The 91,317-nt window shown below is 36.5% G+C and carries 81 protein-coding genes and 1 pseudogene; 56 read left to right on the top strand and 26 right to left on the bottom strand.

The features are described 5' to 3' along the window. Positions 1-275: 275 nt before the first annotated feature. The 4 genes from J3U71_RS10060 to J3U71_RS10045 all read left to right on the top strand — a co-directional run bounded on the left by J3U71_RS10060 (position 276) and on the right by J3U71_RS10045 (position 3,596). The gene (locus tag J3U71_RS10060; protein ID WP_267394083.1) at positions 276-635 is read left to right on the top strand and encodes a hypothetical protein; all 360 of its coding nucleotides are present in this window, start codon (positions 276-278) and stop codon (positions 633-635) included. Further along, the gene (locus J3U71_RS10055) at positions 632-826 is read left to right on the top strand and encodes a helix-turn-helix transcriptional regulator (protein WP_267394081.1); all 195 of its coding nucleotides are present in this window, start codon (positions 632-634) and stop codon (positions 824-826) included. Before J3U71_RS10060 ends, J3U71_RS10055 begins: the two co-directional genes overlap by 4 nt. A gap of 83 nt (positions 827-909) precedes the next feature. Beyond that, entirely contained in the window at positions 910-2,112 is a 1,203-nt protein-coding gene (locus tag J3U71_RS10050; protein WP_267394079.1) for a tyrosine-type recombinase/integrase, read from the top strand. Between the two features lie 887 nt (positions 2,113-2,999). Next, positions 3,000-3,596 (top strand): hypothetical protein, encoded by a 597-nt coding sequence (locus tag J3U71_RS10045; protein ID WP_127326214.1) that lies wholly within the window; start codon positions 3,000-3,002, stop codon positions 3,594-3,596. A 231-nt stretch (positions 3,597-3,827) separates the two neighbouring features. Here J3U71_RS10045 and J3U71_RS10040 read toward each other — a convergent pair whose 3' ends face one another. Continuing rightward, positions 3,828-4,682, bottom strand: coding sequence for a helix-turn-helix domain-containing protein (locus tag J3U71_RS10040; protein WP_267394075.1), 855 nt, complete (start codon positions 4,680-4,682; stop codon positions 3,828-3,830). A 126-nt stretch (positions 4,683-4,808) separates the two neighbouring features. Between J3U71_RS10040 and J3U71_RS10035 the strand changes: the two genes are divergently transcribed. After that, positions 4,809-6,074 (top strand): MFS transporter, encoded by a 1,266-nt coding sequence (locus J3U71_RS10035; RefSeq protein WP_267394072.1) that lies wholly within the window; start codon positions 4,809-4,811, stop codon positions 6,072-6,074. 473 nt (positions 6,075-6,547) lie between these two features. Here J3U71_RS10035 and J3U71_RS10030 read toward each other — a convergent pair whose 3' ends face one another. Continuing rightward, positions 6,548-7,372 carry an aminoglycoside N(3)-acetyltransferase gene (locus J3U71_RS10030; RefSeq protein ID WP_267394070.1) on the bottom strand — a complete coding sequence of 275 codons (825 nt, stop codon included), beginning with the start codon at positions 7,370-7,372 and terminating at the stop codon, positions 6,548-6,550. 584 nt (positions 7,373-7,956) lie between these two features. Between J3U71_RS10030 and J3U71_RS10025 the strand changes: the two genes are divergently transcribed. From J3U71_RS10025 to J3U71_RS10015, 3 genes are all read left to right on the top strand, one after another. Then, complete coding sequence (locus J3U71_RS10025; RefSeq protein ID WP_267394068.1) at positions 7,957-8,619, top strand: CPBP family intramembrane glutamic endopeptidase; 663 nt, start codon at positions 7,957-7,959, stop codon at positions 8,617-8,619. A 255-nt stretch (positions 8,620-8,874) separates the two neighbouring features. Further along, the gene (locus J3U71_RS10020; protein WP_220269651.1) at positions 8,875-9,081 is read left to right on the top strand and encodes a helix-turn-helix transcriptional regulator; all 207 of its coding nucleotides are present in this window, start codon (positions 8,875-8,877) and stop codon (positions 9,079-9,081) included. Between the two features lie 112 nt (positions 9,082-9,193). After that, positions 9,194-9,718, top strand: coding sequence for a DUF3278 domain-containing protein (locus tag J3U71_RS10015; RefSeq protein ID WP_220268818.1), 525 nt, complete (start codon positions 9,194-9,196; stop codon positions 9,716-9,718). A gap of 385 nt (positions 9,719-10,103) precedes the next feature. Here J3U71_RS10015 and J3U71_RS10010 read toward each other — a convergent pair whose 3' ends face one another. Then, entirely contained in the window at positions 10,104-10,946 is an 843-nt protein-coding gene (locus tag J3U71_RS10010) for an Rgg/GadR/MutR family transcriptional regulator (protein WP_267394065.1), read from the bottom strand. A gap of 113 nt (positions 10,947-11,059) precedes the next feature. Here J3U71_RS10010 and J3U71_RS10005 point away from each other — a divergent pair, with 113 nt between their 5' ends. Then, positions 11,060-12,640 (top strand): ATP-binding cassette domain-containing protein, encoded by a 1,581-nt coding sequence (locus tag J3U71_RS10005; RefSeq protein ID WP_267394063.1) that lies wholly within the window; start codon positions 11,060-11,062, stop codon positions 12,638-12,640. Between the two features lie 197 nt (positions 12,641-12,837). Here the strand turns inward: J3U71_RS10005 and J3U71_RS10000 are convergent, their stop codons facing one another. Beyond that, positions 12,838-13,842 (bottom strand): DUF3883 domain-containing protein, encoded by a 1,005-nt coding sequence (locus J3U71_RS10000; RefSeq protein WP_103752662.1) that lies wholly within the window; start codon positions 13,840-13,842, stop codon positions 12,838-12,840. Between the two features lie 314 nt (positions 13,843-14,156). Between J3U71_RS10000 and J3U71_RS09995 the strand changes: the two are divergent. Beyond that, positions 14,157-14,516: pseudogene (locus J3U71_RS09995) on the top strand (ATP-binding cassette domain-containing protein); the annotation flags it as partial. Positions 14,517-14,961: 445 nt separating this feature from the next. On the opposite strand, the gene J3U71_RS09990 reads toward J3U71_RS09995, so the two are convergent. Together J3U71_RS09990 and J3U71_RS09985 are read right to left on the bottom strand one after the other, a co-directional pair. Continuing rightward, entirely contained in the window at positions 14,962-15,495 is a 534-nt protein-coding gene (locus J3U71_RS09990; RefSeq protein ID WP_267394060.1) for a hypothetical protein, read from the bottom strand. 245 nt (positions 15,496-15,740) lie between these two features. After that, the gene (locus J3U71_RS09985) at positions 15,741-16,589 is read right to left on the bottom strand and encodes an Rgg/GadR/MutR family transcriptional regulator (RefSeq protein ID WP_267394058.1); all 849 of its coding nucleotides are present in this window, start codon (positions 16,587-16,589) and stop codon (positions 15,741-15,743) included. 702 nt (positions 16,590-17,291) lie between these two features. On the opposite strand from J3U71_RS09985, the gene J3U71_RS09980 reads away from it, so the two are divergent. From J3U71_RS09980 to J3U71_RS09950, 7 genes are all read left to right on the top strand, one after another. Next, positions 17,292-19,238, top strand: coding sequence for a M13-type metalloendopeptidase (locus J3U71_RS09980; RefSeq protein ID WP_267394056.1), 1,947 nt, complete (start codon positions 17,292-17,294; stop codon positions 19,236-19,238). Positions 19,239-19,401: 163 nt separating this feature from the next. Beyond that, positions 19,402-19,617, top strand: coding sequence for a hypothetical protein (locus J3U71_RS09975; protein WP_220220454.1), 216 nt, complete (start codon positions 19,402-19,404; stop codon positions 19,615-19,617). Positions 19,618-19,626: 9 nt separating this feature from the next. Further along, entirely contained in the window at positions 19,627-20,409 is a 783-nt protein-coding gene (locus J3U71_RS09970; protein ID WP_267394054.1) for an alpha/beta hydrolase, read from the top strand. Between the two features lie 304 nt (positions 20,410-20,713). Continuing rightward, positions 20,714-21,382 carry a flavodoxin gene (locus J3U71_RS09965; RefSeq protein WP_267394052.1) on the top strand — a complete coding sequence of 223 codons (669 nt, stop codon included), beginning with the start codon at positions 20,714-20,716 and terminating at the stop codon, positions 21,380-21,382. A gap of 14 nt (positions 21,383-21,396) precedes the next feature. Next, entirely contained in the window at positions 21,397-22,290 is an 894-nt protein-coding gene (locus J3U71_RS09960; RefSeq protein WP_267394050.1) for an FAD-binding oxidoreductase, read from the top strand. Further along, positions 22,265-22,651: a hypothetical protein gene (locus tag J3U71_RS09955; RefSeq protein ID WP_267394048.1), complete on the top strand. Its 387-nt coding sequence runs from the start codon at positions 22,265-22,267 to the stop codon at positions 22,649-22,651. Before J3U71_RS09960 ends, J3U71_RS09955 begins: the two co-directional genes overlap by 26 nt. 481 nt (positions 22,652-23,132) lie before the next feature. After that, positions 23,133-23,498, top strand: a complete 366-nt coding sequence (locus J3U71_RS09950) for a hypothetical protein (protein WP_267394046.1) — start codon at positions 23,133-23,135, stop codon at positions 23,496-23,498. A gap of 696 nt (positions 23,499-24,194) precedes the next feature. Here the strand turns inward: J3U71_RS09950 and J3U71_RS09945 are convergent. Continuing rightward, positions 24,195-25,199 (bottom strand): LacI family DNA-binding transcriptional regulator, encoded by a 1,005-nt coding sequence (locus tag J3U71_RS09945; RefSeq protein WP_220268841.1) that lies wholly within the window; start codon positions 25,197-25,199, stop codon positions 24,195-24,197. 233 nt (positions 25,200-25,432) lie between these two features. On the opposite strand from J3U71_RS09945, the gene J3U71_RS09940 reads away from it, so the two are divergent. The 15 genes from J3U71_RS09940 (at position 25,433) to J3U71_RS09870 (ending at position 40,579) form a co-directional block, all read left to right on the top strand. Beyond that, complete coding sequence (locus tag J3U71_RS09940; RefSeq protein WP_267394042.1) at positions 25,433-26,887, top strand: PTS galactitol transporter subunit IIC; 1,455 nt, start codon at positions 25,433-25,435, stop codon at positions 26,885-26,887. Between the two features lie 19 nt (positions 26,888-26,906). Then, on the top strand, positions 26,907-27,878 hold the full coding sequence (locus tag J3U71_RS09935) for an amidohydrolase family protein (protein ID WP_267394040.1): 972 nt from the start codon (positions 26,907-26,909) through the stop codon (positions 27,876-27,878). 12 nt (positions 27,879-27,890) lie between these two features. Beyond that, the gene (locus J3U71_RS09930; RefSeq protein ID WP_267394038.1) at positions 27,891-28,847 is read left to right on the top strand and encodes an NAD(P)-dependent oxidoreductase; all 957 of its coding nucleotides are present in this window, start codon (positions 27,891-27,893) and stop codon (positions 28,845-28,847) included. A gap of 111 nt (positions 28,848-28,958) precedes the next feature. Next, positions 28,959-29,963: a hypothetical protein gene (locus J3U71_RS09925; protein ID WP_267394036.1), complete on the top strand. Its 1,005-nt coding sequence runs from the start codon at positions 28,959-28,961 to the stop codon at positions 29,961-29,963. Positions 29,964-29,973: 10 nt separating this feature from the next. Beyond that, positions 29,974-31,494: an FGGY-family carbohydrate kinase gene (locus J3U71_RS09920; RefSeq protein ID WP_267394034.1), complete on the top strand. Its 1,521-nt coding sequence runs from the start codon at positions 29,974-29,976 to the stop codon at positions 31,492-31,494. Between the two features lie 9 nt (positions 31,495-31,503). After that, a complete protein-coding gene (locus J3U71_RS09915) occupies positions 31,504-32,385 on the top strand; it encodes an L-ribulose-5-phosphate 3-epimerase (protein ID WP_267394031.1) in 882 nt (293 codons plus the stop codon). Positions 32,386-32,399: 14 nt separating this feature from the next. Then, entirely contained in the window at positions 32,400-33,128 is a 729-nt protein-coding gene (locus tag J3U71_RS09910; protein ID WP_267394085.1) for an L-ribulose-5-phosphate 4-epimerase, read from the top strand. Between the two features lie 163 nt (positions 33,129-33,291). Then, positions 33,292-34,530: an SLAP domain-containing protein gene (locus J3U71_RS09905; protein WP_267394029.1), complete on the top strand. Its 1,239-nt coding sequence runs from the start codon at positions 33,292-33,294 to the stop codon at positions 34,528-34,530. A gap of 377 nt (positions 34,531-34,907) precedes the next feature. Continuing rightward, complete coding sequence (gene celB, locus J3U71_RS09900) at positions 34,908-36,203, top strand: PTS cellobiose transporter subunit IIC (RefSeq protein WP_267394027.1); 1,296 nt, start codon at positions 34,908-34,910, stop codon at positions 36,201-36,203. A gap of 25 nt (positions 36,204-36,228) precedes the next feature. Next, on the top strand, positions 36,229-36,939 hold the full coding sequence (locus J3U71_RS09895; RefSeq protein ID WP_267394025.1) for a MurR/RpiR family transcriptional regulator: 711 nt from the start codon (positions 36,229-36,231) through the stop codon (positions 36,937-36,939). A gap of 248 nt (positions 36,940-37,187) precedes the next feature. Next, positions 37,188-37,802 (top strand): Type 1 glutamine amidotransferase-like domain-containing protein, encoded by a 615-nt coding sequence (locus J3U71_RS09890; RefSeq protein ID WP_220268858.1) that lies wholly within the window; start codon positions 37,188-37,190, stop codon positions 37,800-37,802. 100 nt (positions 37,803-37,902) lie between these two features. After that, complete coding sequence (locus J3U71_RS09885) at positions 37,903-38,100, top strand: hypothetical protein (RefSeq protein ID WP_220220469.1); 198 nt, start codon at positions 37,903-37,905, stop codon at positions 38,098-38,100. 307 nt (positions 38,101-38,407) lie between these two features. Next, a complete protein-coding gene (locus J3U71_RS09880; RefSeq protein WP_267394023.1) occupies positions 38,408-39,997 on the top strand; it encodes an ATP-binding cassette domain-containing protein in 1,590 nt (529 codons plus the stop codon). Between the two features lie 5 nt (positions 39,998-40,002). Beyond that, on the top strand, positions 40,003-40,182 hold the full coding sequence (locus J3U71_RS09875) for a DUF2087 domain-containing protein (RefSeq protein ID WP_220268861.1): 180 nt from the start codon (positions 40,003-40,005) through the stop codon (positions 40,180-40,182). Positions 40,183-40,276: 94 nt separating this feature from the next. Next, positions 40,277-40,579, top strand: a complete 303-nt coding sequence (locus J3U71_RS09870; RefSeq protein ID WP_220268863.1) for a MazG-like family protein — start codon at positions 40,277-40,279, stop codon at positions 40,577-40,579. A gap of 60 nt (positions 40,580-40,639) precedes the next feature. Here J3U71_RS09870 and J3U71_RS09865 read toward each other — a convergent pair whose 3' ends face one another. From J3U71_RS09865 to J3U71_RS09855, 3 genes are all read right to left on the bottom strand, one after another. Next, a complete protein-coding gene (locus J3U71_RS09865; protein WP_267394021.1) occupies positions 40,640-42,451 on the bottom strand; it encodes an FAD-binding protein in 1,812 nt (603 codons plus the stop codon). Between the two features lie 65 nt (positions 42,452-42,516). Further along, the gene (locus tag J3U71_RS09860) at positions 42,517-44,328 is read right to left on the bottom strand and encodes an FAD-dependent oxidoreductase (protein ID WP_267394020.1); all 1,812 of its coding nucleotides are present in this window, start codon (positions 44,326-44,328) and stop codon (positions 42,517-42,519) included. A 33-nt stretch (positions 44,329-44,361) separates the two neighbouring features. Beyond that, a complete protein-coding gene (locus tag J3U71_RS09855) occupies positions 44,362-45,120 on the bottom strand; it encodes an SDR family oxidoreductase (protein WP_220268869.1) in 759 nt (252 codons plus the stop codon). 124 nt (positions 45,121-45,244) lie between these two features. Between J3U71_RS09855 and J3U71_RS09850 the strand changes: the two genes are divergently transcribed. Together J3U71_RS09850 and J3U71_RS09845 are read left to right on the top strand one after the other, a co-directional pair. Beyond that, positions 45,245-46,144 carry a LysR family transcriptional regulator gene (locus J3U71_RS09850; RefSeq protein WP_267394019.1) on the top strand — a complete coding sequence of 300 codons (900 nt, stop codon included), beginning with the start codon at positions 45,245-45,247 and terminating at the stop codon, positions 46,142-46,144. A 148-nt stretch (positions 46,145-46,292) separates the two neighbouring features. After that, the gene (locus tag J3U71_RS09845) at positions 46,293-47,201 is read left to right on the top strand and encodes a LysR family transcriptional regulator (RefSeq protein WP_267394017.1); all 909 of its coding nucleotides are present in this window, start codon (positions 46,293-46,295) and stop codon (positions 47,199-47,201) included. A gap of 140 nt (positions 47,202-47,341) precedes the next feature. Here the strand turns inward: J3U71_RS09845 and J3U71_RS09840 are convergent, their stop codons facing one another. The 3 genes from J3U71_RS09840 to J3U71_RS09830 form a co-directional block, all read right to left on the bottom strand. Next, entirely contained in the window at positions 47,342-49,174 is a 1,833-nt protein-coding gene (locus J3U71_RS09840; protein ID WP_267394014.1) for an FAD-dependent oxidoreductase, read from the bottom strand. Between the two features lie 48 nt (positions 49,175-49,222). Continuing rightward, positions 49,223-50,638, bottom strand: coding sequence for a DASS family sodium-coupled anion symporter (locus tag J3U71_RS09835; RefSeq protein WP_267394012.1), 1,416 nt, complete (start codon positions 50,636-50,638; stop codon positions 49,223-49,225). A gap of 552 nt (positions 50,639-51,190) precedes the next feature. Beyond that, positions 51,191-51,733, bottom strand: coding sequence for a PAS domain-containing protein (locus tag J3U71_RS09830; RefSeq protein ID WP_220268878.1), 543 nt, complete (start codon positions 51,731-51,733; stop codon positions 51,191-51,193). Positions 51,734-51,850: 117 nt separating this feature from the next. Between J3U71_RS09830 and J3U71_RS09825 the strand changes: the two genes are divergently transcribed. Continuing rightward, positions 51,851-52,759, top strand: a complete 909-nt coding sequence (locus tag J3U71_RS09825; RefSeq protein ID WP_220268879.1) for a LysR family transcriptional regulator — start codon at positions 51,851-51,853, stop codon at positions 52,757-52,759. A 277-nt stretch (positions 52,760-53,036) separates the two neighbouring features. Continuing rightward, complete coding sequence (locus J3U71_RS09820) at positions 53,037-55,013, top strand: glucose PTS transporter subunit IIA (RefSeq protein WP_267394009.1); 1,977 nt, start codon at positions 53,037-53,039, stop codon at positions 55,011-55,013. Between the two features lie 278 nt (positions 55,014-55,291). On the opposite strand, the gene J3U71_RS11655 is transcribed toward J3U71_RS09820, so the two are convergent. Together J3U71_RS11655 and J3U71_RS09815 are read right to left on the bottom strand one after the other, a co-directional pair. Further along, entirely contained in the window at positions 55,292-55,378 is an 87-nt protein-coding gene (locus J3U71_RS11655) for a putative holin-like toxin (protein WP_220269653.1), read from the bottom strand. Between the two features lie 286 nt (positions 55,379-55,664). Continuing rightward, entirely contained in the window at positions 55,665-57,560 is a 1,896-nt protein-coding gene (locus J3U71_RS09815) for a BglG family transcription antiterminator (RefSeq protein WP_267394007.1), read from the bottom strand. 198 nt (positions 57,561-57,758) lie between these two features. Here J3U71_RS09815 and J3U71_RS09810 point away from each other — a divergent pair, with 198 nt between their 5' ends. The 8 genes from J3U71_RS09810 (at position 57,759) to J3U71_RS09775 (ending at position 64,859) form a co-directional block, all read left to right on the top strand. Beyond that, positions 57,759-58,079 carry a PTS sugar transporter subunit IIB gene (locus J3U71_RS09810; RefSeq protein WP_267394005.1) on the top strand — a complete coding sequence of 107 codons (321 nt, stop codon included), beginning with the start codon at positions 57,759-57,761 and terminating at the stop codon, positions 58,077-58,079. Positions 58,080-58,090: 11 nt separating this feature from the next. Next, complete coding sequence (locus J3U71_RS09805; RefSeq protein ID WP_267394003.1) at positions 58,091-59,329, top strand: PTS sugar transporter subunit IIC; 1,239 nt, start codon at positions 58,091-58,093, stop codon at positions 59,327-59,329. Between the two features lie 8 nt (positions 59,330-59,337). Beyond that, positions 59,338-59,667 carry a PTS lactose/cellobiose transporter subunit IIA gene (locus J3U71_RS09800; RefSeq protein ID WP_220268891.1) on the top strand — a complete coding sequence of 110 codons (330 nt, stop codon included), beginning with the start codon at positions 59,338-59,340 and terminating at the stop codon, positions 59,665-59,667. A gap of 17 nt (positions 59,668-59,684) precedes the next feature. Beyond that, a complete protein-coding gene (locus J3U71_RS09795) occupies positions 59,685-61,136 on the top strand; it encodes a glycoside hydrolase family 1 protein (protein WP_267394001.1) in 1,452 nt (483 codons plus the stop codon). 346 nt (positions 61,137-61,482) lie between these two features. Next, positions 61,483-62,160, top strand: a complete 678-nt coding sequence (locus J3U71_RS09790) for an SDR family oxidoreductase (RefSeq protein ID WP_220268895.1) — start codon at positions 61,483-61,485, stop codon at positions 62,158-62,160. Between the two features lie 209 nt (positions 62,161-62,369). Then, complete coding sequence (locus tag J3U71_RS09785; protein ID WP_220268896.1) at positions 62,370-63,320, top strand: ABC transporter ATP-binding protein; 951 nt, start codon at positions 62,370-62,372, stop codon at positions 63,318-63,320. Next, positions 63,310-64,080, top strand: a complete 771-nt coding sequence (locus tag J3U71_RS09780; RefSeq protein WP_267393998.1) for an ABC transporter permease — start codon at positions 63,310-63,312, stop codon at positions 64,078-64,080. The genes J3U71_RS09785 and J3U71_RS09780 overlap by 11 nt, the downstream gene beginning before the upstream one ends. Before the next feature lie 2 nt (positions 64,081-64,082). Then, positions 64,083-64,859: an ABC transporter permease gene (locus J3U71_RS09775; protein ID WP_220235012.1), complete on the top strand. Its 777-nt coding sequence runs from the start codon at positions 64,083-64,085 to the stop codon at positions 64,857-64,859. A 50-nt stretch (positions 64,860-64,909) separates the two neighbouring features. Here J3U71_RS09775 and J3U71_RS09770 read toward each other — a convergent pair whose 3' ends face one another. From J3U71_RS09770 to J3U71_RS09760, 3 genes are all read right to left on the bottom strand, one after another. Next, complete coding sequence (locus J3U71_RS09770) at positions 64,910-65,917, bottom strand: aldo/keto reductase (RefSeq protein WP_267393995.1); 1,008 nt, start codon at positions 65,915-65,917, stop codon at positions 64,910-64,912. 16 nt (positions 65,918-65,933) lie between these two features. Then, positions 65,934-66,629, bottom strand: coding sequence for a carboxymuconolactone decarboxylase family protein (locus J3U71_RS09765; protein WP_267393993.1), 696 nt, complete (start codon positions 66,627-66,629; stop codon positions 65,934-65,936). Between the two features lie 99 nt (positions 66,630-66,728). Then, entirely contained in the window at positions 66,729-67,604 is an 876-nt protein-coding gene (locus J3U71_RS09760; RefSeq protein ID WP_267393991.1) for a LysR family transcriptional regulator, read from the bottom strand. Between the two features lie 169 nt (positions 67,605-67,773). Here J3U71_RS09760 and J3U71_RS09755 point away from each other — a divergent pair, with 169 nt between their 5' ends. From J3U71_RS09755 to J3U71_RS09745, 3 genes are all read left to right on the top strand, one after another. Continuing rightward, positions 67,774-68,157: a DUF2255 family protein gene (locus tag J3U71_RS09755; protein ID WP_220232569.1), complete on the top strand. Its 384-nt coding sequence runs from the start codon at positions 67,774-67,776 to the stop codon at positions 68,155-68,157. 683 nt (positions 68,158-68,840) lie between these two features. Further along, positions 68,841-69,215, top strand: a complete 375-nt coding sequence (locus tag J3U71_RS09750) for a hypothetical protein (RefSeq protein ID WP_220235016.1) — start codon at positions 68,841-68,843, stop codon at positions 69,213-69,215. Positions 69,216-69,395: 180 nt separating this feature from the next. Next, positions 69,396-69,749 carry a MerR family transcriptional regulator gene (locus tag J3U71_RS09745; protein ID WP_267385024.1) on the top strand — a complete coding sequence of 118 codons (354 nt, stop codon included), beginning with the start codon at positions 69,396-69,398 and terminating at the stop codon, positions 69,747-69,749. 11 nt (positions 69,750-69,760) lie between these two features. Here the strand turns inward: J3U71_RS09745 and J3U71_RS09740 are convergent, their stop codons facing one another. Together J3U71_RS09740 and J3U71_RS09735 are read right to left on the bottom strand one after the other, a co-directional pair. After that, positions 69,761-70,633 carry an alpha/beta hydrolase gene (locus J3U71_RS09740; RefSeq protein WP_267393987.1) on the bottom strand — a complete coding sequence of 291 codons (873 nt, stop codon included), beginning with the start codon at positions 70,631-70,633 and terminating at the stop codon, positions 69,761-69,763. A 27-nt stretch (positions 70,634-70,660) separates the two neighbouring features. Then, positions 70,661-72,406, bottom strand: a complete 1,746-nt coding sequence (locus J3U71_RS09735) for a 1-deoxy-D-xylulose-5-phosphate synthase (protein WP_267393985.1) — start codon at positions 72,404-72,406, stop codon at positions 70,661-70,663. Positions 72,407-72,659: 253 nt separating this feature from the next. Here J3U71_RS09735 and J3U71_RS09730 point away from each other — a divergent pair, with 253 nt between their 5' ends. Together J3U71_RS09730 and J3U71_RS09725 are read left to right on the top strand one after the other, a co-directional pair. Beyond that, positions 72,660-73,511, top strand: coding sequence for a helix-turn-helix domain-containing protein (locus J3U71_RS09730; RefSeq protein WP_267393983.1), 852 nt, complete (start codon positions 72,660-72,662; stop codon positions 73,509-73,511). 106 nt (positions 73,512-73,617) lie between these two features. Further along, positions 73,618-74,481, top strand: a complete 864-nt coding sequence (locus tag J3U71_RS09725) for an NAD(P)-dependent oxidoreductase (protein WP_267393981.1) — start codon at positions 73,618-73,620, stop codon at positions 74,479-74,481. 84 nt (positions 74,482-74,565) lie between these two features. Here the strand turns inward: J3U71_RS09725 and J3U71_RS09720 are convergent, their stop codons facing one another. From J3U71_RS09720 to nrdJ, 4 genes are read right to left on the bottom strand one after another with little or no spacing between them, the layout of a single operon-like run. Next, positions 74,566-75,105, bottom strand: a complete 540-nt coding sequence (locus J3U71_RS09720) for a cob(I)yrinic acid a,c-diamide adenosyltransferase (protein ID WP_267393979.1) — start codon at positions 75,103-75,105, stop codon at positions 74,566-74,568. Next, a complete protein-coding gene (locus J3U71_RS09715; protein ID WP_103752689.1) occupies positions 75,102-75,617 on the bottom strand; it encodes an ECF transporter S component in 516 nt (171 codons plus the stop codon). The genes J3U71_RS09720 and J3U71_RS09715 overlap by 4 nt, the downstream gene beginning before the upstream one ends. A gap of 6 nt (positions 75,618-75,623) precedes the next feature. Next, positions 75,624-76,013, bottom strand: coding sequence for a DUF4430 domain-containing protein (locus tag J3U71_RS09710; protein ID WP_220268919.1), 390 nt, complete (start codon positions 76,011-76,013; stop codon positions 75,624-75,626). Between the two features lie 53 nt (positions 76,014-76,066). After that, entirely contained in the window at positions 76,067-78,301 is a 2,235-nt protein-coding gene (gene nrdJ / locus J3U71_RS09705) for a ribonucleoside-triphosphate reductase, adenosylcobalamin-dependent (protein WP_267393977.1), read from the bottom strand. A gap of 630 nt (positions 78,302-78,931) precedes the next feature. Here nrdJ and J3U71_RS09700 point away from each other — a divergent pair. From J3U71_RS09700 to treC, 5 genes are all read left to right on the top strand, one after another. Continuing rightward, entirely contained in the window at positions 78,932-79,633 is a 702-nt protein-coding gene (locus tag J3U71_RS09700) for a YjjG family noncanonical pyrimidine nucleotidase (protein ID WP_267393975.1), read from the top strand. Between the two features lie 72 nt (positions 79,634-79,705). After that, positions 79,706-80,569, top strand: a complete 864-nt coding sequence (locus J3U71_RS09695) for an aldo/keto reductase (protein ID WP_416381435.1) — start codon at positions 79,706-79,708, stop codon at positions 80,567-80,569. A 26-nt stretch (positions 80,570-80,595) separates the two neighbouring features. Next, complete coding sequence (gene proC, locus J3U71_RS09690; RefSeq protein ID WP_267393973.1) at positions 80,596-81,360, top strand: pyrroline-5-carboxylate reductase; 765 nt, start codon at positions 80,596-80,598, stop codon at positions 81,358-81,360. A 515-nt stretch (positions 81,361-81,875) separates the two neighbouring features. Further along, the gene (treR, locus tag J3U71_RS09685; protein WP_267393971.1) at positions 81,876-82,604 is read left to right on the top strand and encodes a trehalose operon repressor; all 729 of its coding nucleotides are present in this window, start codon (positions 81,876-81,878) and stop codon (positions 82,602-82,604) included. 14 nt (positions 82,605-82,618) lie between these two features. Beyond that, the gene (treC, locus tag J3U71_RS09680) at positions 82,619-84,286 is read left to right on the top strand and encodes an alpha,alpha-phosphotrehalase (protein ID WP_267393969.1); all 1,668 of its coding nucleotides are present in this window, start codon (positions 82,619-82,621) and stop codon (positions 84,284-84,286) included. A gap of 145 nt (positions 84,287-84,431) precedes the next feature. On the opposite strand, the gene J3U71_RS09675 is transcribed toward treC, so the two are convergent. Then, entirely contained in the window at positions 84,432-85,442 is a 1,011-nt protein-coding gene (locus tag J3U71_RS09675) for a D-2-hydroxyacid dehydrogenase (protein ID WP_220268926.1), read from the bottom strand. Positions 85,443-85,817: 375 nt separating this feature from the next. Here J3U71_RS09675 and J3U71_RS09670 point away from each other — a divergent pair, with 375 nt between their 5' ends. Next, positions 85,818-86,645 carry an exodeoxyribonuclease III gene (locus tag J3U71_RS09670; protein WP_220268927.1) on the top strand — a complete coding sequence of 276 codons (828 nt, stop codon included), beginning with the start codon at positions 85,818-85,820 and terminating at the stop codon, positions 86,643-86,645. A gap of 88 nt (positions 86,646-86,733) precedes the next feature. Beyond that, positions 86,734-89,583, top strand: a complete 2,850-nt coding sequence (locus J3U71_RS09665; protein WP_267393963.1) for a DUF3427 domain-containing protein — start codon at positions 86,734-86,736, stop codon at positions 89,581-89,583. Between the two features lie 87 nt (positions 89,584-89,670). Here J3U71_RS09665 and J3U71_RS09660 read toward each other — a convergent pair whose 3' ends face one another. Next, positions 89,671-90,804, bottom strand: coding sequence for a serine hydrolase domain-containing protein (locus J3U71_RS09660; protein ID WP_267393961.1), 1,134 nt, complete (start codon positions 90,802-90,804; stop codon positions 89,671-89,673). Positions 90,805-91,317: the final 513 nt, after the last annotated feature.

The following is a 91,317-nucleotide window of genomic DNA, read 5'->3' as shown; positions in this document are numbered from 1 at the left end:
TAATCATCACGACGCCATATGATCCAATCAGTTTCTATCGCAATATAAATTCGATAAATGATATGGCGGTGGATTCGATTAATCAATTGTTAAGGCGAATTAAGCCAATAAAAGTGACGGATCAAATGGTCAAGACCATTAAGCGCAAGGTCGCTCGCCGCAAGAAAAAAAGCTAGCCACCAAAAACCAACTCGGTGTCTAACTTCCAAAATATTTATACAACTGAATTATAGGCTTCTTTTCGCTAAAAGCAAAGCCTAGAAAGGTAAATAATCATGAAAATAAAATGTAAATACACTCAAAGTGATTTCTTCTTCAACCCACCAACATTTCAGCAATTAAACAAATATGGCTTAATTGGCCGTCGTATGGGTGAAGTTAACATTATTGACTATCATGACAATCCTGGCGATAATTTCATCGATGATGGCCTGGTTTGCCAGGTGAAAAATTGTATTAATCAAGCGAATAAGCCACTTGAAATCATCATTTTCATAGATGAAAATATCGTCCATTACTCCGACTTAATTGGCAAGCGGATTACGGCTGATGCAGGCAACTTCTACTATCCAGGCTGGCAGGAAATTCCAACCTATGAAGTGAAAGGCCTACGAATCGCAGGTGATGAAAAATGACATCACTATTATTGAATGGCAAGCAACTTTGCCAAGAACTAAATATCAGCACAGCAATGCTTTACAAACTTCGCAAGGCAGGTATGCCGTACCATCAATTGCCGCATGGCCGACCATATTACAATCTTGATGAGGCTCAAAATTGGCTGATTTCAGCTGGATATCATCAAGAAAAAACTTGGGTTAAGTAGCTTAAAAGAGATAGAATAGAAGCAAGTGACTAATAACTAAGCTTTAATTTCTATCTTTTTTTAATTAAGAAAGGTAGAAAATTATGATTAAGAAGGTAACAAAAGGAAAATATAAAGATAAGTATCAAGTTAGAATCCAACCAACCGATAATATAACTGGCAAGCGGATTAGCTGGACAGTACAATATGCCAACACAGAAAAAGAAGCCAAAAAGATTGAACGTCAAATGTGGGCTGAGTATGAATCAGGCCTCAATCCGAGTGATGGTAAGGTTTGTTTTGCTGTTGATTTTCAACGCTATGTCAACCAACGAGCAAAATCATTAAGCCCTGTGACGCTAAAAGCCTGGCAAGAAACGGCTAATTCGGTGAAAGATTATTTTGGCAAAGCAACAATTTCCAAAATAACCATGCCACTAATCAGCCAATATGCTCACGATTATGTCCAGAAGCACCATGCAACTGTTAGCAACTCATCCAATATTGCTAAAAGATTGGTCCACTTGCGTAATTACTTCAAATCTCTCGAAGGCAAAGTAGTTAAAGAAAATCCAGTCCCAGAAAGAGCCTTGAAATTATTTTTTAAACAGAGTGATTTCACGGTCTCACAGGATTGGCGAATTTTCACTAAATCAGAACTCAAGGCAATGCGGCAATCACTTATCACTGATTTGAAAAATAATCCGGTTGAACTTAATGGTAGTAAATTAGCAATTTTGATTGAAAGTTACACTGGCATGCGAGTTGGCGAGCTGCAAGCCCTGAAGTTTTCTGATATTGTGCAGATAGATAATTATTACACCTTCAGGATTAGTGACAGCTGGTCAGATTTGAGCAAGTCTTTTAATGGTTCTCTCAAAGCCCGGCCTAAAGGAGAGTCCCGAACTCTCTTGCCAATCCCTAAAGATGTAATCGATTTAGTAAAAGATTATCAAGTTAAGCAAAATAAATTTTTAGCAGAACACAATTTAGATAATCCATTAGACTTGATTTTTCTGAATCTACATGACTACAAAAAAGCTAGCAATAAAGAACCAGTCACGCAAAGAAGCATTAATCAAATGCTGCAAAAAGTTTGTCAACAGCTAGATGTAAAATCTAATAAAAAACGCATGAGCCTGTATTCTTTCAGGCACACTATCTGTACGCAACTGGCTAATACGCCGAAAATGTCTTATCCCTGGGCTGCTGAGAAAATGGGACATTCGCTGAACATGTTTATGACTACTTATGTTGGCCTATCAGACGATATAAACAAGGCGATGGCTAATTTGTGGGTTGGCTAACCTGGGAACATTTTAAGAACATTTTTTCATTATCTTACTGTTGAAAATGCTGATATATAAGGATTTGTGACTAGAACCTCTATTCTTCTAGTCAGCATAAAAAAGTTTTAAGAAGTCTATTATTGAGGTTTCATAAATACCTTGATAATAGGCTTTTTGTTTTCTATTTTTAGTTGATGGTAATGCAAAGGGAGATTTTGGCTAGCTTTGCCTCTCCTCCTGATCCTTTTTGTAGCTATTAGAGAAGTTTAAACAAAGATTCTCTTTGAGCATGACTTGTACACTTGTCGGCACACAGTAGCAACTCTGCCAGATAATACTCTAGAAATGTCTTTCAGTGGGCAGCAAGTCGTATGGTTCATAATAACTAAAGAGTTTATGAAATTCTATGCGCCTGTCGAAAAAGTGGATATAATTTAAGATATTAGCAAAATTATTAAACTTTGATTTCCCGATTTCTAGACCTGTGCCAAGGCAATATTTAAGGACATTATTAGCAGACGTTTTTAGAAAACCTGAACGTGCGGATTATAATAAATATCTAAATTGGGAACAATTAATTTTAAGTGATAAGTTGGTATAATAGTAACATGGTAATAAGCGACTTTTTATTAATTATATTTGCAATAGTGTCATCTTTATCCAGAGGAATAATCTCAGTAATTGATCGCTATCAGATGGGATACCGCCATCAAAGCTCAATTAATGTGAATTTTTTGAATAATCTTTGTAGTACTGCATTAGTAACCATATTTTTAATAGGCTTATTAAATAAGTTTCCCACGCCTAAAATAACGGGAAACTACGTTAGCAAAATTATTATTTATGGTTTGCTTGCACAGCTAGTTGCGTATGGGTACAGTTATGTTTTTAAAAAAGTAACGATAATGCAATCAATTGTCTTAAGCAAACTGACAGACTTGTTCATTCCCTTAGCCATCTGTTTAACCATGGGTTACTTTAACAAATCATCATATTTGATCTCAATTATATCTACGATCATTGTAGTTTGTTACATTATTTTTAAGCAAAGACACAGTCAGATGAATGTGACCACTTTGTTAAAAACATTTATGGTTATTGGTCCCCTGTTGATTGTACAAGCAGCACTATCGCCACTATTAACTAAAGGTGTTATAAGGCTGGTTGATCTGGTATATTTCACGATTGCTACGATTTATATTCGTTGTATCATTACAATTATTACTTTTTGGGTTAAGCATCATGGTTTGCGAATTAAGGGTGTAAAAATTAACAAACAGATCTTTTGGATTTATGGTGCCCGTGCAGTTTTGACAATACTAGCACAAGCGACGTATACGTTAGCAACTTCATCACCTAATTCGGGAATTGCGTGGATTTTTCTCAACATGACCAATTTATATAGTGTTATTTTTGGTAGCTTTGCATTAAAGGAAAAAATTCATGTTTCTGATGTGCTGCTGATTATTTGTATATTTGTATTAGCGCTAATATCCAAATAATTAAGTTTAGTGACTGCAAAGGAAGCCATACAGTTTTATTATTAAAGCTTCAAAAGGGCTGTACAAAAAGTAGCGGGATAATGATCAAAATGTATCAGTTACTATAATAAGCAAAGAATCAAAGTAAATTAAAAAGACTAACTCCGATTGAATATCGGGCATTAGTCCTTGGTTAAAATTTATTAAACTGTCCTAATCTTGGGGTTCACATCAATATCAAATACGACTTTTTTAATTTTTCCCATACTTATCTAGAATAACTTTCATGTCTTTGCTATACTCCGGCATGCCTAACGAACTAGTGTGATCAATTGCCATTCGAGCTTTATTTAAATACTCATCCTTTCTTTCATAGTGATAATTCACGATATTTTTAAGTATAAAAATGCAGTTTTTATAAAAAAACAGGTTCGGTTTAGTACTAATTTGATCAGCTGCCTGAATAAAGAATTTTGTTTCTCTATATCTACTTTTCTCAATACACATAATTAACATGTTTATCTCTATTCCTAATATTGTTTCTTGAACATTCGAACTCCCAGAATGGCGAAATTGCGTGATTATTCGCCGACTTATTAACAAGTTGCTATCAAGATCATAAAATGGCATCAAGTTACAATACAAATCTAATTTATTTTCGTCAAAATTAGAGATATTAAAAATCTTTTCTTTCAACTTAATTCGTTCTTTTTCATCAAGATCTTCTACGTGATTACCAACTAAAGCTATCAGTGCATCTATAAGTAGCAACTGATCTTCTTTATCAACTATTTCGCTATTTGCAATGACATTTTTAATATCCTTAAGCTGTTCCTTATCATTATGATAAAACGCTTCATTAATTGCTTCGCCGATATCGCTATTTTCATCATATTTTACTTTATCTTCTTGACTAAGTTTGCCAAAAAATTCCCACAGCTTAATGTTATTAGCATGCAATAATGCAATTAGATCCTCGGCTGTAATTCTGTGCTGATCTTTTTCAACTTTTGAATAATATGATGTACTAATCGTATTGCCAGCCCATTCTTTTTGAGTTTTCAAGCTCTCAATTCGATATTGCTTTAGCAATTGTCCTATTGTCATTCGTGATCCTCCTTAATTTCATTCAAATTTGGCGTTTAACATTCAAATACGACATTTTTGCTATTCCTTATTATACCCACGTTATAACTTAAGATATAAAATATTTAATTTAGGAGTTATCAAATTATGGACATTTTTATAAAGAACAAGGATTATAGAAAATTTACAATCGCCAGTTTCTTATCTGGTGCAGGCAATATTTTGTTTTACTTAGCACTTATTACTTATGCAAGTAAATTAAGAAATTACGCCTTGGCTATTTCATTGATTTCAATTTCAGAATCAGTACCGCAAATTCTTCAAGTTTTTAGTGGATATTTAGCTGACCGTACCAAAAATAAATTCAAATTAATGGTTTGGTTAGCCGTTATACGCTTTGGACTCTATCTAATTGTCGGCTTACTTTTTGCCAGCGGGTTTGCTGGTTGGAACTTAGTTTTAGCTGTTATTGGCATTAACTTAATATCAGATATTGCTGGTTCATACTCTGGTGGCCTTGAAATGCCTCTAATTGTTAATATTGTTGGAAATGATGATCTTGCTGAAGCTGAGGGCTTTCAGAGTGGTATTAACAGTATTATCAATATGATTGCACAATTTATTGGATCTGGTTTATTACTTTTCATGTCTTATTCTAGTCTAGCAATCTTCAATGCTTTAACGTTTCTAGCAGCAGGTGCTCTTTTTGCAAGTGTTGGTCGTAACTACTACAAGACCCACCCTCAGAAAGAAACTGCTCAGGTTAATAAACAGGGTTTCTTTAAAACAATTGCCTCATCATTCAAACAAGTAAAAAAGGCAAATGGTCTGTTAACAGTTGTCTTAGTAATTGCTTTACTAAATGGAGTTTTAGGGACAATTGAACCTTTAATTTCAATCGTAATCGCCGGTAATAAGTCTTCTATGGTCATTGGAACATATAGTTTTACAATCGCTCTAATAGGTGGCGTAATGACTGCTGGTGTAGCACTTGGCAGTATCGTAGGAACCAAATTACTCAAGAATATGTCATTATTTACTGTAGCAATCATTTCAACTATTTTAAGTGCTGCAGTTATTGGTACAATGCTTATTAAAAATGTTTTTATTTGCTTGCCTGTTATGGCAAGTCTTGCAACAGTTATTGGTACGGCTAGCCCGAAATTAACACAATGGCTTGTTGAAGCAGTTGATCAAGATATTTTGTCATCAACTATGGGAATGCTTAGCACAATTTTAGTAGTGACTGCGCCAGTTATGACAACGATTTTTACTACAATTACTGCTTCTTTCAGTATTACTATCGCATTAACCTTGTTAGGTGTAACTTGCTTAATGGTCTTAGCAATAATAGTAAGGGTAGTTTATTCTATTAACAAAAAGAATAAACATACAGCTGTTAATGCAGCATAATTAGAAATAAATTTATTACATTTACCTGTCCTTAATTTATACCAAAGCAACTTATGTAATGTGCATTAAGCGAAGTTGCTACGAAACCCAGTGCTACAAGACTAAAAACTGCAGCAAATAATTGTTTGTGAATTTAAAGTTGTATAGCAAAAGAGAAGACTGTTAAATCAGTCTTCCTTTTTTGTTACCTAGTAATTTCACAATTAGATCAATTGCTATATTTTTACTTAACTTGTATTTTCTTATGTCTATAGAACTTAAGATGTGTATATAAAAATGCTAAAAAACTATAACGTATTCATACCAATGGAAAATATTAGCAAATCCAATCAAAGACAACAGTAATGTAAAAATTAAAGTAAAACTAAAAAGACTAAGTCCGATTGAATATCGGGCATTAGTCCTTAGTTAAAATTTATTAAACTGTCCTAATTTTGGGATTCACATCAAAAGTAGGTAAGAGCCTTTTTTATTTAATCTGCTGTATTATTAAATTGATGATCTTTTTGATCAAACCATTGACGGGCGAAATCAATTAAGGGATGCAAATTGATTACTTTAATTGTACCTTTAACTAATTTAAGTGATTTAAATTCATTGGGATATTTAGCTTCAAAAGCTGCACCTAATTCGTTGAAATCATCATATAAGTCCATATCTACATTACGATACTTCGTCCAAATGGTTTTACCATCCTTATCAATTCCGGTCGCAGCTGAATCAATCTCAGTTTTGCGCGGAATCGTTGATTCAGCATAATGAAGCATAGTGCAAGTTTCATAATCTGTACCTAGGAAAATCGTTTTGCCATTATTTTGATATAAATAATCAAGCGGACTATTGATTCCATACGGAATATTTAAAGGTTGCTTTTCTGCAATCTCATTAGCATTTCTACCCCAAATAGCTATTGGTAGAAACGGATGTGAGCTTCTTACAACGCCTGGAAGATTTCTGAAATACTCAGGGGTAACTCCTAAACCATCAGTTGCAGAAGTTTCAGGATTATAAGGTGGCATTGAATCTCTAATAACTTGAATCAAATCTTCGCGAACGGGTGGATATTCCCAAGTTGCAGGATCACAGTTTGTTGAGACTTCTGATGGCATCATTAAAGTTCCATCAGATAAAGTTTCCTTAAGTGCATTAACGATTGTTTCAGCTCCGCCAGGGAAGTATTGAAATTTACTCATTGCGGTGTGAACGATGCAGGAATCTGTACTTTTAACTCCCAATTTCTCGAAAGCTTCTTTTAAATCATTTATTGTGACAACAGCATCGATTAAATTTTCAGACATAATTATTCCTTTTCTAAAATAAAAATATTATTGGCTAGGTCTGAAAACTGCAACTCTTGCTTTAATTTCGGCATTGTTAATTTTATTCTTTTTATTGCTCATCTCGTTTTTCCTTTCGACTTAAATCGTAATGTTATTTTAGCATTTCTACATGTAGATGAAAATAGTCGCCCAAAGATGTTTGTTTGATTATTTTATTATTAATTGATTACTCGTATAAAGATGGTAACTCGAATAAAAGGGGTCAAGCTTTCCTTTCAACTTATGTTAAAAAATAGAAAATTATATAAAGAAAATTCTCAAACTTTGAAGCTGTTAATGGGTTTGCACTTTGTCTGCACTCTGTGAATAGAGCGCAGCGCAGGTTATAAACATTAATATTTCAAGTAATAATGACTGGAACCCTTGTCTTTCTAGTCAGCATAATTGAGATCGCACACTTAAGCGTAAGAAAATTGCTTGAAAGAGGACATCATGAAAGCTATAGTAAATTGCATCAAGGTTAAATAAAGTATGTAAGTTCTAATTTTAAAATTAGTTATTCGCATACTTTATTTTTGGAACTTAAAGGAATAGCTATTAAGATGAAAGTTTTAAGGGGGATTAAAAATAAGATCTTATATCTTTGCTTATTTGTAATCTTATTCGTAATTATTCAAATACCCACAATAAGTGAAGACTTTTTTAGGGGAGAAAGTTCGAAAAATATAAATTTAGTTTTACATGTTGCTATCTCATTTTTTAGCACAATAATAATATTTTTAATCGTTGATACCATTTATCATCGCTTGAATCCCAAACCGATGTTTTTGAAAAATAGTATGATTAGAAACTATAGCTTTGCAGCTATCTTTGCATTATTTTCACAAGCTTTACAATTTATTATTACACTGCTTGAAAAGGGAAATGATCAAGATTTAGAGCTATTTGCTGTTTCGCGATCAAGACTTGCACCGCTTTTAATAATTACGTTAGTTGTGATTTCGCCATTCTTAGAAGTAGTGTTATGGCAAGGAATTTTACAGGGCGGGATTTTAAAAGATCTTTCACCCTCTTTTTCAATAATAATTACAAGCGTATTATTCGCATTTGCTCATGGCTATTCCTTTAACTATTGCACTTTAGAATTATTATGTTCAGGAATTGCATACTCTTTTTTATATTATGTTACTGATGATTTGGGGTCAGTAGTATTCTGTCACGGTTTATCAAATTTTATTGTCTATTTAATAAACTTTGTTTTTTGAACTTAGTATCGAAAAATTTATTTGTTATCGAAGTATTTAAAGAACGTGGCAAGCAATATTACAATCTGTTTCATTAGGTTAAACCAAAAGGCTCAGTTAACTAGCTGTAACTGAGCTTTTTGCTTGTCTTTTAATTGTATTAAATCAGAAGATAAAGAATAAATGTTAAATATAGTTGACATTTTAGGAAAATAGTCTAATATATGTGACATAAAGATGTCAGATATATATGACATTAGCAAAAAGGATCGATCTATGAATCACGTGAAGGAATATCGTAAACAAAAAGGTTTATCGCAAAAGGCGTTGGCTGATGAAATTGGCGTTGCCAGACAAACAATCAACCTAATTGAAAAAAATAAGTATAATCCGTCATTAAACTTATGCTTGAAATTGGCTAATGCTCTAGGGACAGACCTTAATTCATTGTTTTGGTCTGGAAATAACAATATGTCTGAGTAAAAATTGTGTGCTGAAAGCTTTCAGTTAGAAAATACTGAGTATTTCCAAGCAGCAAGTTCAGGTTTTACGATGGAGATTTTTAAGAAATAAATTGATCAAGGAGAAAGATGTTATGGAAAAGAAAAATAGCTTGTTTTTTCGCTATATGAAATATTGGTATGGCATTTATGGTCCATTAGATGAATATAAGAGATCTGAAGTAGAAAGGATTGGCAACAATGCATTCTTCATTGTCTCTTTACCAATGAACTTTGTGATGATACTAGCAATTGCTGTTGGTAATTTACAGATTGCCTATAAAACTACTCTAGCTTATATCATTATGTTGTTTGGCTGGTTTATTCTTGAGTTAACTGCTGATTCTTATATTTTACATCAATTAAAAAAGCTTAAACTGCAAATTTATGAAGTAGAAAATAATCAAGTTAAAAATGTCAAAAAGAAAATTTGGACTACAAGTTGGATTAGCGGATTATTCTTTGGAGCGTTGATGACAGCAGTAACTAATGTGATTATTCATCAAGATTTTGCTAGCTTCTATACGTTATTTGAATTTTTACTCTTTACAGCTGTGATGGCGTTAGCGAATGGTTTTGAACGAACAAGGCACATCAAAGTGGTAGAAGATGAGGATTAAGTGCTGAAATTTTAAACAGGTAAAAATAAGTCAAAAAAGATATCGGAATAGAGCAAGAATTTAACGGTTTACCTGTTAGCATTCTGACATTATAACGATAGATATAGTTACAAAAGAAACTTATCTTTATCAAAAGTATCTCGAAAAGTAATCATATTATTGCCGCGCTGTTTCAACGTTAGTGATTGGATATAGCAATAAAGTTCATGCGAAGCTTTTATTTGCACTATAGAAGTTGATTTAAAATAATTAAGCTTAATTTATCAATGTTTTACAGAGATAAGTTAAGCTTATTTTTTTGCGTAACAAGCAGGTTATTTCAGTCGTGATAACAAGAAAATGTCTCTTACTTCAAACTTTATTATTTAATTTAAACTAATAGCTCTTAGGCTCTCAAATTTGCTTTCAGCGAATTGAAGATTTCTAAAAAATAGGATGCCATGTGTTTCATATTTAATTTTGTCAGCAAGGTGATGATTTGTAAGATTTCTTGGTCATTTTGATTTTCTAAATAAGTCATAAGAGAGTTTAAAAAATATCTGCCCATGATTAGTTGCATTTCATTTTCTGGCAATATGACGAGGTTAATCTTATTCAAAATACTTTGAGCGTATTTAAACTCGGAAGCTTTTAATAAACTAATAATTGCTTCAAACAAAGTAGTAATTGCAAAGTGTAAAGTGTTTTTCCCGGCTTTATTGATGAAATCGAAATTGGCAATAACCTGCGAACTAATTTGAAAGATAATTGACGGACTAAGAATGTTTGTAACATTTTGGAATAACGACAAATTTTCTTGTGACCAGATTGTAAGTTTAGAAAGTTGCTTATTCAGTTTATTTTGATCAGACACTGGAAAAATATTAATTTTACTGATGCGCTGATATAATGCGCAGGAAAGAGCTGCATAATCAAGACTAAATAATTTATTGTCTTGGTGAAACTTAGTGAGACTTTTTTGAGCGATGATTTTTAATTCCTGCTCATTTTGGGTATTCCATGCGGATTCTAATTCTTGTGCTTCATTGTCAGGCATGTCCAACTTGTTTAAAGCGATATATTCCGAAGTGGTGATATTAATTCGTTCAAATAATTTAATCGCTTTATGAAGGTCCATATTCCCTTGGCCGTTTTCCCAGCGAGATAACATTGGAACAGAACATATTCCTTTAGATGCATCAGTTAGCGTAATATGTTGTTCTTGTCTTAGTTCTTTAAAATTCATCATGAACATCTTTCTTTTATAAAATCTGGCTAAATTTATCATATATGAAAGAACTGCAAATACAACTGAAGTATTTGTGATTTAATATGATCAACTTAAATCAAGAGGAAAAAATTATGTCATTAAAATTCGCAAATAAAGGGAAATTGGTACTGTATGTTCTGCTAGCAACAATTAGTGCTTGTGGCAATGTTGTTATTGCTTATATTACCAAAATTATGTTGAATAGTGCGCAATATCATCATGGGACGCTTAAGCAGTTAGTTTTAATTGCTCTTATTGGAGCCGGGATCTTAATTGTAATTATGTTTACTAATTTCGCTTATCGCTACCTTCGCTGTGATATTGTGCGTGACATTAATGTTGAGCTTAAGGACAAAACCATTAGCTACATCATTCAGCAGCAATCCGATTCGCAAAAAGATGGTTTAAACTTAATGACCAATGATTTAAAGCAAATCGAAACATCGAAGATCACTAATGAATTAATGATTATTTCTGAAGCGCTTGCCTTTGCGATCTCAATTATTGTTGGCTTACTTAATTCTTGGGTTCTAACTTTAATTTTCGTCATTGCAACGTCTATTCCTGGCTTTATCCAAAAATTTTTCATTAAGAGTATTCAGAAAAAATCTGCCGAATGGGAAAAACAAAATGCAGAATACACTCAAGCCGTATCAGATGCCATTAATGGCTCAAAAACCGCGATGCTTTATGATGTGCAAATTCCAGTTGTTTCCTATGTGATTAAGCAAGCCAAGCAAATGGAAGATGCCTTGCGTTCATTAAATTATACTCAAGGGGCGGTTTCAACCATCATTATGACTGTTGCAGACATTTTTAGTTTTATCATTCCGTTTTTGGTTGGAGCTATTTTGATGTTTAATGGGCAAATTGGTGCTGGTACTTTAGTCATGATTGTCCAATTATCTAACGACTTCATTAATCCTGTTACGATGATTTTTGATCAGATTAATCAAATTCGATCTACTAAGCCAATGTGGGACAAAGTTGAAAAAGCACTGGCAATTAAAGCAATCAGTTCGGAAAATGTGACCGCACAATCTTTTACTCAATTGGACGTTGCTAATCTGACCTATGAGCAAAATAGTAAATTGCTTTTTGATAACGTCAATTTTTCGCTTGAGTCTGGTGAGAAAATACTGCTGATGGCTCCTAGCGGCTGGGGTAAAACGACTTTACTACGTTTATTGGTAGGGCAAATTTCTCCAAGTAAAGGGACAATCAAAATTGATCAAGAGTCGATTAACGGTAATTGGGCTAAAGCTCACGATTACTTTGGCTACATTAATCAGAAACCATTTGTTTTTGACCGCGATTTGAAATTCAACATTACTTTAGGCAAGGATGTCAGTGGCCGGCAACTTGAAGATGCTATCGAAGAAGCTGGCCTGGCTAAACTGGTGAAGGAAAAAGGACTAAATTATGCTGTGGGACAAAATGGCAGTAACTTATCTGGCGGTCAAATTCAAAGAATAGAAATTGCTCGTGCGCTGCTTGCCAAGCGGCCAATTCTGTTAGCAGATGAAGCAACTAGTGCATTAGATGCCAAACTTTCCTTACAAATTCATCAAACCTTACTCAATAATCCTAAAGTTGCTGTAATTGAAGTTGCACATAAAATTTCTGAGCAAGAAAAAGCAATGTTTAATCAAATTATCGACTTGGGAAGTTAATAGGGTAGGTAGGCCGTTTGATGACAGTAGATAGAATGAAGCTAACTATCAATTTTTTAGCCAGATAGTCAGAGCAAAAAGAAAGCATAAAAGACAAGCTATATTTTTGCTTGTCTTTTGTGTCTAAAAATACTTGATTAGTAATGTCTAATTTTTGTTAATAAGAAATTTAGCTGAGTTCATAAAATTAATGAACTTTAACCTTTTAAGTAGACTTTAACTGTTTCAGCTACAAACTTATATTCTTGGTCATTAAATGGCCCATCTAAAATGCAGACTTTTGCAGTTGCTTGTTCTACATCAATATCAAAAACTCGATAAATTTGATAAGAATCAGGATGTTTTTTAGCAATGTTACACTCATTCTTAGACATATAAAAGCCATCAATGCTCTTTCTAGTCGTAGATTTAACTTCAATTAATAATTCTTTATCATCTTTATTAAAGGCTTTAATATCGTATCCTAGTCCATCACCTATCGTAGATGAAACGTGTTCAGGCTCTTTGATACCCTTCTCGTCTGCATCTTTTTTTAGCAGGTCAAAAACTATTTGCTCACCAAGATCTCCAATAGTTTTTTGTCTTTTTTGTATTTTTGTGAAATCAATATTTTTTTTGATTGAATTTTTTGTAGAAACATGGGTACTATTTTTACTATTCTTGCTATTAATGACAGTTAATTCAAATTTTGAACTCGGTATATCCTCTATTAAAGGTATATCCTCTGAATCATCTACGTTAGTTCCAGCATCTAGAACATACGATTGACCTGACATCAAGTTAAGAAAATCTTGTTTTTCTATCTTATTTATACCATATTGATTCCAAAAATTTTTCCAGCCATTATTTATTTTTTTCTTCTTCTCCCACTGCAAATTTTCGATGATAGAGTCACCTTGTTTAATGGGCCAAGTTAATATAAAGCCATCACATATTTCAGCAATAACATTTCCCTTATCATCAGGTTTTGAAATTGAAGATATTACTCCACCACCATAAATTACAAACTTATGATCTTTAGTTGCACGTTGTGGTTTGCGATAAAGAAAAATATCATGCTTTTTTAGCTGATTATTCCAGTTAATATTATATTTATATATTTTGTAGTCTTTATCTACTTGTTCGTAATTTGCTCCATGTGAATCTAAAATAAAAAACTCCGCATCATTATAAATAGACACGATCTTCTCAATTCTTTGCATGTAAGATACTCCTTATGTAATTAATAGAACAATAACCAATAATATTTATCATATTACAATGATTGAAATATATAAATATATAAGTATTTTCAAGCTACATGTTGAGGTGATAGATAAACCTTTAAGAACAACACATTTTTTACTTAGGGTCTAATATGTAGTTTGCAAACAATATTATCTAAAATAAAAAGCTTATAATTAGGATATTTCTGAATGGGAAGCTGCTATCCAATGTTTTAAAGTCTTATCATGGAATTCTAACAGAAAGCATTGAAGTTTTCTTTTGCTTCTAAGAAATATGAAATCAGAATGAGTTAACTCACGGAGAAAATTTTGCTCACGACGAGGTTAAACAGGTTTGTCAGAATCTTGGTCTAGGACAGCTAATTAAGGAAAAAGGTTTTGACTATCAGTTAGGGGATAATGCGGATCAACTGTCGGGTGGACAGTTGTCACGAATTGAACTTGCACGGGCCATTTTAGCTGGCCGGCCAGTTATGCTGCTGGATGAGGTCAATGCATCGCTTGATAAGCCAACTTCAAAAATGATTCATGATTATTTATTTAACACTGACTTTACTTTTATTGAGGTAATTCACCATTATGAGCCTGAAGAACTAAGGCGTTATGATGTGGTGATTGATTTTGACAACTACATAGACAAATTAAAATAAAAATTAGACAAGTGGATGAGTGAAAATTGGCCTGAGCTTAAAGCAAAAGATGGATAATTTTTTACAAAGTAAGTGTATTAATTTAAAAAGAATGAAATGCGATCAGCCTGAGGACGCCATAAAAAAATCACCAGATTTTCTGGTGGTTTTTTTATGCATGATATTTTTTCGAAAAATGGTCAATACTTTTTTGATAAATCATTGGTGCAGGGAAAGTAAATACGAAAAGATATGCGAAACATATCAGATCATCCGGAAGTTTGCTAAAGATACCTATACTATGAATAAAATTTAGTATTTGAGTTTTAAACTCACCTAGCAAAAACATAATCAATATAAGCCAAAAGAAATATATGATAAACATTAAACGCTTAATTTTTTTGAATTGTTTTTTATCTTTCATTGATAATATTCCCGACCTTTTACGTATATATAAAAATTATTTTTATTGATATCCCCAACTAATTGCGGAACCTTTATTACTAAAACTTACGTAAATTCCTCTGTCCATAGCTTTACTTCCAGCATTAGTAGCAATAGAAGTTATAGCTGTTGCTACAGTTCCTGCAAGGTAAGGATGTCCAGCTGCAGTCAGTGCGGCTCCTATAGCCGTAGCAACAGCTGCTGATCCACCATAAACTGCTAACTTAACAATAGCACTGTTTACATAAACGGTAAAGCCATGTTTATTAGTTTTAATATACGTACCACCACGCCGCATCATATCTTGCATTAAAGCAGCTTGATAATCTTCTTTACCTAAAATACTTTTTACATCATAGTCTTTGGCTTCAAGTGTATCAAAAATTTCTTTGTTAGAAATTGATACGACTTGATCATCATTATTGGATTGTTTAACATTTGTAATAGTATCAGCATGTACAACCTGGGTTGTTAAAATACTATTTCCTAGTGTTGATGCTACTGGACTCAATGCTAATGTAGTCAAACCAGCAATCACTGCTTTTTTAAATTTCATAATTATTTACTCCTTCTAAATTTAATAAACAGACATTAACGTCTAATCTTAATGATTTCTAACCTAATAAAGTACAATATTTTACTCTATTGAATTAATAGAAATTACTATTAGTGCACGTAACAAATCAATCATTTTCTCCCTCCTATAACTATTACTTTTTTAATAATTTATAGTATATAACCTTGATAAAACAAAATAAGAAAATGTCATATTTGATTCTCAAAAACCAAATATGACATTACTTATTTATTTAGACTGACGAAGTCTTTTAGTTCCTCACTGTATTTTTCCATTCCTGCAATTCTAATATTTTTAATTATTGCTTCTAAATCATCTAGGTAGTTTTTATCGTGTGTATTTTGATATTCAACTATATTTTCGAGAGCTGCTATTACTGTTTTATAAAAAAATATTTCTGGTTTTGATTTAATTTGATTCGCAACCTCAAAAAAGAAACCAGTTTCTTCGGGTCGCTTACTTTGAATGCTTAAAACAGCAATATTAACAATTATGCTTAAAACAGTCTTTTGAATTTTAATATTACTACTACCACTATTTTGCTTTACAGCTCTTTTAGAAATAAATAAATTACTATCTAAATCATAAAAACTCATAAAATTACAGTATAAACTTAATCCATCTATATCAAAATTGGTAATACTAAAAACTTTTTCTTTCATTTTTGACAAAGTATTTTTATCTAGTTCATTTAAATTATTGCCAATTAATGCTATATAAGCATCAATTAACAAAAGCTTATCATTCTTAGTTGGCAATTTACTTTCTGCAACTATATCTCGTATTTGTTGTAATTCTTTTTTAGAATTTTGGTAATAAGCTTCATTTATGAGCCGATCTATTTCCAATTCTTGTTGATGAATCAATTTATCTTTTGGACGTAACTTGCTAAAAAAATCGATTAGGGGAATTTGATTGAAATGTAGTAATTCAATTAAGTCATCGGCAGAAATTCGGCTTAGATTTTTTTCAACTTTCGCATAAAAAGAGGCACTGATCACGTCACCAGCCCATTGCTTTTGTGTTTTACGTTGACTAATTCGGTAGTCTTTTAATAATTCTCCTGTTGTCATGATTATTCCTTCTAACTTTTGCTTGCTAAATGAGCCATATTTTCTTTATTATAACGAAAATATAGTTAAGTCATAGAAAAGAAGAATAAATTAATTCAAGAAGTCAGCTTAAATGACTAATAATTGATGGTTAGAGTACTTACACGTAACAATGCACTTAAAAAGAAAAAACCACCAATGATTTTGGTGGGCGAAATTATTCGGCTTTTTTGGGCCATAAATAAATTAAAATCAAAATTTGAATAATAATTAATACCAAATTTAACCAAATTGGTAAATGGCGGAAAAAGTATTGTTGAATATTACAATTAATAATATTGGTTGCAAAAAAGATATATCCTAATAATTCTATTACAACGTAACCATAAAATAGGTTATTCCTATGCGATCTTATCCAATTTATCATGCTTTTATACCTTAAAAGAAAAAGATAACAGTTTTGACAATAGCAATAATACCCGCTAATTTTTATTTTAATGAAATTGGGTATTCCTTATATGCTTGTAAATATTTAGTATAGCAGAAAAAATAAATTTAAATAAAAAATGGCGAACATGACAATTTTTAATCATCTTCATCATTTATTCTACTAATCAGAGCGTAGTTTTCTCTCAAAAAAAGTCGAATACGACTTTTTCATCAAATCGCATTGATTGCTTATATACTAAGAATATAAAGAAAAAATTAAAAGGGAGAAATAAAATGACTAATTTTAATGTGCGCGGTGGCGCCGGTGATACTACTAAACCTGATGTTAATGTGCGTCCGCAAGACAATCTTTACTTGGCTGTCAACTCGAAGTGGATGACTGAAACGCCAATTCCAAAAGGTGACCCCTGGATTACTAGCTTTGATGAAATCGAAAAGAAAACTCGTGAGCAATTAATGCAAGATTTCGAAGATTTTGCCAGTGGTAAAAAAGCTGTTCCTACAATTAAGAATTTTGATAAAGCTATTGAATTTTATCGCATTGTCGAAGCTTTTGCCAAAAGAGAAGAAGATGGTGCAGCTCCGATCAAAGAAGACTTGACTTTTTTGGAAAGTTTAAACACGCTTGAGGACGTCAACCAAAATCTGTCCAAATTACTACTAGATGGCAATTTGCCCTTTAGTTTAGAAGTTACCCCTGATTTTAAGAATGCGCAATTAAATGTTGTTACTTTTAATCGGCATGCTTTAATTTTGAGTGATACTAGTTATTATGATGGAAAACGGACGGATGAATTACTTGGAATTTGGCAAAAGCAGACCGCAAACTTGCTAGAAATGGCGGGTATTGAACAGAATAAGGCACAACAATATGCTAGTGGTGCGGTAAAGCTAGATCGGCGACTTGCAAAGGTCTACCAGTCTGCCGAAGATAATGCCCAGATTGAAAACACTTATCATCCGATGAGTGTGGCAAAATTTACAAAAAAGAGTAAAAGCCTTGATTTAGCGGGCTTGTTAACGCAGACCGGCATTGCAAAGACCAAATTTGTGATTGTAAGTGAGCCAAAATACTTGGACAATTTTGATAATTTGTTCAATGATCAAAACTTCGCCGAGTTAAAGGGCTGGTTGATCTCTGTTTTTATTAACTATGAGGCCAATTATTTGTCACGCGCCTTTAGAGTTGCCACGTTACCATTCAGAAAAGCAATGTGGGGAGTCGATAGTCTGCCCGTAGACAACCAATTTGTTTACAATCAAACGACTAAATTATTTGGAGATGTGATTGGGCAATATTATGGCCAGAAATACTTGGGCGAAACAGCTAAGGCTGACGCAACTGAAATGGTTAAAAATATGGTAAAAGTCTATCAGGAAAGGCTGCAAAATAATACTTGGTTATCATCTGTGACTAAAGAAAAGGCAATCAAGAAGCTGGCTACGCTAAAACTGAAAATCGGCTACCCAGAACATGTCCAGAAGTTTTACGATCTGTTTAAGGTGGTTCCTACACAAGCTGGCGGTACTTTTTACTCAAATGTCAGGGACAATCAGCGCGTTAAAATTGAAGCTAATTTTGCCAAGATAAATCAGCCAGTAGATCATTCTATCTGGATCATGTCGGCAATTGATGCCGATGCTTGTTACGATCCGCAAAATAATGATGTCACTTTACCGGCAATCATTTTACAAAAGCCTTTTTATAGCTTAGATCAGGATCGTGCTGCTAATTATGGCGGTTTTGGTACGGTGATCGGTCATGAAATTTCCCATGCTTTTGACAATAATGGTGCTCAGTTTGATGAATTAGGCAATATGAAAAATTGGTGGACAGATGAAGACTTTGCTGAGTTTAATAAACGAATTAATGCTGAAATCGCTTTGTTTGATGGCGTTAAAGTTGGCCCAGTTAAGTTAAACGGTAAGCTGTGCGTTTCCGAAAATATCGGTGATCAAGGCGGCGTAACCGTCGCACTTGAGGCCAATAAGAAGGATGGCGGGGACGCAAGCAAGCTGTTTGATAACTATGCCCGTGTTTGGGAAACTAATTCAACTAACGAATTTTTACAGTTGGTTGCTTCAAGTGATGTCCATGCTTTGTCACAAGCTAGGGTAAATGTTCAAGTGCAGTGCCAAGACGAATTCTACCAGGCTTATGATGTTAACCCAACTGATGGTATGTGGCTTGAACCCGCTAAACGAGTACAGATCTGGTAAAGCTGACAGATAGCTAATCTTATAGAAAGTAAACTTAACAGAGGATTGCTAAAACTATTTAAAATAATTTTAGAAAGTTAATAATCTAACTATAATTCAATAAATCTCATTGTTAGAATATATTTATGTTAATTTATTTTTGAAATTTTGATAGGAGAAAGTTATGAGATTAGTGCAAAAAATAATGGAAATACTGGCAATTGTTTTATGGATTTTAGTAATTGGCACATTTGCTGTGGCAATTGTTAAACATCAATTATGGAGCATGGGACCAATAATAACGTATAATCGGCCGCGTAACTTTCTTGGCTGGATGATTGTTGGTGCAATTGCTTCAACAGCAGTCAGTGCGGTTTTAAAATTGGTGCAAGGAAAGTAAATATTATAAATGGATAAAAAGTATTACACTACGAAACTAGGTCAAATTGCATATTCCGGTAGATCGGGCAAACCACTAATTGTTTTTCTCAATAGTTTTGGCAGCTTTGATACTGCGCAGAGTTTTAGCAAAGTAATCGACGAGCTGCCCGCAGAAGATGGCATATTTGCACCTGATTATTTGAATACCGGCTTTAGCGGTAAATCAACTGTGTCTTACACAATCACAGCAGAAGCAGATGAACTAGCCAAAATGATTAATAGTTTTAATGCCGCAAAAGTAATCATCGTGGCGCACAGTATTGGCGGCGTTTATGCTTTTCAAATGCAAGTAAAAGTAAAAAATCTGCGTGCCCTCATTTTGATTGAACCAACGACGAGGGAAATAATATTAAATCCGCCAAGAGAGCAGGGCTATCTTGACCAGGAAAAACAAGAACGCAATGCAGAACAGTTTATTCATGACAAAATTTTTAGCTTATTTTCTGAACAAGAGGCAATGGCTTTTTGGCAAACTACAGAAAAGAATGCAGATCAGTTTGATGACCAAGCAAGCCAAAATGCCATTAGTGCGATGAAAAACGACCATTTCTGGCAGTCAACAATGCGAATGAACGATGACATTCCGGTATTTATTTTTACGGAGGCATACCGCCAAAAAGAATACGAACGTTCAGAATACAATAATCAGAAAGCTAAAATTATTCCGTTAGGTACATTTCATTATATTCAGTGGGAATATCCTGAAGAAATTGCGAATAGGATAATTGAAATAGCTATGCGGAAAGAGTAATGCGTTAAAATTAAAAAATTTTTTATTGTAGACTAATTCCAATATCGTCAGGGATTAGTCTTTTTTTTGCTGTGCCTAAATATATAACCTTTTTTAATTAATAATTTTATATTTTTGCTAGGTTATTTATTTAGCAAATTTTTAAGGGGTTGACTTAATGTCAAGTTTAAGGAGTATCTTAATGAAAAATGCAAGAAAGGATTAAATCTTAAAATATAAATAGAAGCAAAAAGTTAATAAAGTGATATCTAATAACTTAGTGAATAATTATTGGGATTGGATTCTTAGTTTAGAGGAATAAAAAATGAAAAAAAACGGTATTATTGCAGCTTTTATAATAGTAATTTTAGGGGTTATGGGTTGGAATGTTTATCAGCACAATCAGTCATCTGAGCAATCAGCACAACCTAAAAGTAGTTCATCAAAAAAACAGAGTGCAAAAGTTGATAGAAATACTAATAAGAAAGATAAGATTTTAATTGTATATTTTTCCCGTGCGGGTCAGAACTATGGAGGGAGTAATTTAAAAATAGGTAATACTCATAGAATTGCTAATTATATTGCAGCCAGAACTGGTGGCGACAAATATGAAATTGTACCAGCAAAAAAATATCCGACTACATATCAGGCGACTGCTGATCAAGCCGAAAAAGAGCAACAGAATAATGCACGTCCCAAAATCAAAAATGCATTGCCAGACGTTTCTAAATACCAAACAATATTTATTGGTTATCCGATTTGGTGGAATGAATCGCCGATGATTGTCAGGACCTTTTTAGAACACGTTGACTTGAAAGATAAACAAGTTGTACCTTTTGTGACCCACGGTGGATCAGGTTTTGGTGACAGTTTGGCAATCTTAAAAAGAGAATGTCCAAAGGCAAAACTCTTGAAAGGTTTTCAAATTGATGGCTCACAAGCGAGTCACGCTCAAGGAAAGGTTAATTCCTGGCTAGACTCAATTGGGTTCTAATAGGGGGAAGATTCTTGCATAAATCTTTATTTTGGACTTGGATAGCAATATTTTTATTTCCGTTACCACTAGTCATTCAGTTTAATGAAATAATTATTACTACAAATGCAAATGCATTATATTATAATGCGGGCATAGTGGCTTATTGTTGGTGGCTTGTAAGTACATTTCTAGCTACGAGACCGCGATGGCTAGTTCAAAAAATTAGTTTGCCTAAGCTTTATAGTATTCATGGTATTTTGGGCGTTGGTGCATTTGCTTTAGCTTTTTTACATAGCAACAATCTGTTTTCAATGGGCTTTTTAATTAAGTTAACTGGCAAATGGGCATTATATATAGCGGCTTTTAGCCTTGCTTATGCAGTATTTTTTCTTTCAGGTTGGTTGGTAGACCATTTTAAGTGGGCCTACAGATTAAAAAACCAGCTTTCCCCTTTTTTTCGTCATCAAGTTTCTGTGTGGATTCATCGCTTAAATTTAGTAATGATATTACTAATTTGGCTGCACGTTCACTTAATTGGGCGGATAAATACCAATCTATCTTTCATGCTTATTTTTGATAGTTATTCTTTTATAGTAATTGGTTGGTATTTATGGAATCTTTGTTTTCCCAAGCTAAAAGAGGCCGTTGTAATTGATAATGAGAAAATCAATTTTGACACAATAAAACTGGTTTTGCAGATAAAATCGAAAACGATTAAGTATCAAGCAGGTGATTTTTACTTTTTAAGTTCTAAAGTTATTACTGATCGTCACCCTTTTTCTGTGACTGGTGTACCTTCTGACGAACAAAAAGTAACTTTTACTATTAGATTAGTAGGTGATGATACTAAAAAATTAGCAAGATTAAAAACTGGCGATGAGGTTAAGCTTGAGGGCCCTTATGGGTATTTTTGCCCCCACTATTGATCGCTTTTCCGGTAAAAGTCTGATACTAATTGGAATGGGAACAGGAATAGCTCCTTTGCTGAGTATAGCAAAGAAGTATCAAGCTAGTTATTCATTAAAAGTACTTTGGTGTGTTCATAAGAAAGAGGATTTATATTGCGATTCAGCTTTCGAGACTATGGTTGGTCCTGGTTTTAGCTATTACCGTCAAGTTGGCCACTTTACCGAAGAACAATTAATTAGTTTAATTGATGAAGAGCAACGAAAAGAGGCGCTTATTATCATTGCAGGACCGGCTAGTGGAGTATTAGGCATACGTAAAATACTACGCCAAAATGGCGTTCCCTATAATCATTTGCTTGATGAGCGCTTAACTATGTAAATGAAGAGAGGCGTTTAAATATTATTGAAGCGAAAGCCATAGAAACGAAATTGCTAATCGCACTTAAGAGAAAATTACGGATAATACAATAAAGTTTGCTAGTGATAAGTCAAAATCAATCGTGGCAGATGAACTAGCCAAAATGATTAATGGTTTTAATGCTAAACAAGTAATTCATCGTGGCGTACAGTATTGGTAGCGTTTATGCTTTTCAAATACTAGCAAAAGAAAAAACCTGAGTCTCTCACTTTGATTGAACCGGCTATTAGGGAAATAATATTAAATTTGCCAAGAGAGCAGGACTATCTTGACTAGGAAAAGCAAGAACACAATGCAGAATCAAGCAAACCAAAAAAGTTTGAAACGGCCTTCAATGTGTAAGCTTTTGTCTAAAATTTGGAAAAGCGCAATTGAATAGTATAATGAGTTTCAAAGCTGTTTAGACTTTGAAACTTTTTTTGCTAAATTGGTGGTGATCCATGTGAACAAAGGGTATAAATTCACTTATATTTTGTTGGTATTAATTGCTTTACTAGTAAGCTATCTCTGGTATTTTTTTCACTCGGAATTATATATTTCCTATGAGTTAGACTATCAAGTTAACGCGATGATCAAAAATCATGATATTAAAAAGATGAGAGCGGTATCTAAAGACAAAAAGATTTATACTTTCTTAGTTCATCTTAATAAGAATGATTCTTGCCAAAATACCTCTGATTACCAGGGCGGAACTCAGAATATTTATTGGTATGGAACAGAAATCAAGAAAAAAGCAATAGGAGTTGATATGAAAAAAGAAAATAACATCTACTGGAAAGTGGACAAACTATATTTTACGAAAAAGTAAATTAGTGAGTGTACTAAATGGATAAATTAATGCTTTTAAAGCAGAAAGCAATATTTAAAATTAGATTTTGACGATATAAAGGATGAAGTTAGTAATAAAATATAAACCTACAATTGAAAAACAGCTGTTAACACCACTTGCTTATAAAATTGTGCAGTGGATTGCGCTATGTGAATTCTTAATAGTTTTAAGCTTACCGTGGTTGTGGTTTAAGCTAATTGGATTTAAGTGCCGGCGCTTTAAGCTTTTTTTAGGTGCGATTTTGGCTCTAATAATTTGTTTTATTTTGTTTCTTTTTATTATCTGGGCTTCAGATAATATGTACTTTAAAAAATAAGAGATAAATATTGAAAATAACTGCCACTATTTGCTAACACCGCCTGTCATGTTAATTCAATGAAGTGGCTGATAAGAGGTTTACTAGACGGGAGAGGCGATCCACATATGGATCGCTTTTTTATTGGCTTTATTAGATTTCAAACAAAAATTTACGCGCATCTTGGGTAATAGCAAGGAGCCAAAAATAATTTTTTAGTAACTTGCAGTGGTCTTCTCAGTCGCTCTTTAGTGGGTAAACTTTGAAAAGGAAAATCAAAAAAAGTCTTGACAACCATTGGAAAGCGCATACAATATGAACTGTAAACTTTGTTAACCGGTTAACAAGAAATAAACAACAAGTCACTGTAAAGGAGCTGATTAAAAACTGGCACGCAAAATTTGCTGAGTCGGAATCAATTTTAAAGTGGGCTGACGCAGCAGCTTATGTTCAAGCTTTTGCTTAAGAATGTGCATAGCAACTTTACCAATGGAATATGAATCTTGGTGGATGCAGCTAATTGCTGGTGTCATTACTTGCATCCAGTCAAATTCTTCATAAGTTGCTACACCATAGTCTTGAGGGTAAGAATAACCGAGTTGCTGCATTGCCTGAAGTAGACGTAAAAGTACGCGAGCATTCATACAAAAGAAACCAATCTTGCTGGTATTATTGCGCTGCATGATTGAACTGATATTTTGGGTGAATTGCTGATATTCAATTTCTTTACCGTGATGAGGCACGGCAATCAAATGGTTTAGGGTTGAATAATTTGTCGCCTTGATAAATCCTTCGTAGCGCTGAGTTCTAGTACTGATATTTTGGAACGGCCAAGTGACAAAATAAAGGTTGTCATAATCTTTGTTTTTCATCTGTTTAACCAGTTTTTGAACGGATGTCATATTATCTGTTGCCACAGTATCAATAATTAATTTATTAGACTGGCGGTCAACCATTACTGTATTTTGGTTTGATAAGGATTCATAAATGGGGCTATCAGGATTAACCGGATCAACAATAATTCCGGCAACACCTTCATTTTGTAAACGTGTAATATTATCAATTTCTTTTTGCTCACTATTACCAGCATTAGTGAATAGGACACGGTAGCGGTAATTATCGCACTGCTCATAAATACCTGATAAAACCTGTGAAGTGAACGGGTTGGTAATATCCGCAATGGAAACGCCAATAGTTTTATTTTCGTTTTTTGCTAAATTGCGAGCGGTAGAGTTAGGCCGAAACTTAGTATCTCTAATTATTTGGCTGAGATTTTTACGCGTTTCTAAGGACATGTGATCATAATTGCCATTAAGGTAATTTGATACAGTAGCAGTTGAAACATTAGCCATCGTAGCAATGTCTTTGATTGTTAGTTTTCCCATAATTATTCCTCAATAAATACTTTATATATTAAGTATAACAAGTATAGCGTACTTTTTTATGACTTAAAGGGATAAATCTCGTAAATTTGTTAACCGATTAACATTGATCACAACTGATCAATATTGCTGAATGGCAACCATGAACGTGGTAAGGATAGCCGATCACAGCAGAAATCAGCCGCAAATTTACGGTTGGTTAAATAATTTCCTTTTTAAAAAAGGGGGATGAGGTTGTGTTAGAAACTGTTAATCGCATTTTTCAAATTTTTGGTGCTAGCGTTGTAGTACCACTGATGATTTTTATAGTTGCATTATGTTTAAGAGTTAAACCAAAAACGGCGATGATGAGCGCTTTTTATGCAGGCGTTGGCTTAACCGGCTTTGGCTGGATAATCCAAGCGTTCACGCCCACTATCACTAAGATTATTCGGCAAATGGTGAGCATTACCGGCATTAAATTACCAATTGTTGATATTGGCTGGCAAGCCGGCTCACTTGCTTCCTTCGGCTCAACGGTCGGACTTAGTTTCTTTGTTTTTGGGTTGATCGCTGAAGTTTTACTGTTTGCCTTGGGCGTAACCAAAATATTTATGGCTTCCAATTTGTGGAATAACTTTGGTTTTATGATTTGGGGCACGATGTGTTATTACGTTACCCATAATTTTTGGTTGTCACTCGGCTTATCGTTTTTTATGTTGCTTTACGCACTAGTTTTAGCAGAAATCCAGGCAGATCGTTGGTCCGATTATTATGGTGTAAAAAATGCTTCGGTTGCCTCCCTTCATAATATTGAGCAGGTTATCCCGGCGATCTTGCTAGACCCATTATGGAATCTGCTTGGATTCAATAAGGTAAAAATGACGCCGGAATATTTTAAAAACAAACTTGGCGTTTTCGGTGAACCAACGATCCTCGGGGCGCTATTAGGTTTGTTAATCGGTATTTTAGGTAATTTAACGAGTCTGGGTAAACTGCAAGCCTGGGGTCAAATCTTAACGGTAGCAGTTCAATTGTCAGCTGTTATGACCATTTTTCCATTAATTACTAACGTTTTTTCTAAAGCTTTTACGCCATTAGCTGATGAAATTGATAAAAATACGCATAAAAATGCATCGGCTTCAAAGGCAGATGCAGTGACTGCAACGAGTAAAAAGCGGTGGTTCTTGGGCGTTGATGATGGTGTTGGTTATGGCGAGCCCGCAACAATTATTGCCGGCGTCATTCTAATTCCGATTATGGTAGTGATTGCCTTCATTCTTCCCGGTAATAAAACATTACCCATTGTGGATTTGATTTCTTTGCCCTTTATGGTGGAATCAATCGTTGCTTTAACTCGTGGTAATATTTTAAAGGTAATTGCTAACGGAATTGTTTGGTTCAGTTTGGGCTTATATGCGTCAAGCTGGCTTGGCACTTTTTACACTGGGGCGGTAGCACATTATGGCGTTGCTTTACCTGCTGGCATTGTTTTGATTACCAGCTTTAACTTGATGGCACGGCCACTAAATGCTTTAGTATTTGCGGCTTTTGTATCACAAAATCCGCTTTATATTGGCTTAGCTATCTTAGTTTATTTGGCTTTATTGTACGGCTTGCGGCGCTATCGGCCTCAGATTTGGCAATACTTAGACAAAATGTCTGCCAAAAATGTTGGCTATTCTGGGAGTAATGAAAAGATAACTTATTAATAAAAAGGAGATAATTACGATGAAGAGAATTGATGGACACTTGCATTTGGTTCGGTCAGTGGCGGGCTTATCTGCCAAGGGCCGAATGACGCCTTTAGGCAATGGCAAGGCGATTTGGGATAACGGCATGTTCTTAAACCTGATCCCAGAAGGCTGGGGCGTTCATGATTTTACGGCTGAATCGGCATTGAAGGTAATGCAGGAAAATGATGTCGAAAAAGCTGTGCTGCTTCAGGGCAGTTTATACGGTTTTCAAAATTATTATTCTTACCAGGCTGCTAAAAAATATCCCGATAAGTTTATTGCCGCTTTTTCAGTCGATCCGTTTGCGGATAATGCCATGGAAATTGTCAGACGTCATGTTGAGGATTTGGGCTTTCGGGCAATTAAGTTGGAGATTAGCCAGGGTGGAGGTCTGCACGGCTACCACAAGCCATTCCGTCTGGATACGTCACCCGAATTGGGAAAAATTTTCCATTTCTTCGCTGATTATCCTGGCTTTGTCATAACCGTTGATTACGGCGACTACACGCAATATAGCTATGAGCCAGAGGCAATTGTTAATTTGGCTCAGAGGTACCCCAAATTAGACTTTGTCGTCTGTCACCTATCGTTTCCGAATGCCGATCATTTAAATCGTTTGGAAAACGCACTTCAGCAGTGGGAGCCGTATGCTAACATCTACACCGAGATTTCCGCAATTCAAGATATTGAAAAAGAAACAGAATTTCCGTTTCCACGTTGTCAAAAAGATGTTGCTTTAGCTAAAAAGGTGCTAGGTGCTAAAAGAATCTTTTGGGGAACCGATTCGCCATGGTCATCAACGTTCAATTCCTATCACAACTTGGCAACATGGTTAGAAGCAACGGATATCTTTACTGAATCAGAATTAGAAGACGTTATGTATAATAATGCCAACCGCATTTACTTTAAGCCGCAAAACGTGCAAGCAATGCGTGATAGTGTAGATCCAGTTTTTAAAAACAAATAAAGGAGCTAGAAGATGAGCAAAATAAAAGTATTGGTAACAGGGATTATTCCTGAGGCAGGACTTACCGAATTAAGGAAAAACTTTGATGTAACCTATGAGCCTGAGAAGGAAACGCGCGAATGGGTGTTAGAGCATTTATCTGAATATGAGGGCCTACTCATTATGGGGCTGAAAGGTGACCGTGAATTGATTGATGCGGGAACCAATCTCAAAATTATTACCGCTAACGGTGTGGGCTTTGATCATATTGATATTGAATATGCTAAACAAAAAGGGATTGTTGTCGCTAATTGTCCGCAGGGCGTCCGGGTTCCAACTGCTGAAATGACCTTTACCCTATTATTAGCTACTGTGCGTCATTTGCATTTTTACGATAAAGTCGTGCGCTCAGGCAACTGGATTGATGTTTCAGAACCCAAATATATGGGGATGAGCTTACAGGGGAAAACACTAGGTGTTTATGGTATGGGCAGAATTGGCTCTGAAGTTGCTAAATTTGCTCAGGTATTCGGCATGAAAGTAATTTATAATGATGCGCATCGCTTGGATAGTGCATTAGAAACAAAGCTCGACGTTAAGTACGTTGATTTTGCCACAATGGTTAAAAATTCAGATGTGATTACGCTGCATGCGCCCGCACTACCATCAACTACGGGAATTTTTAATGCGCAAGTCTTTAAGGAAATGAAAAACTCGGCTTATATCATCAACGCTGCGCGGGGTCAGCTGATTAAACAGGATGATTTAATTGCAGCCCTTAAAAATGGTGACATTGCTGGTGCTGGTCTGGACGTTTATGAAACAGAACCAAATATTCCGCAAGCACTGCGTGACTTGGATAATGTAGTTTTATCCCCACACGCTGGAACTGGAACTTTAGAAGCACGGACCGCGATTGCGGCTGAAGCATCACAGAACTTGATTTCTTATTTACGAGATCATCAACCGTTAAACCAAGTTAACCAGTAAAATTTTTCTAGCTCTTAGGTCAAGGTGCTTGATTGCTAGTGCATTCACAGAGCAATCTCCAAGTTCATCCGGGGATTGCTTTTTTTTAAGTTAATTACTTGAGGTAAATAGATGAAATTTAGCAAAATTTTTAGCGACCAGTTGGATCACTGTTATGCAATCATGCGTCTGCAAGCTTTAGACCGTGATTTTATCATTGTCGCTTCGGAAGAAAACCAACCATGTTACGCCTATGATTTGGATAATCACTTTAAAAAAACGACGGTTTGGTCAACTGTTGGCGGCACAATGACTTTAGTGCCGCTACCGGGAAGTCTGAATTTTTTAGCTACACAAAAGTTCTATCCCGGTTTCAACTCCCAGCATTGCCGCATTGTGAAGGAGACCTTTAACGGGACAGGCTGGGACCAAACTGTCATTGGCGAATTTCCGTATATTCACCGTTTTGACCTGATTCCGCAACCTGAAAGTGGTGCTTACTGGTATGTTGGCTGTTCGATTGCCAACTCCAAAAAATTTACTGATGATTGGTCGGATCCTGGCAAAGTCTGGGTTGGCACTTATGACGATGAGCAAGCAAAATTGACGAATTTACGTGCTTTGCCAATTAGAATTACTAAAAATCACGGCTATCACCGCATGGCGGGTTATTCATTAATTACCGGTGCTGAGGGTATTTTCAGGCTTGATTATCCCAGCCAAACGAGTGATTGGCACTTGCAGCAGTTAGCACAAAAAGAAACTTCAGATATTGCCGCAGCAGATATTAACGGTGATGGTCAACTGGAATATTTGGCAATTGAGGGCTTCCATGGCTCACACTTAAGAATGTATGATGCGAATTTTAATTCTGTAGCAACTAGCGAATTTGCAACACCGTTTGGCCACGCAATTTGGGGTGGAGAAATTGCTGGACGTGATTATTTCTTATTCGGCTGGCGTGCAGGAAAGCAGGGCCTTGAATTAATTAAAGATCTTCAGTTAAACGCGACACTGATTGGTGAGCACTTAGGACCAAGTAATGTGACCGTTTTTGCCAAAAATAAGCACCAATATTTATTGTCCGCCAACCGCGAAGCTAATGAAGTAGCGGTTTATCAAATCAGTACTAAATAGGGTGAATAAAATGAATTACTTTTTAACCATTGATAATGGAGGAACTAATACTAAGGCAATCATTATTGATGCACAAGGTCACCAACTAGGCAAGGCGTCATTTGGCACTAAGAGACTAACACCTCAGCCTGATTTTCAAGAAATTGCTCTAACTACGCTGTTAACTGATATTGGTCATGTCATTCAAAAGGCCTTGCAAAATGCCCAGATTATGCCCGAGCAAGTTAGTGCGGTAGCTGTTGTTGGACATGGTAAGGGATTATACGTGCTCGACCAAAATGGCAAGATTTTTATGAACGGTATTTTGTCAACGGATAGTCGTGCTAAAAAGATTGCGGCAGCGTTAAATCAGCAAGTAGCACGGATTTATCCGCTTAGCCATCAACAAGTTATGGCTAGTCAGGCACCGGTTATTTTGCGCTGGTTAAAAGAAAACCAACCAGAAAAGTATCGACGGATTGGTTATGTTTTATCCAATAAAGATTTTATTCGCTATTTATTAACGGGAAAAATTTACCAGGAATTGGGCGATGCTTCTGGTAATAATCTAGTTAATTTGGATACTGGTTCGTATGATTCGCACCTGTTAGACTTTTTTGGAATACCGGAAATTTATCCTAAACTGCCATCAATTATTCATGCAACAGATTATGCTGGTGAAATTACTGCTGAGGCTGCTCAAGTTACTGGTTTACGGCAAGAAACGCCGGTTTATGGTGGGATGTTTGATATTGATGCTTGTGCCCTGGCAACAGGGGTGTTGGATGAGCAATTATTCAGTATGATTGCTGGTACGTGGAACATGAACATTTTTCCTAGTAAGCAGCAAGCTCCGATTACGGCGGGCTTAATGAATTCAATCTTTCCGACGGGTGAAAATCTCATCGAGGCTTCTAGTCCGACTTCCGCTGGTAACCTTGATTTGATGCTGAAAATGTTGCTAGCAGACGAAAGTCAAAACGCCCAAGCCAATCACAAATCAATCTATAATTATTTGGAAACAATGCTCGAAAACACTGATGCAAATTATGCACAGCTGGTGTTTTTCCCATTTTTATACGGTAGTAACGTTGATCCAAACGCTGAAGGTGCCTTTATGGGGATTCAAAGCTCAACAACGAAGTCAGAAATGATTAGGGCCGTTTATGAAGGAATCTGTTTTGCCCATCATTATCACGTTGATCAGTTGTTAAAGGTTTTAGGGCATCCACCAGTTGCCATTCGCATGTCTGGGGGAGCTTGCAATTCTAAACAATGGGTTCAAATGTTTGCGGATGTTTTAAATTTACCGATTGAGCTCACCGCAGCAACTGAACTTGGTGGGTTAGGTGGCGCAATTGCTTGTGCCGTCGGTTCTGGTGTTTATCCGGATTTTCTGACGGCAGTGAGCAAAATGACCCGGGTAGTTGCGCGCTATGAGCCGCGTGAAGCAGCAACAAAGATATATGAGCAAAAATATCATGTGTACAGGTCCTTATTGCAGGCGCTTGATGGCAATTGGGCTGGACTAAACGACTTAAAAAGGAGTTGAATAGTAATTATGACCGTTAATTCTCTAGGTATTTATGAAAAAGCCCTGCCACAAAACCTATCTTGGCGCGAGACCTTTGAACTCACCCATGAACTGGGCTTTAATTTTTACGAATTTTCCGTTGATGAAAGCGATGAGCGCTTGGCCCGGCTTGACTGGAGCCACGAGGAACGCAGCCGCATGCGCAGCTTAATGTGGCAAACGGGGATGCGGATCAACAACTTAATGTTGTCCGGGCACCGCCGTTTTCCGCTTGGCTCAAAGGATCCCGCTATCCGACATAAGTCTGTGCAGATGCTAGCCAAAGCCGTCGACTTATGCGTTGATTTGGGTATTCACAATATTCAAATGGCCGGCTATGATGTTTATTATGAAGACAAGAGCGCCTTATCGCGCGAATTATACGTTGAAAATCTAACTAAATGTGTTCACCTGGCAGCTAAAAAGAATGTTATGCTATCAATTGAAACCATGGATGACCCGTTTATTAATAACCTGGCCAAAATCAGTCATTATCATGACCTGGTTAAAAGTCCTTGGTTGCAGGCTTACCCTGATTTAGGTAATTTAAGCGCCTGGCCGGAAAACGATGTCCCGGCAGAATTAGAAAACTACATTGACACCATTTGCGCGATTCACTTAAAAGACAGTAAACCAGTAACGGCCACTTCAGAGGGGCAGTTCAAGAACGTGCCTTTTGGTGATGGCTGCGTTGACTTTGCCGGTCTGCTGCGTCTGCTTGTTCGGTTAAACTACAATGGCAGTTTTACCATTGAGATGTGGTCTGGTGATAACGGCGATGAACAGGCAGTGGAAGAAGTCAAGGCTGCCAAAGCTTTCTTTGACCGCCTCTTTGCGCAGGTGGGCATCGAGCAGGAAACAGTTAAGTGAAAGGAGAAGAGCAAATGCTTGAACAATTAAAACAAAAAGTCTATGAGGCGAACATGCAGCTGCCAAAGCTGGATCTAGTCACCTTTACTTGGGGCAATGTTTCTGGCATTGACCGTAAGCAGGGGTTATTTGTTATTAAGCCTTCTGGTGTGCCATACGAAGAACTGACGCCCGAGGATTTGGTCGTGATTAATTTAAAGGGCGAAGTGGTGGAAGGCAGCCGCAATCCGTCAAGCGACACTCCGACACACACATATTTATACAATCATTTTCCTGAGATTGGCGGGATTGTCCACACGCATTCGCCTTGGGCGGTAGCCTTTGCGGCGGCACAAATGGACATTCCGGCACTAAACACGACGCATGCCGATACCTTCTATACTGATGTCCCGGCCGCTGATGCTCTGACTAAAGCCGAAATCGAAGAAGACTATGAGGGCAACACCGGTAAGACGATTGTGCGCACTTTCAAAGAGCGCCACCTGGATTATGAAGCAACACCGGGCTGTTTGGTCAGCCAGCACGGCCCGTTTACTTGGGGTGAAACTGCTGCCAAGGCGGTTTATAATGCAAAAGTCTTAGAAGTGGTAGCTGAGGAAGATTACCACACCTTGCAGTTAACGCGGGCAAACAGCCACTTGCCGCAATATCTGCTGGATAAGCATTACTACCGCAAGCACGGTAAAAACGCCTATTACGGGCAGGACAATGCACAATCAAAGACACACGCTAAACGAAAATAAGGTAAATTAATAATGCCATGCTTTAACTTGGCATACCATGATAGAAATTGATTAACAATGGAGTAATCCACCAGAGACAGTCTAAGCCGGTAGAACCATCGCTATTAAACTAGCTGTATTATAATAAATAATTAGATTAGTAATTTTATTTTGAGGTACTACTATGAAATTTAATCAAAAATTTATGTTAGGTATCATCGCAAGTACATTGGCCTTTAGTGCAGCTATTATATTAGTAAATCAAAATAGCACCACAGTTGCTGCTGCCACTTCATCTAATAAGTTGAAATTAGCTCATGGTGCATATGTTTATAGCAAGTCTGGCAAACGCATGCGAACATATCGCGGTAGTATGTGGAAGACTCACTTTAAGAAGGGCGCTACGGTTAAATTCACGGGTTCTATTAAACCAATAGAACGTAACAGCAAGCACTTCTTCTTGCTTGATGATGATAATTACCACCAATCTTGGCTGCCATACCGAAAGGTAGGTGGTAACTGTTACTATAATATTGGCAACGGTGGTTATATCAAAGCTGGCAACGTTAAACAAATTGCTGGTAAGCCACTATATATCTCTGAAGCAACAGTTAAAATCTCAAATATGGGACCAACAGAGAAATCGGTTTTTACTGGAACTGGAGACAGTAAAGTGATTCTCAAAGATGGTAAAACCTATAAAGTAGACTACATTTATTCTGACTATGGTGGTAATAACCTACAAAATTATTATCATATAGTAAATATAGATGGCGGTGGATTTGCGACCAGACTTGTTAAAGACAAACCCCGACAAAGATTAGCCACACGAACTAGTTACACGTACGTTGGCTTTATAAGAAAAAGTAATGCTTATACCATTACAAGCATTCTCAATCCTAAATCTAGCGATAACGTTAGAAGTTTCAATAAAAATATAAATGTCCCTATAATTGAGGCTATTTATCTTTGGGTAGCACAAGATCGGAAAGCCGAACTATTTTATAGATTAATGGATGTTTCTACAATGAGTCCAAACGACACCCCTTTAAATCAGCCTGCATATATCAAGGCCGATGATACAAAATACATATCAGGTCCACTATTAACACCGATTAATACAGTTTATGGCGCTGAAGAAGATAGTAAAGTAGCCAATAAATCAGACAGGCAAGTTCTTCAGTCCCTAATTAATCAAGAAAATGTAATTAAAGATACAGATAATTATAAAAATGATAACTATGAAGGCTTTACCTCAACATACAATTATTATCTTAAAAAAGCTAAAGCCATTAACTCTTCACAGGCAGCAAGTATTATTGAAGTTAAACAAGCGGCTTGGCTTTTAAGTCGAGCCCAGCAAAGATTATTAGAAGCAAACGAAGAAAAAGCTATTTCAACTGCTCAGCCAGCTATGTACTAGTTTTGGCTAGAAAGTTCAAAAATAAGATTTGGTAATCTTATTTTTTTACTCCTTTTTCGAACATGTGTTTGCACAAATGGAAAAAGAGTGCTATGTTAAATGTAATCTCGAGATTATATTAACTTGTTACAAAAATTTTTTTAATATCGAAAGGAAATTATTGAAATCTAACAAGATTTTTTAAGAGTTAAACATCTAAAAAGTATATTACTTATTTACCTTCTGAACGAACCCAAATAGAATGCTATTTTAATGTCTTTTTGTCTATTAAAACATGTTTCATAAATTAATTGACTTTTTGAAACAAAATGCTATTATTTAATGTAAGCGATTGCAAATATTAGCAGTCACAAAATAATTTGTAGGAGTAGATAAAAATGGCTGAAAACAATAAGGTGAATTTTCTGAATGAGAAAGTAATTCCCTTTTTTAACCGCATTTCGAGTGCTAGGCACATGGTTGCCTTACGTGACGGGATGACTGCCGCAGTGCCAATGATTATAATTGGTTCTCTTTTTATGATTGTGGGGCAGTTCCCTGTCAAAGGCTATCTGGACTTTATGGCACATATTTTTGGTCCTAACTGGGCGAATGTTGTGCAGTATGTCACTAACGCATCGTTTAATATTATGGGCTTAATTGCTGTTGCTGGGATTTCTTATAGCTTAGCTAAAAGCTACCGCGACATTGATCCTTTTTCCGCGATGATTGTGGCGATTGCTGCCTTTATTTTGACCATTCCACTTCAGGTCGGTAAAGATGGCGGATTGCTGATCCCGTTGAAACAGTTTGACTCATCAGGTCTGTTTACTGCCTTGTTAGTAGGGTTATTTGTTACCGACCTATATGTTTGGTTGATGCATAAAAACCTGGTTTTCAAAATGCCAGATACGGTTCCACCAGCAGTCAGCAATTCTTTTGCAGCTCTGTTTCCGGGGGCAATTTCCTTATTCGTAGTTTGGCTAATTAGAATTGGTGTTGAAGCGACGCCAATGAAAAGCATCCCTAACGTTATTACCTTCTTCTTGCAAGACCCAATGAGCAAGGTAACCAACACTCTTGGTGGTGCTTTAGTTATTGAACTAGTTATTTGTATCTTGTGGTTTTTTGGTATCCATGGTGCCAACGCAATTTCCGGTATCATTGATCCAATTATGTATGCGGCACTTGCTGCTAATGCTGCTGCAATGAAGGCTCACCAACCATTACCTAACATTATTACGAAAACCTTTTTTGATAACTTTGTTCATATCGGTGGTTGTGGTGCTACTTTGGGCTTTGTCATTTTGATGACTTTTGTTGCCAAAGACCAGGAAATGAAGGCATTAGGAAAACTATCAATTGCTCCAGCCTTTTTCAACATTAATGAACCAGTTATTTTCGGGGTACCAATTGTTTTAAACTACCGCATTATTATTCCATTTATTTTGGCACCAATGGCCAATATCATTGCGACATATTTTGCCATGAAAATGGGCTGGGTAGCTAAGACAATCGGTATTTATCCGCCATGGACAACGCCACCATTTTTATCAGGAATTTTGGCAACGGGTCACATCTCCGGTGGTATAATGCAATTGTTTAACATTGTCATGGATACAATAATTTACTATGGTTTCTTTAAGAGCATGGATCGCGCTAAATTAAAAGTTGAACAAAAAGCGACCGATTAATTAAGATTGAGCTGAAGGTGTAAAGGTGCGCAAAAATAAGAAGCTGACGGCCACGCAGTCACAGATTTACAATTACATCGTGGCTAACAAAGAACAGGTAATAACTATTACCTTACGCGAGCTGGCACAGATTTTACACGTTGCACCAGCTTCTGTTGTGCGCACTCTGACAGCCTTAGGATACAAGCATTACTATGAATTGCAAAGCCAAATTAGGGAAGAGTTAAGTCGAAATAAGGTTGTCGACGACATTACGTATCAAGCACAATATTATTTTTCAGCGAACTTTTTGCCGGATTATGAAGAAAAAATTGAGCAGTTTAAGCAATTTGCCCGTGAAACTAAGGACTTTATCTTTTTCGGAATTGGCACTTCTGGAGATCTATGTGATTATGGCGCACGCCAATTTGTTAACAATGGCCGTAATGCCTTTGCAATCGGTGACCCATATTATCCTATCGAACTTAGTCGTGACTCTTATCAAAATAAAACGGTTATTGTCCTATCTATCAGTGGTGAAGGACAGCCGACAATTGACCAAGTCAAGCATTTTCGCGAACAGGGTGCTAAGATTGTTAGCATTACTAATGATGAGGATAATACGATTGCCAATCTTTCGGATCTTAATTTTTCCTATCATTTAGAGTTCAAAATTATTGATCGGACAATTAATTTAACTACGCAGGTTCCGGTTGTCTACCTACTTGAGCGGCTATCACGGGCCCTTGCTGGATAACTAATGAAATTAACTAAGCTGATGAATCATTCTGATTTGTCGGCTTTTTGTTTTAGCGAGTGCTATTTTTTCAGCGCAATGACATTCTTCAACAGTCATATTTTGATTAGAGACGGGAGTGACAGAGCTACTAATCAATGATATAGTAATAAAAATATTGACTTAATTAGCTATTGAATTGCAGTTAATAAGCCGTCTACTTAAAAATAAAATAGTAAAAGTTAGATTTAACTTCTAAAGGGGATAACATGGAAAAAGTTTTTTTAGCATCATACTTTGCCGGCGTAACCGCACAATTTCAAGATTTTATTAAGAGCAAAGCAATTACCGACCGAGAAATTGTCTTTATCCCAACTGCGGGTAATGTTGAGGATTATACTGACTATATTGATGAAGGACGAGCAGCTTTAGTGGCAATGGGCTATCAAGTTGACGAATTAGATGTTGCTAGTGAAAGCCAAGCTGCAGCAATTGCCAAAATAAAGGCTGCGCAAATAATTTATATTAGCGGCGGCAATACGTTTTATTTATTACAAGAATTAAAGCGCAAGCAGTTATTGCCGGTAATTAATGAGAAAATCAATGCTGGGATACCCTACATTGGCGAATCAGCCGGGGCGATTATTATGGCACCTAACATTGAATATAATAGTTTGATGGATGATACAAGTGTAGCTCCTGATTTAACCGATTACTCTGCTTTAGCACAAACTGATTTTTATACACTGCCACACTTTGAGGAAGAGCCGTTTGTTGAAGCAGATGAAAAAGTTATTGCTACCTATCAAAATCAAATTAATTTAGTGCCGATTAATAATTCTCAGGCAATTATTAGTGATGGTGAAACCTATCAAATAGTTTAAGTTTAACCTAACTTTCTGCTAAGTTCGTGCACAGATTGCATAAATAGTCCTAAACTAATTTTAGAAGTAAAAGACTTTAAGTGAGGCATGGAGGTGCGTTATGGGCTTTTGGATAATGATTTTGTCTCTTGTCATTGGAATTGCACTGATCGTTATGGCTTTTAAGCGGGACTTTTCAAACACAAAAAATGTTTTACTTTTAAAAGCATCATTAACAGTCTTAGGTGCCATATTAGTAGTATTTGCAGTTTTTTTGGCTACTCCTTTTGGGGCGGAGATTATTATGGAGCTGACATAGCCAACTTAATATGTTAATATTAAATTAATGTATTAATTATATTTTAAGGGGGGGTCATGGTATTGACTCCTTTTTTGTCTATTAAAAATCTGTGTTATTTAGACCTTTTTCCTGGGCGAAAAAGCTTGAATTGGGCAAATATTACTTGTGCGTGATTTTTTATGTAATTTAATATACTTATATGACAAAGCTATTTGTTTTATTGATTAGATAATGCTAAAATTTGTTTATTTTAAAATGTGAATATTATTAAAAAACTGTAGAGTCTACAAGCACTCTAATAATAACTCAGAAAGGTTGGGACAATATGGAAACTTCTTTAAAGTTTGCACCAAAATGGAAGCTAATTATATATATGCTTTTTGCGGTTATTAGTGCACTAGGAAATGTAGTCATTGCTTATGTGACTAAGATCATGCTGAATGCAGCGCAAAATCATCAGGGAAACATTTACAGTTTGGTAAAAATCGCTGGTATAGGCTCATTGGCAATTGTCATGATTATGCTGTCCAACTTTGCATACCGTTACGTGAAGTGCGAGATTATTAAAGATATCAATATTTATTTGAAAGAAAAAACGATAGGATACTTAATCGATCAGCGCAGTGATTCACAAAAAGACGGCTTAAGTTTCATGACTAATGACCTTAAGCAAATTGAGACGGCAAAGACGTCTAATGAGCTCATGATTATCTCGGAATTGATTGCTTTTTTGCTCTCTTTAGCTGTAGGAATAATCAATTCGTGGGTATTAACAATGGTTTTTATGGTAGCAACTTTGGTCCCCGGCTTAGTTCAAAGAGCTTTCACCAAAAAAATTCAAGATAAATCTGAAGTCTGGGAAGCAAAGAATGCTTCGTACACGCAGAGCGTTAACGATGGTTTGAATGGAGCACAAACGGTTGACTTATATGATGCGCAGAAGCCAACGGTTTTAAAGGTTGTTAGTAGTGCGAAAAAGATGGAAAAAGCTTTGATGTCACTAAACTTTACTCAAGCATCGGCAGGAGAAGTCATCATGACTTTTGCTGATATTTTTAGTTTCATACTGCCGTTTCTTGTTGGTGCAGTCTTGATGTTTCAAGGACAAATTGGTGCTGGTACGTTGGTCATGATAGTCCAGTTATCAAATGAATTTATTAATCCAATTGTGAATATTTTTCAACAGCTTAATCAAATCAAGTCAACTAAACCGATGTGGGACAAGGTTGAAAAAGCACTGCGTTTTTCAAGTAGTAAAGCACAACAGGTAAGTGGAGGTACTTTTACTGGATTACAAGTCGAAGATGCATCATATAGTCAAAATGGCCACCAAATTTTGACAGATCTGTCTTTAACGATTGCTCCTAATGAAAAAATCCTGTTGATGGCTCCAAGTGGCTGGGGGAAAACGACAGTATTAAACCTGATGCTAGGCAAAATCAAGCCGGATAAAGGAAATGTATATATTAATCAAAAAAACGTGACAGGAAACTGGAATATGGCGCACGATAACTTCAGTTACGTTAACCAAAAGCCGTTTATTTTTGACGATACTATCAAATTTAACATTTCTTTAGGACGCGAGGCTACAGACAATGAACTAGCATATGCGATAAAATCAGCAGGACTTACTGATTTAATTTCAGAGAAAGGTTGGAACTATCAAGTGGGCGAAAAGGGCGTCAACTTATCGGGCGGTCAAATTCAACGAATTGAGATTGCTCGTGCATTGCTGTCTGAGCGACCAATTCTTCTAGCAGATGAGGCTACCAGTGCCCTTGACCCTGAGTTATCTCTTGAAATTCACAAGACTTTGCTAAAGCAGCCAAACTTGGCCGTGATTGAAGTAGCCCATAAAATCTCTGAGGAAGAAAAAGCGATGTTTGATCAAATTATCAAACTGAATAAGAGGTGATGAATGTGGAAAAAGATGAAGTACTTGAACGATATTTGGATGCTAACGGGGTGGTTAAAGTTTGGCCAAGCAAGGCTAAAAATAGATTAGTAATTTTAGAATACTTAGCTTCTAAGTTTCAATCGGGAAAACAGTATTCGGAGCAGGAAGTTAATTTAATTTTGATGAAGTACCTTGATGACTAGGTCACACGAAGACGTGATTTAATTAAGTACTTTTTTTAAACCGAACTGATGATGGCCGGTTTAATTGGGTTAATTTGCAAAAAAGGAGTAAATCGTGATTCTTGATACGGAAAAATTACAAAAACGGGTAATAGAAAACAAGAAAAAGCATGGCTTTAATACCACTGACATAAAGTTTGAGCTGCTTTTATTGTATGGAGAGGTCAATGAACTTTTTCAAGCCTGGCTGAAACAAGACAGAGATAATATCAGTGAAGAATTGGCCGATGTCGCTATTTTTCTTATGGGCATTGCCGAAATGCTAGGCAGCGATTTAGGGACGGATATTGTTGCAAAGATGAAGATTAATGAAAAACGCGTTTATGATAAAAATGGGACTAAGAGCTTGAAAAAGTGATTACAAGTAAAAATGACAGTCAGTATCATAATACAGGCTGTCATTTTTATATCTAAAAGATTACTTAATCTTAGCAAGTGCATCATTTACGGCACTTTTAATGGCATTGGAAGTTAACGAAGCACCTGAAACTGCATCGACATCAGTTGAGTTTGCCTTCACTATATTGTTGAGCAAAGGACGAATGATTTTTTGACCTATTTCTTTAGTCTCACTTTGTTTAACCACTTCAATCTTCTCAATCTTGCTTTTATTGTCATTCACGGTAACTTTAACAACAAACTCATTGCCCATGCCTTGGTCGCTTTTACCAAGATATTGATTAGCATTGGCGTGATAATCAACCGGCTTTTCGTCACTCATTAAAAATTCTTTTGCTAGAGGTGAAATGCTGCTGACAAGATCGTTGTCTTCGCGCGCAACATTTTCACCGGCAATTTTACCAAAAATAAGCAGTTCTGCGACATCTTGACCAGCTTGATATTGATTAGTGGTGATGCTTCCGGCTTCGCCAGCACCATACAGCCCTTTAATGGCTGAACCATCTGATCGCAGAATTTCGGCTTTTTCATTTCTGCGCGGGCCGCCTTGAGTATTTAGTGCCGCTGGTTGCAACCTGATTGCATAAATTTTGCCATCATCAAGCGAAGTCATAGTTTCGCCTTTCCTGCCGAACGGGTAATCTTTGCCTAACTTTGCGAGTTCATTAAAATCACGGACTGTCTGCTTAAAGGTAGCAACGTCAAATTTCAACTTATCAGCTAGTTGAGAAACAGAAGCAGCACTGATTGCCGTCTTTAGCGCATTTTGCAAGGCAGGATCCTGGATCTGCTCTAATTGCTTTCTTTGCTTTTCGTCAAAAATTATCCAGGACTGTGTAGTCAGGTATGGGTGTCTGCCAAAACCATGAATAAAGAGATAGCCTGCCTTAGAGTGCTGGTCCTCAGGGAAGTAACGCGTACCATCATTACCCACCACAAAAATACTGCCAGTATAAAGTTGCGGCCATGTGAAAGACAAGATGCCACGTTCACCGTCAGTAACGGCATAAGTCAAGCCGTGGTAAAGGCCACCGCCGTTAAAGATGCCCGTATGCCACTGATCAGCGCCAGCTTCGGTGCTCAACTTAATTGCATCGCCTTTATTATAGAGCGTACCCATTGGCACCATCTTTGGAACTCCTAAAAAGTCTTGAATGCGCTTGGGGTCATTTTCAAATCCACCAGCAGTAAGAACTACGCCTTTTTTAGCATGAACATAAATATTATGTTTTTTTCTTTTAATCACAGCCCCCACAACTCTTCCGCTGGAATTTTGCAGTAAATGAACAGCGGGGGAATCATACCAAACAGTAATGCGGTCAAGACGTTTCAGCACTTCATTTCTAACAGCTTTCCATAAAGCACCGTCTTCGATTTGCTTACCATCATGAACCGTATACATATCATATTCAGAAGCTCCTGGGTAATCCGGATAATCAGGGAAATCATTGATAACCGACTGCACAACCGGGCTTGATTTATGGTCTAAGAAACTAAAAGGTTTAGCGCTTAAGTATTTCACTAAATAATCCTGCATGTTGGCAACGCCGTCAACAAAAGTGTCAATGACTTTTTCATCGAGCTCAAAGGGTGCAGTCATCTGCGAATAATATTTTTTATATGAATCCCTGTTTTTTGTACCGGCAATCATTTGGCCGCAATAGCGTGTGTTGCCACCTTCATGCCCTGCTGGAGCAACATCGGTTAATAGAACACGGCAATTTTTATCTGCGGCAAATCTTGCGGCCGTAGCACCGGCTCCGCCAAAGCCAATTACAATAACGTCATATTCATCTTGCCACTTAAAATTTTTAATTTGCGAAGTTAACATTTTTAGTTTCCTTTTTTGTAAATATAAAAAGCATCCCCAAATAGGGACACCTTTTTCCTGAATTTTTATTCTAACCCTAAAATCGACTTTGCTGCACGGCGTCCCTGATGAACAATACCGCCGATTGCTGTACCAGAGCCTGGATAGTATGAACCAATCCAGCCGCCAGCATTGAGTCCCGCAGCGTAGAGTCCATTAATTGGCTGGTTATATACATCAAGTACGTTGCACTTTTGGTTGATTTTTAAACCACCAATTGCGCCAAGGTTGCCCGGCGTATTGCGATAAGCAAAGTATGGGCCGGAAAACGGCTCAACGCCAACAGTTCTTTCGTATTCTGGGTCTGTACCCTCTGCGGCATTTTTATTCCAAGTATTAACACTATTAACAAGGTTTTCTACCGGAATATTAATTTTTTGTGCTAAGTCGGCGATAGTATCCGCTTTAATTACCAATCCGTTTTTTACATCATTTGCCAGAGATTCTTCATTCCACGGACTGGAGCTACCCGATATAGAACTTTTACCAAAAATTTGATAAGTTGGTTTATCCAACAACTTTTCTTGGTTAAAAATAGCTCTGAATTCATAAGCATAAGTAGCATCCTCGTTGACGAATCTTAAACCATTACCATTGACAAAAATTGAAGGGATGGTGGGAACTCGATCATCAGTACCATTTCCTGTGCGGGCATCAAAGTCAATTGTGCCACCAAAGCCAGTAACTGCTGCACCAACAGACATGCCCATCACGATGCCGTCACCGCGGTCTGTAGAAACAGACCAGCAATGATGAGCTTTAACGTCTTCGTAATGCTGTGGGCTCAGGTCTTTAGCCAGAGCCAAGTTCTGGTCAATTGAAGCTGTAGCCAAAATGACGCCTTGACGAGCTTTCAAGTATTTAAGCTGGCGGTCTTTGCCCTCGATAACGACACCGCAAATTTTGCGCTGACTATCATCAGCGTTAATTAAGCCCACTGCTGCAGTATTATAAGTGATTTTTGCCCCGAGATTTAAAGCGTATTTCAGAAGATGCTGTGTCAAAATGATGCCATTACCGCTCATGCCGCCACCTTCGTAAACGTGGATACGATCGGCAAAATAATCTTTAGCATATGGGATTTCCGTATGACCATAAACATTGTTCCACTTAATACCCATTTTTGCTAGCCAGTCAATGTTCTTGGGTGAATTTTGCGTAAAATCATGAACTAATTCTTGATAAACGCGACCTTCACCGGCCTTCATATATTCTTTTTCATGATTTTCGGGACAGTCAGTTTGGAACTTAGTGGTTTCTTTTTGTAAATCAGTTCCAGCTGCTTGAATGACACCGCCGGAATAGTTAGTGGTGCCACCGGCGATACCTTGCTTTTCAATGATCATAACAGAAGCATTGTTTTCAGCAGCGGTTGCAGCAGCAGACAGACCTGCTCCACCTGAGCCAACAACAATCAGGTCGTATTCACCGGCGTAGTCATCTACATCATAATCAAACATTTTTTCTTTGATTAATGGATAGTTTGCGGGTTTACGAACTCCGCTATCTTTTTCTTTTGTGTGCGAGTCTGCTTGAGAAGCACCACTGACAGTATCCATGCTGTTTTTAATTGCAATCGCGCCAGATTTTTGTACGGCTTCAATTGCAGCTTTTCGCAATGCACCTGTGGAAATGGAAGCACCGGAAATAGCATCAACCTCAACTGATTTTTGGTTGTTAGCCTCTTTTAGCCAATTATCAATTCCGGCTGCACCAACCGTATTCGGGGTTACGTTTTCTGCCCAAATTTGGTTAATTTCGCCATTATTTTTGTTAATATCAACCACAGCTTTAATTACGCCGTGAAATCCTTTTGCTTCAGCACTATATTGTGTCATAATTTATGCTCCTTTCTAAATGCATTCTTAATATTACTGCGCAATCACGCCACCATCAATTACAAATTCTGCACCTGTAGCATAAGAAGATTCATCTGAACCAAGAAATACACAGATTCCAGCAATGTCCTTGGGTTCGCCTATACGACCAGCTGGAATTGTAGGAGTGATTTGATTCCAAATATCTTTCGGTAAAATTCTGGTTTTAACGTAACCAGGATGAACTGAATTAACTCTGACATTATTCTTTAAAGTACCAGCGTCAAGAGCAGCTGATTTAGTCATTAATCTGACACCACCCTTAGATGCATTATAGGCAGCTGCAGTGGAATAACCAACAAAACCTTCAATTGATGAAATATTAATTATTGAACCACCACGTCCCTCTTTCTCCATTTCAGCCATCCCATGCTTGATGCCTAAAAAAGTACCAGTTAAGTTGACACCGATAATTTCGTCCCAATTTTCTTTTGATTCTCTATCAATAGTTTGCGGGCCAAAACCTTCTTTATCGCCAATCCCGGCATCATTTACAACAATATCTAAATGCCCGTATTTAGCGACTGTGTCTTTAACAACTTTTATCCAGTTATCTTCATCTTTAACCTGAAGTTTCATATAATCTGCATCTGCAGGATTTTCATTTAGAAATTCTAAACATTCTTCATCTTTGAAACGTGCACCGATAACTACCCTAGCACCTTCCTTGACGAATTCTTTAGCAATTGCCAAGCCAATACCACAAGTACCGCCCGAAATTATAGCTACTTTTCCTTCAAGTCTTTTATTCATTATAATAACCTCCAGTTATTGATTGTATATGGTTTATATGCTATATATTATTAAAGAAAGCGCTTAAAGTAAAAGAACACAAAGTTATAATAAATAACGAAATGGAATAAAAGGATGATAACTTATGAAAATTGAACATTTACGAGTTTTTGTTGATTTATCCAAGACACTTAATTTTACGAAGACAGCTAAATTAATAGGTATAACGCAGCCAGCAGTTTCTAAGATAATTGACTCTTTAGAAAGAGAACTAAAGGTAAAGTTGATAATAAGAAATAATAAACAGGTTAAATTTACTACGGATGGTCGGCTATTCGCTGAACAAGTAAGTACGATTTTGATTGCTTATGATAATGCAGTTACTCAAGTCAGAAATTCATATCAGCAACACTTTGATAGTCTCAGAATCGGGTATACGGGAACGCCATATGAAATAAAGCGTATTCCAGAATTAATTCATGAATTTAAAGAAAAAAATAAGAAAATTCATGTCTATATTCAAAACGTTCAGCATAATGAACTTCATAGAGGTTTAAAAGATGGCAACATTGATCTAATATTTACTACTAAGGATGATATAGCTGATGATAATAATATTGATTTCACACCAATTGGCCGGGGCAATTTTAAGGCATTAATTCCTAGTGACTTTGATATTGAAGGGAGAAATATCAAACTGGCAAAATTGGATGGCTATCCTTTAATCTTAATGGATGATAGCAACAGTGGTCCTGAGCTAATCAAATTACAAAATGAAGCTATTAAGGTTTGCAAAGGATCAAGATTTATAAGGGCAAATAATATCCAGTCGGCAATGATTATGGTTCAATCAGGGTTGGGAATTTGCTTCTTACCTAAGCATATATACAATGACAGATTGCACTTTGTGCATGCGGTAAGTTTGAATTATTCGAAAACTATATATTATGGCATTGCATATATGAAAGAGGGTAATAGCGAAGCTCTGAATAAGTTTATTGAACTAATTCATAGTAGTTTTAAAAAAATTAGCAAAAGTTTTTAAGTGTGTCTGTAACCTTATACAAATAGATGTTTGGCATAAAACATTATATCTCATGAAAACTGCCAAGATTTCACTTTTAGGATTAATATTTATCAAAGTTTTTTGTCTATAATAAAAATAAATGCATTTTTGATAAAGGACAAAGGTTATGGATATTAGTAAACTAAGAATTTTTGTAAATGTAGTTGAAACACAGAATTTTACCCGAACAGCACATGCTTTAAACCTCACTCAGCCAAGTGTTAGCTATATAATTAAGGCGATCGAAGATGAAATAGGCCAGCAACTATTTATTCGTAATAAAAGAAATGTAGTCCCAACCAAAAAGGGAATGATTTTTTATAATCAGATTAAACCATTAATTAATAAATATTATGTGGCATTGCAGAGCATTCAGGATGATGAAAAAGAAAAAGCAAGCGTTATTAATATTGGCTGTATGGTAACTCCGTATAATATAGAGGTTTTACCTAGATGGATAAGAAAATTCAATTTAACATACCCTAAAGTAAGGTTTAATGTAACAATTTTAGATCATAATAAGTTAAAACAATACTTGGAAAGCGAAAATATTGATGTATTTTTAACCAGTAAGGGAGATGCCAAGGATCTTAAACATACGAAATTCTATCCGTTAACTGAAGGCAAATTCTTTGCTATCGTGCCTAACAATAATCCGTTAGCTGGCAAACAGGAATTAGCACTTAATGATTTTTCAGAGCAAAATATGATATTTGTTGATAACAACTGGACGGGAGTTGAGATGATTGATTTACAAAGCAAGTTAATTAATGCAAATACAAATATGCATGTCACTTATACTAATAACAGAATGAGTGCCTCTATTCTGGCAGGTGCTTTACAGGGGATCACAATGGGGTTGGATTTCGTTTATAAAAAACAAAGTGAAGAAGTAGTACACATTCCCTTGAAAGCAGACTTGGGAGTAACCTATGGTGCAGTTATTAAAAAGGGAAACAACAGACAAGTGGTTAAAAAATTCATTAAGTCTATTCAGAAGGATTTACAAAAAAATGAAACCATATTAAATTATTAAATTTTGTAATACGAAAAAATGCTTTTTATCAGGCAGGAATAAACCCCTTGTCTGAATACGTCATGAGTAAGCCTTGCATAAAAACCCTTCAGGTTGGGTAATCTGAAGGGTTAATTTTATCTGGATAAAAAATAAATATATTACCTCTTAGCTTTATCTAGTGAATCCTTAACAGCTTCTTTGATAGCTCGACTTGTTTGTGATGCACCAGATACGGCATCTACTTCATAACTATTTTGTTCAACTATCTTTTCTGGTAGCTCTTTAACCGCTTTTTGACCATAGTCATCACTTTCAGACTGCTTTAGAATCTCAACTTTTTTAATTTTGCCTTGTTCATCTATGGTAGTGCGAACAACAACGCCGTCGCCCATACCTTTGCTGCTGAAGCCCAGGTACTGATTTTTACCAGTTTCATAGTGGCATTCAGCTTCATCACTTGTAGGATTGAAGTTGCTGTTAATGCCGGCAGTAAATATATTTTCAAAGCTTTCAGGTAAATCATTCTTATCAGCTGCAGCATTTTCACCAGCAATTTTGCCAGAAATCAGGCAATCTGCGATATTTCCACCACCTGTGTATTTATTGACAAATGGGGAACCCAACTCACCTGCTTCATATAAGTGCGGAATCGGTTCATTGCTTGGGTCAAGAACTTGAGCATGACCATCACGTCGACCACCACCTTGAGTATTAAGTATGTTTTGACGTAAAGCAATGGCATAGTAAGGGCCTTTTTTACTAAATTTACGTAGCGTTTGCGGATCACGGTGATATGCATAATCTTTGCCTTGCTGAGCCATGAAATTGAATTCTTCAATAGTATTTGTGAGAATTTCAGGCTTTTTATTAATAGTTTTTGCCAAGTCCACAATGGTATTGCATTTAATTGCATGATCCAGGTAATGTGGGACTTTCCAGTCACCTTCAGGTTCATTAGCTAGTTCGTCATATTTTCTTTGATCAAAAATCATGTAAGGATGGTTTTGATTTAGTGGAACGACCCAGTCACCGTGATTATAAATATGTCCATGACGGTTTCTTTGGGATTCGTCAAAGTAGCGTGTACCATCATCACCGACAACAATTGAGCTGCCTTTATAAATTTCTGACCAGAAAGCATATCCTCTGTTGGTGTAAGTAGAGCGAACGCCTTCTTTTTGCCGAAGTGATAGACCATGGAATTGACCAAGAGATTCAAATGAACGCATATTCCATAATTGTGCGTTAACTTCTTCAAGTAATTTGATACCATCACCTTTATTGTAAAGTGAGCCAATAGGGGATAAATAAGGTGATTGAAGGAAAATTTGAATCATTTCTTTATTATTTTCAAAGCCACCAGTTGATAAAACAATACCACTGTTGGCTTTAATGTTGCGTAAAACTTGATCACGTTCAATCTGGACACCTAGTACAACTTTAGAGAAACCATCCTGAATGAGGTGCTTAGCTGGACTACTGTACCACACATCAATTTTATCCAACCGATCTAAAACTTTTTGGCGTAATAGTTTCCATAGTGCAGAGTCACCGGTTCCTTCATGAACTAGATAATGGTCATAGGAATCGGCACCAGGCAATTCAGGGTATTCAGTTACATGAAGGGTGGAAGGCTTTTTAGCAATAAGCTCTTTTCTACTTACTGCTTTTACACCCAAATACTTTTCAAAATACTCTCCCATATTTGCCATGCCTCTAATTAGATTCTCAAAAGGCTCTTTATCGGGCTTAAGTGGAGCAGCTAAACTTTCATGATACTTTTTTAATGCATCATAATCGGTTCCTGCCCCAACTAATTGACCAGCATAGCGGGTATTGCCACCCTCATGTCCTTCTGGGGCACTGTCAACTAGGAGTACCTTTGCTCCTTTATCTGCAGCAAACCGTGCAGCGGTTGCTCCAGCACCGCCAAAACCAACAACAACTACATCATAAACAGCATCCCATTGAAATTTATGTTCTTTTGCCATGTTTGTATCTCCTTTAAATATTTTTTACTTGATAATTTTTGCTCTTGCTTACCACATACCGATTACTTTAGTCCAAAGTAGGCCACCGCCCAGCCAAATGACGTTGAGTACAACCCCGATAATCGCACTTAGGGTCCACCAATCTTTGTTTGAAACATAGCCAGTAGAGGAAAGCATAGCAGCAGGGCCTGCAGAATAGCTTGAAGTTGACAAATATAATGATCCGTCAAAGCCTAGCATTATTGCAGCAAGTACTGGCGGTACTCCTGCACCGACGGCAATTGATAAGAAACCAGCATAAAGTGCAGAAATTTGTGTTAATACGCTAGGAAACAGATAGTGCAGGTAGAAATAAGCCAGGTATAAAATCACTAAAACCAAGATCCAGTTCATTCCATGAAGCGTATTCCCCAAAGTTTTTGAGAACCATGGGAAAAATCCTAGCGCCATCAATTTTTGCGACATCAACATGATGATGGATAACCATGTCAAAAGGTTCCAAGCAAAGCTTTGGTTGAGAAGATCTTTAACGTTGATAACCCCGAAAATTAACAAAACAGCAACGGCAATGAAACTAACTTGTGTTGCATCAATACCAATTGTAGGTCCAACTAACCACAGAGTAATGCCAAGAAGAAAGTCAAAGCTCATAATCTTTTCCGCCGGGGTCATCTTGCCTAATTCTTTTAGCCTTCCGTCTGCCCAAGCATGAGCATTAGGCGTTTTCTTGATTTTAGGCGGATAGATTTTGTACAAAACGAATGGAACAACAAGTAATGAAATTATGCCAGGAACGATTGCGGCAAGAAACCATTGCATCCAAGAAAAGGAAATATTTTGAGTTTTTGCAATTCCGAGGGCAACTAAGTTGCCAGGAAGACCAGTCAGAAATATCGTTGAAGTTACGATATTAATTTCATATTCATTAAAAACTAAATAAGATCCTATATCACGTTCAGTTCCTTTTTTAGGATCTGAACCCATTTCTTTTGAGAGGTTATCAATTATTGGATACATAATACCGTTAACACGGGCGTTATCGCTTGGCATGCCAATTGCCAAAATTGTTTCAACCAAGGATAGAGCATAGGCCAAACCCAAGGTCCTTTTTCCAAAAGCTTTTACAAAAAGATAGGCAATTCTTTTTCCTAGCCCTGATTTAATAAGACCAGTAGCCAGAAACATGCACATTACGACCATCCACGGTGTAGGATTACCAAAGCCTGCGGTTACTTCGTTCATTTTGAGAATGCCGGTAAGCGTGGCGATGACTACCGCAATAATTGTCGTTGCCATCATTGGCAATGGCTTGGTCACACAAGCAATAATTGTTGCAATAAAAATTGCAAACAGTTGCCAAGCCTGGACATTAATTTCTGTTGGCCTAACTGGGGTTAAAAGCCACAAAATAATACCAGCTCCTAGTGGCAAAATCCATTTCTTCCATTGAAATTTATCTAACATTTTTTCACCTTTACAATCATTAGTTTTCTGAAATCACTATTCAAGTGTCTAAATTTTGTAATTTGTTGCAAAATTGAAGTCTTTGAATTGATAGAGCTGAGACGGAAAAAGCAGCTCTCTTTTTGGCAGAATCTGACCAATAATACTAGTTGAATTAATGACATCAATAATTATCTTTAATACATTAAAAATTTACATATTAAATCCTTTCTGTTGCTACAATGTTTTAAAACAATTACCACAGAAAAATTATATATGACATATATCTATAATAGAAATAGAAGCTTTTTATGATTCATAAAGAGAAATAATCGTGACTGTCAATATTAGCCAATTTTCATGAGTTAACTTTAATTTTAGATCTGCCTCATGAATGATAACCATGAGATTCATGTAGATACGATTAGGATAAAGAGAAAATATCAGGAATATTTTTCTAAATGATAAAGGGACTAGCTCCCACAGAATATTGGAGGCTAGTCCCTAACTACATTTTATTAAATTATCTAATTTTGATGTTATATCATTATTTATTATGGTGGTTTTTATTAATTAAGCATGTTTAGAGGCACCTGAACTAGCATCTACCATTTTCTTAGTTTCATCAGGCACCAATTTTTGGCCAGTTTGATCTAGGTACCAGTTAATAATCGGTAATAAATCAACAATCCATTCTGTTACGCCAGCGTATTGGTCATTTTTATCCTTCATATCCTTGAACGAAGCAACCATGTATTCATTTTCACTCGGCTTTACTAGCTCATAGGTCTTGCCCGTTTTGGCATAATCCATGATTGCTTGAACATGGGGCAGAGAAGAACTTTGATGAACTTGAGCCAAAGTTTGTCCTAATTTTTCTGGCCAGCGGGGTGATAAAAGCATCTTCTTTGGAATTTCATTATTGCAGTATACGTAGCGATCATCTTTATCGATTGTAATCAGTTCAAGTGGCAAGCAGTTAAAAACCGCATCAATTTGGTCAACCGTCATTAAGCCTTGATCTAGTTCAACGTAATCTGAACCTTTAGCAGCATTAACTTTTTTAGAAGTCTCAGTAACCCAACTACTAGTGGACTCTTCCGTATGTTCAACCATTTTTAATCCTCCATAATTTTTCCAAATTCAATTACACCAAAAGTATATTTTATTTATACTTATAAGTGAAATTAATATCAGTTATTAATAATAGGAATTACTTATAAGGAAAATACGATGGATATTAAACGATTAGTAACATTTATAAATCTAGTTGAAACACAGAATTTTACGCAAACCGCTAAAATGATGCACGTAACGCAGCCAACGGTTACTAACGATATCAATGCAATTGAGGACGAGCTAGGAGTAAAATTGTTTAATCGTAATAAGCGGTCTGTACATGTTACGCCAAACGGCCGAGCGTTTTGCCAGAAAATTAGACCTCTTATTAATAGTTATTATTCCGCGGTGCAAGATATTCAGAAAGAGAATGCGGCTGATAGCTCACAGATAACTCTTGGTTATTCGTATTCTCTTTTTAATGATTTGTATCTGCCGATTTGGATTAAACAATTTAAAAAAATTCACCCGGAAGTAAAATTTGTTTTAGAAAATCTAACCCATAACGAGTTAAAGCAGCGTCTATTGGCAGGTGAATTAGACGTAATGATCACTACTAGTAAAGAGAGTGCGGATTTAAGTAGTATTAAAAGCTATCAGATTGAGTCGGAAACTTTTCAAGCAATTGTACCTAAAGCTAATCCTCTTAGTAAACGGTCCTCATTAAAATTAGACGACTTTCAGGGCGAAAGAATGTTGTTTTTAGATGGTAATTGGGCGGCGGTTGACTTAATTAATTTGCAGAATCGCCTGATTCAGCTAAATGATCAGCTAAATGTTACTTATGCGAGCGATTTACCGTCTCTTAATATCCTTATTAAAAGTGGTCAGGGAATTGCAGTAGGACTGTATTGTATCTACGCCGAGCTTGATGCCAGTTTGACATATGTGCCGCTAGAATGGGAGCCGACAGTTGATTTAATAATGATTATGCAAAAAAATAATGATCAAAGGCTATCGCATCAATTTATCAGGTTTATTCAAGATTTCGAGAAGCAGCGCATGCAAAAAAAGACACTTTAAGGTGCCCTTTTTGTTGGTTTCATGTGAAACTTTTTGGCTATGATTTGCTTAGCAGAACTTTAATTAGCTTGAAAATACTTGCCTGTCATTTACCGTTAGCAAGGTAATAGGTTGTCTATTCAACTATCTTTATTAAGCAGAAGAAAAAAGATAATGAAAATATTGAGCTTGCAATAGTCACAAATAACTAATTGACACTTGTCTATACAAGCTATATAATTTCTAAGAAAGCGATATCATTATCGTAATAGGCAAGATAAGCAAAAGAGGTTGAAAGATGAATAAGAAGATTAAATTGCTGGCACCAACTGCTGGCGAGGTTATTAATCTCAGCGATGTTAGTGATCCAGTTTTTGCGCAAAAGACACTGGGTGAAGGCTTCGCGTTAAAGCCTAGTTCGGGAGAAATTGTTTCCCCTGTGAGTGGTCAGGTAGTGATGGTTGCTGAGACTAAGCATGCAATAGGTTTCAAAACAGCTGAAGGCATGGAGGTACTAATCCATCTGGGTATTGATACAGTTGAACTTGACGGCAAGCCATTTACGATTAGCGTCAAAGCAAATGACCAAGTTGAGGCTGGTCAGAGCTTAGGGGAAATGGACTTAGATGCAATTAGTGCAGCTGGTAAAGAAAACACGGTAATTGTTGCGGTAACCAATACGGCAACAATTTTAGCTGATATTGAGCTTAAAAAGGTGCAAGTTTCTGCAGGAGATTGTGCCGCAGTAGTTACCCTGAAAGAAGCAAATCAAGCGACGAAAAATTCTAAGGAATCAAAATACCAAACAACGGCTAAAGCAATCGTTGATGCAGTAGGCGGTGCAGATAATGTTAAGAGCGTTATTCATTGTTTTACAAGGTTGCGCTTTACTTTAAAAGACGACAGCATTCCTAATGACGATGAAGTTAGTCAAATAAGTGGAGTCTTAGACGTAGCCCGTGCTAATAACCAGTACCAAGTTGTGATTGGGCAAACTGTTGACGATGTTTATGACGAAGTGATTAAGCTGCTAGGGCCAGATTTTGCGGTCCAAGAACAAACCGGCACCGTTGACAATTCAGCTGCTAAACAAAACTTGAGTTTTGGTGGCAAAATCAAGAATGCCTTCTTCCAATTAATCGGGGTTATTACGGGATCAATGATGCCGGTAATTGGGTTGTTAGCTGCCAGTGGTATGTTAAAAGGTATTCTTAATATCTTAACCAATTTTTGCCACATGTCGACGAATTCGCCAACATATACCATTATTAATGCGATGGGGGATGCAGCCTTTTACTTTTTGCCATTAATCGTTGGCTTTACTGCAGCCCAAAAATTAGGCTCTAACCCAGTTATTGTTGCTATTATTGGTGGTTTCCTAATTTATCCTGATTTAGTAAAAATTTATGCTAGTGGCAAGTTTAGTTATTTCCTTGCTGGTGTAGGGATTAATGCTAACTTCTTCGGTATTCCAATTCATATTCCGCAATACACCTATTCAATCTTTCCGATGATTTTTGCGGCTTGGATGGCTGCCAAAATTGAACCGTGGATTAAAAAATGGATGCCAGTTACATTACGGCAGATTTTTACCCCGTTGGTTGAAATTTTCTTAGTTGGGATGACGGTTTTAATTATCGTAGGGCCAGTGATTTCCTTTATTTCTGAAGGAATTGCAACAGTTCTGCAATGGTTATTAACTGTTAACACCGCATTGTCTGGTTTGATTATTGGTGCATTCTACCAAGTTCTGGTTATCTTTGGTCTGCATTGGGCGGTCATCCCAATTATTGCCAATGACATTGCATCTACCGGACACAGTGTTTTGAACGGAATCGTTTCGGTAACGATGATTGCGCAGGGTGCTGGTGCCTTAGCCGTTTGGTTTAAGACTAAGCATAATCCTGAATTAAAAGGTTTATCACTTAGTGCAGCTATTTCAGCAGCAGTTGGTATCACTGAACCAGCGATGTATGGGGTCAACCTAAAATATGGTCGCGTCTTTATCACTTCTAGCATCGGGGCAGCAATCGGTGGCTTAGTCAATGGCCTACTAAAAGTTGATATGTATGGCTTTACTGGTAGTTTGATTGGTTTTCCATCATTTGTTGCTAAAGCAGGGCAAGGCAATCCGAACAATCTGCTTAACTTCTGGATTGCTTCAATCGTGACAATTATTGCTGCCTTTTTACTAACCTACTTCTTTGGTTACCAAGAAGGCGATGCAACTAGTCCAAAACAGGCACCGAAAAAGAAAAATCTAGCTAATCTATAAGCAATTATTTTAAGTAGAAAAGCTTAATTAATTTGATAAACCATATGGAAAAAAAGACTAACTCAAATAAATTAATCAAGAACTTGATTAACTTCTTGTGCAAAATTGATTTACCCATGCTAAAATATAGTCATAAAGAAAAAGAAGTCTTGCAAAGGCAAGACCTCTTATCTGAATTTCAAGCAGCCGCTTTAAAGGCGGTTGACTAAAAGTTATTGGTTAATCAAAAAGACCTGTCCCATAACTCGCCAAAGTTATTGTTGGGACGGTCTTTTTGTTTATTTGCGTTTGTCGATATACGTCAACAAGACAATAATAAACGTGGCAAATGCCAGCTCTAATTCTAGTGCATGGTATACGCTCATTGACTGTACACCTTTCTAAAAGATTTCGTACCATAGGCACCCTCTCCTTTCAAGTGAAACAGCCAACCGCCCTCAAAACAATTTGCCATCAATTCAAACTTAATTATAACAAATATTACATTTTAGCAAATCAGTTGTTTTGAGTAAAAAAGCTTAATTACGAGGTTTTTACTTCAATTGAACAAGAAAAATAAGCAGTTAAATTATTTAGATATAATATTGCAGGAATATACATAAAAATAATAGTTATTTAGGTTTTTAAATTTAGTTTGTTTAAAGCAAGTGGCTAAGATAATAAGTTCATATAAAATTCCTCAATTGTTTGCGCTGATAGTACTTTCTTAAAGGTCTGTTTATCTGATAGAAAGGCCATGAGATTTTCATAAATATTGCGAAATTCGTCTTTATATTCTTTTGAAATTGAGATAATAAAAATAATATTTACTACTTTATTGTCCCATTTGATACCTGTTTGCGATAGGGCAACTGCCACTTTAGTTTGTTTTGCATTATAATCCATGGGATGAACAATAGCAATTTGTTTAAAAGCAGTTGAACCCATCGCTTCTCTTTGTAAAATTTCTTGGTAAAAATTAGGGGCAATGATTCCTAAAGACTTCATTTTATTACAAATGTCCTTAGTTAATTTCTTCTTTGTTGTATTTTGATTAAGATTCCAGAATAAGTCATTAGTAAAAAAGTTAGTTGCATTCTCTTTAAATAGTTCTTTCTTACGATGTAAAGTTGCTTGTTCAATAGCAGCTTGAATTTTCCCTTTTTGTTCGTTTAATTGAAAAGGATCTAATTGAATATAGCGACTATTAAGTTGATTCTTTTCATTTGAAATCATAATTAAAAAGACTAAATCATAAGTGGATAAATTATCATTATCAAAAATTTGGTCTGATTGCTTAACGATTGAAATATCCTTTGAAAAATTACGACGGAAAAAATCAAATACTTGTTCACCTATATTTAGGTAGGTGGGAATAATTATTGCAGCTTTTAATTTTTCGGGCGCTTGCTTTTGCCGTTCGATTTCTGCACCAATATGGAGCGCAATAAAGGCAATTTCGTCTTCTGCTATTTTAAAATGCCACAATTCGTTAATTTGAAAAGCAACATAAGTAGCAATGTCGTAAATTAAAGGAAAGTTATTACTAATATCGATTTTGATGGGATTGTGTAGCACAGAATGATGCTTTAATCGGTAAATTAGATTATAAAGATGAATTGAAAATGGACGAATAAATGTCTGAGAATGGAGATTAACAAGATACATACTTTCGACTTTATTAATAATAGTCTGCACTTTTTCTCTAAAGGTTGGTGCAAAATATTTTTGATCAACAAGTTCAGAGTACAAGTTAGCATTGGATTTAAACAAAATATCGATTTCTTGGATTTCAGAAGAAGTTATATTAGCAGAAAAATTTTTTTCAATTAGCTTAGCTAAATCTTTGGTGTATGGACCAACTTTTGAATCAGATGTGGTTACTGGTTGATTGATTGTTTTACCAATTGCTAATCTTGAGACCAAAATTAATAAGTGCAGTAGTAAATTATTATAAGAGAATTCATTAAGTCGTAAATTATAATAATCAATGATTTGATTAATCATTGTTTGTATTTTGGATGTTGCTTCCTGACCAAAAGATTCTTTTAAGTAATTACTGTTTAGTAAATTCCCCGTGTTTTCTCGGTAAATCAGATAACTAAAAAGTTGTCTTTTACTACTTTCATTGCCTAATAAAGAAAGTTGATCATGAGCAGAACTTATTTTTATTTTCCAGCGCTCGAGTTTTTTATTACTGTATAGGATAGTTCGCTTTAAAGTACCGTAGGAGATATATAATTCATTAGCTAAGCTAAAGGAATCCAAGGAATTATTTCTCAATAATTTTTGAACAATATAAGTAAATCTTTCACTGCTATTTTGAGGAATATGTGTCCCTACTTGTTGCTGAATTCGCAATAACTCTGTGGCAGCAAGTTTATTGCTAATATAGTAGCCATTATTATTTGCTTTGATTACGTCATTATCTCCTAAACCATTAATCTCATGAACATAATTTCTAATTGTTCTTGCTGAAACCTGAAGCTCTGCCGCCAACGTACTGCTAATAACAGTATCTTCATTTTTTAAAAGAATTTTAATCAATTCACTTAATTTATCTTGCACGCTTAACCTCCTTTGGAAATCGGTGTGTTTCACTATACAACCTAATTTTATCGATACAGCGAGTTCATTCAACTCGTTTTTTTCTACTTGTTAGGAAATAAAATGTTTCCAGCATATAGGAAAAAAGTAAGAGGAAATTTTGAGTATAGCTAGCAATAATAAACTTGTTCTTAAAATTTAAAACTTAGGAGGCTTAAGATGTCTGAAACAAAAAGAATTTTACTAGTCTGCGGAATGGGTATGTCTAGTGGCTTTTTAGCAACTAGTGCGCGTAAAGCAGCTAAAAAGATGAAAAAAGATTATCAAATTGAAGCAAGAAGTGAAACAGAAGTATCTTCATTTTTACCTTCCATTGATGGTTTGCTAATCGGTCCACATTATTCACAAAAATTGAAGGAATTTCGTAAGCAGGCTAAACCATACCAAGTACCAGTCGAAGTAATCCCTGACGATATATATGGCATGATTGATGGAAAAGGTCTAATTGAATTTATTCAAAATGATTTGTTTAAAGAATAGGAGAAATAATCATGAATCAAGTAATTGATTGGTTGACTAACAAAGCCGCTCCTGTAATGAAAAAATTTGTTACGAAGCCCTGGATTGCAACTATTGCAGAATCGATGCAAAAAATTATTCCTTTTATTTTAGCTGGTTCATTGATTTTTCTTTACAACGTTTTTCGGTCATATATACCAGTTCTTCCCGACCTGTCAAATCTATCAAATTTTACTTTTGGTATGTTAGGAATAATCGTTGCATATTTGATTGCTAGTGAAGCTATGGAAAACCTCAAGCATCCACAATACTTGCAAATGGCTGGACTAACAGCAATAGCAGTCTTTTTTATTACGGTTAATCCTGTAATTAACAAAAAGGGATTATTTATAGCTGAATTTAATCGTTTTGGTGCAACCGGTTTATTAGTAGGAATGCTAACTGGCTTATTAGTTGCACTTGTTTTTCACTTATGGAGCAAACTTCATTTATTAGAAGAATCTAGTATTCTTGATTTCGTTGTGGGATGGATTAATACGATTATCCCTATTTTAATTAATGTTGCACTTTTTTCGACTATTGTTTTTGTTAATAAATTAGATCCATTTGAATTAATTAATCTAATTTTTAGTCCATTACAAAATTTTGGTCAAACATTACCAGGATTTTTGCTTTTGAGTCTCATCCCAACGTTTTTATACACATTAGGTATTTCTTCCTGGTCATTTAATGCTGTTTCCACACCAATCTTTATGGCGGGAATTACAGCTAATATTGCAGCCGTTGCTGCAGGCAAACCCGCTACAAATATTGCTACAAGTGAAGTAATGTTCACTACGGCTTTAATTACAATGGGTGGAATGGGGGCAACTTTAACCCTTAATATTTTGATGTTATTTGCAAAATCAACTAGGTTAAAGGCAATTGGAAGAATTTGCCTGATTCCATCTATTTTTAATATAAATGAACCAATTATGTTTTCTACTCCGGTTGTAATGACACCGATTTTAATGATTCCAATGTGGATTAATGCTATTACAGGTCCATTAGTTATATGGGTTGTTATGCGACTACATTGGTTAAATATTCCAGCAAAGATGATACAGATTGGCCAAATTCCTGCACCATTTTCCTCAGTTATGATTACTGAAGACTTACGAGCAGTGATTTGGTATGTGGTCTTGTTTATTATTTATTTATTAACTTGGTATCCATTTTTTAGAGTATATGATCGGCAATTGGTCAAACAGGAAGGTAAGCAAAACAATTAGGTGAAGAAATGAAAGAAAAAAGCAAAACAGATGAGTTGATATCAGTTTCAATGCAAATTATTATGCATGCGGGAAATGCAAGGAATTTAGCAGACGAAGCTTTTAATAGTGCTAAAAAAACAAATTTTAAACAAGCAGCTGAACAATTAAAACAGGCAACCGAACAATTAGTTAAGGCTCATAATGCGCAAACTAATATTATTCAAAGTGAAGCTAAAGGAATTAAGTACGACTATTCTCCACTTTTTGCTCATGCACAAGATACATTAATGACAATATCAAGTGAGATAAATTGTGATCAAAAAATGATTGAAATACTAAAGTTAATATCCATTTAAAATAAGGAGGATTAATAATGAGAGAAACATTTCCAGATTCATTTATGTTTGGTGGAGCAATAGCTGCTAATCAAGCAGAAGGTGCGTTTAAGCAAGATGGTAAAGGACTTAGTACAGCTGACATTCAACCATATTTACCAAATGTACCAAAAACAGAACTACATTTTAATAATATGGATTCAAAAGCTTTAAGTAACTATATTAACGGTGACTATTATTATCCTAAGCGGCAGGGTGTTCATTTTTATGAGCGCTATCAAGAGTATATTGATGCTTTGGCTCAAATGAATTGTCAAACTTTGCGACTTTCAGTTGCATGGACCCGCATTTTTCCCAATGGTGATGAGGATAAGCCAAATGGAAAAGGTCTACAATTCTATGATAATTTGTTTAATTATATGCATAAAAAGGGAATAGAACCAATTGTAACAATCAATCATTATGAGCTACCGCTTAATTTGGTCCAAAAGTATGGGGGTTGGTATAATCGAAAGCTGATTGATCTATTTGTTCATTACAGCAAAGTTATTCTCCAACAGTATCATAAACAGGTAAAATATTGGATTGTTATCAATCAGATTAACTTAATTCATTTAGAAGCTTTTGCATCTTTAGGAATTTTGCAAGATAAAGTAAAAAACTATCGGCAAGCTAAATATCAGGCTGTTCATCACCAGTTTATAGCATCTGCACAAGTAACAGAATATGCTCATCAGCTTGATTCTAGCCTGAAAATGGGAGTAATGCTTGCAGATTCTCTTTCTGATCCGTTAACTCCGTCACCAGCTGATACTTTACGAACATTTAAAAAAAATCGGTTACAGTATTATTTCGGTGATGTTGCAATTCGTGGAAAATACCCCCAATTCATTTTGAATTATTTTAAAGATAATAATATCAATTTGAAAATTGAGGATGATGATTTACAGGTAATCAAAAACAATACAGCTGATTTTTTGTGTATTAGTTACTATTATTCAAATGTTGTGGATGCTACTAAGGATTCAATGGATCCAGAGCAAGTGGAGGCAAATCCTTATCTTAAGGCTAATGACTGGGGGTGGGCAATTAATCCAACTGGTTTGTATGTAAGGCTTTCAACTTATTGGGATAGGTACCATTTACCAATGATGATTGGAGAAAATGGTTTTGGTTATAACGATGTTTTAACTGCTGAGAAAAAAGTTCACGACTCTTATCGGATAAATTATACTGAGAAACATTTAAAAGCTGTACTGAAAGCAATTGAAGATGGTGCGAATATTTTTGCCTATTGTTCATGGGCTCCATTTGATATTATCAGTGCTGGCACGGCAGAAATGACTAAACGTTATGGCTTTATTTTTGTTGATTATGATAACTATGGTAAAGGATCAGGTGAATTAATTCCTAAAGACTCTTTTTATTGGTATAAAAAAGTGATTGAAACTCGTGGCATGACTTTGTTTGAGCCAAAAAAATCAAAATGATTTGGCTGTATGTAGCTGCTTTAAAGGCAGTTAGCATAGTTACGAATTAATTAAAAAGACCAGTCCTAGTTATGTGAATGAAGTTAACCTCTAGAATTGGACGTTAACATTATTTCATATTCGCTAAGGCCGTATTCCGATATTCAATCGGGGTGTGGCCTTTTTTCTACACTACCAATAGTAAATGAAGCGACCAAAATTAAGTATGAAATTAATTGTTTGCGAGCAATAAAGAGGACTGGTAATTAGAAACTTGTCCGTTTTATTTGCAGGCCTAAATTGCCTAAAAGTTGTCACCATGATTAAATAAAGAAAATATAGATTAGTATTGAACGGGAGATAAACCATGAAAATTTTGGTAATTGGAGCACACGGTCAGATTGGCCGGCAGTTAGTACAAATTTTACAAGCAAAGGAAAACTGTCAAGTAATTGCGGGCTTGCGCTCAGCTAGCCAACAGGAAGAATATCAACAACAAAATATTATGACTGCGTATGTTGATTTGACAAAAGCACAAGCACAACTTGAACAGGTAATGCAAGGAGTTGACGTGGTCGTATTTGCTGCTGGCTCAGGTGGAAAAACTGGTGCGGATGCAACGATGATGATTGACCTTGATGGTGCGGTTAAGGCAATTAATGCTGCTGAAAAGACAAATGTTAGTCGGTTCATCATGATTAGTTCAATTAAGGCCAATGACCGGGGCTTTTGGTCAGATAATGTTCCACCTAGAGCTCCAGAAAGCTATTATTACGCAGCCAAGTACTATGCTGATGAGTGGCTTTTGCACAGTTCTTTGGATTACACGATTCTGCGGCCAGCAAGATTAATTAATCAACCTGCTACTGGAAAAATTCAGATAGCTTCACAATTGACGCAGTCAATAGATGATATAAGCATTACTAGAGCAGATGTTGCCGAAACGGTTGCTTCTATTATTGAAAGTTCTAGATTGCATAAGCAGCAATTTGATTTAGCTAATGGTGATACACCGATTGTGCAGGCAATTGAGCAATTCAACTAAACAAGTTAATTTCAATTTAGCTAAGAAGACAAGATTTGATGAATCTTGTCTTTTTATGTTGCATTAATTCTGTTAGCCTAAATAAAAATGCTAATATTAAAAATAAATGATATAATTAATTAAGACTTTTGTGACTGGCTCATTATAGGTTGTGTCAATTTCGTTGTGGGGATGAAACTGATAGTTTAATCTTATTGAGTGGAGACATAATGATAATTAAAACGGAAAATTTAACAAAACAATATCAGAAAGTAACTTCCGTCGACTTTTTTCACCGAACGAAACAAACTATTGCTGCGGTTAAAAATGTTTCTTTGCAAATTAATCAAGGTGATCATGTGGGTCTTGTCGGCCTAAATGGTTCAGGCAAATCCACCTTAATCAAAATGATCTTAGGAATTTTGCAGCCTAATGAAGGTAAAATTACAACTTTTGGTGTGAATCCAGTTGATAATCGACAAATAAATGCCCGTAAGATTGGTGTAGTGTTTGGGCAAAGAAGTCAGTTACGCTGGGACTTGCCGGTAATGGATACCTTGCTATTAAACCGGGAACTTTACCAGGTAGATCACAAAGACTTTCATAGCAGGCTGAACCAATTAACTAAAACGCTTGGTGCTGAGGACTTTCTAAGTCAGCCAGTGCGTACGCTTAGTTTAGGTCAACGAATGAAAGCAGAATTTATTGCGGCCTTAATTCATGATCCTGAACTAATTATTCTTGATGAACCAACAATCGGTCTTGATGTTTTAACTAAAAACAGTCTGATTGCTTTTTTAAAAAGGCTAACAAATAAAACAATTATTTTCACCTCGCATGATCTAATTGAAGTGGAGCAGACATGCTCCCGAATCATGATTATGAATGCGGGTAATTTGGTGCTCAATCTTGACAGCGCAAAAATTGCCAATTTAGCAGTACCGGCAACGATTACTTTTACTAGTAGCAGCAGTAACTATGCTGATTTACGCCAAACGTGGCCTCAATTAATGCAGCTTACAAACGGTGACTTTCAACTAGCTGACATTGAACAAAAAAATATTAAAGAAATTCTGAGCCAATTAACTGCCAGTGTTCCAATTGAGAATATTGAAGTTAAAAATAATAAGCTTGAATACTTGCTCAGTCGTATTGCAGGGGGTAATGCCCATGAAATATAGATTGACCTTAATAAAAATAGGTATCAAAAATGGTTTTGCATCGAAATCTGCCTTAGTTTTTTGGCTTTTTTCAGCGCTAATTTCATTTATTGTCCAGTATTTTTTGTGGAAAGCTGTTTTAATAGGACGGCCAAACGCAGTTTTTCGGCAGACAGTTAGTTATCTGTTATTAATGCAGTTATTAACGATTTTGTTTCCTAAATCTAGCTATACGCTTAACGATAAGGTACGTTCGGGTGATATTGCGCTTGATTTGCTAAAGCCACTGGCTGTTCGAACTCAGTTACTCTGGGAAAGTTTAGGTTATTCTATTGCTAAGTTTTTAGTAATTGGCTTAGTCATTTTAGTACTTTATTTTTGGCTCTTAAATTTCCAAGTCTCTTTATCAGCGATATTAATGGTCGTAGTAGCTGGTTGCTTAGCGTACTTTTTATATTTTGAGTTAGAACTAATTCTGGGAACATTCTCTTTTTATACATACAGTATTTGGGGAATTTCTACCTTTAAGGAAGCAGTTTTGCTTGTTCTTGCCGGAAATGTTTTTCCAGCTAACTTCTATCCAGATGCTTTAAAAACGCTGTCTTCTTATTTGCCGTTTCAGTATTCGTTTGGTGCGGTCGGAATGTTGGCTGAAACACCATCTTGGTCATTTTTTAGCCAAGTAGTGCTGATCCAAATTTTATATTTATTACTATTTAGCTTCGTGTATAAGTACCTTTTTAAACATGCAGTTACTAAAACAGTAGTTCAAGGAGGCTAAAAATGAGATATCTAAAATTGTTTTTTGCCTATTTAAAAGTTAATTTAAAATCTCTTGCTGTTTATGATCTTGATTTTTACTTTGCGATTGCAGGCATGATTATTCAGAATGTACTTAATATTGTTGCTCTGAGGTTTATTTTCAATTTAGTACCACGAATCAAGGGTTATAGTTTTGAGCAATTACTGCTTACTTATGCCTTGGCGACGCTTGCATTTGCAATCTTTCGCTGCTTTTTTATTAATGCGCTTAATATTTCCGACTATCTTCATCAGGGTAAGCTTGATACGATCCTAATTAAACCGGTTAGCCCGCTTTTCCAGCTAGTCAATGAGCGAGTTGATGAAGACGCGTGGGGTGATTTGCTGGTTGCACTTTTATTGTTAGTGCTGGTTGATATTCGGCTACATAATCCCTGGTACATAACGGTGATGTTTATTTTTATTTCACTGTTTACTTCTTTAATTTTCTTAAGCTTAGCAATTCTGGGCAATATTGTCTCACTTTGGTCTAATGGCTTAGCCGACTTGGCTGAAACCACGTTTGACTTTTTTGAGATGAGCAAGTACCCGTTATCAATCTATGCGGAAGGATTTAGATTGGTTTTAACTTTTGTGTTGCCACTAGGCTGGGTAGCCTCAATTCCGCAAGAAAAAATTGCTCAAGAGCATGAATGGATCTGGCTGGGAATTATTCCGGCAGTTTGTATTTTATTCTTTTTACTTATTTACCAATTGTGGCGACTCTTTTTGCAGAGATACCAAAGTACTGGTAGCTAATTTAAGTAAGTAAAAAGCCTTTGATTTTTCAGTCAAAGGCTTTTTAATTTTTAGCGAGTAAAGTTTTGGTCTGCGGGAGTCAATGGTCCTACAACCCGATGAGGCGTGTACAGTTGTTCAAGGTAATGTAAATCTTCAGTAGATAAGTCCAAATTAACGGCATCGACAGAGGATTTAAGGTGATTAGGATTAGTTGCACCAATAATTGGAGCAGCTACTTGAGGTTTGTGAAGCAGCCAAGCTAAGGCAATCTGTGCTTGCGGCACATTGTACTTAGCGGCAAGTTCACCCACACGCTTGATAATTGGCATATCTTTTTCTTTGTCCGCATCATATTTTACTTGCGCTGGCTTATCAGTCTTGTAGCGCAAAGTATTGCCACTCCATTGCCTAGTCAGGCGGCCAGAAGCAAGTGGGCTATATGGTGTTAATGCGATATCTTGGTCTTGGCAATATGGAATCATTTCGCGTTCATCTTCACGATACAAGAGATTGTAGTGGTTCTGCATGGAAATAAATTTGGTCCAGTTATGTTTTTCAGCTATATTTTGCGCTTGTTCGAATTGCCAGGCAAACATAGCTGAAGCGCCGAGATAACGCACTTTTCCTGCTTTAACAAGATCATGTAAAGCCTCCATTGTTTCTTCAATTGGTGTTTGGTAATCCCAGCGATGAATAATATAGAGATCAATATAATCCATTCCTAAGCGTGTTAGACTTTGATCAATTTGCGTCATGATGGCCTTGCGTGATAAGCCATGCTGGTTAGGATCATCAGTTGGTGTATAAAAAACTTTGGTAGCAACGACTACTTGGTCGCGTGGGGCTAATTTTTTTAAGGCCGCGCCAAGATATTTTTCACTGTCGCCATGGGAGTAAATATTAGCAGTATCAAAAAAATTAATTCCTAAGTCTAATGCTTGTGCGACTACTTCCTCGCTTTTTTGTTCATTAACTGCCCAAGGAAACATGCCAGCTTCTGGACGTCCGAATCCCATTGTACCTAAACAAATTCGCGACACGTCTAAACCGGTGTGACCTAATTTAGTATATTTCATCATAATTCCTCTTTTCTTACGAATTTTCTTCGGCTAATTGACTTGCAGCTTGATGAATTACTTGCACACTATTGATAACAAAGGGAAAACCAACGTAAGGCAAAAGCTGGATTACTGACCAAATTAATTCGCTTTCGGTATTGCCAGCCTTTAAACTTCCGCGTGCATGAGCCCTGATCTGAAATTCAACATTTAATGTAATAAGAGCTAGTAATTCATAGCGCTCGCGATCGCGAACCGGCAAAGTCTTCCGGCTATAAAAATCATTAAAAAAGTGCTGCGTTAACGCATGTGGAATAAATTGACCGGCTTCATCGGGCAAATCTTTTAGTAAGTTCTTGATTTCTGTACCGTAAAGCCTACTTTGCACTCTAGCGCCAAAATCTTGATCGGTTGCAGTTTCAGTTAGAGACAGCTGAACTTGATGCTGAGCAAAAACTTTTTGAATACAAGATAATGCCTGCTCAACTTTTAATGTGCCGATAACAGGTACTAATTGGTAAATTACTTCGGTAATTGTTTCAGGCTCAACATGCTTATTTAGTGCTTGCTCAACTTGATCAGGCAGCTGCTTAATTATTCCCTGGGTAATACTAGCAATTATTGGAATTAAAAAGCGATCTTTTTGTAAGTGCTTTGCACAATGATTGTTAACATCATTAACAAAAGGGGTAACTAATTGGTTAAATTCTTCGATAAGTGGTTTATTCACAGTATTTTCTCCTTTATTAACTAAATTCTAGTGTGAATTATTAATAGTGTAAAATGCTTATCGTGCATGATTAAAGATAATTTTAAGTAATTATAACGGTTAAAAGATTGATTCCTTTAGCAATTTTAAAAATAGTTCCGCTACAGGTGATAGACTGACCTCGCGTTTCCAAACGACTTTAATTGGGTATTGCAATTGGGGCGCAAGCTTTCTAAAAGTGACGCCAGAGCCGGGTGAAGTGTTAACTAGGTTATCCAGGGTTAGCATCAGTGCAGCATTATTTTTGACCAGCAAAGTGCCATTGAAGTTTAGGTTATAAGTACCAATAAAGTTGACCTTTTCTTTGTAATTGCCCAGCCAATTTTGAAAAGTATGAAAATTGACCGCCTGCTGTGAATTTAAAACTGACCGACCAACTAAGTCCTGTGGCGTAATCATTTCTTGTTTGACTAGCGCGTCGCTAGTATTCATTAATACGCCCCAAGTGTCTTTTTCAGGCAAAGTTAAAGAGGCGTAATTTGGTGTGGGTGCATCCCCAATAATAACCGCAAAATCAACTATGCCGTTAGTTAGCTTACGTTCGGCATAACTATAGTCGCCGCTTAAAAGGTGAATTTTAACGGTTGGGTGCTCTTTAATAATCGCACTCACAACATTCATGATGCGCTGCATACCAATACTTTCGCCAGCAGCAATGGTTAAGTCGCCACTAATAAAAGAAGATGATTCTAGATTGCTTTTAGTCTTGGCAGTTAAAGCCAAGATTTCTTTAGCTTGCTCTAGCAGGTATTGTCCAGCAGGAGTAAGCGTCAATCGCCGTGACTTGCGGCTAAATAACTTAACGCCTAATTCATCTTCTAGATCCGCAATTTGTCTAGACAATGCGGGTTGGGAGATTAACAGTTTTTGTGCTGCGTGTGTCATATTGCCTTCTTGTGCAACCGCAACGAAGTAATTTAAAACTCGTAATTCCATTTTCTTTCTCTTTATATGTTTATCTGTTTTTAGTTAGTGATTTTTGACTATTTTTTAATGCAAACTGGTTATGTTTAGTAATCATTAATGAGTATTTCACATCGGTAAAGTAAGTATCTACAATTAAGATATCATCATCTTTTAACTAGTATTGAAAGGAGTCTTTCAAATGAATGAATGGTCAAAAGCGGTCCTAGATAATTTTACTCATGACGAGGCGATTAAAATTGAGCCTTTTTATGAAGATGGCAAAACTCACGCCACGCCGGTAACGATTTGGTTTGTGATTATTGCAGGTAGAATTTATATTAGGGCATATCACGGACAAGATTCTAAGTGGTATCAAGCAGCCGTAAAGCAAGGTGCAGGTCAAATCACAGCTGGCAATCAAACTTATCAAGTTAACTTTACCGCTGTTAGCAACAATACTGAAATGGATCAGCGAATAAATCAGGCATATCATCAAAAGTATGAGGGTCAGAGCCCATTAGAAGGGATGACTTCTCCGGCGGCAATTAAAGCAGCAATATGTATTACGCCAAAGCAAGATTAAGCTAGTCTAGAAGATATTAGTAAGCGAAAAGCTCCAACTACTAGGAAGTTTAAGGTGCTAAATTGGAATAGTAGTAAGCCGGATCCGATCAACTGTGCAACCAAATAAATGATATCATTAATGCTATTTTTCAAAGCCTTCGGCTTCAGCAAGTTCTTCGGTATCATTAATTAGAGGCATTTCGAGCCTACCTAAATGAAAGCCGGTAATATCTGACATGAGATTAATTCCGATAACAATTAAAACTAAATTACTACCAGCAAAGCTACGTCTAAAAAGTAAACTAACAATGATATATGGTCTAAAGTATGGTCTAAAGCGAATGCTGGCTAATCAAACCATAATTAATTTCTTAACTTGATTGGAATGAGCGAGTATAGCGAGCAATTACAAAAATTTATGCAAAAAAAGGGACTATTTTGACTAAGAATTGTCGAATACGCCAATCTTTAATTCCTTTTTCTTTTTTATTGTATACTAAAGGCATAAAAGGATAGGTATATACATCTAAATTAGTAAGCAATATTATGAAAGATTGGTTACGTGGTACATCAATTATTATTTTTTTCAGTGAATGAAATCGCATTTTGGAAATTAATGATGTTGACAGATGTGCAATAAGTTTTTGATGGATTACTTATAAAGTTTAGGCAAAAATGATTAAATTTTATAAGGTGTGAATTATGAAGATAAAACTTAGTAAAATTTTTCCTATTTCAATAGGCATTATATTATTAATAATTGCGATAAAAGATTTTTCTCCTTGGCGTAGTCCAAGGGAAATAATAATAGCACTACTAACATTAGCAGTGGCATTATGGCCCACAAGTAAAAACCAAAAATCAACTTCTTCTGAAACGGATTACTTAGTTGATCACAAAGTTGTAGTTTATTCAGAGCGTATTTATTTAGCGATGTTCTTCGTCTTTATAGTTTTATACTATTTAGATGGGAAAAATATCTTACTGGGTGTTATATCTATTTATTCATTATTACTTTGGCTTGTTCAGCAGGTAATAATAATTGTTTTAGACTTATTAAAAAGTAAAAGAAAATAATTAATTTTAGAGGCATACTCTATAAAAAGGCTAGCTTAATTCCGCCAATAAAGCGCAAAGACGGCATTAGAAGTATAAATATAAACTGGATAGGTGCTTTTGTCTTTTGGGCCGCGTAAAAGACTTATTGTTAAGTCAAATTATACTTTGTTTAAAGTAAAAAATTGGGAGATTAACAGGATGAAAATAGCAGAAGCAGCGCAAAAAACTAACGTAACTCCAGTTACCCTGCGCTATTATGAAAAAGTTGGCTTAATTCCGCCAATAGAGCGCAAAGACGGCATTAGAAATTATAGCGAAGCTGATATAAACTGGATTGGCTTTATCAGATGCATGCGTCAAGTGAGAATTCCCGTTAATGACTTACTCGAATATACTAAATTAGTTCAAAAGGGCACGGATACTAGAAAAACCCGGCGCGCAATTTTAGTTAAAGAATTAGAAAAGCTTGAACAAGAAAATCACAACATCCAGCAAACAATTACGCGCTTAAAAACTAAAATCACTTTGTACGATCAGGGCAAAATTAAGTAAAGTGTTATTTTTTATTTTGCCCATAAAAATTTAACCAGTAACTGAGCTACCTGCTTGTTTTCATGCAGCTTGCTGTGTTGAGCGTTTTGCCCGTGAAATTCGTGTTCTTGGTAAGATCGTGCGCGTTTACTAACTAAGTAACGGTAAGAGCGGGAGGAGTTATTGTCAACTGAACCATCTGTTCCGTTACCAGTATTACCGTAGATATTTAGTACGCGGGCATTTTGCGGGAAAGTCCTTCTTAAAGGCAGTAGTCCTTTGTAGCCAGTATCCATTTTTTCTGGCTTACCATTTTTAGTTAAAATAGTATGCTTGGGTGCGCCGAGTTCGCCGAGATAGCCGTTATAATGGCCTGCAATAGAAACTTGTTTATTCAATTGCGGCATTTTGGAATTAGCTGCATTATTTTTTAAATAATAGGCAATTTGCAGGTTGCCCATGGAATGACCGACTAAATTGATTTTATTAAAATTGTATTTCTTCTGCAGCGCTACTACTACGTCTTTAATGTAATTACTACTTTTAGTTAAAGCACGAGCCTGATCGGTTTCATCTGGGAAAATACTTTTATTATTAAGTAAGTTGACCTCAATGATGGGATTTTTAGCATTAGTACTGATGGTTTTATCAAACGTAACTTTGCCGTCTTGACTAACGTCAGCTCTTATAATTGAGTTAGTCGCGTTACAAGCGCGGGCATAATTTGCCATGCTTTCTTCTGCATGATAGCTGCTGCCCCAACCATGAACAAAGATGGTGGGAGTAGCAATTGTTTTAGCTGGATTTTGCTTTTGCTCTGCCTTATTAAAGAAGAGCCACCAGCAAGCTAGTAACACAAGAATTGCTAACAAGCCACTCAGAACTGCCTTGCTTTTTTTCGTCATTTTTAATCCTTAGTAGACTTTGAGAGTCTAAAGTATATTTTTAATATCAGCTGTAATTTGCTTAACCGTCAAATGATTATCCTGGTAGATTTGCTCAACAGGAGTTTGGTCGGTATAAACCCGCTTTTGCCCGTAATTAAGGACTTTGACATCTTTTTGACCAAGATAAGAAGCTACTTTTTGACCAAAACCGCCGTCTAAGGTGTTATCTTCCAAGGTAACAATGACTTTGTGGTTAGCTGCTAGTTCGTCTAAAGCTGCCTGATCTAAAATATTGGCGGAAATAGGATTGACTAACGTTGCATTTAGCGCGGTAGCAACTTGTTTTCCGAGGCTGTAGAAGTCGCCTAGGGCAAGAATTGCAACCTTTTGCCCAGGATTGATGCGGTATGTTAATTCGCTATAATCAGTGGCAACTTCTTGGTCATCACTGACAGGAACGTTAGCGGGTAATTTAATGGCAACTGGATGCTTTCTTTGCTTGATTGCCCATTCAAGCATTGCTTGTTCTTCTTTTAAAGTCGTTGGAGCTAAGTAAAGCCAGTTGGGCAAGTTGGCAACCATTACTTGATCAAAAATGCCAAGGTGAGTCTTAGAACCATTTGAAATTCGGCCACCAGCAACAAGCATGACTACTGGTAGGTCGTTGGCTGCAACGTCATGGGAAAGCTGGTCAAAAGCGCGCTGTAAAAAGGTGGAATTTTCCATTAAAACTGGAATGCCGCCTTCTTTAGCAAAACCAGCAGCAAAGGCAACTGATTCCTGCTCGGCAATGCCAACATCGGTATAGTTTGCCGGGTACTCTTGCTTAAAGTGGTCAAGATCAAAGACGCCAGGAATGGCAGCATTAATTGCCATAATGTTTTGGCCAGCCTTGATTTGCTCCTTGATGACATCTAGTGCAATCGAATTAGGGGTTGGCGCAGATGAAACTGCGGCTGTCGGTTGATCAGTAGCTAAATTAAAGGGACTAACCCAATGGTGGGCCTCTTCATCTTGAATGGCAGGCTTATAGCCTTTACCCTTAAGCGTGTTGATATGCAGCAAGATTGGGTGATCGACATCTTTGACCGCTTTAAAAGCGTTAATCATTGCTTGAAGGTCATTACCATCTGCAACGTAACGGTAATCAAAGCCCATTGCCTTGAAAGGATTTTCTGCCGCTTCGCCATTAGAATCACGCAATTTCTGCAGTGCCGTAACCAGTCCACCAACATTTTTATCAATTGACCACTGATTATCATTAACGACGACAACTAGGTTATGTTGCTCAATTGCGGCATTATTAAGACCTTCAAAAGCTAGGCCGCCAGTCATTGACCCGTCACCAATTAAAGCCATGATATTTTCATGTCCGCCTAGTAAATCACGTGCCTTGGCCATTCCGGTTGCCAGGGCAATTGAGGTCGAGGTGTGGCCGATTGAGTAATAATCATAGGGACTTTCATCAGGATTAGTATATGGCGTAACGTCTTCATAATGATCAGGATCAAGCCAAGCTTTTGCTCGTCCTGTTAGCATTTTATGGGGATAAGTTTGGTGGGAAACATCCCAGACGATCTTGTCTTTTGGCGCATTAAATACGTAGTGATAGGCGATGGTTGCTTCAACAATTCCTAAGTCAGGGCCGAGGTGTCCGCCTTCATATGCGTCTTTTTCCAAAATTAGTGTCCTAATTTCTGTGGCTAATTGTTCCATTTCTACGATACTTAATTTTTTAAGGTCTTGGGGACCAGAAATTTTATTTAATAAAAAATCTTCATGCTTATTCATGAAAAAGTGCCTCCCTGCACAATTAAATAGATGATTGTTGACTGCTTTAATTATAAAATACTTTATTTGGGATGAAGAAAGTTCGTAGATTGATTTACGATCTGGATACCCGCAATAAAGCGATTAATCATTAAAATTGTAATACTTAGAGCTAAGGTTAAGTCAAATATTAATTGGAAATTTTTTAACCAGTTTTTAGTATTATAATCATTATTAAGAATAATGTTTGGAACTAAAATAATGGGATAGCAAAATGACAATTGGCGCTTTATTAAAACAGTACAGACTTGAAAATGGCAAGACGCAAAAAGAATGGGCGGCTGGCATTGTCAGCCCTTCGTATTATTCAAAAGTTGAACAAAATAAGCATCGCATTACCGCCGAAGACTTGATTGCAGTCTTGCGCGCAAACCAAATTGGCTTGTGGGATTTCTTTCAAAGGCTGGATGATAGTGAACGGCAACAATTTGATGAATTTAAATTTGTTGATCATGCAATTAACCAAGCATGGTATCAAAATGATCAGGCCAAGCTGAAGGAAATTAGGCAATATGTTAAAGATAGTACAATGGCTAATCAAGACAAGTGGTTGCTTTACCTTGATGCAGTCGAGGTGGAAATTAATAATCAGCCAGAAAAATTAAGTGCAGAAAAACGTGCACAATTAAAAGAGTGGCTGTTTGATTTTACTGATTTTGACGAAACCAAATTACGAGTTTATATCAATTTGATGCCATTTTATGACCTTGACAGCAACCTGCTCTTTAGCAAAAAAGTTATTGCTAAATTGCAAAAGTCGGATAAGTCGCGGCATCAAACAGAATTATTAGGCATAATTGGCAATTTGTTGATTGATTTAATTAAAGCTAAGCGATATGACGATACCGGCTGGTTGATTAAAGCAGCAGCTAAGATGGCAACAAGGCCAGAGCTGTTTTTCTATAAAAACGTCTTGCTGGTGCTTGAAAACATGGTTAATTATCATTTTGACCATCAAGATAAGTATTTGGAAAAGTGTGAATGGGCAATTAAAAACTTTACCTTAATAGGGATGCCTGAGTATGGTAGTGAAGTGGATTCTTTTTTCCGCCAATACTGCGATTAGGAGCGCTGGCTAATATAAAAATCTATTGGCTTGCTAGCAAATAAAAAAACTGGTGCTATGATAGGTTTATATATGGAAACCATTGGTTATAAAGGAGTGATTCTTAATGAAAGTTGGTTTTATTGGAACCGGGGTAATGGGAAATGCGATTTGCCTCAATTTATTGCAAGCTGGTCATGAGCTCTGGGTTTACAACCGAACAAAAAGTAAAACGGATAACTTGGTTGCTAAGGGTGCGACTTGGTGTGAAAGTCCAAAAGCGGTAGTTGAGCAAGCCGAAGTGATCTTTTCAATCGTCGGTTTTCCTAAAGATGTCGAGCAAGTTTACTTTGGCGAAAATGGGATTTTGACAGCAACCGTTAAGGATAAGTACTTGGTTGACATGACCACATCAAAACCGGCACTTGCTCAGCGCATTTTTACCGAAGGTGAAAAGCTTGGCGCTAAAGTTTTGGATGCACCTGTATCTGGTGGTGATTTGGGTGCTAAAAATGGTACGCTGACGATTATGGTCGGTGGTGATAAGGCAGCCTACGATGATTTGGTAGATCTTTTTAATGATTTTGGCAAGTCAGTTCATTATTTTGGCCCAGCTGGTTCAGGACAAAATACAAAGATGGCTAATCAAATTATGATTGCAGGTACAATGACTGGAATGACAGAGATGCTGGTTTATGCCAAGAAGGCTGGACTTGATCTTAATGCCGTGCTAGAAACTGTGGGTGCCGGTAGTGCGGCAAACTGGAGTTTAAGCAATTATGGTCCCCGAGTTTTAAAGGGTGATTACACTCCGGGCTTTTTTAGCAAGCACTTTTTAAAGGATCTCAGAATTGCGCTAGATACGGCTAAGGAAATGAAACTTGAGTTGCCGGCAACCGAGAAAGCGGCTGAGCTTTACGCTAAACTGGTTGATGAAAAAGGACTAGGCGATTTAGGAACGCAGGGCTTAATTAAACTTTGGTGGAATTAGCTGCGTTAAAATTGCAAACTAAAAAACGACCGATACTAATGGGGGTTCTTATCAGTATCAGTCGTTTTTTTAATATCTACTAACTTATAGTTTGCTTTTAACTTCTGCTACACCGTCCAAAACGTTCGCGTAACGAGCCAAAATAAAAAGATAGTCAGATAATCGGTTAATGTATTTTAAGCAAGCAGGAGCCAATTTTTGCTCTTCAGCGTCCAATTTAACCATTGCTCGCTCAGCTCGTCTGGCAATTGTGCGAGCATAATGTAAGTGTGATGCTGTTAGCGATCCGCCAGGTAAAATAAAATGGGTTGTTTTTGGAATTTGCTGGTTAAGCTCATCGATTTGTTTTTCAAGCGCGGTAACTTTAGCGCTAGTAATCTGCTCATGCCGTTTGACAACAATGTCACTTTCAAGTTCGTATAGATCACGTTGCAAATTTTGTACTGGCACCAATAACTTTTGGCAATTAGCGGATAAACTTGCGGCTACAACGCCGAGATACGAATCAAGTTCATCAATGTCGCCTACGGCAACAATTTGGAGGTCATATTTGGGTACCATTTTGCCCGTAACTTGTTTGGTAAAACCATGATCGCCAACTTTGGTATAAATTTTGATAGTCATGATAGCCTCTTTTGGTAATGATCAAGTGCGATGTTAAGGGGTTTGTATAAAATAGGATAAAAAACTAAATTACCAATGGCATGGTAAGTATCAAAGGTCAGGCTGCCGGCCCAATAAGCTAGAAAGGCTTGGAAGCCGCCAAAAATGGACATCCCGAAATCAACAAAACAACCATATTCCCAGCCTAAAAACGTGACAAGTATTAGTTGCAAAATAAAGTGCTTTTTTAATGGCGTAAATTTTGCAAATAACGCCACGGTTAAAACGCAACCGCCATAGGCAAGAACCTGCGAAACGGTCCAAATACCAAATCCCAGATAGATGTTAGAAACGACCATCGTTAAAATGGCCAAAGCAAAACCAAAAGTAAAGCCCAAATTTAGCGTAACGATCATTAAAATTGCAGTAACTGGTTGAACATTAGGTACAGGAATAATTTTAAAAATTCTAAGCGCCACGCACATTGCGGTTAAGATTGCAAGAAGTGCTATTTTTTTGGTTGAGTTGTGCATAATTAATTAGTTCACCTTAGCTAGAGTGAATTTAACCTTGTCTTTATTACCCACTCTTTGCTCAGTTGCGCCCTTGTTAGCGAATTTACCGTTAATGGTATATGTCCAGTAAATGTGTTTTGCTTTATTTTGACTCTTGCCGGCAATCGAAGTAATAAAGCCGTTAGTGCTCTTTACGTGCCATAGTTTCCTAAGTCCTTGCATAACTGTTGAATGCTTAGCTAATTTAACCGTCCGCTTTTTATAATTCTTATTATTTACTTTAAGAGTGTAGGTAACGTGAATTTTGCTTGCTGCACTAACCGTAGTAGGTGTTTGTGTAGTTTCATAACCTGCAAAGGTAAAAGTGAAAATTGTTGCTAAACTGGTAATGACTGCTAATTTATTTTTTTTCATGATAAAAACTCCTCGTAATATTTTTCTGATAACGTAATAATTTGTAATTTTGACTATTTAACTGGGCAAGCGCCGTTTTCACAATCTTCTTGATCAACAAGTTCTAAGTCTTTTTGATCGTCATGTTGTTTGGTAAAGACACTAGCAACATCGCCTGAAATCTGAGCTTTGCGCTTTTCATAAGTTTCCTTATCAATTGGCTCTTTTGGTGCTTGTTCTAATGAACCACCATAATAAGGCAATAAAGAAGTTGACTTAATTACATGACGGTATTGCTTAAACAGCGAATTAATCTTATCGCCCTCCTCTTTTTGGAACGTGACGGTACAACTAACAGCATTGTCGGACCAGTATGTTTGTAAAAACGCTTGGGTGGCAAATTGCTCTTCGATTGAAACCGTCCCGGCAGAAGCAAAGTTTTCACTATCCGCATGGGCTGCCCGTAATGGAAATTCAACACAAGTAGTGTTTGGTGAATAAATATCGGGTTCAGAATAATAGCCGCAAGCTGCTAATGCTTTTAATAATGGATCGGAAGCTTGGAAACGAATTCGCTGAATTAAATAGCCAGCATAGTGGAAGTGCATTCCTTCAGATGCCCCTGCAAGTTTAGCTACAGTTCCTGATGGCTTAACAGTAGTATGCTTAATTGATGGCTCGCAGTGCAGCGCCTTGCTATACTCATTGTCTGCATCAACAACGGCTTGATATGCAGAAGTAACCATTTTGATTCCTTTAGGATCGTAGATCGGCACCTTGATTTTTTCACCAGTTTCTTGATCGACCTCATCCTTAAAGCCGGTAACAACCCGGTGGCCTAGATCATTTAAGAGCCAATCTTGAATTCCTGACATGGAAACACCGATACGCCGGTTTTTATAAATAATCTGGCGAGAAATCTCCCAGTCGTAGGCACTAAAGGTTACGCGCTTGGTGTAGCGTGCGGCCAGCTTGAAGACATCTTGAAGATTCCAGCCTTGTTTTTCAGCGATATAAGGGAAAACTTCAAATAGGTTGCATGGCTCGCCATTTCCAAGCGAGATCTCACCACACGGATTGGTTCCCTCGACTTCGCCATCAATGTCTTTTTGATAGCCATCAATTATACGGCCGTAATTGCGCGATAAATCAAGGTTAACAATTCCCGGCTCACCATTCTCCCGAATACCATTGGCGATAGGCTCATAATCATTAAATTCAGCGTCGATTGCGACACTATTATTAGAAGCCCAGCGATGATGATAGAGCTTATCTTTATCCTGTTTCATTGTGATGAAGTCCTGGTCATCATTTGAACCAAGCGCCAATTCTGCTGATCTTCTGACATTGCCAGCAACAACGGTTTTACCGATTAAATTGCAGATATCGGTGCCATCAACGGAAGTTAGGTGACCGCCAACCCGATCATTAATAATTTGATTAATTTCAAAAACCATTTCTACTAGTGGCATTGGTCCTGAAGCTGTTCCGCCAAAACCATGAATCTTGGCGCCATAAGGTCGAATATCACTGATATCCAAAACTAGCTTTTGCTTGTTTTCAGGATTGGTTTGGTTAAAGTGCATATCGATTAGACGTGCATTGGCTAAAACCCAGCCTTCGCGAGTATCGGGCAGCTTGTAGTAAACGTAATCGGTAGCACCGTCATTTTGCTTTTTCCAAGTTGCTTTGTCAGTTGCACCCAACTTAACTGAGTCTTTGTAAGAAGTGCTCGTCTTATCGATTACAACCGTTAAATCAACTTTTTGATCAACTGGTGGAATTTTGGCAATATTTTCTTTTACGACAGAAAAACCAACACCGCCACCTTTCATAAGTTGATCGAAAGTAAAAGAAAAAGGCATTGAAACAGCTTGTTGATCCTTAGATAAGTAAGCAGGAACAATATGACTGTCACCATATTTTTGTGGTCGGATTGCGATAAACCAGCAATTGTTCAATGAATCACCGTTGCGCTTTTGGTAATCAGTTCCAGACACCCAAAGATTACGTCCAGATGGAGTGGCGGCAAGCCCGTAAACTAGCCGGTATAATTCACGGGCCTCATTAGTTAATTCGGTGATGACTTTCTCAGAAGGTGAGTCTGCAAGGCGCGGGTCAAGGTTAATGTTTCCTTCAACCACGCGTTTGACGGTTTCATCCCACTCTTCGGACCGGTTTTCTTGTGGAAGCCACCGAGCATAGGTCCGCTTGTAGGTAACCCAGCCTAATTCGCCCCAGTGAGGTGAAATATTTTGTTTCACTTGATCAATATAAGCCTGATCTAAGCTTATTGTTGTGTTTTTCATGTGTAAAATAGCTCCTAAAAACTAACAAATGTTCCACACATACATTATGTATGGCTACAGAAAGAACTATACCACAATATCTTGTATTTGATAGCGGATATGCTACTGTAAAACACGAACAAAAAACCCGAATTAATGTAGGAGTAAGATTCGCTAGAAATAAAAAAAATCATATAGGAATAGCTGTACACAAAAAAGCACAACAAGTATTAGAATTTACTTATCGTGCTTAACTAATCTTAGTGAATTATTTATTTATTATTTAAAAACCTAAGAGTGCAACTGCAATGAAAATTACTGCCCCTGTTATGATTAACGGAACCAACAGGTGAATGAAAAAAATAAATATAAGCCCGCAGGCCAGCAAAAAAAATAAAATTTTAAGCGTTCCGATCCCCAGTTTAACAAAAGCCCATATTAGAAAAATAATCAATAAAAGAGTAAGCATGTTTAATTATTCCTCCAATCAAAATATGAAAGAATTATATGCGCCATTTTTAAGATAAGATAGCCTTTTGCTTAATTTTAAGAAAAACATAATTTTCTCATTATAACTAAAATACTGGTATAATAGTTTTCCATGCTAGTATGTGTTATTTCCTAGGAAATAACTAGAAAGGGTGAAGTTACTTGCATTTCAAACAGATTATATTTGATGTTGATGATACATTAATTGATTTTGCCGATACGGAGAATTTTGCTCTTCATAGTCTTTTTAATGCACATCATTGGGAACTTACAGATGAAATCCAACGGCAATATCATTCTTATAATCAGGGACTTTGGCGGGAACTTGAAAATGGTACAATTACTTATCAAGAATTAAGTGAAGCGGTTTTTCATAACTTTTTGAAGAATACTTTTAATACTGAAGTTAATGGTCTCGCTGTTATGAATGAATATCGTTCTTATTTTTCTCGTGCATATAAGCTTTTGCCTGGAGTAAAGGACACTTTACGTTTTGCCCAGAAACAACATTTTGAATTAACAATTTTGACTAATGGCGAAACTTTTATGCAGAGACATCGCCTCGAACTAGCAGGAATTAAAGACTATTTTAATTTAATTGTTACTTCTGAAGAAGCTGGCTATTCTAAGCCAGATAGCCATATTTTTGACTATTTCTTTGCACGGACCAAGTTTGGTCCAAGCGATACAGTTTTTTTTGGCGATGGATTACAGTCCGATATTTTAGGTGCAGAGAATTATGGCTTTAGTAGTATTTGGTATAATCATCGTCATCGAAAAAATAACATGAACTTGCATCCGTTGTATGAAGTAACAACTTATCCACAATTTGTTAAGCTTTTAAAAAACAATTTCCCAAAATAGTTTAAATCTGTTAATGTAATAATGATATATACTTTAATATACTAAAAGATAACGAATTAAGAGGTGAAAATGATGACTGTTGATATTCATTCTATTTCCGACACTTATCAATTAAATAACGGCGTTAAGATTCCAGCTATTGGACTTGGTACTTGGCAAACGCCTGATGGTGATGTTGCAAAAAATGTTGTTAAGGATGCTATTAATTTAGGTTATCGTCTGATTGATACTGCTGCAGCTTATGGTAATGAGGTAAGTATTGGTAAGGGAATTAGAGAAAGCGGTGTTAACCGTTATGACCTTTTTATTACTACGAAACTGTGGAATGACATGCATGGTTATAAGAAAACCACTGAGGCAATTAATAATAGTCTAGAAAAGTTAGGTGTAGATTATATTGATTTATATTTAATTCATTGGCCTAATCCAGCTGCAATTCGTGACCATTGGGCAGAAATGAATGCTGGAAGTTGGCGTGCAATGGAGGAAGCTCAAATTGCAGGAAGAATTCGTGCTATTGGCGTATCCAACTTTAAGCGTGAACATCTTGATGAACTTTTAAAAGTGGCATCCGTTCGTCCTGCGGTTAATCAAATTTATCTTAATCCAAGCGACATGCAAAACGATACAACTTCATATAATAAAGAATTAGGGATTCTTAACGAAGCTTATAGTCCTTTAGGGCGAGGTGCCTTGTTTAGCAATAAAACTGTTATCGAGGTTGCCAAGCATTATGATAAGACTCCCGCACAGGTTTTGTTGCGCTGGTCGCTACAACATCAATTCGTACCATTGCCAAAATCCGTTCATCGTGATCGAATGAAAGAAAACGCCGCTATTTTCGATTTCGCAATTAGTGAAGAAGATATGCAAGCTTTAGATCATTTACATGGTGTAGCAGAAATGGCTACTGATCCTGATAACACTGATTTTTAATAAGATAAATTTTAAGGTGATAAATGATGAAAGTAGGATTTATTGGAACTGGCAAAATTGGTAAGGCAATTATTTTGGGCTTATTACAAGGCAAAACTACCATTCAAGATATTTATGTTTTTGACGGTGGTCATCGGTCAGCACAAAAGGTTGCAGCTGAACTGAATTTGCACCTAGTAGATGACTATACTGCTTTTAACGACTGCCAGGCAGTGATTGTGGCTGTCGGTGGCTCCGTTATAACATCAATTTTTCGTGAACTGGAGCAAAAGTATCATGGTATCATTTTGTCAACTGGTGGTGGTGATCTTACTACAATCAACCAGGAATTACCGGATGATTCTTCTTTTGTCAAAATTGTTCCTAATACGCCAGTTCAAATTGGTGAGGGGATTACAGCGATGAGTTTTGTTCCCGGAGAAAAGAAACAGGTAATTGACACTGTTAAAGCTCTGTTTGAGCAAATGGGCAGTGTTTATGTCGTTCCTGCAGATTTATTAGGAATTTATGGGACTGTTGCAGGTTGCACACCAGCATATGTTAATATGATGATTGAGGCTTTAAGCGACGCTGCTGTCCAAAATGGCGTTAAGCGGGCCGAATCCTACCAAATTGTGGAACAAATGCTGGTAGGTACCGCAAAGCTTGCTTTATCTAGTAAGAAATTACCTGAGGAATTAAAAGATGAAGTAACTACTCCGGGTGGGTCTACCATAAGAGGTGTAGTTAAGTTAGAACAAGAAGGATTCAGAAATGCTTTGATTCAAGCAGTTAATGCTTCAGCTAATTAAAAAAATATGTCTTGGAAAAAGCCAGTTTATAATTTAAATTACAACAATATTTGTAAGCAAAAACTGATAAATCAACTAGATTTATCAGTTTTTCTTATTTGTTATTGAGCTTTTCTTAAAGCTTTTTTTTATTTTTAGAAAAGCAAAAAATATTTCTAAATCACAATTTACAACTATTTTCTGTAAAGATAAACTTCTTTTAGCACTCTTAGTGCTTCTATGTGGTTACCAATGTTACTGGAAAAATGTGAATCACAACTAATATTGACTCTTGCACCTTATTTTTTACATAGAAGACCGATATCATGACAGTTTTTTAATGTCAGAGCTCCTCTGAAGCTATTTTTAAAATATCTTTCAAATAAAGTCTTATGCTTGTATATACATGCTTGGCTTAGCTAAAAAGTATAGCTGTTTTTGTGCTTTTAATTGAGCTTATAAATATTAATTAATTTAATTCCGCTCTTGTACAGACATCATTCGATATAATAGAATAAAAGTGAAAGGATTTAAAAATGACAGATTCAAAAGCGACCTTAATTGCCCAGGATATTGCAGAAAAAATCCGGCATAAGCAATTTAAAGTAGGTAGTTTCCTTCCAAGTGAAAATCAGTTGACCAAACTCTACGGCACTTCACGCGAAACTGTGAGAAAGGCATTAGAGCAACTTAATTCTTTAGGAATGATTCAAAAAATTCAGGGAAAAGGCTCAATGGTATTAGATTTGGGCAGATATTCGTTTCCTATTTCTGGGATTGAAAGTTTTGCTGAACTTAATAAGTCATTGGGGATGAACGCTGAAACCAGTGTTTTGAAATTGACTAAGACCAAAATGCTGCCCAGCTTGTTTGCAGAGAAATTTCCCCAAGAACAGCAAAATGAGGGAATATATCTTGAGCGGTTGCGTTTATTAGCAAAAGAACCATCTGTTTTGGATTGTGATTTCTTATTTACGCCGCCGATTACTGAATTACCGCTATCGGCAGCTCAAAATTCAATTTATCAATATCTTGAAAATGACTTGGGGCTGGAAGTTTCTTATGCAACTAAGACAATTACGGTTGAAAAGGCAACTGAAAATCTTCGGCGAAAGCTAGCACTTGAAAATGATATGGTTGTTTTGGTAGCAAGTCGCAGTTTTTTAAGCGATACAACGCCGTTTCAATTGACTCTATCATTTCATAACCCAGCAAAATTCAAATTCGTTGATTTTGCACGCAGGCAGAATATTAAGCCGCAATAATTTAGGAGAAAAGTATGACCGTTCTGGGAAAAAAAGTAATTTATCAAATCTATCCTAAGTCTTTTTATGATTCAAATAATGATGGAATTGGTGACCTTCGTGGCATTATTGCTAAGATTGATTACATCAAAAAATTAAATGTTGATATGATTTGGTTTAACCCCTTTTTTGTGTCACCACAAAATGATAATGGCTATGATGTTACAGACTATTATAAAATTGATCCGCTATTTGGCACAATGGCCGATTTTGAAGAACTAGTTGTTAAGCTAAAAGAAATTAACGTTGGTATTATGCTTGATATGGTACTTAATCACTGCTCGACTTCTAATGAATGGTTTCAAAAGGCACTGGCAGGTGACAAAAAGTATCAGAACTATTTTTATTTGCGTAAAGCAAAAAAAGATGGCAGCTTGCCAACCAATTGGCAAAGCAAATTCGGTGGCCCGGCTTGGAGCAAGTTTGGTAAAACAGATTATTATTATCTTCATCTTTATGATTCAAGCCAAGCTGACTTAGATTGGCATAATCCTGAAGTGAGAAAAGAAGCTGCCCAAGTAATTAATTTTTGGCGGGAAAAGGGTGTACAAGGGTTCCGTTTTGATGTCATTAATGTCACCGGAAAAGCAGAAATTCTCGTTGATTCGACCAATCCGGTTGAAGAAAAAGCTTTATATACTGATACACCCGTGGTTCATCAATACCTCAAGGAATTAAATCGAGCTAGCTTTGGTCAGGATAAAAATAGTATTACTGTTGGTGAAATGTCATCAACAACTATCAAAAATTCAATTAAATACTCAAAACCAAGTGAACATGAGTTATCAATGGTTTTTAATTTTCATCATTTAAAGGTTGATTATCAAAATGGTCAGAAATGGACAAAAGAACCATTTGACTTTAGGCAGTTAAAGCAAATTTTCACTTCTTGGCAGGAAAAAATGGACGAAGGAGGAGGCTGGAACGCACTCTTTTGGAATAATCATGACCAGCCAATGGCCATTAATCGGTTCGGGGCAGCGGGTAAGTACCGTGTGAAATCTGCTGAGATGCTCGCTGCAGCCCTACATTTAATGCGTGGAACGCCGTTTATTTATATGGGTGAAGAAATTGGGGCAGTTAACCCGACTTATTCGTCAATGAAAGACTATGTCGATATTGAAAGTATTAATGCATTTACCGAATTAACAAGGGCCGGAATAAGTGAGCAAGAAGCCTTTGAGATTGTCAAAACAAAATCTCGCGATAATTCGCGGACACCAATGCATTGGTCTAATGATCGGTATGCAGGCTTTAGCAAGCACAAGCCGTGGCTAATGCCAACAGGTCAAGGTGAAATTAACGTTGCACAAGAATTGAAAGATGGTGAAATCTTCAATTTTTACCAAAAACTGATCCATTTGCGTAAGAGTGAGGAGTTGATTTCGGACGGACATATCAAAATGTTTTTAAACGATGATTCACAAGTTTTTGCTTATGTCCGTTATTTACAGCACCAGTCGCAAAAGATTGTTGTGCTCAGTAACTTTTATGGTAAAAAACATGAAGTGGAGCTGCCAGACGGCTTGAAAAATCAGCAAGTCGAAATTTTGATCAGTAATTATGCCAAGACTAGCTCTACTTTAGGGGAGAAAATTAGTCTTCGACCATATGAAACTTTGGCCGTTAAACTGGCAAAGTAATTTTTAGCATAATAAAAAGACGCCTAGATTTTAAGTAAAACCTAGACGTCTTTTTTAAGTAAAAGAGGTATCAAGTAAGTAAATGCTACCTTTTTTAAAAGTCAAATCATTAAATGTATTTAAGAAGGGAAATAAATTTATGAAATTAAAATTCTTTATCTAAATCAACGGGAGTATCAGGTTTCTCACCTTTAATTAACTTTAAGTTGTTGTCAAATGAATTGATAACCATGTTACGAACAGCATGTGTTGTGTAGAAAGCTGTGTGTGGAGTTACCAAAACGTTTGGACGGGCAATTAAATCGGCTAAGCGCTTGTCAGGCAATTCTTTGTTACTGAAGTCTTCGTTGAAGATACCAACTTCACCTTCGTAAGTGTCCATTACAAAGCCAAAGATTTTACCCGAATCAAGGCCACGAATGACAGCATCAGTGTCAACAAGTGGACCACGTGAAACGTTAACAATAACAACGTCGTCTTTCATCTTCTTGATTGAGTCATCATTGATCATGTGGACATTCTCAGGAACATCAGGTACGTGAAGCGAGATGACATCAGATTGAGCGTAGAGTTCATCTAAAGTATCAACATAGTAACCCTTCTTCTTAAGAATAGGGTTTTGGAAGATATCATAAGCGATAACTTTAGCACCAAAGCCTTCCATAATTCTCATAAATACTTGGCCAATGTGACCGGTACCAATAACACCAACAGTTTGGTCACGAACTTCACGACCAATTGTAGGTGCCCAGCGGAAGTCATGTTTAGCAAGCTTTTCGTCCATTACCTTATCTTGACGCAAAACCCTTGCAGCTTGAATAGCAGCGTGTTCAGCAATAGCATCTGGTGAGTAAACTGGTACGTTAGTTAACTTGAAGCCAAGTTCTTTTGCTTTCTTCAAATCAATGTTGTCAATACCAACGTTACGAATTGACCAGTTGTGAATACCAAGCTTGTCTAAAGCTTCAATGGTATCTGCCTTATAGTCTAATTGTTGGTAAGTTACAACACCATCAGCACCGTTAGCTAATTCAGCAGTTTCTGGAGTCAAAAGTTGATCAGTGTAATCAACTTCGACATCTGGATGAGCGTCTTTCCACTCGTGGACATATGGCTCTTCGTCTTTACGAATCGCATAAGCATAAATTTTAGTCATAAAATCTAACCTCCATAAATCGTTATTACTATCTCTTGTGCTATTATACACTTGTACCAGATGAATTAAAAATACAAAATTGTGAAATGGATCATTTTAAAAAAACGTTTAGTTTGTAACAACCGCTTACATTTGCATAGTACCAGTTAATTAAGAAAGGAAAATAATTTATTGGCTTTTTACCTAAAGTCGTGAAATTTGTAACAATTTTATAATTACTTAAATATTTTTAAATGTGCTTAAAATAATTTTTCGGGTTAGGCTGCTGGCAGAATTATGTTCTGCTTACTAAAAATTGCCAAATTAAGTTAATGAAGTTGTGAGTCCGTTTTAAAAAACTATATAATGTATAAGATGGATACAAAGGAGAAAAATATGATCTTAATTTCGTGGAATATTGATTCACTGAATGCTGCGTTAACGGGGACTTCTTCTAGGGCTGTAGAAACACGGAAAGTTTTAGAAAAAATCCATGAGCAAAACGCAGATATTATTGCAATTCAAGAAACTAAACTTCGGTCAACAGGACCAACAAAAAAGCATTTAGAAGTGTTAACAAACGAGTTTCCGGAATATGAAATTGTATGGCGTTCGTCAGAAGAGCCCGCTCGTAAAGGCTATGCTGGTACGATGTACTTATATAAAAAGGACTTAGAGCCGACAGTTACTTTTCCTGAAATTGGCGCACCAGAACCAATGGACCAGGAAGGCAGAATCATTACGCTAGAATTTCCCGCTTATTTTGTTACACAAGTTTACACGCCTAATTCAGGAAACGGTTTGAAACGTCTAAGTGAACGACAAGCTTGGGATGAAAAATACATCGCTTATTTAAAGCAGCTGGATAAGCAAAAACCGGTGCTAGCTTGTGGCGATTATAACTGTGCTCATGAAGAAATTGACCTGAAACACCCCGAAACAAATCATCATTCTGCTGGTTTTACTGATGAAGAGCGTGAAGATTTTACCCAGCTTCTTAATGCCGGTTTTACTGACTCTTTTAGAAAAATCAATGGTGACATTGAAGGCGTTTATTCTTGGTGGGCGCAAAGAGTTAGAACGGCGAAGGCGAATAACTCAGGCTGGAGAATCGATTATTGGATTACAAGCAATCGAATTGCCGATAAGGTGACTCGCTCAGAAATGATGGATACGGGTGTACGTGCAGACCACTGTCCAATTTTGTTAGATATTGACTTGTAAATAAAATTTGAGAGAAATCCTAATGACTGGATTTCTCTTTCTTTATATTATAGATAGAAAAATAAGAAATTTAGAGGCATAAAAATCAATGAATGAACCACTGCAAGATGCCATACTTAATGGTCTCTATGATCAAGCATACCCTGGCCATGAGCTTCTCAGTCCTAAATTGTTGCAGAATAATCAAAACGACAACATTTGGTTAACCTTGCGGCAGGAACTGCTCAGTTGCCGCTCATTCACATGGGCAGTTGCATTTATCACACAGGATATGCTCGTCCCCTTAAAAGTCGTTTTGGCGGATTTGGCACGAAAAAATGTTTCCGGGACCTTAATTACAGGTGATTATTTAGCTTTTAATAATCCCCGCGTTTTTCATGAATTAATGAAAATTACTAATCTGACGGTTAAAATTGCCCCTAATACGGGCTTTCACGCAAAAGGCTATCTTTTTGATCATGAGAATTGGGAAACTCTTGTCATAGGTAGCGCCAATTTCACGCGAGCAGCTCTTCTTAGTAATTATGAGTGGGCGCTAAAAGTCAGTTCGAAAGAAAATGCAGCTTTAACTGAGCAAATTAAGCAGCAACTAGTGCAACTTGACAAAACTAGCCAGCCGTTAACTACTGCTTGGTTAAGTGAATACGAAGCTAACTGGGTTAGCCCTAAGCCAAATGCTATTCAGACTCGCTTTACCCCAGCAAAAGCACAGAAGATAACCCCGAATCAGATGCAAAAAGAGGCTCTAAAGAAGCTAACGTGCTTAATTGCTTCGGGACAAAAGCGGGGATTGATTGTTTCGGCGACCGGTACCGGTAAGACATATTTGGGAGCTTTTGCGGTCAAGGATTTTCATCCTATGAAATTTTTGTATGTGGTACACCGCGAACAAATTGCCAAGAAGGTATTAGAAAGTTTTTACCAGGTAATTGGCGGTGATCGCAAAGATTATGGTCTATTGACAGGGCACAAGCACCAACTTGAACGAAAGTATGTTTTTGCCACTGTCCAAACTTTAAGCCAGCCCGAAATGCTCGCTAATTTAAGTGCAACGGAATTTGATTATATTCTAATTGATGAAGCCCACCGGGCAGCGGCTCCCAGCTATCAGCGGGTCTTTGCTAAATTTACGCCGCAGTTTTGGCTGGGGATGACGGCTACGCCCGAACGAATGGATGACCAGGATGTTTACCAGTTATTTGATTATAATTTAGCTTATGAAATTCGGCTCCGTGGCGCATTAGAAAATAAGATGCTTGCACCATTTCATTATGTGGGGGTAGAAGACTATGAAGTAGATGGGGAAAGCATTGATGAAACGACTAATTTGCGTAGGCTCCTTGCGCCTAAGCGAGTTGATTACGTACTAAAGCAGCTCGATTATTATGGTTATTGCGGTAAGCAGGCTAAAGGCCTGATTTTTTGCAGTAGGCAGGAAGAGGCCCGCGAATTAGCGCAGATTTTTACGGCTAAAAACCATCCAGCAATTGCCCTGACTAATGAAGATAGTGAAAAGCAGCGAATGCAGGTAGTTAAGCAGCTCGAGCAAGGAGATATTGAATATATCGTTACTGTTGATCTTTTTAACGAGGGAATTGATATTCCGGCGCTGAATCAAATAATTATGTTGCGCAATACCCAGTCTAGTATTGTTTTTATTCAACAGTTAGGCCGAGGATTGCGTAAATATCCGGGCAAGGACTACGTAACTGTCATTGACTTTATTGGTAATTATAAAAACAATTATTTAATTCCAATTTCTTTAAATCAAGATAATAGTCGAGACCTGGACAAGGCACGTGAGGAAAGCAAACTACCAGGATTTATTGATGTTTCAACTATTAACTTCAGCCAGGTGGCTTCGGCAAAGATCTTAGCTTCGCTAGATTGCATTAAACTTGATAGTATGAAAGAATTGCGTCAGTCATATTTGGATTTAAAAGAAAAAATTGGACGACCACCGCTTTTGCTTGATTTTTATCATTATGGTTCAACCTCGCCAATGGTTTTTGCTAATAATCATGCCTTAAAGCATTACGGCCAATTTCTAGTAAAAATGGGTGAATCGGTTGCTTTAAGTAAAGAACAAAGTGCTATTCTATCTTTTGTTACGAAAGAATTACTTAATGGCAAGAGACCGCATGAATTAGTTTTATTACAATTATTATTAGAAAAAGACAAGGTAACTCAGTCAGAATTTGAAGAAGCGTTAACTACATATAATGCATATATTAATCCTGCAGTACTCAACTCCGTTGAAGATATTTTGACATTAAGCTTTTTTGACATTAAGCAGGGTAAAACAACCAAAAAAGAGCAGTATGGCAATCACGCTTTAATCGAACGCCCAGATTTGTTTACTTATCTGCTCGCACCTGAATTGAAACAAGCGCTCCATGATAGTCAAGATTTTTACCGGCTGTTTTTGGATGCAGTTAAAACTGGCTTGGCGCTTAACCAAGACTATGATAACCAAGAGCAATTTACGCTTTATCAGCAATATGATCGTAAAGATGCTTGCCGCCTATTAAATTGGCCTAAGGATGTTTCGGCCCCGATGTATGGCTACCGGGTTGATAAAAATGAAACCCCAATTTTCATCACTTATAAGAAAGATTCTGCCAAAAAGCGGAGTGCTTTGTACCATAATACACTTGAAGATGGACGCTCTTTGCGATGGTATACGCGCTCGCCAAGGCGCCTGGATTCTGATGAAGTAAAGCGATTGTTAAATACGCCTGACATGAAATTACACATTTTTGTTAAAAAAAGCGATGCAATCGGTAAGCAGTTTTTCTATTTGGGCCAAGCTAATATTCAAAAAGAAACGGTTAAAGAAGAGCAGTTGGGACCAAAGAAAAAAGCAACTGTGGGGATGAACCTGCTGCTTAATAAACCACTACAAGCTAAAATGTACGAATTATTATTTGCAGACTAAAAATTTATCAATTCAACTAAAAAAACTCCTATCTGGTATTTGTTGTTACCAAATAGGAGTTTTAATTTTTAACAAAAGAGAGAATATTTAACGTGAGACAAATGTATTTGGCTTAATATGTTGAAGGATTTCGTAACCAACATCTTTTTCGGCATTTTCATTATCATTAGTTTGATTTAAAAACATGACGATGCCATTTTGATTATCGGTAGTCAATTGTACCCACGTGCCAAAGTGCATACCGTAGAAACTTCCGTATGCGCTTTTTAGCGATTCGTTTTGCTTGAGATACATTCCTCCGCAATACTCAGTGATTTTGCTGTTTAAGTGTGTCAAATAGTGAAAATCACTTTTATCTAAAATTGAACCGTCGCTTAACCCAACTTGAATGCGGTAGTATTCATCTGGTGTAGTAAATAAGTTGCCAGCTCCTGGTATTTGTGAGGCGAGGCTTGCTTTGATGTAATTGGCATTTTGATAATTTTTTCCGCCATTTGAATAATAAGAAATAGGATCTGTTATTCCTTTAGGGATGTTCTGGTAAAGGTAAGTATTCTTAAGACCTAATTTTTGAATTATTCTGGTTTGGATGTTTTGTTCATAAGATAGTCCGGTAATTTGGCGAATAATTCCAGTTAACAAAATAAAATTGCTGTTGTTGTAATGATAAGTTCCAACATTATCAGAAGGCGAATTATTGATATTTTTGACGACCCAATCAAGAGCGTCTGCTTCTGAATAAACAATTCCCCGGTCTATTTCAGTTTTAGCAGCTGTGATACCGGATGTATGAGTCATTAAGTTGCCAACAGAAATATTATTGGCATTTTTCAAGTTTGGGTACCAACGTGAAATTTTAGTATTTTGGTTAAATGCCTTGTCAGTATTTTTGGTTTCGTTAATTAGCTGGACAATGATTGCAGCGGTGATTACTTTTTGTAAAGAAGCTGTTGGATAAGTGACCTTGGGATTACCATTGCCTATTCGTTTGCCATACCATGCGTAACCGTAACTAATTGTTTGCGGAACGCCGTTTTTGACGACGGTAACGACGCCTCTTACGTGGTGCTCTTTGAAAGTGTTTCTAACAAAATTATACATTTCTGTTTGACTGTTTTGCGTGGTTGTAGTTGCTGCCTGCACTGTGATTGCCCCAGTTGCTAATGGAGCTGAGGCTCCAAGCATCAAAGCGGTAGCAAGAGTGAAAAATTTATGTTTCAAAATATTATTTTCTCCCTTTTGAAGATATTAGAAGTATTATAAATCGTTATCATTAACAAAGAAATGCTAAAAGGTTAAGATTCTTTAACAATCTTTGTAAACGTGAAGTAACAATTGAAACGCTGTAAATTTTAAAAATAGCAGAGGTTAACTAAGTAAGCAGCAGCAATTAAAGTAACACCCAGTACTAATTAGTTGAATAAGCTAGCCAAAACATACTTAAAAAAACGCTAATATTAAGGCTTTATTACTAGAATCAAAAATAAATTACAAAAAAGACTTGCAAAAGTAAAAAAGAGTTGCTAATATTAATAACTGTCGTCGGGCGCAAGGCAAGAGCCAAGCGGAAGAGGGCGAAAAAATCCGAAAAAACTAGTTGACAAAGAAGAGCTAGTTTAGTAAGATAATAAACGCTGTTGTAAAAAAGACAACAGCGGGGTCAGAAAAAAGTTCTTGACAAGAGGACAAAGATCTGGCAAAATAAAACAGCGGCGTTTACGAGCGTCGCAGGTA

This window comes from Lactobacillus sp. B4015, assembly GCF_026536055.1.
GTDB classification, from domain to species: domain Bacteria; phylum Bacillota; class Bacilli; order Lactobacillales; family Lactobacillaceae; genus Lactobacillus; species Lactobacillus panisapium.
Note: the sequence above shows the minus strand (reverse complement) of the source record. Positions and strands in the feature narration are given on the sequence as shown.

Bases quoted from the DNA above. Each gene is read 5' to 3' on its own strand.
- J3U71_RS10060 (WP_267394083.1), top strand. From the start codon at position 276: ATGAAAATAAAATGTAAATACACTCAAAGTGATTTCTTCTTCAACCCA.
- J3U71_RS10055 (WP_267394081.1), top strand. From the start codon at position 632: ATGACATCACTATTATTGAATGGCAAGCAACTTTGCCAAGAACTAAAT.
- J3U71_RS10050 (WP_267394079.1), top strand. From the start codon at position 910: ATGATTAAGAAGGTAACAAAAGGAAAATATAAAGATAAGTATCAAGTT.
- J3U71_RS10045 (WP_127326214.1), top strand. From the start codon at position 3,000: ATGCAATCAATTGTCTTAAGCAAACTGACAGACTTGTTCATTCCCTTA.
- J3U71_RS10040 (WP_267394075.1), bottom strand. From the start codon at position 4,682: ATGACAATAGGACAATTGCTAAAGCAATATCGAATTGAGAGCTTGAAA.
- J3U71_RS10035 (WP_267394072.1), top strand. From the start codon at position 4,809: ATGGACATTTTTATAAAGAACAAGGATTATAGAAAATTTACAATCGCC.
- J3U71_RS10030 (WP_267394070.1), bottom strand. From the start codon at position 7,372: ATGTCTGAAAATTTAATCGATGCTGTTGTCACAATAAATGATTTAAAA.
- J3U71_RS10025 (WP_267394068.1), top strand. From the start codon at position 7,957: ATGAAAGTTTTAAGGGGGATTAAAAATAAGATCTTATATCTTTGCTTA.
- J3U71_RS10020 (WP_220269651.1), top strand. From the start codon at position 8,875: ATGAATCACGTGAAGGAATATCGTAAACAAAAAGGTTTATCGCAAAAG.
- J3U71_RS10015 (WP_220268818.1), top strand. From the start codon at position 9,194: ATGGAAAAGAAAAATAGCTTGTTTTTTCGCTATATGAAATATTGGTAT.
- J3U71_RS10010 (WP_267394065.1), bottom strand. From the start codon at position 10,946: ATGATGAATTTTAAAGAACTAAGACAAGAACAACATATTACGCTAACT.
- J3U71_RS10005 (WP_267394063.1), top strand. From the start codon at position 11,060: ATGTCATTAAAATTCGCAAATAAAGGGAAATTGGTACTGTATGTTCTG.
- J3U71_RS10000 (WP_103752662.1), bottom strand. From the start codon at position 13,842: ATGCAAAGAATTGAGAAGATCGTGTCTATTTATAATGATGCGGAGTTT.
- J3U71_RS09990 (WP_267394060.1), bottom strand. From the start codon at position 15,495: ATGAAATTTAAAAAAGCAGTGATTGCTGGTTTGACTACATTAGCATTG.
- J3U71_RS09985 (WP_267394058.1), bottom strand. From the start codon at position 16,589: ATGACAACAGGAGAATTATTAAAAGACTACCGAATTAGTCAACGTAAA.
- J3U71_RS09980 (WP_267394056.1), top strand. From the start codon at position 17,292: ATGACTAATTTTAATGTGCGCGGTGGCGCCGGTGATACTACTAAACCT.
- J3U71_RS09975 (WP_220220454.1), top strand. From the start codon at position 19,402: ATGAGATTAGTGCAAAAAATAATGGAAATACTGGCAATTGTTTTATGG.
- J3U71_RS09970 (WP_267394054.1), top strand. From the start codon at position 19,627: ATGGATAAAAAGTATTACACTACGAAACTAGGTCAAATTGCATATTCC.
- J3U71_RS09965 (WP_267394052.1), top strand. From the start codon at position 20,714: ATGAAAAAAAACGGTATTATTGCAGCTTTTATAATAGTAATTTTAGGG.
- J3U71_RS09955 (WP_267394048.1), top strand. From the start codon at position 22,265: ATGGGTATTTTTGCCCCCACTATTGATCGCTTTTCCGGTAAAAGTCTG.
- J3U71_RS09945 (WP_220268841.1), bottom strand. From the start codon at position 25,199: ATGGGAAAACTAACAATCAAAGACATTGCTACGATGGCTAATGTTTCA.
- J3U71_RS09935 (WP_267394040.1), top strand. From the start codon at position 26,907: ATGAAGAGAATTGATGGACACTTGCATTTGGTTCGGTCAGTGGCGGGC.
- J3U71_RS09930 (WP_267394038.1), top strand. From the start codon at position 27,891: ATGAGCAAAATAAAAGTATTGGTAACAGGGATTATTCCTGAGGCAGGA.
- J3U71_RS09925 (WP_267394036.1), top strand. From the start codon at position 28,959: ATGAAATTTAGCAAAATTTTTAGCGACCAGTTGGATCACTGTTATGCA.
- J3U71_RS09920 (WP_267394034.1), top strand. From the start codon at position 29,974: ATGAATTACTTTTTAACCATTGATAATGGAGGAACTAATACTAAGGCA.
- J3U71_RS09915 (WP_267394031.1), top strand. From the start codon at position 31,504: ATGACCGTTAATTCTCTAGGTATTTATGAAAAAGCCCTGCCACAAAAC.
- J3U71_RS09910 (WP_267394085.1), top strand. From the start codon at position 32,400: ATGCTTGAACAATTAAAACAAAAAGTCTATGAGGCGAACATGCAGCTG.
- J3U71_RS09905 (WP_267394029.1), top strand. From the start codon at position 33,292: ATGAAATTTAATCAAAAATTTATGTTAGGTATCATCGCAAGTACATTG.
- celB (WP_267394027.1), top strand. From the start codon at position 34,908: ATGGCTGAAAACAATAAGGTGAATTTTCTGAATGAGAAAGTAATTCCC.
- J3U71_RS09890 (WP_220268858.1), top strand. From the start codon at position 37,188: ATGGAAAAAGTTTTTTTAGCATCATACTTTGCCGGCGTAACCGCACAA.
- J3U71_RS09885 (WP_220220469.1), top strand. From the start codon at position 37,903: ATGGGCTTTTGGATAATGATTTTGTCTCTTGTCATTGGAATTGCACTG.
- J3U71_RS09880 (WP_267394023.1), top strand. From the start codon at position 38,408: ATGGAAACTTCTTTAAAGTTTGCACCAAAATGGAAGCTAATTATATAT.
- J3U71_RS09865 (WP_267394021.1), bottom strand. From the start codon at position 42,451: ATGTTAACTTCGCAAATTAAAAATTTTAAGTGGCAAGATGAATATGAC.
- J3U71_RS09860 (WP_267394020.1), bottom strand. From the start codon at position 44,328: ATGACACAATATAGTGCTGAAGCAAAAGGATTTCACGGCGTAATTAAA.
- J3U71_RS09855 (WP_220268869.1), bottom strand. From the start codon at position 45,120: ATGAATAAAAGACTTGAAGGAAAAGTAGCTATAATTTCGGGCGGTACT.
- J3U71_RS09850 (WP_267394019.1), top strand. From the start codon at position 45,245: ATGAAAATTGAACATTTACGAGTTTTTGTTGATTTATCCAAGACACTT.
- J3U71_RS09845 (WP_267394017.1), top strand. From the start codon at position 46,293: ATGGATATTAGTAAACTAAGAATTTTTGTAAATGTAGTTGAAACACAG.
- J3U71_RS09840 (WP_267394014.1), bottom strand. From the start codon at position 49,174: ATGGCAAAAGAACATAAATTTCAATGGGATGCTGTTTATGATGTAGTT.
- J3U71_RS09835 (WP_267394012.1), bottom strand. From the start codon at position 50,638: ATGTTAGATAAATTTCAATGGAAGAAATGGATTTTGCCACTAGGAGCT.
- J3U71_RS09830 (WP_220268878.1), bottom strand. From the start codon at position 51,733: ATGGTTGAACATACGGAAGAGTCCACTAGTAGTTGGGTTACTGAGACT.
- J3U71_RS09825 (WP_220268879.1), top strand. From the start codon at position 51,851: ATGGATATTAAACGATTAGTAACATTTATAAATCTAGTTGAAACACAG.
- J3U71_RS09820 (WP_267394009.1), top strand. From the start codon at position 53,037: ATGAATAAGAAGATTAAATTGCTGGCACCAACTGCTGGCGAGGTTATT.
- J3U71_RS11655 (WP_220269653.1), bottom strand. From the start codon at position 55,378: ATGAGCGTATACCATGCACTAGAATTAGAGCTGGCATTTGCCACGTTT.
- J3U71_RS09810 (WP_267394005.1), top strand. From the start codon at position 57,759: ATGTCTGAAACAAAAAGAATTTTACTAGTCTGCGGAATGGGTATGTCT.
- J3U71_RS09805 (WP_267394003.1), top strand. From the start codon at position 58,091: ATGAATCAAGTAATTGATTGGTTGACTAACAAAGCCGCTCCTGTAATG.
- J3U71_RS09800 (WP_220268891.1), top strand. From the start codon at position 59,338: ATGAAAGAAAAAAGCAAAACAGATGAGTTGATATCAGTTTCAATGCAA.
- J3U71_RS09795 (WP_267394001.1), top strand. From the start codon at position 59,685: ATGAGAGAAACATTTCCAGATTCATTTATGTTTGGTGGAGCAATAGCT.
- J3U71_RS09790 (WP_220268895.1), top strand. From the start codon at position 61,483: ATGAAAATTTTGGTAATTGGAGCACACGGTCAGATTGGCCGGCAGTTA.
- J3U71_RS09785 (WP_220268896.1), top strand. From the start codon at position 62,370: ATGATAATTAAAACGGAAAATTTAACAAAACAATATCAGAAAGTAACT.
- J3U71_RS09780 (WP_267393998.1), top strand. From the start codon at position 63,310: ATGAAATATAGATTGACCTTAATAAAAATAGGTATCAAAAATGGTTTT.
- J3U71_RS09775 (WP_220235012.1), top strand. From the start codon at position 64,083: ATGAGATATCTAAAATTGTTTTTTGCCTATTTAAAAGTTAATTTAAAA.
- J3U71_RS09770 (WP_267393995.1), bottom strand. From the start codon at position 65,917: ATGAAATATACTAAATTAGGTCACACCGGTTTAGACGTGTCGCGAATT.
- J3U71_RS09760 (WP_267393991.1), bottom strand. From the start codon at position 67,604: ATGGAATTACGAGTTTTAAATTACTTCGTTGCGGTTGCACAAGAAGGC.
- J3U71_RS09755 (WP_220232569.1), top strand. From the start codon at position 67,774: ATGAATGAATGGTCAAAAGCGGTCCTAGATAATTTTACTCATGACGAG.
- J3U71_RS09750 (WP_220235016.1), top strand. From the start codon at position 68,841: ATGAAGATAAAACTTAGTAAAATTTTTCCTATTTCAATAGGCATTATA.
- J3U71_RS09745 (WP_267385024.1), top strand. From the start codon at position 69,396: ATGAAAATAGCAGAAGCAGCGCAAAAAACTAACGTAACTCCAGTTACC.
- J3U71_RS09740 (WP_267393987.1), bottom strand. From the start codon at position 70,633: ATGACGAAAAAAAGCAAGGCAGTTCTGAGTGGCTTGTTAGCAATTCTT.
- J3U71_RS09735 (WP_267393985.1), bottom strand. From the start codon at position 72,406: ATGAATAAGCATGAAGATTTTTTATTAAATAAAATTTCTGGTCCCCAA.
- J3U71_RS09730 (WP_267393983.1), top strand. From the start codon at position 72,660: ATGACAATTGGCGCTTTATTAAAACAGTACAGACTTGAAAATGGCAAG.
- J3U71_RS09725 (WP_267393981.1), top strand. From the start codon at position 73,618: ATGAAAGTTGGTTTTATTGGAACCGGGGTAATGGGAAATGCGATTTGC.
- J3U71_RS09720 (WP_267393979.1), bottom strand. From the start codon at position 75,105: ATGACTATCAAAATTTATACCAAAGTTGGCGATCATGGTTTTACCAAA.
- J3U71_RS09715 (WP_103752689.1), bottom strand. From the start codon at position 75,617: ATGCACAACTCAACCAAAAAAATAGCACTTCTTGCAATCTTAACCGCA.
- J3U71_RS09710 (WP_220268919.1), bottom strand. From the start codon at position 76,013: ATGAAAAAAAATAAATTAGCAGTCATTACCAGTTTAGCAACAATTTTC.
- nrdJ (WP_267393977.1), bottom strand. From the start codon at position 78,301: ATGAAAAACACAACAATAAGCTTAGATCAGGCTTATATTGATCAAGTG.
- J3U71_RS09695 (WP_416381435.1), top strand. From the start codon at position 79,706: ATGACTGTTGATATTCATTCTATTTCCGACACTTATCAATTAAATAAC.
- proC (WP_267393973.1), top strand. From the start codon at position 80,596: ATGAAAGTAGGATTTATTGGAACTGGCAAAATTGGTAAGGCAATTATT.
- treR (WP_267393971.1), top strand. From the start codon at position 81,876: ATGACAGATTCAAAAGCGACCTTAATTGCCCAGGATATTGCAGAAAAA.
- treC (WP_267393969.1), top strand. From the start codon at position 82,619: ATGACCGTTCTGGGAAAAAAAGTAATTTATCAAATCTATCCTAAGTCT.
- J3U71_RS09675 (WP_220268926.1), bottom strand. From the start codon at position 85,442: ATGACTAAAATTTATGCTTATGCGATTCGTAAAGACGAAGAGCCATAT.
- J3U71_RS09670 (WP_220268927.1), top strand. From the start codon at position 85,818: ATGATCTTAATTTCGTGGAATATTGATTCACTGAATGCTGCGTTAACG.
- J3U71_RS09665 (WP_267393963.1), top strand. From the start codon at position 86,734: ATGAATGAACCACTGCAAGATGCCATACTTAATGGTCTCTATGATCAA.